Source organism: Polaribacter sp. Hel1_33_96 (genome assembly GCF_002846595.1).
Taxonomy (GTDB): domain Bacteria; phylum Bacteroidota; class Bacteroidia; order Flavobacteriales; family Flavobacteriaceae; genus Polaribacter.
Genome location: NZ_PJMV01000001.1, coordinates 2,543,701 through 2,659,043 on the forward strand (window position 1 = coordinate 2,543,701; position 115,343 = coordinate 2,659,043).

Below are 115,343 nucleotides of genomic sequence, written 5' to 3' on the forward strand. Positions count from 1 at the left end.
ATCAAAAGACAAGAATTTACATCCATTAGTGTGACCTTTATTCTTTATCTCAATCCATTAATATCATATCTCGATACAAAATTCCAAACCAATTCAGATGTGCTCTGACCTTGGTAAGTGGCGCTAAACCAAACATGATCTCCTCCTATGAATTTATAATGCTCAACAGAAACTGAGCTCTCTCCTTGGTCATAGACATAACGTTCAATATTATTGTCACTTGTTATAGTAGGGGTTAAAACTGTATTGTTGAAATTAATCCAGTGGTCTAATGTACTTTGTGCAGAGTTCCAGTCATTGTTCCCATTATATGGTAGTACTCCATCAGATGTTCCGTGAAGATGTACTACCGGCATAGGATGATTTGTAGATCCCGTACAATCTAACATTACTCCAGAAACAGATGCTACCGCAGCAATTAAGTCGCTTTTATAATTTGCGAGCCCATATGCCATCATGCCACCGTTTGAGTATCCTGCAGCATAAATTCTCTCCATATCTACATTATACTGAGATGAGATCTCAGTTATCATGGATTCAACAAAACCAAAATCATCAGCATCACTTTTATTGTCTCCTCCTGATGGACAACCGTTCCAATGAGATAAACCATCTAAACAGATACCTTGAGGATAGATTAAAATAAAAGTGTCAGCTTCTGACAATGAGCGCATATCTGCTTCTTGCATATAATCACTTGCACTACCACCAAACCCATGAAAATTAAGCATTAGTGGAACAGAAGATGTTCCATCATATGAATTAGGTATGTATAAAACATATTCTCTATTGATACCATCGTGAACTATGGACTGTGCATTATTATTTGAGTAACATTCCTCTGGATTTTTATTATCATCTTTTTCACAACTACTAAGAATCGTTAGTAAGAAAGTAAATAGTAAAATTGATTTTTTCATCGGATTCTATTTTTTTTTAAAACGACGACTTCTTTTTATTATTGTGTATAAATAAAAAAACGGTTACACTATATAATAGTATAACCGTTTTATTGTTTTAGTAGATAACTCTATTGAAATATCGAACTTCGAATTCTCTCGGAAGAGTTTTATTGAAACTTCTTTTTTAATCGATAAAATTATAAATTAAACAAATCGAAATAAGGTAGGTCATCATCTATCTCTGGTTGCAGAGAATTGTCAAGTATCCCCAATCGACCTCCACTTCCATTCGATCTGCCAGTGGAATTAAGTACTCTTTGAAAATTTCTGCAACGGTTGGTTAAACCTATTTTTTTATTGCGAACTATCTTTTAATTTGCTATAATTGTAAAAATACTTTTCGTATTTAACGGATTAAAACTGTTTTAGAAGACAAAAGTATCAAGCAAACTTGGTTTGCGGATCAATTAGAAAAGAGTTTCGATAGTATTGTATGTAGAGAAAATAATTGAAGACAACCTTCCCTCAGTTGAGGAAGTACTGACTGATTTAAAATCTGCATGGAGCGAGAGTCTAAAAGCAGTAAAAAACTTAAAAAGAAGTAGAAATTTCAACTAAAGTTTCTTTAGATAATTTTATAAATAAAACATGATGGATGCAAAAAAAATGCTTAATAAATTTAACAGAAAAGCAAATGAATGGTTAGTTGATTTAAGAATGATGGATGAAGAGATCATTCAAATCAAACCAACTGAAAAATCGTGGTCAATTTCAGAGGTATACGACCATGTTATGAGAGTAGCACGAAGCTATCAAATTCCTAACTTGAAAGAAAGTATTACAGAATCAGCTAAAAGAAAAAAAAGTAAAAACAAATATGGAATTGCAATTTTTAATTTAGGTTACAGGAAAAATGTACATATTAAAATGGAAGAATTTCCAAAGCCGTTAGTTGAAGCCTTCACTCCTTCCAAAAGAGTTAAAAATGATTTAATCAATGATTTCTTATCCTTCATCAAAGAAGTAAATGAGCTACAAGATATTTTAGAAAAGAGTGGTAAAGAGCATAAGCAATATCATTATATGTTTGGTGATATTAATACGAGAGAATGGTTTTCATTAATTGAACTTCACATTTGGCTGCATGATAAACAAAAAGCAAAAATAAAAAGATATATAGAAACCAATGAATTATGTGTTGAATGTTGATTGGTAGAATTATCTAAACCATTTAAAAATAAATAAGTTTAATAAAATAAAGAGCAGATAACTTGAGAAAATTGAAAATTTTAATAACTGCTATAGTGTTCGTATTTCTATCATGCAATGTAAACGAAGAAACTCCAGAACCTATAGAAACAAGAGGATACGATATGCTACTTATTGGGAATAGCTTTTTTAAACCCTATGCACAGAAACTTAATGCTATGGCTGTTGACGCTGGTTTTGAAAATCATAATGCAACTGTGGTTTTTCGTGGAGGAGATAATGGAAGACCCCTTAATTTTTGGAACGACACTTCAAGTGAAGCACATAATCAAATAAAGATGACTCTTGACCAGGGTAATATAGACTTTTTTGGAATGACAGCTGGAAAGTTACCAGATAATCCAACAGATGGTTTTAGAGAATGGATCGAATATGCCTTACAAAATAATCCTGACATTACTGTTTTTTTATCAATACCGCCACCTGATTACCCTTCAAATTGGCCTCAGTTGGCCGAAGAAAGGGGCTTTAGTAACATACAAGAGGTGTACACAGATTTTGTGAAGGAAAATATTCATAATTCTCTTGTAGATGAGCTACGTGCTGAATTTACGTCTACCCTTATTTTTACCATTCCTACCGGATGGGCTTGTATCAATTTAGCGCAAATGAATCTCGATAACTTATTATTGGATGAGATTGAAATGTCAGGAGCAGTTGAAACGTCAATATTCGTAGATCCAAAAGGACATCAAGGAGAGATTGTTAAACAAACAGGTGGTCTTGTGTGGTTAAATAGCCTCTATGATATAGATTTAAGTACCAATACTTATGAAACAGGATTCAATACAGACTTGCACGAAATAGCAAAGCAAATAACGGATAGTCATGATTCTAATTACAAACAATAAAGATTTTGTATTTATAATAAAAAACGATTACACTATAATAGTATAACCGTTTTATTGTTTTAGTAGCGGGAACTGTACTCGAACCAGTAACTTTGGGTTATGAGAAACACTATTTAGTTTTCATGATGCATCACTTATTAATTTAACCAAAACAAGCTTCACATTTTCCTTGTATCAATAATTGAGAAACCTCAATTTTCCTATTAGGTATTTTTGGAATTGAAAAACTAACTGCTAAACAATCGACCTTTCCACAATCTAAACATTGAAAATGAGGATGAACATCACTATGTTTATTTGAAGAACAGTTACTACATTTAGCATACCATTTTAATCCATCTTTAGCAAGAAATGAATGTAAAACACCATCGTCTTCGAGTTTATCTAAAACGCGATATACTGTTGTTTTATTCATTTTAGAAGTAAGTCGACTCACTAAAGAAATAACCGAAATTGCGTTCGTTTGATTTTTGAATTGACTAAGTAATATCTGAACAGATTTTGTTTTTCTTAAAATACCCATACAACAAATATAACGCAACTATGTTGCATTAACAACTATTATATTTATATTTGCAACTCAGTTGTATTAATAAATTCTAAATGATATTAATAAAACAAAAATCAGATTCTATAGGAGTCGCAGCAAGTACACTTTGTTTAATACATTGCATTGCTACTCCATTTATTTTTATAGTACAAAGTTCTTCATTAATGTGTTGTAATGCAACACCTAATTGGTGGAAATCTATGGACTATTTATTTTTAATTATTTCTTTCCTGGCTATTTGTCGCTCCACGCAAACAACTGCTAAAAACTGGATAAAACTGGCCTTATGGGGAAGTTGGTTTCTATTATTTTTTATTATAATCAATGAAAAAATGTCATTATTCCCTTTGAAGGAATACTTTATATATTTTCCAGCAATAGCATTAATCGTTTTGCATCTCTACAATAAAAAATATTGCCGATGTAACACCACTAAATGCTGTACAAATGAATAAACAAGATATTGAAATAATTGGAGATAATCATATTTCATCAAGTGTTGAAACACCAATGCTTTCCAATGCGTTTAACACGTCAGATGATGAAAAAATTAAAACTATCCAGCACCATTTTGGAAAAATAATGGAAACACTTGGACTCGATTTATCAGATGATAGTTTGTCTGGTACACCGTATCGTTTTGCAAAAATGTATGTAAAGGAACTGTATTATGGGTTAAACCCCAAAAACAAACCAAAAATGTCTGTGTTTGACAACAAATACGGATATAAAAAAATGCTCGTAGAACAAAATATCACAATAGACTCTTCTTGCGAACATCATTTTTTACCAATAATAGGACATGCGCATATTGCATACATTCCTAAAGAAAAAGTAATAGGCCTTTCAAAAATAAATCGGTTAGTAGATTATTATGCGCATCGTCCACAGGTACAAGAAAGATTATCATTACAAATCCTTAAAGATTTACAAAATATTTTAGAAACAAAAGATGTCATTGTAATGATTTGTGCAAAGCACCTATGTGTATCTTCAAGAGGAATAAAAGATAAAGATAGTTTTACTACCACTATAGAATATGATGGCAGTTTTGAAGAAAAAATATATCGTGAGGAATTTTTAAACATAATTAATAATCAAAAAATATAGAAATACAGCACACATTTTTAAATTCCCTAATATAGATTTAGGGAAAAGAGAAGATTTCCTAATTTTAGGAAAATCTGGGGTAGGAAAAACCACCTTTTTATATCTTTTAGCAGGTTTATTAAAACCAATTAGCGGAAAAATAATAATTAATAAAATTGAATTTAATTCTTTAACCAAAAATAAATTGGATGAATTTAGAGGCCGAAATATTGGACTTGTTTTTCAAAAAAAACATCCGATTAAATCTTTCAATGTAATGGAAAATTTAAAAGCACGTCTTTTTTTAGTAAAAAAAAATAGAAATTTTACTAACACAATTAAATATTGCTGAATTAAAAAAAAGTAACATTCGTAAATTAAGTGAAGGACAATTGCAAAGATTATGTATTGCTCTATCTGTAATACATAATCCGCAAGTTATTTTAGCTGATGAACCCACTTCCAGTTTAGATGATGAAAATTGTAAAATTGTTATTGAGTTACTAAAACATCAGGCAAAACAGACCAATGCCAATTTAATCGTCATAACGCATGACCAAAGAATAAAACCTTTCTTTCACAATTCAATTACCCTATGAATATTTGGAAGATTAGCATACTCAACCTAAAATCTAAACCAATATCTACTTTTTTAAGCATATTTGTTTTATCCTTGAGTATTGCACTTCTTTTAGGAGTTCATCAATTAAAAACCTCTTTCAAAAACCAAATTGACTCTAATTTAGGTAAAATAGATTTAGTTATTGGAGCAAAAGGAAGCCCACTGCAATTAGTTTTGGCCTCTGTATTGCATTTAGATAATCCAACAGGAAATATCTCTTATGATGAAGCAAAAAATATAAGCAAAAATTCCTTGGTTAAATTGTCTGTCCCTATTTCTTATGGTGATAATTATAAAGGATATAGAATTATAGGAACAACCACTGAATATACTTCTTTTTATAACGCTGAATTAGAGAATGGTCGAAAGGTTAAAAAAGTTATGGAAGTAGTTTTAGGCAATACTGTTTCAAAACAATTAAATCTTAAAATAGGTGATACATTTTTAAGTTCTCATGGATACGTAGAAAACGATATAGATGTACATTCTGATAAATTTACTGTAGTAGGTATTTTAAAACCTACACAAAAAGTAATTGATCGTTTAATAATTACTAATTTGGAGAGTTTTTGGAAACTACACAATCATGAAGGTAAAGATGAAGATGAAAGTCATACAGAAGATCATCAAAAAGCGCATCAGGAAGAAAGTTAAATAACATCATTATTAATAAATCTTAAAAGTCCTAAAGCACTTTTAACGTTTCTTAGGAAAATTAATGAGCATAACAACCTACAAGCTGCATTACCTAAATACGAGTTACATAAACTATATGAATATACAAGTATTGGCTTTCAAACGATTGCTTGGATAGCCTATATAATTCTTATAATTTCTTGTATTATTATTTTTATAAGTATGTACAAAATGGTAAAAGAACGTGCTTTTGATTTGGCAATTTTAAGAACCTATGGAGCCAGTAATTTTCAATTGATGAAAATGGTAATTTATGAAGGACTAGCTATTGCATTTTTTAAATTTAGATCCTGAGGGGAAAATTTATATATTATCTAAAGGACCAATGTCATCTTGTTATTTTTGCGGAATAGGTGGACCAGAAACAGCAATTGAACTTTACTTGAAAATACTTCATTAATTTTTAACACAGATGATATTATATCTGTAACTGGCATTCTAAAACTAAACCAAGATGATGTAGAACATTTTAATTACATTCTCACTAAATCTAATGGAATATTAATTAAATAAACTAATTTTATGTTTTTAAAACACTCAAAAAATATCACTTAAATGAGAGCTTTACATTTAATTTACTTATTTCTTTTATTTGCTTCTTGCAAAAAAACAAATAGAGACCTCACAAAAATAACTGCAAAAACAATTGCTATCGATAGTACCATACAATCTTCTGTAAAAATAGATAGTATTATAGCTCCTTATAAAGAAAAATTGATAAACGAAATGGAAAAGGTGTTGAGCTATACACCAAAAGATCTTACAAAAATAAGTATTGAGATGCAAAGTACTTTGGGAAATTTAATGGCAGATATGTGTTTTAAAATGGCAAATCCTATGTTTAAAGAAAAGACAAAAGCTTCTATTGATTTTGCTATGTTTAATTATGGGGGATTACGAGCCATAATACCTGCTGGAAAAGTAACAAAGGAACATGCTTTTAAACTAATGCCTTTTGAAAATGAATTAGTTGTTGTAAATATTACAGGTGATAAAGTAGCAGAATTAGTCAATTATTTTATTAAAAATAAAGAAGCACATCCTTTATCAAAAAATATAGCACTAATCATCATTAAGGAAAATAATTATGCTTTAAAAATTAATGACAAAGAATTCGACAATAACAAAACCTATAATGTACTAACATCCGATTTTTTACAAAGCGGAGGTGATAAAATGAATTTCTTTAAAAATCCAAAAAAGCTGACAAAATTAGACTATAAAGTAAGGGATGCTATTATCTCTTATTTGGAAAAAGTAGATACTTTAAAAACCACAATAGACAAACGTGTAACAATCAAGTAATGGAAAGAAGAAATTTTATAAAACAATTAGGAGGAGCATCAGCACTTGCCATGGTTGGCGGATTAACATTACCATCTTTTACTGACAAGCAAAAACGTCATATCACTATTTTACATACCAATGACACTCACAGTCATATAGAGCCTTTTAAAGCAAATCATCGCAGAAATGCGAACAGAGGAGGAATTCCTAGAAGGGCCACTTTGATTGAACAAATTCGGAAAGAAAATCAGAATACGCTATTATTAGATGCTGGTGATATTTTTCAAGGAACACCTTATTTCAACTATTTTGAAGGCGAACTTGAATTTAAGCTGATGAGTATATTAAAATATGATGTAGCAACAATTGGTAATCACGATTTCGACAACTCTATAGAGGGCTTATTTAAGCAATTACCAAATGCAAAATTCGATTTTGTTTCCGCCAACTACAATTTTAAAAATACGATTTTAGATACCCATATCAAACCTTATAAAATCATCATCAAAGATGATATTAAAATTGGCATATTTGGTTTAGGTATTGAATTAGAAGGATTAGTAAATAAAAAAATGTATAAAGAAACTTTATACTTAAATCCTATAGAAATAACTCAGGATATTACAAGTAAGTTAAAAGATGAAGAAAAATGTGATTTAATTATCTGCTTATCGCATTTAGGATATTATTACAAAAACAATCCAAATAAGGTTTCTGATTTAAATTTAGCAAAAATCACTAAAAATATTGACTTAATTATTGGCGGACACACGCATACATTTTTACCAAAACCAACCATTGTAAAAAACATAGCTGGTAAAAACATGTTGGTAAATCAAGTTGGAGCTTATGGTATAAATTTAGGTAGGATTGATTTTTATTTTGATGCGCAGAACAATAAAACATCTAAAGGAACAACGATTTTAGTATAGTTTTAAATTTTAATTTGTTTTACATAAAAACAAAAAATAGGCTTACATTTTAATGAGAACCTTGTCATCTCTAGCAGTGAGAATTGGATTTGTTTCTGCACGTTGTTCCGCACTGAGGCAAAGAAAATAAAAATCGCACAACGCTTTCGGGTATTTTTTGTACTTCCCTAAAAGTTGAAAACCGTTTCACTTTTAAAAGCACAAAAAAACCTCTTGATTTCTCAAGAGGTTTTCTTTGTAGCGGGAATTGGACTCGAACCAATGACCTTCGGGTTATGAGCCCGACGAGCTACCTACTGCTCTATCCCGCGATTTCGAGTGCAAATATACAACAGTTTTTAAGTTCTACAAGGTTTATTTGAATATAAATTAAAAAAAGGAAGGTGTTTTTAGTTCTAACACAAAACCTGCATTTGATGGTAATTCATAGGATTTTGTAGCACAAAAATCTAACACAGACTCGAGATTTATTTTTGTAAATTTCAATCAAACTTGTTATCATTAATATTTCTGAATTATTAAGAATCAATTTCTTTAAAACCTTTGAAAAATCCAATTGTAAAGTCTACAATCCATTTAATGGATAAAAAACCAAACCACAAAAAAGAGATGAAAATGTGCCAAAATACTTTAATGAAATTAACAAAGAGAATGATCACCATGTAGATCATTTGAAAAGTAGCAGCGTTTTTTCCTCTTACTTGAACACCACCTAATTTGAAACTGGAATAATTGGGTTTGAAGATGTTATAGGAACCTCGTTTATTTTTTAAGGATGTACTTAATCCGTTTTTTGAGACATTGAAATTGAATGGGCCACTTTTATACCTCCCAATAAACTGAAAGTTACCGTTTTGGAAACCCATTCTTGCACCCTTAAATAATCGTTTGTGAAGACGAAGTCCGTGTTTGGTGTTTATGGTAGCACCAATTCCATCACCCTTAAATGTTTTCGTTGCAGAAACACCTCCTGTTCTTGAAACTCGGACATTTTTCCCTCGGTATTCAATTCTTTTTGAAGGTTTGTCTTTATCTTTTGAATTAGTGCTTGACATGAGTCAAAATTAAGAAATTAAAATAAGGAGGTTGAGATGTTTGAATTTTGATTTCCCCTCCCCCTATTGACAGAAGTTGCAGCTCAATTTCTTCTTTTGACGATCCACTTAACTTGGACGATATACAATTCTCCTTCCTTTAAAATACTTAAGTAACGAGTGTAAGTTAGACTGCTTTTTCGAAAGCATTTTCTATATCGCTTAATGTTACAGCAACTTGTTTTTCGGCAAGAAACTTATAAATCAATAATCGCATTGCTGTAACTCTAATATTTTTTGAGTCTAAAAATTGTTCTATTTTTTGCATAATTTTTAATGTTCTTCGTTACCAAATGGTTTAATAATAATTCCTACGCTAAAAATAAAGCCGTCTGTTGGTGCATAAATTTCTGGAAATTCTGGATTTTCGTGTGGTGGTAAAACCAAAGGCGAAAACCTACTTTGTCGTCTGTCTGTGAAATTTTCAAAATTCACAAAAGCACTACCAAATTTAAAGTTTCGCATTAACAATAATCCCATTGTGACAAAATCTGTCGTTTCAGTTCCGTTTGATAAAAACTGCTTTCCTGTATAAAATGTCTCGTAACCAATTCGCCATTTATCAGATTCGTACATTAATACACTTCCTGCGTTATGTTTTGCTGTCAATGGTTTTTGTGGATTTCCTGCCAAATAGTTCAGTTTCGTGTCTATAAGTGCATAATTTAAAAACCATCTAAAATCTTTATAAGTAAACTTAATATTTGTTTCTGCTCCTTTGCTTAAAATTTCGTCAGTTGCATTTTCAAATGCAAACAAACCGTTATTTGTACTATTTAATAACAATCCGTTATTAATCGCTGTAACATAAAAAAGTTGATTAATGGAAAAACCAATGGTTTCAAATAAACGTGTTTGATAATTGAAATCAAGATTTACACCATAAGAACGTTCTGCTTTTAATGAAGATTTATCAATGCCAATTACATTTTCAAAATTGATAAATTCAGCCTCTTCTGTAAAAATATCTGGAATTTTGTAGCCTAAACCACCACCAATTCTGCATGAAAATCCGCTATCATTTTTATAAAGCAAAGAAATTTTTGGAAGTGGAAAAATACCGAAATCAGTATTGTAATCTGCTCGCAATCCAGTTTCTAAAATCCAATTATCTGAAATATCAAGAATGCTGTTTGCAAACATTCCATAAGTTATATCTGTTTGGTCACGTTGTAAAGTTGCATTATTATTTTCATCAAAGTTTGAAGTGTATAAGTTTGCTCCAAAAATCCAATCTGTTTTTAAAGAAGTTTTTTTATAGGTAACTTCTGTAAACGTATTGAATTGTTTACCATCAAAACTAAAACCTGGAATAGTAAGATTTCTATCGAAAAATGAAATACTATTTTTTATATTTAATGAGCTTATTGAATCTATTTGCGTTTTATAAACTGCTTGACTGCTTACTCTTTTTGATATGTTTTCTTCTGTATATTGATGAATTCCATTTTCTCCGCTTTCAATTTTTGTTACATCTCCACCAATTCTGTCATCGTAAGTTCCATTTAAACCAAACCAAAACGTTGTTTTTTCTGATGGATAATAAAAGAATTTTGGGTTGAATGAAATTGATGTAGTTTTTGGTAAATTACTAAAACCATCATTTTCTGGGTCGTAAACTTTTTGAGAATGACCAGAAGCGTAAAGTGAAACACCAAATTTCTCATTTCGTTTGCTGTAGAATACATTTGCTGTACTTCCTAATGCTTGGGTTTGTGTTAGCATAATATCCAAAGCTGGTTCTTCATCTGGTGTTTTTGAAACCATATTTATTAAACCTGCAATTGCTCCACCACCATAAAGTGTTGATGAACTTCCTTTAATAATTTCAAATTGTTGTAAATCTAATGGTGGAATTTGTAATATGCTCAAGCCACTTGAAAAACCGCCATAAAGTGGAAATCCATCTCTTAAAAGTTGCGTATAGCGTCCGTCAAGTCCTTGAATTCTGATATTTGTATTTCCACTACTTAAAGAAGTTTGTTGCATTTGTATTCCTGTACTTTCACGAAGAACCATCGAAATGTTTGTTGGGTTCATAATTGCTTTTTCTCCCAATTCTTCTGTGCCAATAAACTCTATTCTTGTGGGAATTTTCTTAACTGTTCTTGTGCTTCGTGAAGATTGTAACACAATTTCGTCTAATTGGTTTCCACTATTTTTTAATTTGAAAATTAAAGTTGAATTTATTGGTGCTTGAATAGTTGTTTTGAGAGTTTCAAAACCTAAATAAGAAATTATTGCGATATGTTTTCCGTTTGGAATTTTGGTAAAAGTTACAATTCCATCAAAGTCGGTTACTGCTCCTTTTTCTAACTCCTCAAAATAAACTGTTGCGCCAAATAAAGGCTCGTTTTCGGATTCTGAAATTACTTTTATTTTTAAATAAGATGTTTGTGCTTTTATTGAAAAGCAGGTAATAACTGTGAGCATTATGCTCAATATATATTTATTCATTGAAAATGTAAAAATTGATTAATTTAATTTTTTTGACTTTGAGTCTAAAATTTAACTAATCAATTGTGGCGGTTGCCAAATATTTGAGTGAAAATCAAATCTGTATGTTGATTGATAAACAAATAATATTTCTGTAGAAATTCGGTTTTTTAATCCCAAATCAAGAGTTTTAATTACTTGATAAGTAATAGATGTTCCGCAACAATTGCAAATACAAGTTACAGGACAAGTATCATCACTATCATTTTGGTGATTATGATTAGCACTTATTTCGTCTTGGTGTTTGTCTTCGGCATTATTTCCGTCAGAACAAGGTTTCATTGACAAAGCAAGTATTAATAATGATAATATGATAGTAGTAAATTTCATTATCACAAAGATAGATAATTTTAATGCAATGGTATTGCAAAGTTTTTTCTTAATTCGGTTTCTGCATTATGCATAACGTTCCGTGTATGGTGTCGTAGCATCCCGCAGGGTGCTATGCACTATACATATTGTTGTAAGCAGTTTTAATTCACGATTATTTTTTTAACAAATCGATCATTGCCATATTCGAACATTATGAGATTAATCCCTTTAGGCATTTCTTCTATTGTTAGTTGTGAATTATCAAATTCTTTGATTGTCATTCGCTCTCTTCCCAATACATCATATACGATTATACTTGATGGGTGTTCACTAAAATTAATGGTAATTTTTCCAATGGATGGGTTCGGAAAAATACTTATTCCTAAATCGTTAATTAGGTTGTCTGCAACTGACAAAGGGTTGGAAACAACAAATTGTCCCATCATTCCACCATCTTCGTGAGTCAGCATATGACAATGGTACATATAGGGTACAGAATCATTTGAAAATGTTTCAAACTTGGTTATGAACCGAACAGTTTCTTGCGGTCTAACCAGAACTACATCCTTTCTTCCTTGCTCATTAATTGCGGGAGCAACTCCATTTCTTGTTAAAATATAGAACTGTACATCGTGTATATGAAATGGGTGCGAAATTCCTGATTGGTTAGTCAGTTCCCAAATTTCAGTATTATCAAGTGGTATTGTGTAATTAATGACATTTAAATCCATTGTTGCTCCATTTATCAAGAATTCACCATTAAGCTGATTTGGTCCCATTGTAACTGGTGAAAAAGTCAGTGTTCTTGTAATATTTGAATTAATTTCAGGAATAGGAGTAACAGTTACCAAACCAGATGGGATTGATGATATGGGATTAACTGTCTGTACTCCTACGTTAAATTGAAGAACATCAAAGTCAGCACCATTCAATGGGTTCGGATTATAACCAGTCATTGTCATTCCAGCTCCCATACCTGGATTTGTCGCACCGTATATTCCATTTGGCAATTCAGAAGCATAACTTTTTAAAAATGCCGTTTGTCCGTTCATACTTGAAAAATCTATAAGTAATTCTGCTCTTTCTCCTGGTGCTAATAATAGTCTTGTTAATTGAACAGGTGCTGACAACAATCCACCATCAGAAGCTATTTGATGAAAAGTTTGATTATTACTCAATCCAAGATTAAAAGCTCTTTGTGATGAACCATTTAAAACTCTACACCGTACTACCTGAGACGGCACATCTAAGAAAGGGTCTATTGTTGCGTTGACCATTACAATATCATCTGAATTTGAGTGTACTACGATTTGGTTACTACTGTCAAAATCTTTTGTTTGAATTACTAATGGGAAATCATCAACACCATAAGTTCTTGGTAGAGCAAGAGCCGCTTCTGCGTTATCTTTTACTATTATCATTCCAGCAATCCCTTTTGAAACGTGTTTATCTGTAAAGTGATGCAAATGTGGATGATACCAATAAGTTGCTGCTTTATCTAAAATTGTGAAACTTGGCGACCAAGTTGTATTTTGTGGTATTGTAGTATGAGGACCCCCATCATTTTCTGCTGATACGTGCATACCGTGCCAATGAATAGTAGTTGTATCTGCCAATTGGTTTGTAACATTAAAATTCACAAAATCACCTTGATTAAGTATTAATGTTGGCCCCAGAATATTGCCGTTTGCACCCATTGTGTTGGTTGACGATCCACTTAAAAATTGTTTTGTCCCATTTTGTAGGGTTAAATTGATGTTTGCCCCAGATAAAGTGTCTGGAATAATCAATGCGTTTTGGGCATTTCCTAAATGAAAAAATAGAATCCCAATTAGAGTAATAGTTGTTTTTTTTATCATTTTATTTTTTATTTAATTGCTTACAACGGTCTTGTATATGAAAAGTAGCGGATTTTTTGCACTAACTTTTCGGTTAAACACAGGCCTTAAATTTATAAAATCCATTTCGATTTAGCACTTAAACCGCTATTTTTTATATACGTTGTTACCCACTGGCTTTATTCCGTTCAGCTTGGTTTGCAGCGTTGGCAAAGACATACTCTTTTGTAATTTTTGGCTTGTGTGTCGGCTGATGCGAATTACAAATGTGTATGGCTTTTAGCGTTGGCTTTTTAACAACAACTTTTATTTTCTTGAATTGGTGGACAAGCTACTGTACCATAAGAACAATAAACACAACAATCTCCCTCTTTAGGTTTCAAAACCGTTTTGCAATTCTCACATTCGTAGAAAAATTGACAAGCGTTTGTTGGCATATCTTCTACTTTTTTATGTCCGCAGTTTGGACAAGTGATTTCAGATTTTAATATAGTTTCCATTAATTTTCTTTTTTGTCCGTTACTTTATAGCCTGTTGAATTAATTGCTTTCTCAATTTCCGTTTCATTGGTTTTGGTCTTGTCAAATTCAACGATTGCATTTCCATTTTCGTAAGACGCCATTGAGTTTACAATTCCGTTGAGTTTGTTCACTTCGTGATTGACGTGTTCTTCGCAACTCGCACAAGTCATTCCGCTTATTTTAAATTCCGTTGTTTTAATGTCCGATTTGTCAACTACGATTATTTGCTTTTCTGTATTTGGGTAAAAAATCCCAGAATAGTATGGGAAAGCCAACATTACAATTGCAAAAACAGTTACAATTCCTAAAAATTTCCTTGATTGAATAAATTTTGGTTTTTCGTCCGTCTCACAATCACAGTCGATTTCTTTTTGAGGTTTAAGTTTTTGATACCAAGCAAAGCCAAGAACTAAAATTGTCAGCCCGATTAAATAAGGTCTAAAAGGTTCTATCCAAGAAAATGTTGAAGCAATTCCGCTTGTTCCTGCGATAAGAGCCAAAACAGGCGTAATACAACATAATGAAGCTGTAATTGCCGTTAACAAACCTGCACCAATTAATTTGTTTTCGCTTTTCATATCGTTTCCAAGATTTTGTTTTTATCAAGTAGCTCAAAGAACGGATTTAACATTTTTTCGTATTCCGCTGTCAATGAGTAAAATATTGTTTGAGCTTCTCTTTCCGTTTCTATTAAATTTCGGTCTTTCATTTTCCTCAAATGTTGAGAGATTGCAGAAATATTCATTCCAAGAATATCGCTTAAATCACAAACGCAAAGTCTTTTTTCCTCAAAGAGTAGGTAAAGTATTTTCAGTCGAACGCTATTTCCGACTAATGAAAGTCCGTTCGCCAAATAGTCGAACGATTCGCTTAATACAGAAACTGTGTCTTTGCAACGATTTATTTGTTCAATATCGGCTTGTTGTCTTATGCAAGATTTATTTTCCATAACACAAATTTACAATTATTTATTATTTAAGCAAATACTTAAATACGTAATTTTCAAGCGTTGGGAAATTTTAGCTCTTTTGGTTTTTACAGCGTTGGATTTGTGCGTCGGCAAAAACCGAAAGTGCTAAAATATGCAGTTGGTTTTCAGCTTGTGGGTAACTCCTTATATGTGGAATAAATCTCCTGTTTATAGGTCTCTGGTTCCGGATAACAGGAACTTTTGTTCTCGTTTATCATTTTAATTCAAATATAATGAAATATACTATAAAGATGCATTAGACTTTTTTCAATACTATTTTGGACTGGTATTATAATCACTGGGAGATCTTCTCTTAATCTTTGAGGATGTTTGACCGAAGTCTTTTAATTAAAAAACGGTTACACTATAAAAGTATAACCGTTTTATCATTATAAGTTGCTCCCCCTATTATTCAAAGTTGCAGCATAATTTCATCTTTAGACGATCCACTCATCTTAAAACTTGAGTAATATGGTTTAAATATGTTATTATTCCTCGTCAAGATAGTTATTAAAGAATCTTTCTAAACTTTTAATTTTTATTTCATCATCCTTAGAAATTACTTTTTTAGATTTTAATTTTTTTAATGTCTCAGACATTTGTTTTAACTGTTGATTAAGCATAAATTTTTAAAATTTTAATTCTATTTTTTAACCTCTAATTCTTTTCTCCAATAATTCTATCAATTTCTTTTCAGACATTCTATAGTTTGACCAGCCGCAATCAACTATGTCCATTTCTCCTTCATTAAGAACATTCAGGTAACGTTTGTAAACTTTCTTTAATTTTGAAGGAAGTGACTCAATAATCCCTTCTTTCTGATTTTTATATTCAAATTCTTGATGTTCACCATACCATTCTTCAAAAACCCACTTCCCTTTTTTAAAATTGAACGTATATCCATTATCATCCACTAAATTCAATTCCAATTGATCATTCTCAGATGGTGCATATTCAAAGTCAAATACATTAACTGTATTGAGTCGCCTTAAAATTTTGCGTCTTTCAATCTTGTTGATGAGATTTAGTGGCATCATCATCCCGATAGTGACCATTGTCTCCACGTCATCATTAATACTATTCATTCGTAATATCCAATGAGGTTTTGTGTAGTCTACATCATCACTACAGGTACAAAGTCGAAAAGGTCCGTTTAGATCGCACATAAACTTTATATTGTCATAAACATAACAAAAAATTGTGTATTAATCACAAATATATTAAATTTGATTTTAATCAAATTCTAAATAATGAACCGTATTAAAGAGGTCTTAGAAGAAAAGGGAATAAAACAAATCTGGTTAGCAGAGAAACTTGGTAAAAGTTTCAATACAGTGAACAGTTATGTACAAAACCGTCAGCAGCCGCGCTTAGAGATATTAGGTGAAATTGCAAAAATATTAGATGTTAATTTGAAAGATTTGATTAAATGAACCTAACCATAGGACAACGAATATCAACAAGAGGTGAAGATTTTCTTATCACAAATATCTTCACTAACCATGATGGATCCTTTTTACTTGATGTAGAAGGGATTAATGATTTAGTAAAGGGAAAGAGATTTACCTTTGACACATCTATTGATACTGACATTAAACCTGTCGACCCTACAAACACAAGGTTCGTTGGAGACACATCGCCTAACTACAGAGAAACCAAACTATATATAGAATCTCAGATTCGCAATTCAACAGTTTTTTCAGATAAAATTACTATTGCAACAAAAGGAGCGTTCAATCAATCAGAATATCAACTGGAACCCACACTCAAAGCACTCCAATTACCACGTCCAAGATTATTAATTGCTGATGCTGTTGGATTGGGAAAAACAATTGAAGTTGGTATTTTCTTATCTGAGATGATTAAACGAGGTAAGGGAAAGAGAATAATGGTTCTTGCTCTTAAATCTATTCTTGGACAATTTCAACAGGAGATTTGGAATCGATTTGCGATTCCACTTGTAAGATTAGATAGTGAAGGGATATCAAAAATTAAAACTGAATTACCTGCGAATAAAAACCCATTTGACTATTATGACAAGACAATTATTTCAATAGACACATTAAAGAATAATGCAAAATTCAAACATTATATTGAAAAGTCACATTGGGATATTATTGTTATAGATGAATGTCATACAGTATCTAATATTTCAAGTCAAAGGGGTGATTTGGCAAACTATCTATCTACCAAATGTGAATCTTTAATATTAACATCCGCAACACCACATAATGGTAAAAAAGAAAGTTTTGCAAACTTGATTAATATGATTGATCCAATTGCAATTCCAAAAAACGGTGAGTACACCAAAGAAGATATCCTCCCCTATTATGTAAGAAGATTTAAAAATGACATCACAGAGTCTTCGGTTAGAGATAATTTTCAAGAAAGAGAAATTGTAAGAGTAGATACAGGGTTGTCTGATGAAGAAATCTCTTTTCTTGAGTTTCAACAAAATTTAAAACTTCAAGGTCTTAATAGTTTAAAACAAGGTAAGGAGAAAAGAGATTTCTTATTCTCTATCATGATTTTTAAATCTTTTATGTCATCTCCCTCAGCGGCACTATCATCTATTAACAATAGGATTGATAGAGTTAATTCATTAGGGGTTATAAGTGACTCCATGGAAGAAAATATTTCCATTTTAAAAGACTGCAAGTTACTGTTAGAAAGAATTTTACATAATGATTCAGATTCCAAGTATAATAGATTTAAAGATCAACTTAAAGAACTTAAATGGTCTGGTAAAAGAAAAGATGATCGTTATGTATTGTTTTCTGAAAGGATAGCAACACTTGAATATTTGAAAAGAAGGTTAACTGAAGATTTTGATCTGGATGAAGATTCTATCATTTCTTTTAGTGGGTCTCAAAGTGATATTGAACAACAACAGATCATTGAAGATTTTGGAAAAAAAGATAGTAAAATCAGAATATTATTATGTTCTGATGCAGGATCACAAGGTGTGAATCTTCACTTCTTTTGTAATAGAATGTTTAATTATGATATTCCTTGGTCTCTAATCACATTAGAACAACGTAACGGACGTATAGATCGATATGGACAAAAGAACACTCCATTTATCTATTACCTCCTGTCAACATCAAATATTGACGGACTGAAGACGGACTTACATATTATTAATAGATTAACGGAAAAGGAAGAAGAAGTTCATAGATCTCTTGGAGATGTAGGACAAGTAATGAATTTATATGATTCTAAACAAGAAGAGAAAAAAGTCGAAGAAGCACTTATAAATCAAGATGAAAGTTACCTTGATACTTCTACTGATGATTTTTATTTAAACCTTTTTGGAGGTGATGACTCAACTGAGTCAATAATAGTTGACAACCCGATTGTTGAACCAATTAGTATTTACGAAAAAGAGTCTAATTTCTATGATGAACTATTCCATCAATTAGAGTCAAAAGGACTCATCTCAAAGAATGATTACGAATTTAACAAGGAAGATTCATACTTAGAAATAATCAATACCAAGGAACTAAACGAGGTTCTGTATGATCTTCCTCCTGAATCAAAACCAGATGTTGGAGAACTGTTTAAGTTAACGACCGACAAAGAATTGGTTCAAGAATCAATTGAGAAAGCGAGAAAGAGAAAAGGAGATTGGGCAGAATTCCAAATTTTATATGAGAACCACCCTCTCATCAAGTATTATATTACCAAACTTGAAGCAAGTGTCCCAAAGAACGAAGCACTTTCAGTAAAGTTGGATCAAATTCCAAAGGGAGAAGTAAACTATGTTCTTCACGGACAGGTATCTAATAATTTAGGTCAACCCATTATATCTGACTTTTTCGTAGTACGCAAGTCTCATTCTGGTGACATGACATCATTATCACTAAGAAACTTTTTGGATCAATATAAAATAAGTGGGACGCTTTACACTAAAACTATACCAGATACAGATAATTCAATTCTTGAGAGAGATCTAAAACAGATCGTATCATTTTCTCAGGAAAACCACATGAAACCACTTCAAAAAGAGTTGGAATCTAAAATGTGGGAGAAATTAGATGTATTTGAATCCAAATTAAAGAAGTGGAAAGAGAGTTCTCTGAGTCAGATTGAAATAAAGTTTCAAGAAAGATCCGAAACCAATTTTACGATAAAGAGTAAAGAGAAAGAGTTAAATGAGGTGAATACGATTGCAGATTCATCCAGTCAATATGTTCAGGATTTGTTTGGTTTAGAACAGGACGCATACATTAAAGTAATATCAGCATTTTATAACCTATGATAAAGTTCATTGAAAATATAGGAGATTTCTTTTCATCAAACTACTTTGATGAGGACTTTGTTAAGAAGGTTCATGACAAATCGGGATATTCATCTGAAGATTATAAAGGTCTCCAAAAGAGGATTTCTCCATTAAAAGATAAATATTTCAAGTACAAACAATCTGTCATTGAAGGTAGATTGAGAACCAAGGATAAAATCTTTGAAACTCATCAATTTCACACCCAACTTCTTAATTCACTTGGGTATGAAGGTGAAAGAAATAACTATGATTCTCCATTCCATTTATCAGAAAAGGAGGTTATTCCGATAAGACATATCCTGTATAAAGGAGAAAAACCCCATTTGATGATTATGGAGATTCAACCTCTTATCAAAGAAGGGGATGAAGAACCTGATGGGTTGTTTGAACAACGTTATAATGAAGATGGAGATACTACCTCAGAACAAAGATATCACAGATCTCAATGGTCGAGAGTATTCGAAATTTCAAAGGAACTAAAGATTTCTCCCGCAATCATCAACAAGTGTATATCTGAACTTTCCCTTATAGATCAAAGTGAGAGACCACATTATATCATGGTTCTTGGGGGTAACATGATTTACCTTATTGAGGTTGAAAAATGGTTCAGAGGGTCTTATCTCAGTTTTGATATTGAAGAATTATTCTTTGAATCAACTGTTGACAGAAGATACTATTCACTTTTCTATCTTTTACTTTCAAAAGAGATGTTATCTCCTGATAGTGAGCTGGTACTTATGGACCAGTTGGATGAAGATTCACATAAGAGTGCGTATGAGGTAACCAAAGACCTAAAAGAAGGTATCATTAATGCAGTTGAGTTACTGGCAAACGAATCTCTTCATTACCAAAAAGAAGTACTTCTACAAGAGTTTGATGAGTCTGACGACACCTTTGAACAAGAGGTAAAGGATGACTGTCTTAACATCATTTACAGACTCCTATTTGTCTTCTATGCAGAATCAAGACCTGATTTAGATATACTACCAATATCTGATCAAGTGTATCAAAGAGGGTACTCTTTAGAGATGTTGCGTGATTTAGAACAAACTCAATTAATCACAGATCACAGTAGAAATGGATATTTCTTTCATGAATCACTCTCAAAATTATTTGAACTGATGAGTTCAGGGTACAGAGAAGATGAAAATGGAAGAAATAAGAGTTTTAAAATTCGTCATATAGACTCTCCTCTGTTTGACAACAAAAAACTAAATCATCTCGGAGAAGTCAAATTCAGAAATTTTGTTTGGCAAGATGTAATTTGTCAACTTTCATTGTCAAAAAAACAAAAAAGAAAGGCAAGAGGAAGAATCTCCTACGCAAACCTTGGTATCAATCAATTAGGAAGTGTTTATGAGAGTTTACTTGCTTACAGAGGTTTCTATGCTGAAGAAGATTATATAGAAGTTCATGCTAAGAAGAAACCTCAAGATGGAACTTACTTAGTACCTCGATCAAGAAGAGATGACTTTCATCGAGATGAAGTACTTACCGATGAAAATGATAATGAAGTTATTATTCAAAAAGGAAGATTTGTCTATCGACTAAGTGGACGTGACCGACAAAAGTCTGCGTCTTATTATACTCCTGAGGTGCTAACTCAATGCACTGTTAAGTACACCCTCAAATCAATATTGGAAAAAGTAGAGAAGGGAGAAATGTCTTCTCTTGAACTTTTAGATCTTAAACTTCTTGAACCCGCAATGGGAGCGGCTGCCTTCCATAACGAACTTATTAATCAATTGTCCGAAGCGTATTTAAATTTCAGACAGAAAGAGGTTAAGAAAAAGATCTCTCCTGAGAAGTACAGGGAAGAACTTCAGAGAGTAAAAGCGTACATCGCTACAAATAATACTTATGGGGTCGATCTTAATCCTACTGCGATAGAGTTAGGGAAGTTATCTCTGTGGTTGAATGTGATTCATAAGGATATGGAAACTCCATTCTTTGCAAATCGACTGACGGTAGGAAATGCGGTAGTTGGTGCGTGGTTTAAGACCTTTACTACTAAAGAACTAAAAAAGAAATGGTGGGAATGTGAACCTCAAATGATTTCATTTGAAAATGGAAAGATCAATAGATCTAAAAATCAGATATATCACTTCTTAATCCCTGACAAGAACATGGTTCCAAGTGCTGGAATCAAACTTTTGAAAAATGAAAATCCTGATCGATACAAACGAGTTTCAGATTGGAAGAAAGAGGTGTGTAAACCCATTACTGAAACCGAAATACAACAACTACAAAAGATTTGTGAGTCTGTTGATTCTATGGTTTTAGAATACTTTGAATTTCAAAAACGACTCAACCTTCAAACCAAAAACAAACTTGATGTTTGGGAGGGTGTGAATAGTGATGAACAGGTTACCATGAACCTAAGATCTTATGACGAGAAAGAACAACTCAACGACCAACGTAATAGACAATCTGCACCCTACTACAAATTAAAGATGGTGATGGACTACTGGTGTAGTTTGTGGTTTTGGGATATGAGAAATGCAGAGTTCCTTCCATCGAGACAACAATATTTAAATGACATTTCTTCTATCCTTAATGTAAATCTATCATCAGACAATTCAGATCAATTAGTATTTGGTTTGGAGGAGTCTACTTTAGGTGTTGCTCAATCTCAGATTATTAAAAAGACGGAACAGTCTAATTTGTTTGATGAAAAAGAAAGGTTGTCCTTAGTAAAAGATCTGTCAATTCAAAACAGGTTCTTTCATTCTCAATTAGAATTTATCGAAGTATTCCTTGAAAGAGGAGGGTTTGATGTGATAGTGGGTAATCCTCCATGGGTCAAAATCTCATTTGATGAGAAAGACATTATAAGTGAGTCTTATCCTGAAATTTTAATAAGAAAACTGACGTCGCTTAAGTCAAACATTTACAAAAAACAGTTTCTTCTAACATACTTTGATGAATTCTATAACGAAAACATTCAAATTGATTCAACCTCAAACTTTATTAAATCAGTTCAAAACCATTTTCGACTACATGGTCAATCTCCCAATTTATATAAATCGATTATCGATTCATGTTTTAATTTAATTAAATCTAAATCGTCATTTATTGGGTTACTTCACCCCGAAGGAATTTATGATGACAGCAATGGTCAGAAATTTAGAACGGAAGTATATCTGAGACTAAAATATCATTTCCAATTCCAAAATCAGTTTAATCTTTTTCAAGATGTTGGTCACAGATTTAAATTCAGTATCAATATTTATTCTCATAAGAATAAAGAAATAGAATTTGACAATATCAATAATCTATTCACTCCCTCTACTATTGATTCAAGTTACAACATTAAGTCAACTGATCCTTTGGAGGGATTAAAAACAGAAAACAGTGATGGAGATTTTATATGGAATATTAAGCCGCACCAAGATCGTATTCTAAAATATACTAAGACTGAACTTCAAGTGTTGTCAAAACTTTTTGAAAACAATGATCTTTATTATTCATCCAAACTTTCAACAATACACAGTAAAAAATTAATAAGTGTTTTAGGGAAGTTTAACTCAATATCCTCGACTGTGGAGGACTATAATGTAACCGTAACAACAGGGTTAGAGGAAAGTCAAAGTCAGAAAAAAGAAATCATAGCAAACGAAACAAGGTATGTCGACCTTTCTTCAGAATGTTTTATTTATTCCGGACCTCATTTTTTCATTTCTAATCCAATCTATAAAACACCAAGAGAAAATTGCATTGGAAAAGCGGACTATGATGTTGTTGATATACTAACAATAGATGAAAAGTATATTCCAAGGTCGAATTTCATTTCTTCTACTAATTTCGAAGAAGAGTATAACACTAACGAGAAGAAATCTTGGTTAAAAAACAATAAAGTTCTTATTAGTGGTAGAGTGAATCAAATGGGAGAGAGAACACTTCAATGTTCTTTGTCCCTTCCAAATTCAACACATATTGATTCGATAACGTCTTTTTATTTTTTTGATACAACGGATTCCGTTTTACTTACATCGGCCTTTTCCTCTTTACCATACGACTTTTTAATTAAATCCACAGGAAATCCAAGGATTCACAAATCAACTGCTTTAAAGATTCCATTTGAAATAAAGGAGAAATTTAAAAATCGTCTTTTACTGAGGACTTTGAGATTAAATTGTGTGAATATACATTTCAGAGAATTGTGGAAAAGTCTATGGACACCCGATTTTGAGAAGGACTCTTGGTCTATTGAAAGACCTTTATTAAAGTCCTTATCTCCTGTAGAATCTAAATGGAATGTCACAATTCCCCTAAGAACTTATTTTGAAAGAAGACTGGCTTTAATTGAAATTGATGTGCTGGTATCTATGTCTATTGGTTTGACAATTGAAGAGTTAATCCTTATTTATAAAATTCAATTCCCTGTCTTATATCAAAATGAGGAAGATACTTGGTATGACCAAAGAGGAAATATTGTATTTACTTGTTCCAAAGGATTGACAGGCGTTGGAGTGGATCGTCCTATATGGGATAGTATTAAAGATTTAAAAGATGGTGAAACCTATGATCACACTATTGAAAAAAGTGAATTATACTACGGTGAAAAGGTAACTTATTACGCTCCTTTCGAGAAGTGTGACAGAGTTGAAGACTACAAAGTTGCGTGGGCACACTTTGAATAAATATTTAATCAAAATTAATTAATGTTACCATTACAACAATCATTTGAAGTAAAACAATCTATACTTGAGTACCTCAAGGCAACCTTTAGTTTCAAAGAAAAAGAGACTTCAGATTCCTTTTATGGTTTCATACAAGATGAAGAACACGGGATGTTTAAAGGACCTTATGTGTCTTTGAAATTACCTTTTAAGACAAATGATGAGAGTGAATCCACACCATTAGACATAAAGCCTAACTTCCCTCCTTACAAACACCAATTTGAGAGTTTTAAGAGACTTTCTTCCATCAACGGACATAAACCAAAATCTACTCTTTTAACAACAGGTACTGGGTCGGGAAAAACAGAATCATTCCTTTATCCTGTATTGGATTATTGTTATCAGAAGAGAGATCAACAAGGTATTAAGGTGATTATCCTTTATCCTATGAACGCGTTAGCAACGGATCAAGCAAAACGTCTCGCAGAAACCATATTTCAAGACTCGAGATTGAATGGATCTGTAACAGCAGGACTTTTCATTGGTGAAGGTAAGAACAAAGGGAAGTTCCCAAAAAAGATGGGGGAAGTCAATATCATTGAAGATAGAGAAGAGATCATCTCTAATCCTCCTGACATTCTTCTTACTAACTTTAAGATGTTAGATTATGGATTAATGAGGCATCAATTTCATAATCTGTGGAGTTACAACTTTGAAAATCCTGAACTCCTCCAGTTTTTAGTTCTTGATGAATTACACACCTACGATGGAGCACAAGGGACGGATGTTGCTAATCTAATTCGTAGACTAAAACTAAAACTAAACCTCTCTAAAGGACATTTATGTCCTGTAGGAACATCAGCAACTATTGGTAAAGGAGAAGATTCAGTAAAACTTCTAACTGAGTTTGCTTCTGATGTTTTTGGAGAAGATTTTGGACCTGAAAGCGTAATTACAGAACACCGACTATCTCCAGAGGAGTTTTTTACCATCAAAGAGGATCAATTGGATGGATACATTCCAAGATTAGTGGGTATTCAACAAAGTAGATTGGGTGTTAATGAGAATTACTTAGATTACATTCTTCGCCAAAAGAGATTATGGCAAATTCCTGATTCTACTTCAAAGTTCGAACTCTCACAGGAGTTAAAAAAACTAAAAATCGTTAAGGATATTTCATCTGTTTGTTCTGATACAATCGTGTCATTAAAAACCTTAACTGAAGGATTGTCAGAGAGAAATGTACCATATAGTCAACTTCCTGATTACTTCGAAGAAGGACAGTTTTCCCCAAAAGAAGAAATTATCACTTCAATTCTTGCACTTATCGCAGAGGCAAAGTCTGACCCAAATGAGAGATTTCCATTCTTATTTCTTCAAATTCAGATTTGGATTCGAGAATTGAGTGGATTAGTAAGAGTAGTTTCTGATCAACCTGAGTTTACATGGAGAGATAAAATATCTCCAAAAGAAGATCCCGCTGCACTTCCACCATATTACTGTAGAGAATGTGGTTCAAGTGGATGGTTGGCAATTAAACATGATAATAGAAATCAATTTGAAGTTGATCCACTTGAAGTCTACGAACATTACTTTACTAATCATAAAAATATATACTTTGTAAACACTTATGATGACAAACACTTTTGTATAGATGAATATGAACCTGAAACCTCAATTACTCCCTATGTCCATGAGTCTGACCTGAAATTTGAAGACCAAGATTCAGATCAAAGAGTGCATGTTGTTGCGTATAGAAAAGTAAAAGAGAAAAAAGGACAACACGTCTGTCCTGAGTGTAATACTCAAAACAGTATGAGTATTATTGGTACTCGAGTTTCAACGTTAAACTCTATTACTACAAGTCAAATTCTTTCCTCGGATTTAGACGAAAGAGAAGAGAAATATAGAAAGGTCCTTGCGTTTACTAATGGAGTTCAGGATGCTGCTCATCAATCAGGATTTATAGAGGCAAGAAACTATCGTTTTACTTTTAGAACTTCATTACAAAAAGTAATAAACCAACAGTCAGGTCCTATATCAATAGATGACTTGACAAACAAGTTTATTGAATATTGGAAGTCTAATTCAGATCCTTCAGGGAATGATCACAGAGAGGGTTATTTCTACAGATTCTTCCCTTCTGACTACATGGGTAAAGCGGAGATTGAAGACTACAGAAATATTACTACTAATCAAATATCAAAAAGATTTGAAGAGGAGTTCGATACTCGAATTTCTTGGGAAGTAGTCTCAGAATTTGGTTATAACGGAATGATTGGTCGTACACTTGAAAAGACTGGTTCTTCAGTAGTAGGGTTCAATTCAGATTTAATACAATCTGTTTATGATCAAATGTCTGATTGGATGAAATCCAATTTAATGGATACAGTTGGTCAAGAGGAATTTGTCAAATTTGTTGTTGGGATTTTACACAGAATAAGACTCAGAGGTGGTGTTGATCATGAATACCTGACAAAATTTAGAACCAGCGATTTAAAACTTTGGGATCTTAATTGGATGAAAGATGGTAGACACTTCCTCAATAGAAAGTATCATCCAAAGTCAAGAATTCCAAAATTGGTGTGTACTATACCACAAACAAGGGGAGTACTTGATACAACCCACGCAAGAACAACCAACTGGTTTCACACTTATTTAAGGAAATCATTTCAACAGGTTCCTGAAAATTCAGAAATGTTCAATGAATTTTTTACATTACTATTTGAAAATCTTGTTTCAATTGACTTATTGAGTAACAAACAATCTAAAGACGGATCTAACTTTGGAATTAATCCAAAACAGTTGTTTGTTTCAACTTCAATTATCAATTATGGATGTTCAGAATGTTCATCTACTCTTCATATTCATGATACTAACGAATCATTTGAAGGAGCGTCTTGTTTGAATTACAGATGTTCAGGAAAGTATAAGTCTTTTGAGAGAACTAACTTCAATTATTATAATTTAGTATACAATAGATCAAATTCACCTCGAATATACTCCTCTGAACATACAGGGGTTCTTGAAAGAAAGGTTCGTGAAAATATTGAAATAGATTTTAAGGAAAGACCAAAGTTTAATTCACTCAATTCACTTGTTGCAACATCAACTCTTGAAATGGGGATTGACGTTGGTTCATTAGATAGTGCTATTAACACGAGCATACCACCTTTGACATCAAACTTCTTACAAAGAGTTGGTCGAGCAGGACGATCATCAGGATCAGCACTTATTACAAATTTTAGTCAAGGGAAAGAACATGACCTTTACTACTTCGAGGACCCCATGGAGATGATGGATGGGGATATTAATACACCTGGATGTTTCTTGAACGCAAAAGATATTCTATATAGACATTTCACTGCATTTTGTATCGATAGTTGGACTAAACAAGATCCTGAAAAACACCATATACCAGGGTTCATTAAAAATCTTAATCTCTACGGAACAAAGTTGACCAGTCTTGATTTCTTTGTAAATCAACTATTAGATTTTGTATTTGATTATCAAAAAAACTTATTTGATAATTTTATTAAAATATATGACGGGAGAGTTGAAGACAAAATATTTGAAGAGATAAAAACATCGGTTCGTCAAGGTAGTTTCCAACAAAAAATGGTCAGAGTCTTTGAAGAGTTAAAACAAGAACTTCACTTTATTAGAAACAAGGAACAAGACATTGACAACTATATTAAAGAGAATAATCTTGGAAAGGACGACCAAGAGAGAATTGAATTGGTTTCAGAACAAAAATCATTACGATCATTCAGAAAATCAATTGAAAATAAACTTACCCTCGAGTATTTGACAAATGAAGGAATCCTACCAAACTATGCGTTCCCTGAGACAGGGGTAACTCTAAAAGCACAAGTGTACGGATTTAAACCTGAAGGTGGAGAAAGAGAACCTATTAGAAAGGAATATGAGATCGTAAGATCTTCTACCGCAGCACTCAGTGAATTTGCGCCTGATAACGCATTCTACTCACAAGGAAACAAACTTAATATCTCAGGATTAAACACATTTGATTGGAGTGGAGAGAGATCTACACTATCCAAAATTAGATTCTGTTCCAACTGTGATTTTATTGAAGAAGATGTATTGTCAAAAACAAGAGATCGATCTAAGGGTTGTCCTAAATGTGAACATGATTCTTTCTTTTCTGAATCTAATGTTCATGACTTTGCTATTTTAAAATCTGTCAAATCTGTAAATACAAGAAATGAATCTGTCTTAAATGATTCAAAAGATGATAGATTGAATGAGTATTACAATATTTCAACTCACTTTAACTTTGACACCAAGTCTATTGAAGGTACTTGGGGAATGAAAAAAATTCCTTTTGGAATTGAGTTTGTTAAAGATGTAGAGATTACTAAAATCAACTTAGGATCTAATGTTTTAGACTCCAACCATATTACAATAAATCAAAAGGAAGAAGTCCCTCGACATGGTTTTGTTACATGTATCTACTGTGGTAAATCAACTTCTAAACCTCGAGAGGTTATGAATTTTGAAAAAAAGAAATTCCATTACGGATACTGTAAACATAAAGAGACCAATTATACAGGAGTACCAAATGAAATCTTCAAAGAGGTCTATTTATATAGAAAGATTAAGACCGAATCTTTAAAAATATTACTCCCTGTTCAAGAGTTTCAAAATGAATCAACTCAGTTGATGTTTAAATCAGGTCTTGAACTTGGTTTGAAGAAATACTATAAAGGAAACCCATCTCATATTGGATTTGAATTCTATTCTGAACACAATAAGTCAACTCAAAGGTTTGATAGATACTTAGTACTTTTTGATAAAGTACCAGGGGGAACAGGTTACCTTCAGAAGTTATTTAACCCAGAAGAGTTCACAAAACTCTTAACCAAGTCCTATGAATCAATTAGAGATTGTTCTTGTAAAAATGAGGGAAAAGATGGATGTTACAAATGTATCCTTTCCTATTCAAATCAATATATAAGAGATGAACTGAGCAGAGAACATGCGGAACATCTCTTTGGTAAAATAGTACGATCGTCCAAAGATTGGGAGGAAGTAAATCAAGGTATCTCATCGTTGACCAAAACAGGTATGATAGAAGAGAGTGAACTTGAATCTAAGTTTGTTTATTCTTTAAAGAATTATATAGAAATTCATCCTCAGAAGAACATGAAGTTCAAAGAGACAAAAGAAGATGGAATTCAAGTATACATATTAACTTTACCAATTAAGGATGGAGAAGTAACTTATTTATTAAGACCACAAGTAAGTTTAGGAGAAAGAGACGGGGTAGAAATATCAACAAGGACAGATTTCCTTTTTAAATGTATTGGATTAACACGAAATGGTCAGACAATAACGGATATAGATGAATTAATGTCCTTCAAAGACATGTCTATTTACTTAGATGGTTACACCTATCATGCGTCAAAAGAACATTTAAGATTTCATGACGATATTGATATTAGAGAATCTATAGGTAAAACGCCGAATATTAGACATTGGTCACTTTCGTGGACAGATGTTGTATTGTTCGAAAAGGGTGAACAAGACAACTTATATTTTGATAAGAAGAAATTCAAACAGACCCAAAGACTTATCGATCAATTACCTTCTTCAAAAGAGGTAAATAAAAACATTTCTGATTGTCAAAACTCAATTGAAAGGTTACTTTGGGTTCTAAGTAACTCAGAAAACCCAAAACAATCTATTGGATATTATTTTTCTTTATTCCAAGAGGAACCAGGGAAGAATCTTATTCCTAAGGATTTAACTGATAAATTTCATTCCCATGACGATAATTTTAGTTTTGACTCAAGTGTTAAACCATCACCTGATACTTTTATGTTTTCTGGAGTAACCACATCTACAGAATTGTATAAGTCACGAGTAATGGTTAGAATGAAAGATTTAGAACCGTCTGTGTCATTTAAGATTTATAATCCCGAAAATATTAATAAACAAGAATGGGAGGAGTTTTTAAGACTTTATAATTTGTTATCTCTAATATAAATAATGTCAAAAAGTAGACTCTCCAAATCAACATTTATTCGTGGACTTCAGTGTGAAAAGTCACTCTATCTTTATAAGCACCATTATAGATTAAAAGATCCTACACCTTCATCACTACAAGCGGTATTTGACCAAGGAACCAATATTGGTTTATTGGCACAAAAACTATTTCCTAATGGTGCTGATGCTTCTCCCGAAAATCATTTTAAAATGGTTGAATCGGTGGGAAAAACACTAAATTTTATTTCTCAAGGAGAAACTATAATATATGAGGCTACTTTCCAATACAACAATGTTCTTGCTGCTTTAGACATTTTAGTACAAGATGATGAAGGATGGAAAGCGTATGAAGTAAAAAGTTCAACCAAAGTATCAGAAACCTATATTAAAGATGCTGCCATCCAATATTATACAATTACAAATTCTGGAGTTGATTTAAAAGATATATCGATCGTCCATATTAATAATCAATACACAAAAGATGGAGAATTAGACATTCATCAATTGTTTACCATCGAATCTGTGTATGATCAAGTTTTAGAGTTTCTCCCACAAATACCAAATGAGGTTCTAAGACTTAAAAATGTAATTGAGAGTCCTGAAGTACCAAATGTAGATATCGGAAATCATTGTTCTGATCCTTATGACTGTGATTTTAAAGGAACGTGTTGGAAACACATTCCTGACTATTCAGTTTTTAATATATCAAGACTAAACAAAGACAAGAAGTTTGATTTATATAATCAGGGAGTAATCACATTGGATGATATTGATCTTAGTCAAACATACCTGAATCCGAATCAGGTTCTTCAGGTACAATCTGAAGTGAATGGAACAACTCATATTGATGTTGAAGAAATTAGAAAATTCACTAATGGATTAAGTTATCCTTTATACTTTTTGGACTTTGAAACAATTGGTCCTGCGGTTCCAAAATATAATGGTAGTAGACCCTATCAACAATTAGTATTTCAGTATTCACTTCACATTCAAGAGACTTTAACCTCAGTAATAGAACATAGGGAATACCTCGCAGATCCAACCAAAGATCCAAGAATTGGATTTATAGAACAACTGATTCAGGACTGTGGTACCAGTGGAGACATATTAGTCTACAATATTGGTTTTGAGAGAGGGAAACTAAATGATCTAATCGATGTATTCCCTGAGTATTCTAATGAGTTGTTAGGGTTTGTAAATCGTCTGAAAGATCTAATGATTCCGTTCCAACAGAAATGGTACTATACCCCCGAAATGAAAGGAAGTTATTCAATAAAGTACGTTCTACCTGCACTGGTTCCTGAACTCTCATACAATGATCTTGATATTAAAGAAGGAGGTACAGCATCTAATACTTTTCTTTCGATGGTTAATGAAACCTTTGAAGGTGATGTGCATAAAACAAGGAGACAACTATTAGAATATTGTGAGTTGGATACCTATGCAATGGTCAAAATTCTTGAGAAACTACTAAACGTGTAAAACTGATTTTCTTTCAAAAAATTGAAAAAATTTTTAAATCCAACTTTTAGACTTTTCTCAATTTTATATCAATTTTTGGCAAAATTTTCAGACGACTCTGAGAGGGTGTTTTGATTCATATATATTTATATATTAAGGCAGGATGTCCCGCAAGGAGTTCGGCCGGGGGGTCCCCATCATTCTTTTACCAATGTGCCGATAACAATGATTATGATCAACCAGTGACGGTGATCCTTCGCTAATTGTTATCCGCACAAGTAAATTATATCAACAAATAAACTGATACAGGAATCACTAATTAAATTTATTATAATCACCAATTAACTTCAGCGTTATTGACTCCTTATTTATCTGTGAATTAAATTATCACAATAATAGCGTATACTTTTTTTTGTGAGAGTTTACATAGCGATAAAGTATAGGTTTTGTGCTGCATGAGGGGTGTTGCTGCTATAATTTTAGGGTCTAACACATATAATCCTAAAATTATGAGTAAATCAGTTCTGTATACCCGCGTTTCAAGTTTAGATCAAAAAACTGATCGGCAAAGAGTCAAAGAACATGAATTTGATAAAGTAATTGAAGATAAATGTTCGGGAAAAATTCCAATTTTTGAAAGACCTGAAGGCTCAAAGTTAAAATTGATGATAGATCGAAAACTAATTGATTCGATATATGTTTGGCAGATCGATCGTTGCGGGAGGGACCTTCGTGATATCATTAATTTCATCCACTATACTGCAGAGAGAAAGATACCTGTAAAATTCATTTCCCAAGGACTAATCACATTGGACGAGAATGGGAACGAGAATCCAATAGCAAAAATGGTCATATCAATTCTTGGGGTAGTCGCCGAGATGACCAGAATACAGATATTAGAAAATCAAAAACAGGGGATAGAGTTAGCGAAAATGGATCCAAATAAATACTTGGGGAGAAAACCTGGCTCTGTGGAGGACCCAATCAAATTCCTAACTAAAAAGAAAAATAAACAAGCCCTTGAACTTTTGAAAAATGGCTACAAAAATATTGAAGTCGCTAAGATTACTGGTCTTCATGTAAACACCATAACAAAGATCAAACGTCATTTTTAATGGATACCTTTTTCACGATCTACTTCATTGTTGTTGGGGTGCTACTCTTTTTGAAATTAATTTATAAACTGATTATATTTTTGAAAGGTGATGTCGACGATTGGCAAAGAGAACTCTCAAATGATGTATTGAACTGGTGCCTCTATCTATATCCAATTCGTAAACAAAAACCACTACTGACTTTAGTTGACGGTAAATCTCATTTAGCGGGGGAGTATTGTTTCTACAGCAACACAATTACAATTTATAGTGATAACAATGTATTACATAGGGAACTAATCAATACGGTTATCCATGAGTACTTCCATTATTACCTAATTACATCAGAATCTAAATCTAAACTCTACCATGATCAATTGGAACAATTCTCATTGGCGCATCACCCGCAAGAAATTCTTTGCAATACCATGGGGGAAACACTTACAAAACTGTATTTGAAAAATAAATAAAAACGGTCCTTATTTCACAAATGGCTCAATATTCCAACCAATCGTACCGATAATAATTTAATGTAATACATTGATCAAAATCAGGGATTCAACAGATGAAATCGAGAATTGTTTTCTGCGCCAGTTGGTATTTTAAGGTTTTTAACTTGATTATTTTTTACGACAAAAACTTACCAATTCATTCAAGAAAATTACCTTTTCAGGGTCTAATTCATGTTCTTGAGGAAAATTTAATCGTTCTTTAAAAAAATCATTTAATAACTCCATTTCGCTTATGTCGTTATATCCACAATTCTTTAAATATCGATTGAAATATTCATAATCTAAATTATTTCTTCCTGTTAGCATCTTCTTTTATTTTATTTAATTTATCGACTACGGCCTCGCGAATTAGATCTGAAGTTGTGTATCTATTTTGATTTTCAGTTATAACTGAATCCATCAAATTCTTGAACTGATTCTCCGTTAGTCTGACAATTACCCGTCTTGTTTTTTTCTCTTTCATAACTGTGTTTTTCTATAAATATGTCATACAACTGAAAAAGACATGGAGTCATAAATTATTTTTTGTAGAGGGGTGTAGTTGAGTTTTACCCCCATAAATCATTTAAAGAATCTCTTATTTTTATATGCCAATTATCAATCCATTTGGGACCCTCAGAGTCAATAATATTATCAGTTAGTACATGACATCCATTTGGTAAAAAGATGTCATCACCAAGTACTATATCGTCTCTACTTGTATAAGTTTCATTAACATCTGTAACCAATTTTTCTAAATCTGCTGGTTCAGAATTTATATGTCTTTTAATTGTGCTAATGGATAACTCTGTTTTTTCTGCAAGTGCTTTCTGAGTGATTTTTAACCCTTGAGATTTTAACTCTTTTTTTGCAGTAATTATCTTTTCGATTGATGTATTACTTCTTCTTTTTCCATTTATTTTACATGCTAAATTTCTTTTTTCTTCGCCTGATAATTTAGAGTTATTGTTGAAATGCACATACTTGTACTTTTTGTTCTTAAATTCATAGTTTTCATCATTTTTAATGCTGGAATAAACGAAAGTAAATAGATCTATGAGTTTCTTATATTCCATTGGTGGTTTTCCAAAATAATTATTAATGAAATTAAGGTAAGAAAACAAATAACTTGATGGTAACTGTGGGTTTAAGTATATAAGTTTATGAATCATAATTGTGTAAATACTATGTTTTTTGGTATCTCTTATCTCGCGAGGAAAAGTAACATCCATTTTTTCTGATGCAAATAATTCAACAATTGGATTATTAACCACTACAGGTGTTTTTGTTACAATTTTATCCATAAATTCTTCGAATTCAATATTGGAAAGTGGCTCAATCAATGTATTATTATATTTTTTATTCAATATAGATTGATTGAGCTGTTTTTTAGAAGTGTTTTTTTCTTTACTTAAAGGAATATCAACTGTAATTTCATTCTCATAATTAACGAATGGTTCAGTATCGTATGATAGATACATTGGCCTGCCAAGGTCTTTACATATTACATCAACTTGTTCTTCTTTTAGAATGGTTTCTGTTATAGTATTCCATATATCAAGAAAGTTCTTATTGTCAACTGCATTAGTTAATTTAAAAAATACTGCTATTCCACCAGCACCACTTGAGATACATACTAAAGATACAAGATGACCATATTTTTCAATAAAGTAATGTTTGTATTCTTGTGCGTTAACGACTCCATCAAAATCAAAATATATATAAGAAGATGGTGCAATGAAATTTTTTGTATAATTCTCATCTTCTTTTAAACTACGCTTTTTAACACTGCAGTTTGGAGTAATGTAGTTTAGAAATATTTTCTTTTCCTTATAGGTCTGGTCCCCCTTTAATCTTAGTTCCCTGATCTCATTTATCAGAGATTTTTTAGGGTTGTTTTTAATTAATTTAACTAATTGTGATAAATCAATAGTTTTGCTGGGGATTAGATTAGTAATTCCTTTTTCAAAGTAGCTGAACATTAAAATAATAATCCCCCAAATTTCGATGTGGTGGCATCTACTTTAAGGAGGATAAACATGCTTTATGTGTATTATAATTATCATCCACCAACGATAACCACACGATCTTAAAAGATATAAATCGAATTAAGTATTATTAAAATATAGTAAATAGAATTGACAAAGTCAAATTTGGAAAGAAATATCATTTATTTAAAAAAGTCTCAAATTATTTGGAACCATGTAGAATTATTTTATATCTTTGCATTGATATTTTAATCGAAATGGCAAAAAAAATAATTTATAATTTGACTCCAAACGGACTTAAAAAAAGACAAGAATCTCTTAAAAATTTAGATTTGAAGTCACCTAAAGGGATATATTCTGCACCTCAAAGTGAAATTGAAAAGCTGCCTTCGAATGAGGTATTCGAATATTTAAAATTTAGTAATAGTTGGGGTATTTTCACTCAATTCAAGGATGAGTTAGAGAATGAAAGAAAATTTTTAATACGTGAAGTAGATAAAATCACGGATGTTTCTACTACTAAAATTAAGAGTTCTCAATTTGATATTTATGATGTAATTACTAAACTTCAAATTAGAATTAGTCGCTTCTTGGATTCAATAAATCCAACTTACGATTTTACAATTAACACAACCAATCTTTACCTTAAAAAGGAGGATAGAACTATACAAATACCGTATGAAGTATCAAGAATATACTATATGAATGACGAGGGTTATACTGAAAGAACCATAAAAAGAGTTTTTGGACGTAAAGACTATTCAGATAGTGAAGAAGTTGTGAAGAAGTTGATCATGAAGAATATCGAGGTAGATGGTGTGGAAATTAATAACTCAAAGTTTAGTAATCGTTACATGCCAGATTTGATTGTAACAATCAATGGAGCAAAATGGGTTGTAGAAATTAAACGTAATAAGAGTGACTTTATGAGTACTGCAGTATCATTAGAGTTATGGTCAAAATATAAGTCAACCTATTTTGTGTAGACTTTTTTTAAATTCAAAATACTTGGTCTCAAAAAAACAAAGACTAAGTAATTACTAACGCACCAGCAGGTGCACTAAATTTCATTAAAAATGAACATACGTTTTATGCTACCCCAGCTTTATAGGGGACTTGAAAATCAATTTAATTTAGTTGATTTAAACAGAACCGAGATTGAAAAAAAATCTCCTCAAACCTTAATATTAGATGAATCGTATGATTCTTGCATTATTGGGTTTGATTTAAACACTTCAGCAGTAGTCTATGATTCTCATCTACTAATTGATGAGAAGTGGAGTTATGAAGATGCTGACACTTATAATTTGGATCAGTTTTCAGATGAATGGGCTATTGCTTATGATGAGCAATTTGACATTTTAAATGATGACCAAAAGGGATTGTTAAAAGAAGATGATGCTGATATCATACCCCCAATTTTTACTATTAACACTTTAATATTTTAATCATGAAAAGAAAATTTTTAGAAAGAGCTCATAAAATAGAATTAAAAAAATTAAAAAAAATGAGTTTAAATCCATGGGAGTTTTGTCCATTAACTCCTTTTAAAATTGAAGTTTTATCATCTATTAAAAATGGAAATAACAAAAAATCAAATGCTATACATTTTAATTCTAATATTACTTTAGGTGACACAAAAAATAAAGAAGTTTTGGGAGATGAAATTTTCAACAAATATTATGAGAAAGGATTAACAAAAGGAGAAATAGTAGATCACCATGGTTTTATTGATATTACAATGATTAGTGAATTCAGAGTAATACCTGGTAATGGACATATATTTTTAACCAATGGAGAATTTGTACCAGTTACTAATTTTATTAAAGTAGCTGCTAATTCTATAGTAAATAATATTCCAGTATTTTATTACGGAGTTAATGTTAAGTTTCACAATAAATAAAAATTAAATTATGAATAATAAAAATAGCTTAAAATTCATTTTGAAGAATATCCAACATATTAAGTCTAAATATACCGATTATACGTTAGAACTTAAAATAATAGATTTTAAAGGTGAAGAATTGACAAATGAAGTATTTCAAGATTTCAATTTCTTGTTGCATACGATTGAGGCAATATTTAATGAGTTTGACAATGTTTATGAAATCAGGAGTGATTTCAAATTAAAACCTGAAATTTTAAAAGCATCAGTAATATTAAAAATATTACCAAGGCTTTCAGATAGAATTAGCAATAAAGAAGTCATATTACCATGTGACTTTGAAAGAATTATTCCCAATATTGATTTATTTGATGAAAAATATGGATTAATAATTAAGAGTGATGATGGCAAATCATTAAATCCAATAGTTGACCTTTATATTGAATCAAGCTGTGGCATGCATCTTAATGCAGAAAGTAATAAAGAAATACCTTTTTTGGATTTTCTTGAATTATTTTATCAGGATAAGTCAAAATGGAAATTTAAAAAAAAATCATGATCAAAATACTTGGTCTCAATTAAATAGGACTTTTTAAATGAAACAATCATCACATATTTCATTGTCCGAAGTAGGTCAATACATAAATAGAAAGGACAACCGTTCCATCAAAAAGTGGCTTAGGGATCATCAGATTCCTATCCACAAAGATGGAAGGGAATATGTTTTTCGTTTACATGTCGAACAAGAAGTCTGGAGACCATTTGCCGAAGATTTAGTGAAAAGATATCCAAATTCATGGCAACCACGTTTAGAATCAATCTATGGTGATCAGAAAGAACTATATCAACTTCTTTACCATGATTGTTTGGAATTCGATACTGGATTTGTGCCTTACCAATTTAATCTGGACATTAGCTCTAATAAGGAGCACGAATCCATCTTTCAAGAACTTTATCAATAATGAAATTACCAAATAATTCACATTCTGGAATCAAAATCTACTGTAAAAGATGTAGAAAAAATAACACGGGTTGTCGTCACAACGACCACCAGGTGTTCCGGATGTGTTTTATTGATCGAGTTACTGGTAAACACAGAAGTAAACTTCTAAAATCAAAAGTATACGCTGATGCTGTAGTTGAGGGTATTGAATTTAGAAGGAGAATAGAAAATGGTCTGGAGGAAACGGTTCCTGATCGACTTAAAATGAATATTGCTGAAGCACTCGTTTATTTTGATCAATATCTAAAGGGAGATACACAATATGCACATTTAAAAAAGGAGGTATCAGATAAACATCGTAAGGAGTTAATTAAGTATTGTACGCTTTTTGCTAAATCTTTGAAAAATAACCACAATCTCAGGAAGATGAAACCGGGGGATGTCAGAAATAATGATGTTTCTATTTTCTACAGACAATTGGAGATTAAATACCCTCACCCCAAAACCTTCAACAAGGTTTTAACGAGTATAACTTCTTTCTATAAGTTCTTGATCGAAATCGAAGAGTTAGACATCAAGAATCCTTTTAAAAATTGTATTCGAAAACAAGTGATTAAAGGTGATAATCTAATTTTAACAAAAGATGAGTTTGAGAAAATTATAGCAGCGGTAGAATCAAAGTCATCGTTTCAACAAACAAGAACCAATGGAAGAAGAGATTACGTGTATGCAACTTGGATGGTTAATGCATTTAAACTCTTTCTCCTTATTGGTGGACGAAGAGAGGAAGTACTCAGTCTTAAATGGAGTGATATTATACAAGGCAATAACGGAGTGTTGTTTTTTCAATTTAAAAATCTAAAGGTTGAAAGATTAGGGAGTAAAAATGTAAGTAAAAAACTCTCCCCTATTAACGCGGATCTGATGACACTTTTAAAAGAAATGGGGTATGATCAAATGAAAGGTAAAAATGTCAAACTTATAGATCCTGAGAATACATATAAAATTAATACTATTATGGAGAAAGTTTCTCGATCGTTCACCCATTTTAGAAAAGCTGCAGGTATTGAAACTCCATTTACTCTAAAACATCTGAGAAAAACATACCTCACATGGGTATTTCATACAATGGGTAGTGACACCAGATTATTGTCATCTCACACTTCAATGAAGGTATTAGAGAACCACTATATCAATCCACTTTTATTGAACATTGAAGAAGAGAAATTAATTAAGGTTAAAGTCTTTGGATAATTCGTATTTTATCTAACACAAGAATGTAGCACGTATAACACAAATAGGATTATATTTTTGTAACTTCTTGAAAATGAACCGATAAAAATATGTGAATTTAGGTGGTGAGGAGTGTTATGAGCCCGACGAGCTACCTACTGCTCTATCCCGCGATTTGGATTGCAAATATACAATACAATTACATTCATAACCAAACTTTATTTTAATTATTTTTTAATACCCTAAACCCTAATCACCTATAAAAACTAATTATCTTTGCCTCATGACACATAAAGCTGGTTTTGTAAATATTATAGGAAATCCGAACGTAGGTAAATCAACATTGATGAATGCCTTGGTGGGTGAAAAATTATCTATTATCACACCAAAAGCGCAAACGACTAGACATCGTATTTTAGGAATTGTAAACGAAGAAGACTATCAAATAGTGTTTTCTGATACTCCAGGAATTATACAACCCGCTTATGAGTTGCAGTCTTCAATGATGGATTTCGTAAAATCGGCATTAGATGATGCCGATGTTTTAATTTACATGGTAGAGGTTGGCGAAAAGGAGTTAAAAAACGAAGCTTTCTTTAAAAGAATCATTCATAGTGAAATTCCTGTAATTTTGTTATTAAATAAAATAGATAAATCTACACAAGATGAAGTAGAAGAAAAAGTGACGTATTGGACAGAAAAAGTACCAAACGCTTCTGTCTTTGTGATTTCTGCCTTAGAGAAATTTAATATCACTGCTGTTTTTGACAAAATAAAAGAGCTGCTTCCAGAAGGGCCGCCATACTATCCAAAAGACCAATTAACGGACAAACCAGAACGTTTTTTTGTCAATGAAAAAATTAGGGAAAAAATATTAATTCACTATAAGAAAGAAATTCCGTATTCTGTAGAAGTAGAGACAGAAGAGTTTACTGAAGAAGAACATATTGTGCGTATTCGTTCTGTAATTATGGTTGAACGTGAAACCCAAAAAGGAATTATAATCGGCCATAAAGGGTCTGCGATTAAGCGTGTAGGTGCAGAAGCTAGAAAAGATTTAGAAAAATTTTTCGAAAAGAAAGTGTTTATCGAATTATATGTAAAAGTCAATAAAAACTGGAGAAGCGATAAAAATCAATTAAAACGTTTTGGTTATAATCAGAGTTAATTATTTCTTTTAAAATACCATCACAAAAAAAGAGGAACTTTTCAGTTCCTCTTTTTTTTATTTACAACTATTATTAACCTATTCAAATAAAATCTTTTTAGTTCCAAAGTTGGTGTTATCTGTATACACCTTTAAAAACAAAATACCTGTTTGCACATTTACATGTAAGTTCATTGTATTGTTCCCTGCAGAAAGTAATTGTTTCTTGTTATACACCACTTTACCAGTAACATCAAATAATAGTACAGAAGCTTGTTCTGCCTTTTCACTATAAACTAATACTTTAAAAGCACCTTTTGACGGATTAGGATATACTTGAAGGTCTTTGATTACTGCGTCAGTAGTTACAATCCCTGAAGACTTTGAAGAAGTAACATTAATGGTTACTTGTGCTATTGATTCGTCTCCACTTGCATCTACAATCTTATAATAAAAACTATCTTCTCCTATAAAAGCTGCTACCGGTGTGTACTCAATCTTACCTGAATTAACTACAAGATTGTTAAATGCACTGCTTCCCTGAGCTTCTCTTTCTATTTGTTTAACACTTTTACCTTCTGTTGTTCCATTAAAAAGCCTTAATGGGTTTGTTGTATTTTCTCCATCTGAACCAAAATTATCTACTCCTGATCCATTATCAGCTAATACAGCTAATGAACTCATTATTCCTTGAACTACTGAAAATGTATCCCCTTTTGCTTCTGGTACGCCATTTACTGCATCTGCTGCTTGAATCGTTACCGTTACGGTAGCTGTTGATTCATTAGCAGTACCGGCCTCCTTAATAGTGTAGTTAAAAGTATCTGTTGTTCCTGTAAAAGTTGCTCCTGGTGCAACTGTATATGTATATTCTAAAGTATTATCAGAATTTACAGTGATGGTTACTTCACCAGATTCATTACTAATCACTACCGCTTCTAAAGTTCCTGTTTCGAAAACATCATTTGCTAATACATTTATAGTTCTTGTAACACCTTCTACAGCTGCTACTTCATCAGCTACTGCTGTAAGACCATTTGCTACTGAACCAGTTACCGTAATTGTTACAGTAGCTCTGTCAGAAACTCCATTTTCGTCTGTAATCAAATAATCAAAAGTATCTTCTCCAACATAACCTGTTCTTGGTGTATATTTTACAGTTGTTCCGTCTAATTCTAACGACCCTCCCTCTTCTGAATAAAATGCTACAAGTGATATTGGATGGCTTGGATGTGCAGCGCCTGATCCGTAATTATCTGCTCCAGATCCATTATCATCTAAAATATTGATAATATTCTCTGAACTATCTTGTGCAAATATAACTGCGTCATCCTGTGCTTTTGGCGCGTCACTTGCAATTACCGTAGTGAATGTTACTGTTACTGTTGCGTCTGATGTCTCACCATCAGCATCTTTAATACGATATGTAAAAGTATCAGTTCCTGTTTGAGTTCCTGTAGGTGTATATTCTATTGAAGTTCCATTTACTACTACTGCTGTCGTAGTAGTAGGAATTATTTCAAGTGAATTTGATAAAGCTGCTCCATTCGATCCAAAACTGTCATTATCTAATACATCAATAGTTACTGCTGCAACACTACCTTCTAATATCTCTATAGCATCATCTGCCGCTGTTGGTGCATCTATTTCTGTTACCGTGATTGCTACTTGTGCTATAGAAGAAGCTCCTGTTGTATCTGTAATCATATAATAAAAATGATCTACTCCTACAAAACCTGTATTTGGTGTGTAAACAATTACATCATCTAATGGAGTGGTTGTGCCTTTAGTATCTACAATGATTGTTCCTTGTTCACTTAGGCCGGTTAGCGTTCCATCTAAAAATGTTAAGCCATTATCTATTGCTCCATCTAATCCAAAGCTATCTATGTCAAATCCGTTGTCTAATAAAACAGCTATTTCATTATCTGTACTATTTTGTGCTACGCTTACTTCATCACGTTTTGCTGACAATACACTGTCTGTAACCGCAGAATCTTCTATAATTACTCTTACTATAGCTGTTGATAAATTATCAGTGCCAGTCTCTTTAATCGTGTACTCAAAAGTATCTTCTGATCCTGAAAAAGTTGATACTGATTCATATTCTATTGAATTGTCAGAATTTACTGTAATTACTGCGCCATTTATATTATTACTAATTGTTATCGCATCTAAATCTGCTGCTGTTGCTGTTCCTAAAAGATCATTTGATAGCACAACTATAGTTGTTGTACCACCTCTTATAACTGTTTTTTCATCAGCTACTGCTGTAAGATTGTTAGCTACCGAACCTTCAGTTACCGTAATTGTTACAGTAGCTCTGTCAGAAACTCCATTTTCGTCTGTAATCAAATAATCAAAAGTATCTTCTCCAAAATAACCTGTTCTTGGTGTATATTTTACAGTTGTTCCGTCTAATTCTAACGCCCCTCCCTCTTCTGAATAAAATGCTACAAGTGATATTGGATGGCTTGGATGTTCAGCACCTGATCCGTAATTATCTGCTCCAGATCCATTATCATCTAAAATATTGATAATATTCTCTGAACTATCTTGTGCAAATATAACTGCGTCATCCTGTGCTTTTGGCGCGTCACTTGCAATTACCGTAGTGAATGTTACTGTTACTGTTGCGTCTGATGTCTTACCAAAAGCATCTTTAATACTATATGTAAAAGTATCAGTTCCTGTTTGAGTTCCGGTAGGTGTATATTCTATTGAAGTTCCATTTACTACTACTGCTGTTCCCGTACCAGAAGAAATTATTTCAAGTGAATCTGGTGAAGCTGCTCCATTCGATCCAAAACTGTCATTATCTAATACATCAATAGTTACTGCTGCAACACTACCTTCTAATATCTCTATAGCATCATCTGCCGCTGTTGGTGTATCTATTTCTGTTACCGTGATTGCTACTTGTGCTATGGAAGAAGCTCCTGTTGTATCTGTAATCATATAATAAAAATGATCTACTCCTACAAAACCTGTATTTGGTGTGTAAACAATTACATCATCTAATGGAGTGGTTGTGCCTTTAGTATCTACAATGATTGTTCCTTGTTCACTTAGGCCGGTTAGCGTTCCATCTAAAAATGTTAAGCCATTATCTATTGCTCCATCTAATCCAAAGCTATCTATGTCAAATCCGTTGTCTAATAAAACAGCTATTTCATTATCTGTACTATTTTGTGCTACACTTACTTCATCATTTTTTGCTGACAATACACTGTCTGTAACCGCAGAATCTTCTATAATTACTCTTACTATAGCTGTTGATAAATTATCAGTGCCAGTCTCTTTAATCGTGTACTCAAAAGTATCTTCTGATCCTGAAAAAGTTGATACTGATTCATATTCTATTGAATTGTCAGAATTTACTGTAATTACTGCGCCATTTATATTATTACTAATTGTTATCGCATCTAAATCTGCTGCTGTTGCTGTTCCTAAAAGATCATTTGATAGCACAACTATAGTTGTTGTACCACCTCTTATAACTGTTTTTTCATCAGCTACTGCTGTAAGATTGTTAGCTACTGAACCTTCAGTTACCGTAATTGTTACTTCTGCTGTTGATGCATCTCCGTTTTCATCTGTAATGGTATAACTAAATTTATCATCTCCAAAAAAGCCTGCTCGTGGTGTATATTTTACTTCATCTCCAACTAAATCTAACTTTCCTCCATTATCTGTATACGTTCCTGAAAGTGCGATTGGGTGGTCTGCATGCGCTCCATCTAATCCATAACTATCATTTCCAATAATTGTAAAAAGATTGTCTTTACTATCCTGAGCTACTGTTTTAGTATCACTTTTAGCTAATGGTTTACCATATTCTAAAACAAATACGATTCTTGTTAATTGTACTGCATTATTTCCTGATGCATCTGAAACATTATAGGTTACAGGATAACAATTGACAGTTGCTAAATCTATCGCTAAAGTATTTATTCCAATACTTGTTGTTATATCTCCATTATAATTATCTGCAGCTGTTGCTCCTAATTCTTCATATGCAGTATTAAGAGTTACTATTTGTGGGTTATCTCCTATTAAGGTAATTACTGGCTTTGTGGTATCTACAACATTTACAGTTCTAGTGGCTGTAGTTACGTTACCACTTGAGTCTGTTGCAGTATAAGTTACAGTGTAAATACCTATAGTATTTACATTTATATCATCAGTAACTGTAAGTGTTGCAGAACAGTTGTCTGCAGTAGTAGCACCTAAGTCTGTGTATGCCGTTAAAGCCTCGTGTGTTACACTAGCATCTCCTAATAATGCAATGGTTGGAGCCATGTTATCTTCTACCGTTACAGTAGCCGCTGCAGTTGCAGTATTGCCATTAACATCGGTAACGACCAAATTAACAGCATTTTGCCCTAAACTAGCACAATCATATACACCTGGTTGACTTGTAGATGTAATAGAAATCTCATCCAGTTGCACATTTGTTGAACCACTTCCAAAGAAGATGTATGAATTTGTATCATTTAAGAAATTAGAACCAGCACTAGTCAAATCAAAACCTTGCCCATTGATTGGAAAAGTACCTGCATTTCCTGAATCTATGAAGAAAGTAATCTGATTACCAGATTTAACCATCTTGACTCTTTTTTTTCCTTCAGGAATATAAGAGTTTGAAGTATACGAGGCGACACCGGAAAGTCTACTCGTTATATGATCGGCTGAATTGTTTTGGTTGGAATGATCTCTTAAATAAATACCCAAGTCAGGTTCAGGAAATAATCCTTCAGTAACAGAAGGGTCTCCTATGCCTAGGAAGGTTAAAATGTCGCCACCGTATGCAACATTGCTATCATCATAAGTGAAGATGACTTCAAAATCAGAATTGATAAAATCGGATGCGACCGTTCTTAAATAATTTCTACCCGATGAGGTCTTCTTCGCAACAAACGCTCCATTTAAATTACCGGAACCTGAAATACCTGAAACCCAATCGGCACCATTCACTAATTCAAAACCGCTATCTAAGGCTGTATTATTGAAACCAGCTTGTAAACTAGAGGATCCAAGGGAGAGAGTAACATTGCCTGAGTTGTCTGAAGACCCATTGTCAATATCACCTGCCGTAATACTCGCATTTCCATTTGCATCTAATTGAACTGTAATGTCTTTGGTTACAACGGTTGGCGCAGTTGTATCTACTACATTTACGGTTCTTGTTACCTCTGTTGCTGCATTTCCTGCTGCATCTGAAACATTATAATCTACAGTAAAACTACCAACAACTGCTGTATTCTCATTATTTACTGTTGGTATTACTATTAAAGTATTACCAGCATCTACATTATCTGTTGCTGTTGCTCCTAACTCACTATAAGCTGCACCTACTTCTATTGTTTGTATCGTTGGTGTATTTAAAGCGATTACTGGTGCTATTTCATCTAAATCATTAACGGTTATGGTGATTACTTTTTCAAAAGTATCTGTACCATCATTGGTTTGTACACGTATGCTTAAAGTTGGGTTGATTTCATAATCTATAGCCGCATTGGTTTTAAGGTCTGCCCCAGTAATGGTAAAGCTCCCATTATTGGTATCTCCTGAACCTGCAACTAAGCTGTAGGTATGTGTATCTGCACTGTCTGCATCTGTTGTGCTAAAGGCCCCTACGGTAGTTGCTGTAGCTGCATTTTCATCTATTGCACTTGCGCTTAATGTTATGTCTGTTGGGGTGGTGTTAGGACAAGTACCCCAAACAGGGAGGTTAGTTGAAACGAAATTGGTAGCTCCAAATGAAAAATTATAAAGATTTATTGTGTTTACGTTTGTAACACACCAACCTGTTAAGTCTTGGTTAAATGCTGCTGCATTTTCGAACATATAACCCATATTAGTTACTTTAGACACATCCCAATTTCCAATATCTTGGTTAAATGCTGCTGCCTCTCTGAACATAAGATACATGGAAGTTACACTAGAAACGTCCCAATCTCCAATCGGTTGGTTAAAGTTACTTGCCCTGTAGAACGCACCATCCATTTTAGTTACTTTAGACACATCCCAATTTCCAATCGGTTGGTTAAATTTTACTGCCTTATAGAATATTAAATACATGTCAGTTACACTAGAAACGTCCCAATTTCCAATCGGTTGGTTAAATTCTAATGATTCATAGAACACGCCCCGCATATTAGTTACACTAGACACATCCCAAGAACTGATATCTTCATTAAAAGTAATTTTATTAATAAATAAAAGACTCATATTTGTAATACCACTAGTACAGGTTAAACCTATTTCTGGGTCATTCTGGTCTGCAGCAATTAAAGCTCGTAATTGAGCCTCTGTTCTTTTGGTAAACGTTTTTGTAACTCCATTAATGGTTAAATCACCTGTCTCAAGATTGGCAGCGTTATCACAATTACAAGTAACACCGTTTGCATCTAATGTAAAATTTGGGTTGTTTTCTGTGTTTGAAGAATTTGCTTTTTCTACGTCATTATTACTGAATGTTGCGGTAATCGTAAAAAAACAAAGAACACTTAAAAAGGTTATTTTTTTAATCATAGTTTGGTAATTTTAATATCTATTTGCGCTTTTTTTTAAAATAAATTTTATTTTTTAAAGCTCTCTAAAAGGGATTAATCCCTAGAGAACGACAAATATCTAATAAATAAAGACAAAACCACTACTCATTAATGAGACACTTTACCCCCATTAATGAGTAATTAATCGATAAAATAGTACTATTCATCATCTTAAAAGTAGATGAAAAGTGGAAAAGTGATAAAAATCGGTTAAAACGTTTTGGTTAAACTTTAAAATCGTTGCCAAAACTGTAAGTTGTTTTCGGATTCTGTTAAAATACTATCAAAAAGTTTGGTAAAAGCATTTGATTACTAGGAAAAATATTAGTGTTATGGTTAGTTCATTATCGAGCAAACACTTGTTGGTGAAAAAACTGGTCATTTCTTTATTTAATGAAAGGCATTGCAGATAAGAACAAATAGCATCGTGATTGTTAGCCTCACTCAATTTTGCTTCTTTGTCTTTTGCAGTCTGCCATAAGAGAGGCACTGATATAGTGGTTCAATAAGATATTCGTTTTTCAGATAATTGCTTAATTTCTTCTCCATAATTATAAAAGGAATTGCTAATAAACTAGTGCTCTAAAGTATCTCTGCGGTTAATGTAAATAGGGAAAGGTAAATAATCTACCATTTGATAAAAAAGCTCAATATTCTTTAAATACAATTTTTATAAACGAAAGGTGCTATGCTCATTTTGAATTAAGATTTCTTTTTCTGTGCACATACAGTAATTAAAATTTTCCTTAGCGCTATTATTTTAATGGTTCTACTACTATATACTAGCTAACTTCATCCATAAGATGATTACTTGTACTTTAAATGCGTTTTTTTTCAAAACTTTATTATGAGAATTTAAAAGTATTCTATGCACTTAATTGAAAATAGAAAAACGTATAATTCTTCTTCTTTTATGTTGTAAATAAATTTAATTCTTACCATAAAAAGGGGAATTAAATTAAGGCAGGGAGATACACTAAAAAATACAACCAGATAATTTGATTGGTAAACTGAAATACTACTTCGATTAAAAAATAAAGAAGAAAACAATGTTTGTTTAAAAATATTTTCTGCTTTTTATCTGAACTACTTTTTTAATAAGCATCAAAAGTTATTTAAATTTAGTTTACAACATTTAAATAGCACCTTCTTATTTTAAAACTGATTCCTAAAAATTGAATTATATAATTTTTAGACAAAAAAAGGCTTCTACCTATGTAGTTTTAATACAGTAAAACATTTTTTTTATAACATTGCATACAAAATTATTTTACCGATCTTAATGATGTTTATAATAGGTTTTTATGTTTTTACTCAAAAAAAATAGATTTTAAGCACTACAAGAACACTTTTCATTTAAACAATTTATTAAAATATAAAGCATATCCTTGACTAAAAGATTGAAAAGATGTAGATACAAGAAAAAACACGCCTAATAAATAGGATTTAGCTATTGCGGTAAAAAAAATCTGAATAATTTTTGATTTCATAAATTCGGCTTTTAATCCATCTAAAAAATACTGATAATCAGATGATTAAAAATATGAAGATAAAAACTAACTAACTACTCATTAACAATGAAGTTAGACCTCATTAATGAGGTCTTAAACGCAAAAAAGTACTCAGAAATTACCAATAATAAGAAATTTGGACCTCACTAATAAGTACTTACCCACAAAAAACACATTAATAGTTAAGTTAAACCTCATCAATAAGTGCTTGAACGCAAAAAGCACCCTTTAAGGATATAAAAGTTAAATTAAACCACTTTTTAAAGCAAACTTAATTAACTGTGCGGTATTCTGGCAAGCAGATTTTTCTAAAATGATTCTTCTGTAAGTATCTACTGTATGCCGGCTAATAAATAATTTTTCACCAATATTTTGACTGCTTAGTCCATTAGACATTTCTCTAATAATTTGCAGCTCTCTACTGTTTAAGTTTATCATATACTTAGTTTTAAATCGATGCAAACTAATTTTTAATTCATCTATATCAATCGGTTCAACTAAATAGTCAAAAACAGATATCCTTAATGCTTTGATAGCATAATGAGAATGATTTGAAACCAATATTATTTTTATATCTGTTTCTCGCTTACTAATTTCGTCTGCCACATCTAACCCAGACAGATTTGGCATTTCTATTTGAATAAAGACTATATCAGGTTCGTTTTCTAGTATAAAGTCTAGGCCTTCATTTGAGTTTTCAAAAGTCCCTAGAATTTCTATACCATTAAATTTTGCTAACAGCTCTTGAAGCCTAATTAAAGATGGTTGATCAGAGTCTATTAAAACTGTTTTAATTTCAGTCATTTATATTGAGAAATAGTTTTACGATTAGTGTTCTTTTTAAAATGATCTGATGGCACGTACAGAATTTAAACTCCCTTTTAACACAGCAGAACTTTGACCATTATTAATATTAACGATCCCTGCATTGCTTTCTGTTTCTTCTACAGAACTCCAATAAAAACTATCCCCTAAAAAGGAATCTCCTCCAATTGCTGCTATTGCAGTGTTGATGGTTACGATATTAAGGTTAATTAATTTTAACTCGAAAATACTTGGCAAATACCAATCGCCATATGAAACATTGTTTGCTATCACTTCTAATTCATTGCATAATCTTGCTGCATACATGTCATTATCATCACCAATAATTACATGAGAGGAAATTATAATGCTAGTATTTGTCTTACCAGCATAAATACCATTTCCTTTTGCCTGTGTATTGCCAAATGTACCCGCAAACCATTTTGTTTCATTGCTTTGATTTTCGTTCGCACAAACCAAACCATGCTGCCCTGTTTCATCTACCCAAAAAACAATACCTCCATGTGCAAAATCCCCTATTTTATAACTGGGAACATTATCCGCCTTTTTTGCATGTAATGCATATGGAACACTTAATAATTGACTGGTTCCTGAAATTGTATAACTGCTTCCTCCTAAAAGATCTGTTTCTGTTTTTATAAAATACGTATCTGAACTCCAATCTATTTCAGAAAAAATACCAGTAGCTTTAGAACCACTTCCTATCTTTATTGTAATTAGTCCATTTATATTGGTCGTTGGCGAATGTGTTTCTACATATACTGCCAAACCCTCAGCTGTACTTCGCAAAATGCTTATTTGCATTCCAACCGATGTATTACTTAACAAATTACCATCAGCATCTCTTACTATGGCTTGATAACTCATTTTCTCTGGAGTTTGCGCTAAAGAAACAGTGGTTATCACCAACGCTAAAATTATAAATATCTTTTTCATGCTTAATTTTTTATTATTTTAAAGACTTTTAATTGTTTGTTATTTTGAGCAACTTTTAAGATATACACTCCAGAAGCTACATATTTCATAGCAATGGAGGTGTTTTCTTGATTTACTTTTCCTTTTTTAACTACTCTACCACCAACATCATATATTTTATAAGACAATGCTGTTAAAGTATTGTCTGTAAGTGATAATATAATCTTGTCTTTTGTAGGATTAGGAAACATAACCGCTTTTAGGGTAAGGGTTTTTAATGTTGGATTTACTAGCGTAAACAACTCTATACTCTGCTGTATACCCTGTGCCACTGAACCATTGTTTGCAGTATTTGTAGCTACCATTAACTGACCCACTGTATAACTTACAGATCCGGCCCCCATTGCATTACCGCCTGATACAGGAATAACTTCTTGACCATAGAATAAACATGACATTAAAATGCAAATTGCTGCAAGGAGAGTAGCTTTCATAAATAATTTTTTTTTTATTAAAAAAAAATAAATTAAAAAATGATAAGCTTACAAAGCTGATTTTAAGATATTTATTTTTCCAATATTAAGAAAAATAAAAGACTAATTAAAATATTTCAAAGATGAATTTTTTAAAATTATATTTTAAAGCACCTAAAAACCTGACTTTTAGATGAAAAAATATTTTATTTAGAAAAAAAAATATGATACATGATACTATCACAATCTTCAGTAAAATCTCACATAAATTTTTTTTAATCTCCAATTACTTTTATCATAAAATCATGCAGATCGCTCATTTGCTTTTTACCGGTATCTTTTCCTATTTTACCCAAGAGATACAAAACAAGCCATATTAGTGATAAAAAAACCATCATGATAACTGGAAAAAAGACAGGTTCATTTAAAGATATTCTTGCAAAGAGCATGACCACAAAACCTAGAAAAGAAATACCTGTAACAAAGTGCACAAACATAAAAAGCGTCCAAACTTGAGGCTTAGGTCCAAACAATCCTTTTAAAACAGATTTTTGTGCTGTTTTTTCTAAAATTTCTAAATGTAGTTGCGGAGACCAAAAATGTTCCTCTTTTTTAGAAACACTTATAAAAACGTGTCCATCAAAAATATTTCCTAAAAATTGACAGTCCTCCTTTTTTAATTCCTTTGAAAAATTTTCAAGTATTTGACCAGTGCTTTTGTCTAAATCAATTGTAAACCTTGGCCTTAAAAAGACCTCACTGTTTCTTTTTTCAACTAAAATATTCGATTTATCCTTCATAAAGGTCCTTTTTATAACTCTCTAAATTTACAATTATTTATCATAGAGTAAATTGTATCTTTGCAAAAAATTATCACTCAAAATGAATAGCATTGTTGCCATTGTAGGAAGACCAAATGTAGGAAAGTCAACACTTTTTAACAGATTAGTTCAGCGTAGAGAAGCAATTGTTGACTCCGTTAGCGGAGTAACAAGAGACCGACATTATGGGAAATCTGATTGGAATGGAAAAGAGTTTTCTGTAATTGATACTGGTGGTTATGCCATTGGCTCTGATGATATTTTTGAAGAAGAAATTAGAAAGCAAGTAAACCTTGCTATTGAGGAAGCAGATTTAATTGTTTTTGTGGTGAATGTGGAAGATGGTATTACACCCATGGACGCTGAGGTTGCCAAACTTTTACGTAAGGTAAAAAAGCCAATATTTACGGTAGTGAATAAAGTTGATAATGCATTGCGCGAGCCAGATGCTGTAGAATTTTACAATCTAGGTTTGGGAGACTATTTTACAATAGCCTCTATTAATGGAAGCGGAACTGGTGATTTATTGGATGCTTTAGCAGAGAAAATGCCAGAACCAGAAGCCATAGATTTAGAAAAAGAAGAATTACCAAGATTTGCAGTTGTAGGAAGACCTAATGCTGGTAAATCATCTTTCATTAACGCTTTAATTGGTGAAGAAAGAAATATTGTTACCAATATTGCAGGAACTACAAGAGATTCTATAGATACAAAATATAATAGATTTGGTTTTGATTTTAATTTAGTTGATACTGCCGGAATCCGTAAAAAATCTCGTGTAAAAGAAGATTTAGAGTTTTATTCTGTAATGCGAGCTGTTCGTTCTATTGAATATTCTGATGTTATTATTTTAGTTGTCGATGCCACTCGTGGTTTTGAAGGTCAAGATCAAAACATTTTTTGGTTGGCAGAAAAAAATAGAAAGGGCGTAATTATCTTAATAAATAAATGGGATTTAATTGAAAAAGAAACCAATACCATGCGTGATTTTGAAGCCATGGTTAGAAAACAGATTGAGCCTTTTACAGATGTACCTATTGTATTTATTTCTGCATTAACAAAACAGCGTTTATTTAAAGCAATAGAAACTGCGGTAGAAGTTTTTGAAAAAAGAAAAAAGAAAATAGCAACTAGCAAACTAAATGATGTAATGCTAGACATTGTTAAAAGCTACCCACCGCCTGCAACAAAAGGAAAGTTTGTAAAAATTAAATATTGTATGCAATTGCCAACTAAAACACCTCAGTTTGCATTTTTCTGTAACTTACCGCAATATGTTAGAGATCCATACAAACGTTTTTTAGAGAATAAGTTAAGAGAGATCTATGATTTTTCTGGAGTGCCCATTACCATCTACTTTAGGCAAAAATAGAGCTTATTAAGTACTGAAAATTTATTTTTAGAATTAAATAAAGTCCGTTTCCTAATTTTTATATATTTACAATTAAACTATTAGCTATAACGATAACGTCAAAAAACAATGAAATAACTCCAATTTTTTTGCCGTTTTCTTGATTATTTTAAGCTAATCAGGAATTTAGTTTATGAATATTAAAGCATTATATTTAAATAAATTAACTTAAAATGAAAATCTCAGAATCAAGTATCTTTTCGGAAGTAGAGTTGCCTATACAACTAAACATCTCGTTTAGAAAAGTTTTTGATGTTTTTGAAAAGTTTGCACATCCTGCTTATCATACACATCCCTTTCATAAGGCAGCAACAGATTTAACGAAAGAACTCCAGAAATACCCTGAACTTCTTACTGGATTTTCTGACCCTTCTTTATTAAAAAAATATGAGTCACAAATAAATATTTTATTAGACCCTCTATTTCCTGAATCATTGCTAAAAAATGAAATTAAAGCTGCTACCGTTCCTTTTTCATTTACCTCTTTTAAATTTACCACACGTTTTGAAGATATTTTATTGAATGCTGGTGATGATTTTGAATTGGCAGTTCGAAATTTTGAAGAAGATAGCATGTACATGATGGCATGTACTTTTATTTTAGGCTATGTATATAATTATAATATAGATACCAAAAGACCTTTCCATTTTGATATTCCTGACAAAACAACAGGTACTGTAAAATATTATAGAGCTGCCTTTAATGGAGATTTTTCTGAAGTTATTCCTACAGATAGTGCCCCAAAAATAACAGAAAAAGATTTTAAGGAATTGCTTAATAATTTTGACAATATAGCTCTTTGGAAAGAGAAATTTCCACCTAATAGTTATATTTTTAAAGGTTTTGGAATCATGCATTTATTTGATGTTACTGCAGAGGAAATGATTTCATCAATTAAAGCGAATTTATTAAAAGATGACGAAAACTTAATCAATAACATTGAAAACAATTTAAAAGATTTTTATAGCCTTAAAGATTTGCGTTTAGGATACTCTGTTTTCAATAATTCTAAATCTAAAATATGTGAAAAAATATTACAAATTTCGAATAGTTTAGCACTTAATGGTATTGAAAAAATTGATTGCGAAAAATCTTATTTTTGTAATGGAGTACTTGAAAAAGTTTTTGTAAAACATGAAACTTTTATTATTTCGGATTTAGAGGAGTATGGGCTAAAAGTAGGTAAAAATCAATTTTATCAGAATTTATCTAAGTTAGGTTTAAAGTGTATAATTTTAATACCCTTTAATGCATTTGGAAGCGGAAGTTTAGCACTTTTAGAAATTGGATCCTCTAAGGCTTACGATTTAAACTCTGTAAACATAAATAAATTAAAAGATATTATCCCGGTTTTTGCCGCGGCTGTAAAAAGAACTTCAGAAGAACATCAAAATATTTTAGAGGCAACTATACAAGAAAATTACACATCAATTCATAGTGCTGTAAAATGGCGTTTTTATGAAGCGGCAGAAAAGTATTATGTGGAGTCGCAGTCAAACACAATTGCTAAATTAGATGAAATTATTTTTGAAGATGTATATCCTTTATTTGGCCAAAGCGATATTAAAGGCTCTTCAGACGCTAGAAATAATGCCATTCAAGAAGATTTAACGACTCAACTAACGTTGGCAATAAATGTTTTAATATATGCTTGTGAAAAAGAATCTTTACCTATTTACAACGAATTAAAATTTAGGGTTTCTACCTTTTTAAATGATATAAAAAAGGGACTAAATGCTGGTGATGAAATAAATATTTTAGATTTCTTAAAGCGTGAAATTTATCCCATTTTTAATCATATTAAAGAAATTAACGAAGAACTTAAAAACAAAGTTAACATCTATTTAAATAGTCTAGATGTCGGATTAGGTGTTGTTTACGAAAAAAGGAAAGAATACGAAAAAAGTGTAAATCAATTAAATGACAAACTTTCTAGATATATAGACAACAAACAGAAAGAAGCCCAAAAAATGTATCCACATTATTTTGAAAGATATAAAACCGATGGGGTAGAGTTTAATATGTATATCGGCCAGTCGATTACAAAAGAAGATACTTTTGATCTTATCTATTTATATAATTTACGCTTATGGCAATTACAAACCATGTGTGAAATGGAAAATATAGCCTACCATGAAATAGAAAACATGGAGCAAGAACTAAGAGTGGCATCGCTTATCTTGGTACACAGCAACCCTATGGCTATAAAATTCAGAATGGATGAAAAACAATTTGATGTTGATGGCGCATACAACATTAGATATGAGATTATTAAGAAAAGAATTGATAAGGCTAATTTAAAAGGAACTTCTGAACGCTTAACAACGCCTGGTAAACTCGCCATTGTTTATTCTCAAGATAAAGATGCTTTGGAATACATTAAATACATTAATTTTTTACAATCTAAAAATCAATTAGGTAAAATTGAGTTTCTAGAACTAGAAGATTTACAGGGTGTTTCTGGTTTAAAAGCGCTAAGAGTTGAAGTAATTTATCAAAAAGATTTTGATGCAAAAAGCACTATCCCTTTTAATGATTTAATTAAAGAAATTAAAGCTTAAGAAGCCTAAAAAAAAGCTATCTCCCTTGCAAATAAAAAGAAATTGCAAAAGATCCAACACTAACAATAATCCCAATCATAAAAACAGTGTAAGTGAGTCTTAATATTTTATATTTTCTATCTAAAACCAGACCAAGAAAATACAAATCTTTAGTTAAGGAACCATATAAATAATCTCGATCTTGCATCATTTCAGTTATACCCCATTCAAAATCAGGCAACTTCATTTTATGAAAATTACCAAAAAATAATAAGTTTACCTTTTTATTAGCCACATCTTCTTTTGTAAACTTACCCTGGGTAACATTTGGTCTTGTTGCCAAAATTGACAAAATAATAGATGCCACTGTAAAAATGATAAATATAAGTGTTGGTATGATCAAATAATCATTCGAAGGGTTATCTAATTTCGGTAATAAATTAGACAATGCTAAAGAAACAATAATTGCGTTTACAGAAAGTAAAATATTAGCTTTTGTATCTGCAATATTACTTAACGTCATATGATTTTTTAAAGCCACTCTGAACATTGTTTCCACACCTCTTTCTGGAACATCGCTTTTATTTTTTTTGATATCTAATGCTTCTTTCTTTTGCTCATATTTCTTTAAATCTTCTGTTAACTTATTTTTATTTTTCAACAATTTTGCTAAATTTTTTTCTTTTCCTTTGCTCCAATTTTTTAAAGCATAATCTGTACGATACTTATGTACTTTGGTTAAAAAATCAATATTGACAGCACCCCATTCAGCATCAGAATATTTTTTATTTTCTGTAGCTTCCCATTCTTTTCTGAGCAACGCTGTTTTATCTTCAAAACTTTTATTTCCTAAATGCGCACAATCTGCATCTGTAATTATTTTTTCTAAATCATTGGTTGCCTCATGCCCTATTTTAGTTGCCAAAATTAGATTAGAAATTGTCTCAATTCTTTTTACCTCAACATTCTTTTTCGTTAAAAATAAAGTCAGAATTTTCACACTTTCTTCTTCATGGTTTTCAGCTCCTTTTATAAAACCTGTATCATGAAACCAAGCAGCAACTTGTAAATTTTCAGCATCAATTTCAGGTATTGCTAATTTTTCAATAAATTTTTCAATACTTTTTACCACCCCTTGTGTATGCACCAAATTGTGATAAACATAGTTTGTTGCTAACTTATTATTTAATAAATTACTAACGTATTTTTCTGCATCAATTAATAATGTTGCCATTTTAAAAAAATATTTAACAACAAAAATAAGGATTTAAAACTTGTTTTTCTTCCTTGCTATATTGTTGTAAATTTATACATTGGTTTAACGAAAATTCACTCATATTATTTTGTAAGTTTATGGTTTATTTTTAGACTATCTCCTCGAAATAATGCTTTAAATAAATAAAGAAAAAAATATTTTATGCTAACATGGAAAGAAGTGATGAGCTTCACTACAAAAGGAAATCCAACTCCAGATAAAAGAGTTGAAAAAACTGAAAAAGAATGGGAGCATCTATTAACTCCAGAACAGTTTAGAATTACTAGAAAAAAAGGAACGGAGAGACCATATACTGGCGATTTATGCAGTATTTATGATGAAGGGCAATATAATTGTATTTGTTGTAATGCTCCATTATTTGATTCTACAATTAAGTTTGATTCTAGTTCTGGTTGGCCAAGTTTTACGCAGCCAATTAAAGAAAATGCCATAAAATATTATAAAGATATTTCTTTTGGTATGATTAGAGTTGAAGTACTCTGTAATACTTGTGACGCGCATTTAGGTCACATTTTCCCAGACGGACCAGCACCCAGTGGATTGCGTTATTGTATTAATTCTGAATCTATGATTTTAGATAAAAAATAATTAAAAAAGCATCATTGCCAACAAACCGAAACAATCTATTTGATGCAAAAAAGATTCCTTGATGTGTTGCTTATTGGTAATAATAAAAATAAAAAATGAGTAAAAGTTTACAAATTGCCACTCTAGGTGGTGGGTGTTTTTGGTGCACAGAAGCTGTGTTTCAAGAAGTAAAAGGCGTAGAAAAAGTTGTTTCTGGCTATGCTGGTGGCAATGCTCCTGGAAGACCAACATATCGCGAAATATGCTCTGGCTTGTCAGGCTTTGCTGAAGTAGTTCGAATTACTTTTGATCAAAGTGTTATTTCATATGAAGATATTTTAGTCATTTTTATGACTACTCACGATCCAACCACCTTAAATAGGCAAGGTGCAGATAGAGGCACTCAATATCGTTCGGTAATTTATTATCACAATGAAACGCAGCAAAAAATTGCGAAGGAAGTATTGGAACAAATACAAAATTATTATAACGATACAATTACAACAGAACTAAGTCCTTTACCTACTTTTTACGAAGCCGAACAGGAACACCAGAATTATTATAGAGAAAACACAAAACAAGGATATTGTAGTTATGTAATTGAACCAAAATTAGCAAAATTAAGAAAGCTACATGCTAATAAATTGAAATAACTCATACTTTCCTTTAGAAACAGGGATCTATTTTAAAATAAAATGATAAAACTTTTCGGAAAAAAAAGCTGCCATAAAACGAAGTATTATAAAAAATTTTTGGAGATGCGTAATTTAAATTACGCATTTTTCGATGTAGAAAATAATGAAGAAAATGAAATAGAATTACGTAATTTATATAAAAATAGAAAATTGAATTTCCCAACAATTACTGTTCATGACAAGAAGCTTAGAAACCCTTCTGAAAAAGACCTTCAAAAATGGATTGACAAATTATTATAAGAGAAAATTTAACTAAATAAAAACAAAAAAATTTTGTTTTTAAATACTTTACTTCAATAATAATTTTATCAAACTTTCACCTAAAACTAAATAGGCGAAAGAAACAAATAGCTAACGTTTATTTGTCTTTGCGGAGAAATAATTAATTTTAAAAAAATAACTTATAAATATTTTTAAGTATATTTGAGGCTATTAAAAAAAATGAAAATGAAAAATTTATTTTATCCCCTCATTGTTCTTTCTTTAGTTTTTACATCCTGCGGAGACCCAACATCAAAAGAATATAATTACGCTCCCACAGCTGTTGACGACGTTGGTTTTGCAGGTTCAGACTTGCTAACTAATATAACTGTTTTAATTAACGATGACTTTGGACTCGATGGCCCAAATTCAGAGCCAATCTCTCTTCCCTCTGAGACATCCGCTAACGGCGGTACTTTAGTAGTAAACGATGGAGGAACGTTTTATGACCCTACAGATGATTCTATAGATTACACTTCGCCATCTAAATTTATTGGTGATGATACTTTCGAATATTCGATAACAGATAGTAATGGAAATAGCTCTACAGCGAGTGTGACTGTGACTGTTCAGGATACAATTAATCCCGGATTTACTGATGGTGTTTATGTATTTACAGTAACTGGTGCAAATAACCAAGAGGTATCCATTAAAAAAGCTACATTGAAAGGGCCTTCTGGCGCATTAAACCTTCCTGAAACCGTAGAAAATGACGGTATAACTTTCGCAGTAACTAGCATAGCAGAGGAGGGTTTCGCATATTGTTATGATATAACAAGTGTTAATATTCCAGAAAGCTATACAAGCATTGGAAACCTTGCTTTTTACGATTCTTCTTTAATAACAGATATTACTATTGCAGATACTGTATCAATTATGGGAGAGAATGCTTTTGGTGAATGTAAAAGTTTGACTAACATAAACATTCCAACCGGAACTGCTCATTTAGCAGATAATCTGTTTTTTGGATGTGCAAGTTTATCAGATATTACCATACCATCTTCCATAACCAGCATAGGCAATTCTACTTTTTACAACTGCAACAGCTTAAATAATGTTACAATACCAGATAGTGTGGTTAATGAAAATATGGGCGCTGCAGTCTTTGGTTACTGCAACGGTTTAACCAATGTAACTTTTCCAACTGCTTTTACAATAATTCCAGAATCTACTTTTTACGCTTGTAATAATCTAGAGAGCTATACGATACCAAGTAATATAACCACAATAAGTTCAAATGCTTTTTATGCATGCTCCGTTTTAGAAGAAATTATTATACCAGAAACTGTAACTTCTATTGGTTCAGCTGCCTTTGGTTTATGCATTAATTTAAGGAAAGCAGAAATTCCAAATAATTTAACAATATTGCCAGACAATTTGTTTTACAAATGTGAAAGTCTAAAAGATGTTAACATACCAAGCAATCTTACTAGACTAGGAAATGGTGTTTTTTATGAATGTCTTACTTTAGAAAATATTAGTTTACCTAACAGCATAACAAGTATTGGAGAGAATGCTTTTGGAAAGTGTGATGATTTAATGAATTTTGATTTACCAAGTAACTTAACAACATTAGAGGCGGGTATTTTTTATGACTGTGCTAGTTTAACTGAAATTAATATTCCTAGCGGTGTAACAAGCATTAAAAAAAATGCTTTTGCTGGTTGTGCAAGCCTCAAAGAAATAACGATTCCGGATGGTGTAACGGCTATACCTGAGCAAGGGTTTTATAATTGTACTAGCTTAACTACAATTGTTTTTCCCGATAATTTAACAGAAATAGGTCAATTTGCTTTTGGTAATTGTTACAGTCTTACAAGTTTTGAAGTTCCAAACACAGTCACAAAGATTTTACCACGAACTTTTTATCAGTGTACAAGTTTAACGGATGTTATTATCCCTAACAGTATAACCAGTATTGAAAGTGAAGCTTTTTATAATTGCAATGGACTGAAAAATGTATCTATAAATTTGGTAACGCCTTTAGACATAGATGCGAATGTTTTTGATTTTATTTCTTTGAATGATGTAACTTTAAAAGTGCCTTCTAATTCAACTTCAACTTATAAGGCTGCTGATGTTTGGCAAGATTTTGGCACAATAACTGGATTATAACATATACTTAGTTAAGTATTGAACAAAATAATAATTTAAAAAAGGTGGTATAAAAATTATTTTTACACCACCTTTTTTATTAATCTTAATTTTGAAGGATTTATTTTAAAAGTATCAAATAAAAAAAATGAATATGATAAAAAGTTAATCTATACTTGTTTCATAAAATGCTATTATAATTAGTCCTTTTTTAATATTTACTTTTTCGCTTCCTCTAAGTCTTCATTATTTAGCAATCATATTTATATAGTGATAAAAAACAGCTATTGATATATCCCTAAGATTTAAAATAGAATATCATTAAAATTGTATAAGAGATGAATGAGTAACAACCTTATGTGTTTTTACAAATAACGAAGAGGAAGTTTATTTTCTAAATTTTGTAAACATTTCTCAATTAAAAAAATATACTCGATAAGATAAAATTATAATATTAAATTAAAAAATAACTAATAAATGTAAAAATACAATTCTATTCATTAAGATATTAAAAATGTGAAAAATAGCATTATTTAGAGTTTCTGAAAAGTAATATAATTTTAGTTAAACAAAAGGTTTACAATGTTTAAAGGAATCAAAAACTCTTCTCAAATTGAATTACTATTGTAAAAAAAATAATATATTTGCAGCTATTTAAAAAAAATGTGGTTGTTAAACTATGTCATCATTTAAATAAATTGCAAAAAACTTTAAAAAAAAAATTAAAAATGATGAGATTAATGATATCAAAAACTTTTCTCTTGTGTTTAAAAAAAAATTGTATCTGTTTTTTGTTTCTTGTTAATGTTACCGTTTTCTCTCAAGACAAACCTCTATCATCCCAAACAAAAAAACAATCTTTGTACACTGATATGAACGAAGATGATTTGATGAAAACAACAAACGACTTAATTACAAGAAAAGAATATAACAAAGCAACCTTTTTTTTATCACAGCACTACAGTAATTTTTCTAACAATTTAAGGGTAAATTGGATTTACGGCTATGCCCTTTCTATGAATGGCGATAAAAAACAGGCAGAAGCTAAATACATAAAAGCAATTTCTATTTCTCCTGATAATAAAAACCTTCAAATAGATTATGCTAGGTTTCTTTATGATATGGGGAAAATTGATAAAGTAGCGTCTATTTTATCTAAATTTATGGACTCTGAATCTAAAAATGCTGAATTATTATTAATGCAAGCTAATATTAGCTTTTGGAAAGGTAATTTAAACAATGCACGAAAGAAAATTGATAGAATTCAAGAAATCTATCCCAATTCAAAAATTACGAATAGTTTAGCACAGCAAATAAACGAATTATCTGCGGTTTATCTAAAAACCAATTTTGAATACCAATCGGACTCGCAACCTTTAAACTTTTTTGCTCAACATATAAATCTAGAACAATATAAATCTAGATTTTTAAATCCTAAATTAGAAATATCTAGCTATCATTTTTCACCTCAAAAAGAATTAGCGATCATTGTTAAAGCCAGCAATAAATTTCACTTTAACAGATTAAAACTTATAGCAAATCTGACTGGAGGGGTTTATAAAAATCTTTCCGGAAAAGCAGATTGGGTTGGTAGTCTTAATTTTAGTAAAAAATTAATCCAAAACCTATCATTAAATCTAGGATTTTCTAAAAAACATGAGCTAGGTACAATAGCAAGCACTGCTTTTAACTTAACGTCTCAAAATGTTTTTGGAGAAATAGATTACGAAAATAAATGGTTACTATTTTATGCCGGATACAATCAACAATTTTTTGAAGAGGATAATGAAAGAAAATTAAAAGACAATGAAATACAGTCAATTGGAACTTGGGTTTTAACTCAACCTATAAGTATTAGAAAATTTAATTTTCAATTGGGGTATAGTTACAGCTATACAGATGCAAAAGATGTTTTATTTTTTTATGACAATGAAGGTGTAGGTGCTTATGACCCTTACTTTACACCAAAGAAACAACAAATTCACTCTGGCTTATTCATCGTAAATTATAAACCAACAAAAAAATTATTAGTTGAAGCAAAAGTGAATTATGGTTTTAATGCTACCATAAGAAATCCTTACTCTATAAATAATATTGAAGTTGATGGTTTCTATGATGAGACTTTTACTCCTGTAGAATATACAGGAAGTATTAGTTACAATTTATCAAATCGTTTCGGAGCAAAAATCACATATATAAACCAAGAAACATTTTTCTACACAAGAGAAAATTTTAACCTAGGATTAAATTTTAATATTTAATGAATTCAAAATTACGGAACGATTTATGGAAATTTAAGGAGGCTAAAAGAGTAACTAGCCTAGACAAAGCTATCTTCTTAGGATTAACACTTGCGGGATTAATAAGCATGTTTAATTTAATGGAATGGTGGTTTAGAGCAGAACATATTGATAATTTTTTTTTATTTATTATTTTAAGTTTATTTTTTGGCTACGGAAATATTAGGATAGCTCTAATCTGGATTAATTATTTACGCATTCAAAAACCAAAAGAAGTACCTGTTCCAGAAAAAAACTTAAGTGTTGCTGTTTTTACAACCTCTTCTCCTGGAGAGCCTTTATCGATGTTCGAAAATACTTTTAAAGCCCTAAAAAACTTAAACTACCCTCACACATCTTATTTACTAGATGACACAGGAGATGTAGCCTTTAAAGAGCTAGCAGAAAAATATGGGGTGGTATGGTTAGATTTACCAAATATACCAGGAGCTAAAGCAGGTAAAATTAATGAAGCTTTAAAAATAACAAAAGAAGATTTTATTTTAGTTCTAGACCCAGATCATATTGTCTTTCCTAATTTTTTAGATCAAACACTAGGATTTTTTCAAGATGAAAAAGTAGGCTTTGTTCAAGTAAGTCAAGGTTATTACAATATGTTTCGTTCTTTTACTGCGCAAGCAGCAGCAGAACAAACCTATGTCTTTTACGGACCTACACAAATGGGTCTGTTTGGTTATGGTGGTGCTGTAGCCATTGGTGCAAATTGTACTTTTAGAAGAGACGCATTAGAAAGTATTGGGGGGCATGCTAAGGGTTTATCAGAAGATTTAAATACATCAATTAGAATTCATTCAAAAGGATGGAAATCGATATACAATCCTGTAATTGTAAGTCGTGGTTTAGTTCCTGAAGACTTTACTTCATTTTGTAAGCAACAATTAAAATGGGCAAGAGGGGTTTTTGAAATGCTGTTTGATGAAATGCCAAAAGCCTCAAAAACATTAACTTTTTGGCAAAAATTATCGTATTTATCCATAGGGACCTACTATTTAGTTGGACCAATGACTGCCTTCTTTATTTTTGTTCCTTTGTTATTTTTTACAACAAAAATAAGTCCTGCTAGTATGGATTTTACTGAATTTATTCAACTAGGAGCCCCTATTGTATTAGTTGCAATATTGATATATGCCCACGCTCAAAGTTTTTTGTGCGATAAGAAAACAGAAAAGGGGATTCATTGGAGAGGTATGGTTTTAAAGTATTCTTGTTGGCCTGTATATACGTATGCTTTTTGTTTAGCCATCATTAATAAAAAAGTTCCTTATATCCCAACAGCAAAAGTAGCCGTAAAAGGTTTTATGAGTCCTTTTGTAAAACCACTAATTTTATACTGTATTGTATTTATATTTGTCCTAGTAGGAGTTTATATTGAAAGAAGATATATGCTTAATACAAGTGAATTGATTCTTTCTGCCGAAAAAACTTGGGGGATGATAGGATTTGCAATGATTGCTTTTATCCAATTTTTAGGAGGCATAGTAGCTGCCTATAAATCTTTATATCTCAAAGCAGAAAATGCTTGGAGCAGAGTAGTAATAACAGCAGATAAAAAATTTAAAGTCAAATAACAAAAATATGCGCTAATTTTTTTTAGTAGAAAAAAGCCGATTCGCATAGTAAGAATATAAAAAATATAGTAAAAGTAGCACCAAATATAAAATAATTAAGGAGATTGAAAAACACATCTATGAATACAAAAACTAATATTATTTAAGGAGCAATTCCCTCTAGAAATAATGTGTTTTGACAATTTATAGATAACAATAAAAAAATAAAGGTTTCGAGGCCAGAATTAGCATTGAATAAGGCTTTACAATCGATCAACATCAAAAAAAAATATGACATCATTTAAAAGAATTTTTAATGTATTGCTGGCCGTAGTGCTAGGTTATTTTATAATTTACGGTTTAGCATCTGTAAGTAAAAGCTCTAAAGGCCCAATAGGAGGATTTCTAGAAAACTTAAGCAATATGGTTAAAAACTTTGAGCAAGATAATATATTAGAAAAAAGAGAAAAAAATAGAGGAAAAAAATTAGAATGGTTTAATGATCAAAGAAACAATAAGTTCGCCCTTCTAAAAAGCAAAAGTATTCTTTTTGGAGCCGCAGATGATAATAATGGAAAATCTTATGAAAATATTATCAATTTAGAAGACTCGTTAGCAATAACATTTCCTATTATTCAAATTTACAGAGCTTGGGGAGAAAGTAAAGAACATAAATTTCCTAAAAATGAAGTTGATGCAATTATTAGGATTGGGTCTGTACCAATGATTACTTGGGAACCTTGGTTGACAACATTTTCAAAAGAAAATTTTCCAAAAATTAAAGATATGGAGCAAAGAGACAATCATGGACTGTCTTCTGTTGCCAATGGTGATTATGATGTTTATATAAAAGAATGGGCAACAGATGCAGCAAAAGTAGGTCATCCTATTTATTTGAGAGTAGGACATGAAATGAATGACTCATATCGATATAAATGGGGGCAATGAATAATGATCCTTCAGAGTTTGTTGCTGCATTTAAACATGTAAAAGATGTATTTGATTCCGTTGGAGCGACAGATATTATATGGGTTTGGAGTCCACATATAGCTAAAGGGAAGTTTCCGGAATATTACCCAGGAAATGACTATGTAGATATTATTGCAACAGGAGCTTTGAATTATGGAACCAGTGCAAACTTTAGTGACTGGTGGACTTTTGAAGAGACTTTTGGTAAATATTATGACCAATTAGCTTCTTTTTACAAACCAATAATGATTGCAGAATTTGGTAGCTTAAAAATAGGTGGAAGTAGAGCGAAATGGTTTGGAGATGCTTTTGAAAATTTTAACACTAAATATCCTTTTGTAAACACAATTTTATTTTTTCATTATGCAAGTGATAAAACTCTTACTTATAATAAAGATTTAAATTGGGCTATAAAAGATGATCCTGAAGTGACTACTGCAATCAAAAATGCTCTAAAAAAGTGGCCATCAAATATCAAGCAACCAGGAATGGAGTAACTATTATTGACCTTAGTAAGTTTTGAAGTAAAATCATATCTACTATTTATCAATTTAAATTTTTTCTATCGGCGCTAGTACGAATAGTGCTGATTGTTGTGTACTTTATTCCATTACAGCTGCTTATATAAGTGCAAATCTTTGTTTATTTTCAAGCACGTATTAATCTTTCAGTATTCAGAAACCGCTATCTTTTAAAGCACGTATCTTACCTATCAGATCTTTACATTTTTTTTGAATGTAACACTAGAATTGTCATCTATTGTAATCATCAAATAACCATTAAAATGCAGAAGAAATACGTAACTTGTACGTGCATAGAAAGATGAGCGCACCAATAATTACGTTTATCACTAAAAAGCTAAGAACTCCTTCGGATAAAGACCTTCAAAAATGGATTAAAAAATTATGATGAAACTACATATAACAGATACCTTCACCCAAGAAAATCCCTCAGATACCGTTTTAAAAAACTCTAGAAGACAAGTTACTGAAGCCGTTTTTTCATATGTTAATCCAAAAAAAACGGAAGCACCACAAGTTATTCATGTTTCTCAACAAATGGCGACTGAATTGGGTATTTCTGCACAAGAAACAAATTCAGATATCTTTAAAAATATTTTTACTGGAAATACTATTTATCCAAAGACAAAACCTTACGCCATGTGTTATGGAGGTCATCAATTTGGCAATTGGGCAGGACAATTGGGTGATGGTAGAGCCATAAATTTATTTGAAGTTGAACACCATAACAAAAACTGGAAAGTACAATTAAAAGGCGCAGGCGAAACACCATACTCAAGAACCGCAGATGGTTTAGCTGTGTTACGCTCATCGGTTAGAGAATATTTATGTAGTGAAGCGATGTTTCATTTGGGGGTGCCAACAACCCGCGCCTTGTCCTTATGTTTGTCTGGTGATCATGTTTTGCGCGATATTTTATATGATGGAAACCCTGCCTATGAAAAAGGGGCAATTGTTTCCAGAATTTCGCCAAGTTTTTTACGCTTTGGAAGTTATGAAATTTTTGCAGCCAGAAAAGATATTAAAAACTTAAAGTCACTAGTTAATTATACCATCAAACATCATTTTTCGCATTTAGGAGCTCCATCTAAAGAAAGTTATATCCAATTCTTCAAAGAAGTTTCCGTGCGCACTTTAGACATGATCATTCATTGGCAAAGAGTTGGTTTTGTACATGGCGTAATGAATACAGATAATATGTCTATTTTAGGTTTAACCATAGATTTTGGGCCTTATGGTTGGCTAGAGGGCTTTGATTATGGTTGGACACCAAACACCACAGATAACCAACATAAACGATACAGGTATGGAAATCAGCCTAATATTGGTTTATGGAATTTGTATCAACTCGCAAATGCTTTGTATCCAATTATTGAAGATGTAGCGCCTTTAGAAGAAATTCTAAATCAATATAAAGTTGACTTTCAAGAGAAATCTTTTCAAATGATGAAATCTAAATTAGGATTATTTTCTGATCATGAAAATGATTTAAACTTGATTCAAACTTTAGAAGATAATTTGCAATTCGTTGAAACAGACATGACCATTTTCTTTAGAAGTTTAAGTAATTTTTCTAATGAAAAAACAGCTTTTGAATTGATTAAAAAAGCGTTTTATGATTTAGATAATATTTCTGGTGATGTAAAAAATCAATGGAATTTATGGTTTAAAAATTACAATAGAAGATTGCAACTAGAATCACTTTCTCATGCGCAAAGAAAAGAAAAAATGAATGCTGTAAACCCTAAATATGTTTTGCGCAATTATATGTCTCAATTAGCAATTGACAAAGCAGATGAGGGTGATTATTCTTTAATTGATGTATTATATCAACTATTAAAAAGCCCTTATTCTGAGCAACCAGCAAATGAAAAATGGTTTGCAAAAAGACCTGAATGGGCAAGAAATAAAGTGGGCTGTTCAATGTTATCTTGCAGTTCTTAAAAAAAATACATATGAAATTAGGATTAGGAACAGCCGCTTTAGGAAGGCCACAATATATTAATGTTCGTGCGGGGAACAGTAATAATTCTGATTTGGAAGCTTTCAGAAAACATAGTTTTTCAGTTTTGGAAGAAGCCTATAAACTAGGTGTGCGATATTTTGACACAGCTCCAGGCTATGGTTTAGCAGAAAAATTAGTTTTAGAATGGTTGCAAACTAAAAACGACGACTCTATTGAAATTGCCACAAAATGGGGATATACCTACACCGCAAATTTCGATGTAAACGCAACTATACACGAAGTAAAAGAACACAGTTTCTCTAAATTAAATGAACAATGGAATTTCTCTAAACAACTACTTCCCTACTTAAAAGTATATCAAATTCATTCTGCAACTATAGAAACAGGAGTATTAGAAAATAAAGAGGTTTTAAAACAACTGGCTTTTTTAAAGAAAGAATATAATCTAAAAATAGGTTTAACAACCACAGGAACAAATCAAGTTGAAATCATTAAAAAAGCATTAGATGTTTTGGTTAATGGAGAACAATTATTTGACATGTTTCAAGTGACGTATAATTTTTTAGATCAAAGTTTACTGGAGATTTTTAAGGATTTAATGCAACAAAATAAATCGATTGTTATCAAAGAAGCATTAGCAAATGGTCGAGTTTTTAGAAACCAGCACTATAAGCATTATGATGAAATGTATGCTGTTTTAGAAAGTTTATCAAAAAAACACACCGTTGGTATAGATGCAATTTCTTTAAAATATTGCACACAAACAATTCCCGAAAGTATTGTTTTAAGCGGGGCCAGTGATATTGGACAACTAAAAGAAAATTTAAAATTGACTTCTTTTTCTCTTTCTCCGGACGAAATTAAACTGTTAGATTCTTTAAAAGTAAGCTCAAAATTTTATTGGGCAGAAAGAAAGAAATTACAATGGAATTAACAAAAATCGGTTTTGGAGGTGGTTGTCATTGGTGCACAGAAGCTGTTTTTCAAACTTTAAAAGGAGTATCACAAGTAAACCAAGGCTGGGTTGCTTCAATAAATGAAAATAACACTTTTTCAGAAGCTGTTATTGTTCAATTTGATGATCGAAAAATTGATTTAAAAACATTGATAGAAATTCATTTATTGACCCATAAAAGCACGAGTAATCATTCTATGAGAAATAAATATCGCTCTGCAGTTTATTACTTTTCTAATCATCAAAAAGAAGAAAGTGCACATATAATTAAAGTATTACAATCAAATTTTGAAAATAAAATTATTACTAAAGTATTAGAATTTAAAAATTTCAAACCCTCATCAGAAGAGTTTCAAAATTATTATGAATCTAATCCTGAAAAACCATTTTGTAAAACACATATACATCCAAAATTGAAGTTAATAATGCAAAAATTTTCAAAAAACATTGATCAGCGTAAAGTAAATCATATTAATCCGACTATATCATAAATCAGACAATTATGAGCATACTACAAAACATTAAAAATTATTTCACTTCTAAAGCTGAAGAAAATACATCAGAAAAAGCACCTGTTGGAATTTGTCCAAATTGTTGGGGAAAACAAGAATGGGAAGGTGAGTTTTATACATTAAACAAAAGAAATAAATTGGTGGGCTATGATCAGACTTACAACAATTTCATCAATAAAATAGTAGAAAAAAATGTAAGTGGAATTAGTATCAATGAAGATACTTACAAATGTGAAACTTGCGAGATAAGCTATACATAATAACTTTAAAAGTTCTATATTTAAAGCTCAATTTTCATTATTCTAAATGATTCACGAACTTAAAGAAATTATTAATCAAGCATTAGCCAATCAGCAAAAGGGATTGAAAAATGTCTTGGCTACTGTTGTTTATTTAAAGGGTTCTTCTTATCGAAAACCAGGAGTTAGAATGCTCATTTCTGAGGATTTAAATACTGTAGGAGCTGTAAGTGGTGGCTGTGTAGAAAAAGAAATTATTCACAGAGCGAGCAGTGTTTTTTTAAATAATCAATCAAAAATAATTACCTACGATGGTCGATATAAATTAGGTTGCGAAGGCATTTTATATGTTTTACTTGAACCCTTCTTTATTTCTAATGCTTTTATAAACACTTTTTCTGATGCATCTGCAAATAGAGAATCCTTAAAAATAGAAAGTTATTTTTCAAAAAAAGATGAAGCTTTTGGTAATTTTGGCTCTCTAATAACTTTTAAAAATAACGAGCAATTTGTGTTTTCAGATACTTTTGATTTTAAAACTAAAAAGAATATTAACATTTTCACTCAAACCTTACAACCAAACTTTAAATTAATAATTATTGGAGGTGAGCATGATGCTGTAAAACTATGTAAAATTGCTTCCAATTTAGGATGGCAAATTGACGTAATCACCTCAATAAAAGACAGTAAACAAATCAAAGATTTTCCTGGTGCGAATACCTTAATTGGTAATACTCCTGAAACTATAGAGTTTTCTAACATTGAAGAAAATACTGCTATTGTAATTATGAATCATAGTTATGTGCAAGATTTAAAATATGCTGTAAAACTTTCTAAATATTTACCAAAATATATTGGAATTTTAGGGGCACCAAAAAGAAGAGAACGTTTATTTAATGAACTTTTTGAGTTTGTACCTGATATTTGTGATGAATTTTTGGAAACTATTTACACACCCGCTGGTTTGCATATTGGTGCCCAAACTCCAGAAGAAATTGCACTTTCTATTGTTGCAGAAATACTCTCTGTCATTAGAAAAAAAGAACCGTTTTCATTAAGAGAATTAAATGGGAAAATTCATAGTTAACGGATGAAAAATATTGCTGTTTTAATATTAGCTGCTGGAAAATCATCAAGAATGCACAGCATAAAACAGTTAGAAAAAATCAATAACAAAACGCTTTTAGACATTACTTTAGAGAAAGCAAAAAGGATTTCTCCTACTGCTACTTTCTGTGTTTTAGGCGCCAATTCTGATCAAATAAAACAAGGTATCACGATAGAAAATATTGAGCTTATTGAAAACAACAACTTTGAAGATGGCTTGAGTTCAAGCATCATTTCTGGAATTCAATATTTTAGAAAACAACAATTAAATTTCGATGGTGTTTTTATTTTGTTGGCGGATCAACCTGCAATTAAACTCTGGTATTTAGAAGCTATGCTGAATTTATTTCAAGAAAATAAAAACCTAATTATTGCATCAAATTATGGAGTAAAACTGGGTGTTCCTGCTATTATTCCAGAGAAATATTTTAACGATTTACTATTGATAAAAGGAGATCAAGGAGCTAAAATTTTTATCAATAAAAGGAAAAGTGAAGTTCTTTGTCCAAAATCAACCACAAACTTCTTTGATATAGATACAAAAGAAGACTTGCAGCTCTTTAAAAAATCAATTTTAAATAGTTAATTTCGCGCCTATGAAACTAATCAAAAATTTATTCTTTCTTATAATAGTTCTAATGATTTCTGCCTGTGCATCAATGAAAATGCAGGTTGCAGAAAACCAAAACCTAGAATATAAAAAAGATAGTTCTAAATTGATCCACTCGTTTTACTTAATTGGTGATGCTGGCAATTCAACTTTAACTAAAGACGCTCCTGCTTTACGTTATTTAAAAGAAAAAATTAAAGGAGCCCCTAAAAAGTCAACACTTCTTTTTTTAGGAGACAATGTGTATGAAAGTGGAATTCCGAAGAAAAGTTCTAAAAAATATCCTTTAGCGCAAAGAAGAATTACAGCGCAGACTGAAGTTGCTGAAAAATTTAAAGGAAAATCAATTTTTATTCCAGGAAACCATGATTGGTATAATGGTTTAAAAGGTTTAAAACGAGAAGAAAAATTAGTTGAAAATGTATTGGGTAAAAATTCTTTTTTTCCTCAAAATGGATGTCCTTTAGCAAAAGTTGAAATTTCTAAAGATATAGTTTTAATTATTATCGATACACATTGGTATCTAACAAACTGGGACAATCATCCAACAATAAATGATAAATGTGAAATTAAAACTAGAACAAAATTTTTTGATGAATTTGAAGGTTTAATAAAAAAAGCAAGGGGTAAAACAACCATTGTAGCAATGCATCATCCGATGTTTACAAATGGTTCTCATGGAGGCAAACACTCTTTTTCAAGCCATATGAGTCCTTTACCGATTTTAGGAACTATCAAAAATTTAATTCGAGAAACCTCTGGGATTTCAAATGCAGACATCCAAAATAAAAAATACAATGCACTTAAAAAACGTATCGTAACACTCTCTCAAGAAAATGACAAAACCATTTTTGTTTCTGGTCATGACCACAATTTACAATACATAGTCCAAGATAATATTCCTCAAATTGTAAGTGGTTCTGGCTCAAAAACAATGGCTACAAAATTGTCTAAAGGAGCAAAATTTACATATGCGGCTCAAGGTTTTGCAAAGTTAGACATTTACAAGAATGGGGCATCAGAAGTAAGTTTTTATGCTATAAATGATAGTAAAATTGTGTACAAAACTCAAGTACTCTCAGCCAATGAAAAAAAGACTTTTACAACGTTCCCAAAAAATAGAATTACAGAAAAAAAAGCATCTATTTATACTAAAGAAGAAATCACAAAGAGCAAAACATATCGTTTTTTATGGGGTGAACGTTATCGAAAATATTTTGGAACAGAAGTAAAAGCCCCAACAGTAAATTTAGATACGCTTTTTGGTGGGTTAAAACCTGTTAGAAAAGGTGGAGGACATCAATCTAAATCATTAAGATTAAAAGACAAAAAAGGACGCGAATATGTGATGCGTGCCTTACGAAAGAATGCTGTACAATATTTGCAAGCTGTCGCTTTTAAAGATCAATATATTGAGGGACAATTTGATGGCACCGCCACTGAAAATTTATTATCTGATGTTTTTACAGGCTCACATCCTTATGCACCCTTTACCATCGGAAAACTGTCTGACGCAGTAGGTGTTTATCACACAAATCCTGTTTTATATTACATACCAAAACAAAATAGTTTAGGACATTTTAATGATGAATTTGGTGATGAATTGTACATGATTGAAGAACGTGCTGCTTCTGGTCATGGAGACAAAGCTAGTTTTGGTTTTGCGAACAAAGTAATTAGTACAGATGATTTATTAAAAAAAATAAACAAAAACGATACTCATATTTTAGATGAAGAAGCCTATATAAAAGCCCGCTTATTTGACATGTTAATTGGAGATTGGGATAGACATGAAGATCAATGGAGATGGGCCGTATTTAAAGAAAAAAAGAAAACTATTTATAGACCGATTCCTAGAGATAGAGATCAAGCATTTTCTATTTTTGGTGATGGTGCTTTGTTAAATACAGTGACTAAAATAGTGCCTGCATTGCGTTTAATGCAGTCTTATTCAGATGAATTAAAAAGCCCTAAATGGTTTAATTTAGAACCTTATCCTTTAGACATGGTTTTAATTTCAAAATCCGATAAAAATATTTGGAATAACCAAGTGAAATTAATTCAAAATAATATCTCAGATGCTGTTATAGAGGATGCTTTTACTAATTTTCCTGAAGAAGTTAAGGATGAAACTATATTAGAAATAAAAAGAAAATTACAAGGGAGAAGAAGTAATTTACAGAAAATTTCTGACTCTTATTTTAAACATATAAACAAATTTCAAATTATTAGAGGTACTCAAAAAAATGATTGGTTTGATATTGAGAGATTGGAAAATGGAAAAACAAAAATTACAGTCTACACCATAAAAAAAGGTGCTAAACATAGGATGTTTCATCAGCGAATTTATAATACATCTGAAACGAAAGAAATTTGGATTTATGGTTTAGACGGCGAAGATAATTTCATAGTAAAAGGTGAAGAAAAAGACCCTATTAAAGTAAGAATTATAGGCGGCCAAAATAATGATACATACAAAATCTTAAATGGAAAAAATGTAATTATGTATGATTATAAATCGAAGAAAAACAGCTTTCAAACTAAAAATGGAAAAAAGAAATTAACGGATGATTATAATATAAATGTGTACGATTATAAAAAGTTAAAGAATAGCCAAAACGTATTTACACCAACAGTTGGTTTTAATCCTGATGATGGCGTAAAAATTGGATTTGCAAACATTTATACAGCTTATGGTTTTGAAAGAAATCCTTTCACTTCGCAACACTTAATTTCAGGTGCTTACTATTTTGCGACAAATGGTTTTGAGCTTAATTACTCCTCTGAAATTGCAAACGTATTTAGCCACTGGAACCTTGGTATAAATGCTACTTTTACCAGTCCTAATTACTCCATTAATTATTTTGGGTTAGGCAACAACTCTATTAATCTTGAAGCCAATGATTTAAAAGAAGAAGATTATAACCGAGTGAAAATTAGTAAATTCTTTACGGGTACTTTTATTCATTGGAAGGGCGATTTAGATGCAAAAATTAAACTTGGTGTTAAATATCAACAAATTAAAATAGACAATACAATTAACCGGTTTATAAATACTGATTTTACTGCAAATAATGATATTTTCGAAAAGCAAGAGTTTATAAATACCGAAGCAAGTTATCGTTATGAGAATTTAGATAATATTGCTTTTCCAACAATGGGTATGAAAACTGAATTAGTAGCTGGATATACATCAAACTTAAATAATAACAACAATTTTGGATACCTTATTCCTTCAATTTCTTTTGATTACAAATTAATTTCTAGCGGGCAATTAGTGTTCGCAACAAAATTGAAAAGTCATTTTACCTTTGGTGATTCTTATGAATTTTATCAAGCAGCAAACATTGGCGGTAATGATGGCTTAAGAGGATATAGAAATCAGCGTTTTACAGGCAAAAATTCATTTTATCACAATTCTGATATTCGTTTAAATTTAAGGCGATTTAAAACGAGTTTATTACCTTTAAACATTGGTATATTTGGTGGATTTGATTATGGAACTGTTTGGGGGCAACAAGACGACCTAGTTAAAAGCACGAAATTTAATACTTCCCTAGGAGGAGGAGTATTCTTTAACGCTGCAAACATGATGTCTGGGAATATTTCCGCTTTTAATAGTAATGATGGACTAAGAATCGCACTTACATTCGGATTTGCATTTTAAAATTTCATATGGCACAGATAGCATTAATTTTTGGTTCTTTATTTGGATTTACGGCTGTAATTTTTGGCGCTTTTGGCGCACATTTATTAAAGAAAAAACTAACGCTAGATAAATTACAAAGTTTCGAAACGGGTGTAAAATACCAAATGTATCATGCCATTGTATTACTTGTTTTAGGTTTTAATTTAGATACAAAGAAGAACATTGATAGCTATATAATTACTGCATTTATCATTGGCATTATACTGTTTTCTTTCTCTATTTATGGATTGGTAATTTCATCTGCAAAAAATAAAAAAGTAAAATTCTTAGGACCAATTACACCTTTAGGAGGTTTGTTTCTTGTGTTAGGTTGGCTGCTTATGCTTTATAAATTTGTAGTTTAATTAACTTTCAATTCGTATAAATTACCCCCTACTCCATGTGCTTTTTCATCAGTGATTAATAATGTATAGTTATCTTTAAAACATAGACCCTCTTTTTGAGTTCTGTGTTCTAATTCAATTTTCTTCACATTACCTGATAAAAAATTATCCTCTTTATAGTCAGAAAAAATAAGAATATTTTTTTGTGACAATAATGCCACTTTTTTACCATCAGCAGAAATATCCGCTGAAGTAATCCAACATTCTAAATCGTTACAATTTTCAAATTCACCAATTAATTTAGCAATGTGTTTTCCTTTTTTTGCAGGAAGCTTATACAAAAAGGTTTTTCCATATTTATTATGTACTCTACTTTTTGTGAAAATATACATGTAACCTTTGAAGTAAAAAAAGGCTTCTGCATCAAAATACAAACCTTTCTTTTTTGGTGGAAATTTATGCTGATTTTCATATGTAAATTCTATTCTTATAGCTTCAGTATTCTTCTTTTTTAAATACTTTTCTTCAATTTTTAGAATTGTTAAATTCTTTCTTTTACTTAGGTTATTACCAAAATCACCAATGTAAATATTTCCTTTTTCATCTGAAGTTAAATCTTCCCAATCATGATTTTTATTTTTTATATAAACTTCTCTTTTTATTTTACCTTGCTCAGAAACGGCATAAATTTTTGACTCATTCCCCCCATCGTTAAGCATCCAAATAAGATTTGAATTCCTTATTGTTTCATTTCCAGAAACTTCTTTTAGATCCTTGGGCAAATCTGCTAAAAAACTTAATTGCCCAAAATTTTGACAACTAATTAAGAATAGAAAAGTAAAAAAAGAAAAGATTTTTTTTAACATAAAAGGAAATCTATAAACATGAATACGCTATTGGCTTGTTATATTTTAAATTAAATTCTTTACCAACCGCCTGAAGCACCACCACCACCAAAGCTTCCACCGCCAAAACCGCCGCCAAAACCGCCCGATGAACCTCCACCTGAAGAACCTCCAAAACCGCCTCCTCTACCCGCGTTACTTAAAATAATTGTATCAAAAATAATATCTGCAAGAGAACCTCTTCTAAAACGTTTTCCTCCTTTTCCATTATTTTTATTTCCTCTAGAAAGTAAAATTAAAATAACAATGACAATGATGACAAAAATAATAATCCCTGGATCAAACTCAGACTCTTGCTTTCTTGTTCCTTTAAATTCTCCATTTAAAGTCTTAAAAATATAGTCCGCCCCTTTATCCAAACCCCTATAATAATCTTCTTTCTTAAACTCAGGTATAATTATTCTTTCAATAATTCTTTTGCTCTGAAAATCAGTCATCAAATATTCAACTCCTTTTCCATTTTGGATTGCAATTTTTCTATCCTCTTTTGCCAATAGAACTAAAATTCCATTATCTTTTTGTGCATCTCCAATCCCCCATTTTTCTCCCCAATTTGCGGCTAAATAATTAATATTTTCTCCTTCCGTAGATGAAACTATAGCAATTACTATTTGGGTAGAAGTACTATCCGAATAGCGAACAAGCTTACTCTCAAGATTAGATTTCTGTGAAGTTGATAATAAATTTATATAATCATAAACACTCGTTTGAAACTCTGGCTTTTCAGGAATTTCAAATCCTTGGGAAAAAAGGTTTAGAGCACACGTAAAGATTATAAAGGTGAATATTCTCCTAGCAATAACTGACAACTGACAACCTATAGCTAAATTTTTCATCCTTTAGAAATATCATTAGAAAGTTCATTTTCATCGTCAGCTTTCCATGGGAAGTGTTCTTGTAATTCTTCTCCAGCTTTTAAAACTCCATCCACAATTCCATGTTTAAAATCACCATTTTTAAAATGATTTTGCATTACATCTTTGGTAGAATTCCAAAACTCTTTTGGCACAACTTTATCAATACCTTTATCACCATAAATCACAAACTTTTTATCATTTACAGCCACATAAATTAAGACTGCATTGGCATCTTTTGTGTTGTCCATTTTTAACAGATGAAATACTTCTAATGAACGTTCATAATGCTCTTTTTCTGATGAAGCTTCAATGTGAACACGTATTTCACCAGAAGTATTTTTCTCTGCAATTCTGATAGCAGAAATAATTTCTTGTTCTTCTTCATGAGTAAGAAATGCTTCTACTTTAGACATTTTTATTCTTTTTTATTCTTAAAATCGAAGTTTATATTTGGAGCATTTTCTGAACCTACATTGGCTTGATATCTATCCATTTCATCAAAATTAAACATACCTGCTAACAAAGAATTAGGAAATATTTTAATATGTTTATTATAGTTATTTACGCCAGCATTAAAACGATCTCTAGCTACATTAATTCTGTTTTCTGTACCTTCTAATTGACTTTGTAATTCTAAAAAATTCGAATTCGCTTTTAAATCAGGATACCGCTCTACAACCAATAATAATTTTGATAAAGCGCCACTTAATCCTGCCTGAGCTTGTTGAAATTGAGCCATCTTTTCAGGGGTTAAATTGTTTGCATTAATAGTTGTTGATGTTGCTTTAGAACGAGCTTCAATAACTTGTGTTAATGTCTCTTTTTCAAAATCTGCTGCTCCTTGAACTGTTTTTACTAAATTTCCTATTAAATCATTTCTTCGCTGATAAGCACTTTCTACATTAGACCAAGTTGTTTTTGCATCTTCCTGCAAAACAACAGCTTTGTTATTGAATCCTTTAGCCCAATTGTATACCCCAAAAACAATGACAGCGATAACAATTACTGGAATTAACCATTTTTTCATAATTTCTAAATTTTAATTTTTATGTTGATGTTCTATTTTTTACAAATTTAGTCAATAATCTTTAGTCCTTAAAGGGATGTTCCTCCATCTAAAGTAATCGTTTGTCCTGTCATAAATTTTGTATTATCTGATGCTAACCAAACTGCAGCTTCAGCAATTTCTTCTGCTTTCCCATAGCGTTTCATAGGGATTACACTTCTCAAAATTGCATCCATTTCAGGTTTTGCTGCTATTAGTTGGTCTAATAAAGCAGATTCTGTATACCCAGGACACACTGCATTCACTCTAATATTTTTAGTCGCATACTCCATCGCAGCAGATTTTGTCATTCCTACTACTGCAAATTTACTCGCGCTATAACTTATATTGTTTGGAGATGCCTTTAAACCTGCTAAAGAAGCAATATTTACAATATTACCTGCTCCTTGTTTTAAAAATTGCACCAATGCCAACTTCATACAATAAAAAACACCTGTTTGATTTACAGCAATCACCCTATCCCAATCTTTTAAAGAGGATTCATGTGTCCTTAATAAATTTGGTCCAATACCAGCGTTATTTACAATTACATCCAATCGCCCAAATTCTTCAACAGTTTCATTGATTAAATTTTCAACTTCTTCAAACTTTGCGACATTTGCTTTTATAGGACGAGATGTGCCTCCATTTGTTACAATTTCTTCCGCAACTTTTTTTGCACTTTCTAAATCGATATCAGAAACTACTACGATTGCACCATATTTTGCAAAATGAATTGCTGTTGCTTTTCCTATTCCTGAACCTGCCCCTGTAATGATTACTATTTTATTTTTTACTTCCATATTATTTACAAAAAATTAAACGTGAATTTGATAATGCTATTGCCCTCGATTCTGCTGGATATTCAATATTTAAATTAAGATGATTGTGGTATAATTAATCAACTGATTTTGTTTTAATTGCCTTTAAAGCAAGCTTACAACATAATTCTGCAGCTTTATTTAACTTCGAAAAACGTGGATCTGTTGTCCATCCTTTAGAATATCTAAAATATATTTGCTGTGCAATTACAGCTATTTTGAACAATCCAAAAACATAGTAAAAAATCAAATTATCTACATTTCTTCCTGATTTTTTGGCATACATTTTTGCAATCTCACTTCTGATAGGATTTCCTACAAAAACAGTTGGAGAGGGAATTCCTTGTTTTATAAAATTATGATCAGATGCCACTGTCCAATATCCTAGAGAGGTTCCTAAATCCATTAATGGATCTCCTAAAGTGGCCATTTCCCAATCTAAAACTGCCGAAATTCCCTGCCAAGAATCATCTTTAAAAACTACATTATCATACTTAAAATCATTGTGTATTAAGCAATGGTCATATGCAGTTGGTTGATGTACTTTCATCCATTTCATGATTATTTCTGCCTCTGGAAAATCGTCTGTCTTTGCTTTTAAATACTGTTTTCCCCAATTAGAAACTTGTCTTTCTACATAGCCTTCTGGCTTACCTAAATCGCCTAAACCAACATTCTTATAATCTACATTATGCAATTCTACTAGCGTATCTAACCAAGAATTTGCGATGGTTTTATAGTCTGCCTCTGGAATATTTCTGTTTTGTGCTTCTTTGTAATTTAAGATGACTCCTTCTACTTTTTCCATTATGTAAAAATCACTGCCTAAGATAGCTTCATCATCAGAAAACCCATACATCTTTGGAACTTTAGAAAACGCTTTATACAAAGCACTTTGCACCTTGAATTCGCGACGCATATCATGTCCTCTTTTAATCGCTCCAATTGGTGGTTTTCTTAATACAAATTCTTTATTTTCAATCTCAAGCAAATAGGTTAGATTAGAATATCCATGTGTGAATTGTTGTATGGATAATTCACTTACCACAGAGTTAATTAATCCATTTTCTTGAAGGTACTTCTTCAATAAAACTTCATTTAATTCTTCTCCTTTTCTTACTTTTTGAATCCCCATTATTTACTTCCGTATTTTTTAATACAACTTTTACCTAGCTGATACATATGTACTTCGTCTGGACCGTCTGCTAAACGTAACATTCTTGAAATTGCAAAATAATGTGGTAAATAGGTGTCTGGTCCAACGCCTTTTCCTCCTAAAATTTGCATCGCTCTATCTATTACTTTTTGCGCCATATTTGGAGCGACAATTTTAATCATTGCTATGATATCTTTTGCTTCCTTGTTTCCTAATTTATCCATTTTATCAGCAGCTGAAAGTGTAAGTAAACGCGCTTGCTCTATTTCACATTGCGATTTTGCTATTTCATGCCGAATACTACTGTACTCATAAAATTTTTTCCCGAACGTTTCTCTTTCTAAAGTTCTTTTAGACATAAGCTCTAAGGCATATTGAGCCATCCCTACTAAACGCATACAATGATGAATTCGACCAGGACCTAATCTTCCTTGAGCAATTTCAAAACCTCTTCCTTCACCTAAAATTAAATTTTCTTTTGGTACTCTGACATTTTCTAAAATAATCTCGGCATGCCCTTCTGGCGAATCTAAATAGCCTAAAACTGAAAGTGGTCTTACAATTTTCAACCCTTTCGTATTCATAGGAACTAATACCATACTTTGTTGCTGATGTCTCGGTTTTGAAGCATCTGTTTTACCCATAACAATGGCAACTTTACAATGAGGATCCATAGCACCTGAAGACCACCATTTTCTGCCGTTGATTACATATTCATCACCTTCTAAAATAATGGAGGTTTCAATATTTGTTGCGTCTGAAGACGCTACTTGAGGCTCTGTCATTAAAAAAGCAGAACGTATATCACCCTTCATTAAAGGTGTTAACCATTGTTCTTTTTGAGTATCATTTCCATATTTTGCTAATACTTCCATGTTACCTGTGTCTGGCGCAGAACAATTAAAAATTTCTGAAATCCAGATTTTTTTTCCCATAATTTCTGCCAAAGAAGCATATTCTAGATTTGTTAATCCTGGACTTAAGTTTCCATAATCTTTCGGTAAAAAGAGATTCCATAATCCGATATCTTTCGCTTTTTGTTTGAGTTCTTCTGTTTTAGGCCAGCGCTTCCAAAGGTTATTAGGATCACTTTGATATGCAATATATTCTTGCTCTACAGGAACGATATACTCTTCTATGAAAGCAGATAATTTATGCTGTAATTCTTTTGATTTTTCTGAATATTCAAAGTTCATTAGTAAAGTTCATTTGTTTGGTCAAGCGCAAACAAGACCATTTTTAAATTATATAGTAGATAACTTCTCGACTAATATCGAGGAAATATTTTTATATCAACCTGCAATCATATAGCCTCCATCAGCAGTATAAACGCCGCCAGTCATATAATTTCCTGCATCCGAAGCTAGTAAACAGGCTAAACCAACCATTTCTTCTGGCATTCCCATCCTTCCTGAAGGAATTGTTTTTTCTAGCTTATTTAACATTTTTTCGTTTTGCCATAAAGCAGCACTAAATTTTGTTTTAATTAAGCCAGGGCAAATTGCATTGGCTTTTACACCATGTCTTCCCCATTCTTTTGCTTGATTTTTTGTCAACATTAAAATAGCTGCTTTGCTTGTACTATAAATACCTAAACCAAATCCAGGCGTTAATGCTTCCACTGAAGCTATGTTTATAATACTTCCTTTTTTATTTGTTTGAAAATGTGGCAGTACCAAATTAGATAAAGACCAAGGTGCTTTGACATTTATATCCATTATTTTATCAAAAATAGTTGGGTCAACATCTTCAATTGCCCCATAAACTGGATTGATGGCAGCATTATTCACCAATACATCAATTCGTCCAAAAATTTCCATTGTTTTATCAATCAAATTTTTGCGTTGTGCTTCTTTTCCTATGTGACAAGCAATTCCAACTGCTTTTAAACCCTCTGCTATAAACTCTTGTACAACTTCATCACAAGCTTCTTGATTTCTACTAGAAATTACAACTTGTGCTCCATTTTGTGCTAAACCTTTTGCAATAGCTTTTCCGATTCCTTTACTTGAACCTGTTACAATTGCAACCTTATTTTCTAAATTAAATTGTTCTGAAATATGTGCCATTATATAATATGTTCTTTATCTTTTTTAATTGTTAGAGTCTCATCATTCATTAACGATTCTACTAATGAATTTGTTTTTGGCACTTCATATTTAAAGTAAAATTTCATCGTATGAATTTTACTTTCATAAAAAATTTCTGAATATTTTCTATTCGTATTTGTTAATTCTTTTTTAGCGTCTACCGCCATTTCTAGCCATAACCAGCCTAAAACTACAATACTCATATATTCCATAAAGAGATTAGCGTCTGCCAAATAGCGTTCATAATTTCCTTTCATGGCAAAAGGCATTAAATGACTTAATACTTTTTGTGACTGTTTTAATTTATCGCCTAAAATAATAGCATATTGTTTTAAATCCTCATCTTTCGATGCCGCTAAAATTGTTTTCGTAATTTCACTAACCAATAATTCTAAAGCTTTACCATTTTGCATAGGTACTTTTCTACCTAATAAATCTTGCGATTGAATTCCTGTTGTTCCCTCATATAATGAAGAAATTCTAATATCTCTATAATATTGTTGTAAGCTGAAATCTGCACAAAAACCGTAACCTCCTAGAACTTGCAATCCATTATCTACAGATTCAGCACCCGCCTCTGATGGATATGTTTTTACAATAGGAATGATCATTTCTAACAACAAATGATATTTTTCTTTTTCTTCTTTGGAAGTTGCTGTTGTTACAATATCATGATATTTTGATGCCAAAAACACCAAACTTAAAGAACCTTCTACAATCGATTTTTGCAATAATAACATCCTTCTAACATCTGGATGCTCTATAATTAAACTCTGTTTTTCGGAAGGGTTTTTCTTTCCTGTGCTCCTTAGTTTTCTTCCTTGAGGTCTTTCGTTTGCGTATTGTAAAGAAGCCCTGTAAGCAGCCATTGAAATTGCTGCAGCACCTCTACCTACGGCTATTCTTGCACCATTCATCATTAAAAACATTTGTGCTAAACCTTTGTGTTCTTCACCCACAAGCCAACCTCTACAATCATCGGAATCTCCAAAACCTAGGTGTGTTGTGCAATATCCACGCTGTCCCATTTTTTGAAAATCGGCAACCGTCATTACATCATTGTACTCTAAAGTTCCATCTTCTTTTAATCTGTTTTTAGGAACGACAAAAAGAGAAATTCCTTTTGTTCCTTTTGGAGCGCCTTCAATTCTTGCCAATACTAAATGCACAATATTTTCTGCAAATTGATGATCTCCACCAGAGATAAATATTTTTTGCCCAGAAATTTTGAAATAACCTTCTTTTGTTGGTGTAGCTTTTGTAACGATATCCGATAAAGAACTTCCTGCTTGCGGCTCCGTTAAACACATCGTTCCTCCCCAAATTCCAGCAAGCATATTCGGCACATACGTCTCTTTTAAAATTTCGTTCCCAAACTCTAAAATTAATTCCGCTGCTCCTTGCGTTAAACTAGGATACCCTGGTAGATGATTATTAGCAGCATCCATGACATATACTGCTGCTTGCAATGCTGTAAACGGAATTTGTAAACCACCGTCTTTGTAATCAAAAGAAGCGGCGATTATGCCCATTTCTCCAGATTGATGCATTACCTTTTGAACCTGTTTATGAACAATTACGGTTCCATCTTTATGATATGCAGGAGTTTCATCCATTTCTTTGAAATAGGGGAACAACTCTCTATCAGAAAATTCCTTTACAGAATCAATAAATAAATCTAAAGATTCCAAATCGTGTTCTTGAAATCTTTCTCTTGATAATAAATCTTCTAATTTGTGAATATCATAAAGTATGTATTTAAGTGTTTCGAGGTCTACATACTTTTTTGGCATAATATTGATATTTTATAGTTGTTTTTAATTGCTAATCTATTCTGGTGTATCAGCTTTCACATCTCCAAATATAATAAAAATTATTATGCATGCATAGTAAATTCCGAAAACTAGATACACTTTATAGATTAAAAATTCAATCAATAGGAATCATAAAGTGTTTCCACTTCTAAAAAAAGTGATTTTTTAATCTTTAAAGTTGATTTTTAATTTTTTGAAGTTCTGCTTTTACGGTTTCTAGTCTGGTAATAATTTCGTGATTATTAAAAATACCTTCTGGATTTTTCTTGAGCTTTTGTTTAGCCCCATCTAATGTAAAACCTCTCTCTTTGACTAAGTTGAAGATTAATTTAAAATTTTTAATATCTTCTTGCGTAAAAAGCCTGTTGCCTTTTGCATTTTTCTTGGGCTTGATAATATCAAATTCCTTTTCCCAAAAACGAACTAAGGAGGTGTTTACTTGAAAAGCCTTGGCAACTTCCCCTATTTTGTAATATCTTTTTTCAGGTAAATTTACGTGCATAATTAATCTAAAGATTGACTTTCTTCTGACGTTTTTTGTAGGGCTGCGAATTCATCCAACGTTAAATTTCCGTAATAAAAATTTATAGGATTTAAAGGTCTACCATTTTTATGAACTTCATAATGCAAATGCGGAGAAACAGACAAACCAGTGTTACCAACAAAACCAATTAAATCCCCTCTTTTTACTTCTTGCCCTCTTTTTACCTTCATTTTACTCATGTGTGCATAAATAGTTTTGTAACCATATCCATGCTCTATGTAAACAACCTTACCAAAAGTGCTGCTTCTTTGAGCTCTGCTTACTTTTCCATTTCCGGAAGCATAAATTGGAGTTCCTGTTGCTGCCGTAAAATCCATTCCTTTGTGAAACTTCTTAATTTTTAAAATAGGATGCATTCTCATTTTATAGCCAGAAGCTACATAAAAATCGCCTTTTTCAATTGGTAATATCGCAGGAATAGAGGCTAACATGTCTTCTTTTTCTTTTGCTAAAGAAACAATTTCATCTAAAGATTTAGATTGTACCACCATTTGCTTAGACAAAACATCTACTTCTTTTGTAAGTTTTTTAATCAAATTAGAATTATCAAAACCCTCTAAATTTTTATATCTATTTATACCACCAAAACCAGCTTTACGCTGTTCTTCAGAAATCGGGTTTGCTTCAAAATAACTTCTATAAATATTATTATCTCTTTCCTGCAATTGTGATAAAATTAGAGCGTTTTCACCCATTCTCTTACCCAACAATTCGTAGTGTAATTTTAAATTTTCAAACTCTCTTTTTTGAATTCTTTCTGATGGAGACATAATAATTTGACTAAAGCCAATAAAACCAAAAAAAGCAATTAGGTTGACACCTAAAAATATAAAAAGTATTCTTCTATAATAGCTACTCTTATCTACAGTAATTTTTCTGTAAGAAAGCGTATCCTCATCATAATAATATTTTACTTTTGCCATATTGCTAAATGTACTATTTTTGTCGTTATAAATGGTTTTTAACTATAGAAACCTCTTTATAACAACAAACAAATTTACAAAATGTTTTACAACTGCTTTTTTTAGGTGGTTATTTTTAAAAATAAATTAACATAACCCAACAAAGTTGGAAGCTCCTTTTTTATGAAATCTCAAGATATTCGTTCCACTTTTTTAAATTTTTTTCAAGAAAAATCGCATTTGGTAGTTCCTTCTGCTCCCATGGTTACTAAAGATGATCCAACATTAATGTTTGTGAATTCTGGAATGGCGCCTTTTAAAGAATATTTTTTAGGAAATGGAAAACCAAAAAAGAATAGAATTACTGACTCTCAAAAATGTTTACGTGTTTCAGGAAAACATAACGATTTAGAGGAAGTTGGCTATGATACCTACCACCATACATTATTTGAAATGTTAGGAAATTGGTCTTTTGGAGATTATTTTAAGAAGGAAGCAATTTCTTGGGCTTGGGAGTTACTGACTGAAGTCTACAAAATAGATAAAGAAATTTTATATGTAACTGTTTTTGAGGGAAGTAATGATGCTGATAATCTTAATATGGATACAGAAGCATATGATTTATGGAAACAACATATTTCTGAAGACCGGATTTTAAAGGGAAACAAAAAAGATAATTTTTGGGAAATGGGTGAACAAGGACCTTGTGGACCATGTTCTGAAATTCATGTTGATATACGTTCTGCAGAAGAAAAAGCAAAAGTTGATGGTAGAACTTTAATCAATGAAGACCATCCTCATGTTGTAGAAATTTGGAATTTAGTTTTTATGCAATACAATCGGAGAGCTTCAGGCGATTTAGAGAATTTACCAAACAAACATATAGATACAGGCATGGGCTTCGAGCGTCTTTGTATGGTTTTGCAAGGGGTTCAATCTAACTATGATACGGATGTTTTTACACCCATAATTAAAGAAATAGAAACCATTACGGATACAAAATATGGTACTAATGAAAAACAAGATATTGCAACTCGTGTAATTTCTGATCATGTAAGAGCTGTTGCTTTTTCAATTGCTGATGGTCAGTTACCAAGTAATACAGGATCAGGTTACGTAATACGTAGAATTTTAAGAAGAGCTGTAAGGTATGGTTTTACCTTCCTCAATAAAAAAGAACCTTTTATTTACAAATTAGTTGCTGTTTTAAGTGAGAAAATGGGAGCTGCTTTCCCTGAATTAAAAGCTCAAAAACAATTGATTGAAAATGTAATTAAAGAAGAAGAGACCTCTTTTTTAAGGGCTTTAGATCAAGGTTTAATTTTATTAGACGGTATTGTATCTTCAGCAGAAACGAAAGAAATTTCTGGCGATAAAGCTTTTGAATTGTATGATACTTATGGCTTTCCTATCGATTTAACTGCTTTAATTTTATCTGAAAAAGGATATACTTTAGATGAAAAAGGATTTGAAATTGAACTTCAAAAACAAAAAAATAGATCTAGAGCTGCTAGCGAAATATCTACAGATGATTGGACTATTTTGAATGATGACGCTGTTGAAGAATTTATTGGTTACGATGCATTAGAAACGAATGTAAAAATTACGAGACACAGAAAAGTTACCTCTAAAAAAGATGGTGAAATGTATCAATTAGTTTTTAATTTAACTCCTTTTTATCCAGAAGGTGGCGGTCAAGTTGGTGATAAAGGATATTTAGAAACGGCCCATGGCGATGTTGTTTACATTTTAGACACCAAGAAAGAAAACAATGTTATTATTCATTTTACTAAAAACCTTCCAAAACACATTAACGAGACTTTTAAAGCGGTTGTAGATGCAAAACAACGTTACGTAACGGAATGCAATCACACAGCTACTCATTTATTACATCAAGCATTAAGAGAAGTTTTAGGAAAACATGTAGAACAAAAAGGCTCGGCTGTTCACTCAAAACATTTACGTTTCGACTTTTCTCATTTTTCTAAAATGTCCGTTGATGAATTAAGAGAAGTTGAGAATTTTGTAAATAGAAGAATTGCAGGTAAACTTCCTTTAGAAGAAAAAAGAAACATTCCAATGCAACAAGCAATTGAGGAGGGAGCAATGGCCTTGTTTGGTGAAAAATATGGAGACACCGTTCGGACTATAAAATTCGGAAAATCGATAGAACTCTGTGGTGGAACTCACGTAAAAAACACAGGTGATATTTGGCATTTCAAAATAAAATCTGAAGGGGCAGTTGCCGCAGGAATTAGAAGAATTGAAGCGATTACCAATGATGCCGTAAAAGATTTTTATTTCGAAAATAACAGAGCTTTATTTGAAATTAAAGACTTGTTAAATAACACAAAAGAACCTGTGAAAGCAGTAAAGAAATTACAGGAAGAAAATACTTCTTTGCAAAAACAAATTGAACAATTATTAAAAGATAAAGCTCAAAATTTAACGGGCGAAATTAAAAATCAATTGCAAGAAATTAATGGCGTTCAATTCTTAGCTACAAAAGTAGATTTAGATCAAAATGGTATTAAAAACTTAGCATTTGCTATTGGAAAAGAATATAAAAATTTATTCTTGCTCTTTGCAACTTCAGAGAAAAAAGACAAAGCGATGCTAACATGCTACATTTCTAAAGAATTAGCAAACGAACGCGGATATAATGCAGGAACAGTTGTAAGAGAATTGGGTAAATTAATTCATGGCGGTGGTGGCGGTCAAAATTTCTTTGCAACTGCAGGTGGTAAAAATCCTGGTGGAATTTCTAAAGCTTTAGAAAGAGCAAAAGATTATTTGGTTTAAATTAAACCTTTTTCTAAATTTTAGGGGATACTCCTGAAATTGATGCACAAGTTGATGAAAAAGAAGGCGTGCAAATGCAATTCGATTTTAGAAATATTTACAGTACTATTTTAACAGATTGGCTAGGAGCAACAAAAGCTGAGTCTAATACAATCTTGTTTGACGAATTTGATTCTTTGCCCATTTTTAAACAAGGATGCTCAGCAGCACTCTCTTCAGAAAATTTTTCATTAGAAAAACTTAAAATTAACCTATTTCCAAATCCAACAATGGATTTCATAAACATCGAATTTATTGGAAATAACGAACAAGTAAAATTTACTTTGTACAATACAACTGGTGCCGTTGTAAAAGAAATTACAAATAAAAAATATACTGCTTTTAAACACACCTTAAGTATAGATATAAAAAACTTAGCGAAAGGCAATTACTTTGTGTATTATCAATCAAAAGGATTTTCTAAAACAAAAAAAATATTGAAGTATTAATTTTTAAGCTAATTTCGCTCCAGTTAATATGCACTCATGAAGCTCCAAACTCAAATTCCGCTAAAAAAAGAAACTAAAAATCTAATAAATTATGATTCTAATATTTTTTTGCTAGGCTCTTGCTTTTCAGAAAATATTGGAAACAAATTAAACCACTTTAAATTTCAATCAATTCAAAATCCATTTGGCATACTTTTTCATCCAAAAGCAATAGAGACCTTAATTACAAATGCAGTCAATCAAAAAGTATATTCCAGTGAAGATGTTTTTCTCCAAAATGAAGTTTGGCATTCTTTTGATGTGCATTCTAGTTTAAGTTCTGAAAACGACAAATCACTTTTAAAAAAAATAAATTCTGCAATCTCAGTAACTAATAAAAAGTTAAAAGAAGCCTCTCATATTATTATTACTTTAGGAACCTCTTGGGTTTACAGATTTATAGAAACAGACACTATTGTTGCCAATTGTCATAAAATTCCGCAGAAAAAATTTTTGAAAGAATTATTAACTGTTGATGAAATTACCAAAAGTTTGTCAACGATATTAGTACTTTTAAAATCTATAAATAAAAATATACATATCACTTTTACCGTTTCTCCAATAAGACATTTAAAAGATGGCTTTGTAGAAAACACCCAAAGTAAATCAAATTTAATTTCAGCAATTCATACTATACTTGTGGATACGAATGTCTCTTATTTTCCTTCTTATGAAATTATGATGGACGAATTACGTGATTATCGTTTTTATGCAGAAGACATGATTCATCCAAATAAAACAGCTATAAATTACATTTGGGAGAAATTTGTAGATACTCGGTTTTCTGAAGAATCCTTGCCAACCATGAAAGAAATTGAAGCCATTCAAAAAGGAATCTTACATAGACCTTTTCATGAAAAATCCGAACAACATCAACATTTTTTAGAAAAAATAGTGAAGAGAAAAGAAAAAATAAAATCTCAGTTTCCATTTATAAAATTTTAGTCCAAATTAGTATCTTTACACAAAAAAAATAAAATGTCTAGAAAAGTTTTATCCCACTCTTTCATTTGTTTATTTTTTTCTCTTCTTTTCAATAATCTTATCTCAGCACAAACCTTTAATCGTATTGAAAAAGTAGCAGGATTAGGAATCCTTGAAGAAAATAATGGGGCATCTGTTGCCGATTATGATAATGATAACGATTTAGACATTTTTGTAGTAGCAAAAAGTATTGATAAAGCAGGAATTGAAAAAACACACAGTAAACTATTCAGAAATAACAACGATGGAACCTTTGAAGATGTTACCAAAGAATCCGGACTTTTAGGCATATTAACATCGGAAGAAGTTACTTTAGACAACAGTGCATTAGATGGATTTAAATATGGTGCTTCTTGGGGCGATTTTAATAACGACGGTTTTCCCGATATCATATTAACATATTCATTAAAAATTCAACTATACTTAAATAAAAGAGATGGTACATTTGAAGATGTAACCGACAGTGCGGGAATTCAAGGGTTTAATAACTGCATTACCCCAAGTGCTACTTGGTTTGACTACAATAATGACAGTTATTTAGATCTTTATATAACTACATGGGGGGACTGCGAGAGTGCGCAACTTTATGAAAACAATAAAGATGGAACTTTTGTTGACGTTTCGAATAAAATACAAGTAACTGGTAATGCATATTATTACCAAGCTTTTCCGTTTGATTTTAACAAAGATGGCTTGATGGATTTGTATATTACCAATGATTTATTTAACTCCAATCCGCTACTTATAAATCAAAACTCTAATAATCTAATTGATGACGCCACTACTTATAAAGTTCAAAATAATGGTAATGACATGGGTATTGCAATTGGAGATTATAATGGGGATGGCCATTTTGATTTATACGTAACTAATATTAATGAAAACTTTTTACTTAAAAGTAATGGAGATAATACTTTTACAGATGTCGCCTCAGAAAAAAATGTAAAAGATGTCGGATGGTCTTGGGATGCTAAACTTGCAGATTTCGATCTGGATGGTGATGAAGATTTATTTGTAGTAAATGGATACGATTTTGCGTTTACAGATGAAGAATTTAATGCGTATTATAAAAACTTATTAAACGAAGGTCAGGAAACTTTTGTTGATATCTCGGAAGATATAAATTTAAAAGATTTAACAACAAGTGTTAGTGCGCAACCTTTTGATTTTGACAACGATGGTGATTTAGATCTTTTTGTTACAAACAGTGATAGATCTTCTTATTTTTATGAAAACAAAACGCTCAATTTTAACGAAACGAATAATCTAAAATGGTTTAAAGTTAAATTACAAGGTACAAATTCAAATAGAGATGCCATTGGTGCAACCTTAACCTTAACTACTTCGAATAGAACTATAAAAAGATATTACAATGGTGTTGGGTTTTTAAATCAAAGTTTAGCACCTGTTCATTTTGGATTAAATAATGATTCTGAGGTTTTAGAATTATCTATTCATTGGCCATCAGGATTAATAGAAACCTATCAAAATATAAATACGAACACGACTATTAAAGCTACAGAAGGCAACGGATATAAGGTTTTAGATATTGAGCCCAGTATTAAGGTTTCTGGATGTACAGACCCTAACTCATGCACGTACAACCCTAGAGCTTACATAGATGATGGTTCATGCGAATATTTACAAATAGCAGAAATTACTGGAAATACAAATTCAGGGTTTTTAAAAGAAGAAATTTACACCTATCCTTTGCCGACGAATTCAACTTCAGCATGGTCGATAATTGGTGGAGAAATTATAGAAGGACAAGGAACTAATGCCGTTAAAGTAAAATGGGGAGTTGAAGAAAAAGGCATCATTTCGGTTAAAGAAGTTACCCCAAATTGTGCAAGTGCTCCCGTAAATTTAGAAGTCCAATTAAATATTAATGCGATATCATTAGACAAATCTATTGCTAGAATTTGGAATGAAGTGCTTTTACAAGCTATTAGAAATGATTTCGCCAGACCCACCGTGCATGCTAGAAATCTTTTTCATATTAGTGTTGCCTTGTATGATACATGGGCAATATATAATGAAATGGCAAAGCCTTATTTAATTGGTAATGATGTGCATAACTTCAGTAGTGAACTTTTGGAATTTGTACCTAAAGAAAGTATTGAAATATCAATAAAAAAAACAATAAGCTATGCTGCATATCGTTTGCTTAGCCAACGTTTTAAAAACTCTCCTGGATTCGATTCCTCAAAAATAAGATTCGACTTAATTATGAATCAATTAGGATTTGATATAAATTATACTTCATTAGATTATACCTCTGGAAATGCTGCCGCACTTGGAAATTATATTGCTGATGAAATTATTAAATATGGCAAAATTGATGGTTCGAGAGAACAAACAAATTATGATAATGCATATTATACGCCCTTCAATGATCCTTTATTACCAATTTTTTCAGGAAATAGTTCAATTCAAGATCCGAATAGGTGGCAACCTCTAAGTCTTAGTTCTTTTATAGACCAAAGCGGTAACCTCATAGATGGCGGTGCTGCTCAATTTTTAAACCCAGAATGGGGCAATGTTTCTCCTTTTGCGCTTACAAATGATGATGTTGTAACATATCAAAGAGATAGTAATAATTTTTTAGTTTATAATGATCCTTCAGACCCTCCATATATTCATGCAGTGAATAATGCTTCATCAAGTGATGCCTATAAATGGGGATTTTCTTTAGTATCCATTTGGGGGTCTCACCTAGATGCTAATGATGGTGTTATTTGGGACATCTCTCCAAAATCTATTGGTAATATTTCTAGTACATCTTTTCCAGATGACTTCCGAAATTACTCAGATTTTTACAAGCTGTTTGAAGGTGGAGATATGAGTGAAGGTAGGCCAATAAACCCAAAAACAAATACAAGTTATGAAACGCAACTTGTTCCAAGAGGAGATTATACCAGAGTACTAGCAGAGTTTTGGGCAGATGGCCCAGATTCTGAAACACCACCAGGGCATTGGTTCTCGATTCTTAATTATGTAAATGACAATCCTTTAACAACCAAAAAATTTGAAGGTGATGGAGAAGTACTTGAGGCTCTTGAATGGGATGTAAAATCTTATTTTATACTTGGCGGAGCGATGCACGATGCTGCAATTTCTGCTTGGAGTATAAAAGGCTGGTACGATTACATTCGTCCAATTTCTGCAATTCGATATATGACCGACAAAGGACAAAGTTCAGATCCTGCAGCGCCAAACTTTCATCCAGAAGGAATTAAATTAATAGACAATTATATAGAGATCGTAAAAGAAAATGATCCACTGGTTGGCAATAGCTCGCAGCATTTAGGAAAAATAAAAGTATATACATGGAAAGGACATGATAATATTCAAAATGTAGAAACAGATCAAGCTGGTGTTGGTTGGATATTAGCGGAAAACTGGTGGCCTTATCAACGTCCTTCATTTGTGACTCCACCATTTGCTGGTTTCGTATCGGGGCATTCCACATTTTCACGAGCAGCTGCAGAAGTTTTAACATTAATCACTGGTGATGAATATTTTCCTGGTGGTCTAGGTGAATTTATTGCTAAGAAAAATGAGTTTTTAGTTTTTGAAGAAGGACCTTCTCAAGATGTTACTTTGCAATGGGCTACTTATAGAGATGCTTCAGATCAATGCAGTTTATCTAGGATTTGGGGTGGTATTCATCCTCCTGCTGATGATATTCCAGGTAGAAAAATTGGTCAAAAATTAGGCATAGATGCATTTAATTTCGCAGTAGCTTATTTTGAAGGAAAAACGGCTCATACTTCTAAATATTCGGTTGTAAACAGCGTATTCCCAAATCCAGTAAAAAACAGAGAATTATATGTAACTAATACTAATTTTGAAGATACTTTTAAACTATTCGATATTACTGGAAGAGAAATATCTTCTTTTCAAAAAATCTTTAATGATCATAAAAAAGAAACTCGAATAAAACTACCAGCATCTTTAACTTCTGGTGTTTATCTTTTAAAAATTAATAATACTAGTACTTTCATAATAAAAGAATAATTCTGGTTTTAAAAATCTCTACAAATTCATCTGCCTTGTCCTAAAAAATATTTTATCTCCAAGGCTACAAAGAGATTTTTTCTGACTAAATGATATTTCTGTATACCAGTTTTTAGAAAATTTAGTTATTGTATTTTAATACTTTAGATTTTTATCGTTCTAAATGTTAGCAACATTTTGCCAAGGGCCTCCATTAATAACATCAATTCCGTTTTGCGCTAAAAACTGGGCTGCTTGACCACTTCTAGCACCACTTCTACAAACAGCAATCACAGGTTTATTCCAAGATTTTATTTGCTCAATTTCTAAAGGAATTATTGTTAAAACAATATGTTTTGAACCTTCTACATGCCCTTCATCCCATTCTGCTTTTGTTCTTACGTCTAAAACGACTGCTCCTTTTTCTAAATATTCTTTAATTTCTTGACCCATATTTTTTCTTTTAAATAAGTTAAATAAACCCATGCTCTATTATTAATTTTTACACAAAACTAATCCATTTTCAATTAGTTTTGTGTAGCTTTTGTTACATTTTAACTCCTCTAATCTTTCTAAGATTAAAGATTTTAATTTGTAATTGTTTTGCAAAGCTAGTTCATAGATTTCTATATTCAATAACCAATCTTGAGAAAAATTTGTTTTTAACTGATTAAATATTTCTGTTATTTTTTCTTCTGACGCAGAACCTGTTTCGCGCATTTTTTTTACTTGGTCGTATAAAGAGTATAATTCTTTTTCAGATTCTGTGTAATTAATTTTATGAGTTTTAACCTCAGAAACTCTACTATTATCTTTAAATGAATCTACGTCAGCAGCACCAGCATAGGCAGAAATAACTTCTTTACCTATTGCCATATCGTAAATTCCCCATTCTGGTTGAAATAGAATTTCACCTTTATAAGTTACTGTGCATTCATCTAAAGAGATGATTAAAATTCGACCTCTTAAATCTCTTGTTCCAGTAATTGCTTTTCCTTTCACAATAACTCCACTTTCAAACTCTAAAGTCATCACTTCACCCTCATAGATTCCGTAAGCCTTTAAATCTCTAGGGCTCATATTTTCAATTGGTAAATTAATTCCTTTTAATTTGCCAACCGGACTTCCAAAACCTCCTGGATGGCTTGTAATTCCATGACCAATTAATTCTTTATCTCTGTTGGCCAATGCGGTTTCCCCTGTTGTTTGAAAATAGGCAACTTTGTTGTTTTTATGTTTAATTACTTTTGTAAAAACTCCAGAAATTTGAATTCCAGTTGTTAATTCTATTGTTCCTAAATTTTTTGAATGCATCAACTTTTGAATACCTTTTAAACCTCCAGTTCTTAAAGCCATTGTATTGGCGAATTCATTTAAAACTAAACTTAAATAGGCAAAATCTGGGGTTACAAATAATTGAGGTTGCGGTTTTGTAATATCAAAATTGAGGTTTGCTGCTTCAATTGAATAAGAAAGTTTTTTAACCTCCTTCTTCATACACCAATCACTCTCTCCAATAGAAGACAATAATCCTGCACCATAAATCTTGGGATTTTCTAAAGTACCTATTAAACCATATTCTACAGTCCACCAATGTAAATTTCTAATTTGTGCCATTTCTGACAATTCACCCATATTATTTTGCAACCACTCAACTTTTTCTTGAGCATCATCAATTTCATTTTGCAGTGAATTTGGGTCTTCTTTTAAAATGGACAAAAGCCGAATAGCTTCATACATTTCATAATCTTTAGAGGATGAGATTGCTTTACTTCCTATTTCTCCAAAACGTCTTAAATATTCTGAATATTCTGGATTTGAAATGATAGGTGCATGACCTGCTGCTTCATGAATAATATCTGGTGCAGGCGTATATTCAATATGATTAATTGTTCGCATATCTGAAGCAATAACTAAAACATTATATGCTTGAAACTCCATAAAAGCATTTGGAGGAATAAAACCATCTACAGAGACTGCCGCCCAACCAATTCCTTTTAAAATTCTATTCATTCCCTCCATACGAGGAATATTTTCAATAGAAATTCCCGTTTTTTCAAGTCCCGTTAAATAAGATTTATGAGCAACTTTACTGAGATAAGCAATATTCATCCTCATAACATATCTCCAAACAGCCTGATTTTGAGCAGTATATTCATCATAAGGTTGTTTAACCACAAACTTATGCAAGTGTTTAGGTAACTTTTTAGTTACTTCGTTCATTTCAAAATGTGCTTTCATTCAATATTTCATAAAATTTACCCCGTAAAATTACGAATTTTGTAATAAGCGCACTCCTTTTTTCTTGTTAAAAGTAAGATAAGAAGTTATAAATTGATATTGAAAACACTAAAATAAATTTTGAAATATTAAAAATATAAATAAAAACTTCAAAAGGGGAATAAATAGAAACAGATAAAAAATGATGGCAGATTTACGAATTCAATTATTCTAATAATTTAAGTTATCGGTTTCGTGAAAATTTCATAAAACCATTAAAATCTTTCTTATTTTTACTGATTAAATTAAGACAATGAACAAGAAAATTATACTAATGATTTTGGATGGATGGGGTATTACGCAAGACCCAAAAGTATCCGCTATTTACAATGCTAAAACACCTTTTATAAACGGTTTATATAATAAATACCCTAATGCTGAATTAAGAACCGATGGAGAACATGTTGGTTTGCCTGAAGGGCAAATGGGGAATTCTGAAGTTGGACACATGAACCTTGGTGCTGGAAGAATTGTTTATCAAAATTTAGCTAGAATAAACAAAGCTGTAAAAGAAAAGACATTAGGGCAAGAAAAAGTATTAATTGATACTTTTAAATATGCTAAAGAAAATAATAAAAATGTTCATTTATTAGGATTAGTTTCTAATGGAGGAATCCACGCACACATTGACCATTTAAAAGGAATTTTAGACGTTGCAAAAGAAAATGAAGTTGAGAATATATTTTTGCATGCATTTACAGATGGTAGAGATTGTGATCCAAAATCTGGCACCTATTTCATCAACGAAGTGCAAGAATACATGAAAGAAAGTACTGGCGAATTAGCAACTGTTACTGGACGTTATTACGCAATGGATAGAGATAATAGATGGGACCGTGTTAAAACGGCCTATGATGGAATTGTAAATGCTGTCGGTCTAAAAACTAGAGATATTTTAGGGACAATCAACAAAAATTATGAAAAAGGTTTAACCGATGAATTTCATAAACCGATTATTCTTACCAATGAAGATGGATCTCCAAAAGCACAAATAAAAGAAGGTGATGCCATTATTTTCTTCAATTATAGAACCGATAGAGGGAGAGAATTAACAAATGCTTTATCTCAAAATGATTTTCCTGAATTTGGAATGAGGAAGTTAAATTTGTATTACACGACAATGACTTTATATGATGCCTCTTTTAAAGGAATTAATGTTATTTATAATACTGATAATATTAAAAACACGTTAGGTGAAGTTTTATCTGTGGCAGGCAAAAAACAAATAAGAATTGCAGAAACAGAAAAATATCCGCATGTGACTTTCTTCTTTTCTGGAGGTCAAGAAGCACCCTTTGAAGGTGAATCTCGAATTTTAAGAAACTCTCCAAAAGTTGCCACGTATGATTTAAAACCAGAAATGTCTGCTTATGAATTGAAAGATGCACTTTGTGAAGATTTAGAAAAAGGCGAAGCAGATTTTGTTTGTTTAAACTTTGCAAATGGAGATATGGTTGGCCATACCGGAATTATGGAAGCAGCAATTAAAGCTTGTGAAGCTGTAGATGAATGTGCAAAAGCAGTCATAGAAACAGGCTTAGCAAATGGCTATTCAATTTTATTAATTGCCGATCATGGTAACTGTGAAACCATGATGAATCCTGACGGTTCACCACATACTGCACACACCACAAATCCTGTTCCTTTTATTTTAATTGATGAAGAAATCAAATCAATAAAAAGCGGTATCTTGGGTGATATAGCTCCAACAATTTTAGAATTAATGGGTGTTGAACAACCAAAAGAAATGACTCAAAAATCCCTCTTATAATGACAAAAAATAGTATACTTATTTTCTTGACCACCTTTATTTTTGCCTGTAGTTCAAATAAAAAAATCATAGAAACGCAATCCAAAGAAAGTAAGAAAGTAGAAAAAAAATTAGTTGAAAAGAAAGAACCGATTCAAAAAATTGCCAGAGAAATAACAGCAAAAAAAGATAAAAATGGTTATCTAATTGGCATTGCAAATAAAGAATCATTTCAAGATGCCTCTTTTAAAGAATGGTTTAACAGCAGATTCTTTGAGTACACACCGGATGAAAAAACCATTAACGAATTAACAAATGCCTTAAAAGGCTATACAATAATAGGTTTTATGGGCACTTGGTGTGGAGATAGCAAAAGAGAAACTCCTCGTTTTTATAAAATTTTAGAGCAAACTGATTTTGATGAAAATAATTTTGAATTAATCACTGTAAATAGAAGTAAAAAAACACCAAATAATCTTCAAGAAGGATTTAATATTATAAGAGTACCAACTTTTATTTTTTATAAAGAAGGTAAAGAAGTTGGACGTTATGTAGAGTATCCGAGGGAAACTATAGAAAAAGATATTTTAAAGATTGTTTCAAGGCAACCTTATAAACACTCTTACGATAAAAGCAAGTAGTGATACTTTATTAAATAATAAATCCTAATAAATATAGTAACTTTGCGGTTCAATTTTTTAAAATGATTAAAATTAAAACCATAGAAGAAATAGAAATTATGCGCGAAAGTGCCTTAGTAGTTTCCAAAACATTAGGGATGCTTGCAAAAGAGGTAAAACCGGGTGTTTCTACTTTATTTTTAGACAAACTTGCTGAAGATTTTATTCGAGAACAAGGAGCGATTCCTGGTTTTTTAGGCTTATACGATTTCCCAAATACACTTTGTATGAGTCCTAACTCACAAGTTGTGCATGGAATACCGAATAAAAATCCTTTACAAGAAGGTGATATTATTTCTATAGATTGTGGCGCTTTAAAAAATGGCTTTTATGGAGACCACGCCTACACTTTTGCTATTGGTGAAATTGACGATGAAATCAAAAAATTACTAGACGTTACTAAAGAAAGTTTGTACGTTGGCATCAGAGAATTTAAGGCTGGTAATAGAGTTGGTGATGTGGGTTTTGCTATTCAAAATTTTACTGAAAAGCATGGTTATGGTGTTGTTCGAGAACTCGTAGGTCATGGTTTGGGGCGCGAAATGCATGAAGATCCAGAAATGCCAAATTACGGAAAAAGAGGAAGAGGAAAGAAATTTGCTGAGGGAATGGTTGTTGCCATTGAACCCATGACAAATTTGGGAACTCATAAAATAAGGCAGCATTCTGACGGATGGACAATTACAACTTTAGACAACAAACCGTCTGCTCATTTTGAGCATGATGTTGCTATTGTTAATGGTAAGCCAGAATTACTATCAACCTTTAAATATGTAAATGAAGCTTTAGGAATTGTAACTGATGTAGAGAACGAATTTCGAAGCTAGATAAAACACAGAAATTCTCAGCGGAATAACTCTTTGAAAATTTAGTGTACAGCTATGAAAATATTCAAATCCATATTAAACACAATACCAAGACCTTGGCTAATAAAAGTTAGTTATACCGTTAGACCACTAATTGCTTTTTGGTTAAAAGGTAATACATATACAGATCCTATAGATGAAAAAAGTTTTCGTAAATTTTTACCCTATGGCTATGGTAAACAGCGTAAAAACGCTCTCTCCCCATCTACCTTATCATTAGAAAGACATCGGTTAATGTGGCTTTTTTTAAAAAATGACACCACCTTTTTTACCTCAAAAACTAAGCTAAAAGTTTTACATATTGCACCTGAACAATGTTTTCTAGACATTTTTAAAAAACAACAAAATTTAACGTATACAACCTCTGATTTAGAGTCTCCAATCGCTGATGTAAAAGCCGATATTTGTGATTTACCATTTAAAGATAATTCCTTTGATGTCGTTTTTTGCAATCATGTTTTAGAACACATTACAGATGATAAAAAGGCCATGCAAGAATTGTTTAGGGTCATGAAAAAAGGCGGTTTTGGAATTTTTCAAATTCCGCAAGATATGTCAAGAGAGAAAACTTTTGAAGATAATTCAATTATCGACAAAAAAGAACGTACTGAAATATTTGGTCAATATGATCATGTGCGAGTTTATGGTAAAGATTATTTTAACAAACTGCGCTCAGTAGGTTTTAAAGTGGATGAAATTGATTACACAAAAAAAATTACTACAGAAAAACTAGAACGATTTTGCTTAATGAAAAATGAAATTCTTCCTGTATGCTATAAAGAGTAATTGATTATTGTAAACAAAACTGTAATTTAAAATTCGAAATTGTGTGTGTATTAATCTCTCATCAACATCATATAGAAAAGAAATTACTACAGTAAAATAAATCCCTAATTGTAATTATATGTTGCATATTCTTCAATAATACCGCTTTTAGAAGAAAATAATAATATTACTTTTATACTTGGATTTTTAATTAAAAACTCTTTAGTTTTTTCTAAACCCATTGCCATAAATGCTGTAGCATAGGCATCTAAATCTGCACAATCTTTATTCGATATTACCGAGGCACTTAACAAATTACTTTCTGTTGCATAGCCCGTCTTTGGATTTATAGTGTGCACATATTTTTTTCCTTCACTAGAAATTCTAAATTTTCTATAATTACCTGAAGTAGCCATGGCCTTATTTGAGAGATTAATAGTTTTAAACCCATTATTATCATAAGAATTTACAGGATTAACTATTCTAATTAGCCAAGGTTTATTATTTTTTTTAAAACCTTTTGCTCGTATTTCTCCACCTATTTCAATTAAATAATTTTCTATTTTTTTTTGATCAAAAAAACGAGCAATAACATCAATGGCAAAACCTTTGGCTATTGAATTAAAATCTAGATATACCTTTGGATCTTCCTTTAAAACTTTACTATTTTTTAAAGTTATTTTCTCTAGACCTACAAACTTCATTTGCTCTTTTATTTCTGCATCTGTAAGGTCTTTTTTCTCATTTTTAGGTCCAAAACCATAAGCATTTACTAAGTTCCCTACAGTTGGATCAAAAAAGCCATCAGTTTCTTTATAAATTCTCTTCGATTTTTCAAATACTTCAGAAAAGATTGCATCTACAATAATTGTTGAATCTCCATTATTTATTTTAGAAATATCCGATTCAGAACTATAAGTGGATGTAGATGTATTCACCAATAAAAACAAACTATCTAAAGATTTTTGAAAGTTAATATTCGTATTATAATATTTGATTTTATACGATGTACCAAAAATAGGGCCTTCTAAAGTGTAATCTCTATTCTTCTTTTCCTGAGTGCAGGCCAATAACATTACCAAAACTGTAATAAAAGTAATAATATTCTGGAGTTTCATGAATTGAAGTTTTTTTTTACAAAAATAGTACATAAATTTTTCACAAAATCTTGTTAATCATACTTTTTATGTATTCTATTTGTTAAATTTGTCTACTCAATTTAATTTGTATACAATGAAAAAAATAGTAATATTATTAGTAACGGCTGTAATTATAAGTTCTTGTGTTTCAAAAAAAGAATTTGTTAATTTACAATCAAAACACGATCAAACAAAAACAGAATTGGTAGATGTAAAAGCTAATTTACAAAAGTGTTTAATTAAAAATGAGAAAGAATCTTCTAAAGTATTTGCTCTTGCAGAGCAAGTTAAATACTTAAAAGAAGATAAAAAGACTGCTTTAAAGCAAGTTGAAAATTTAACAGTTTTAACACAATCTTCTTCTGATAATATTAAGAATGTAATTTCTCAATTAAGTGAAAAAGATAAATATATAAATGGTGTTAGAGAAGCGATGACTAAAAAAGATTCTTTAAATCTTGCTATTAAATTTCATTTAACTAAAAATTTAACAGACGGCATACAGGATAAGGATATTGAAGTAAATGTTGAAAAGACTGTTGTATTTATCTCTATTTCTGACAAATTATTATTTAAAAGCGGAAGCTATAATGTAACAGACAAGGCTTACACTGTTTTAGAAAAAATTGCTAAAGTAATTAACAATCAACCTAAGATGGAAGTGATGATAGAAGGACATACGGACTCTACTCCTATTAAAAGAAATATCCTACAAGACAATTGGGATTTATCTGCTTTAAGAGCAACTTCTATTACTAGAATTCTGCAATACAAATATGGTGTAAAACCAGAAAGATTAATTGCTGCTGGTAGAAGTCAATATATCCCTTTAGCACCAAATGATACTGCTGAAAATAAATCAAAAAATAGAAGAACAAAAATTATCATCATGCCTAAATTAAATCAATTCTTTGATTTGTTAGAGCAAGATGCTTCTAAATAATTTTAGCACTTTTTAACCAATTTAAAACCAACTCAAAAAGAGTTGGTTTTTTTTTGTAAAATAATCATACATCTATTAAGTGTTATCGTTATATTAAAAACATCTTCATCGATTAAGGATATAAAATTTATGTTATCAATAACTTAAATAGTTAAAAATAGTTTGATCTTATCTAAATTATTTTAAAAAAAGTTACTGTAATTCCAAAGACATTCAACTAAGCATTTTGCTTAGTTGAATGTCTTTGGAAAAAACTTAATTTGTTGGTTATATTTTTATTTAAAAATATAACTTAAATATTCAATCAACTTTTTGTAATTCAAGGAATAACATACTTTAAATTTAAAAGATTAACTTTAAAGACTGTTATTACAAATAATTTTTAAGTATAATTATTTAAGACAAAAGTCGCCTTTATTACAATAACTAAAAGAACTAGATACAGTCTATTATTAAATGTATGTCATATAAAAAGCCAACATATCAAGATTTAGAAAAAGAAATTATTAAGTTAAAATCAGAAAACGAAATACTACAAAGTAACGACCGTTTCAATATGCTTTCAAAAGCATCTGATGATATGATTACAGTACACCAACCTGATGGTAAATACCTTTATTATAATGGCCCAACATGCTATGCAATTTCACCTAAAGAAATTGTTGGTAAAATGCCCGAAGATATTTTCAATAAAGATGTTTCCAAAAGAATTATGTCTGCATTTAAAAAAGTAAATAAAACTGGCGAAAGTGTAACTATAGAAGTTTTATTAGATTGGTTAGGAGAAAGAAAATGGTTTTCAGAATACATCTACCCTTTTAAAAATGCTAAAGGAGAAGTAATAGAAATTGTTAAAGTATGTAAAGACATTCATCAACGTAAAATTGCTCAGCAAGAAGTTGAAAATCAAAACATTGCCCTTCTTGGAAGTGCAAAAGAATTAAAAGCATCAAATAAAGCGTTTCATGAACTAAACAAAGAGCTTCATAATTCTAATAAAAAATTAACCTCTGCTAAAGAAATACTTGAAAAAAGTGAAATCAATCTTCGTACTCTAATGAATACCATACCAGATTTAATTTGGTTAAAATCAGAAGACGGAAGATATTTATTTGTAAATAATCGCTTCGAAGATTTTTTTGGTGCAAAAGAACAGGATATTGTTGGAAAAACAGATTATGACTTTGTGGATAAAGAACTTGCAGACTTGTTCAGAATGAATGATAAGAGAGCAATTTATAATGGAATTTCATCTGTAAATGAAGAAACTGTAGTCTTTGCAAATGACAAACACATTGAGCTATTGGAAACTACTAAAGTACCAGTTATTTCCAATGATAATAGTATTGTTGGGGTTTTAGGTATTGGAAGGGACATTACTGCAGAAAGAAAAGCAGAAAAAACTTTGAAAGCATCAAATAAAGCATACCGTAAACTAAATCAAGAGCTCAAAATATCGAATAAAAAATTAAGTAACGCAAAAAATACAATTGAAAAAAGCGAAATAAATCTTCGTACTTTAATGAATACCATACCAGATTTAATTTGGCTCAAATCAGAAGACGGAAGATATTTATTTGTAAATAATCGCTTCGAAGATTTTTTTGGTGCAAAAGAACAGGATATTGTTGGAAAAACAGATTACGAATTTGTGGATAAAGAAGTTGCAGACTTCTACATAGAAAAGGATAAGGAAGCAATTTCTAGTGGAGTTGCAAATGTAAGTGAAGATTATGCAATCTTTGCAAATGACAATCACGGTGAGCTGCTAGAAACTACTAAAGTACCAGTTATTTCTAAAGATAATAGTGTTATTGGGGTTTTAGGTTTTGCAAGGAACATTACTGCAAAGAAAAAAGTAGAAAATCTGACTCAAAAATTAAGTAGTATTGGTAACTGGCAATGGAATTTAAAAACAGGCGAAGCAGAATGGTCTGAAGAAATGTATAAAATTTATGGCCAATCAAAGGAAACTTTTTATCCTTCTTGCAAAAATGTTATGAGCGTAATTTTGCGAGAAGACTTGAAAACATTTCGTCAAAATATGGCGTTATTATACACTGATGAAATATTTTATCCTTTTGAGTTTAGAATAAAACGGCCATCTGGTAAAATTAGACACTTGCTTTCAATGTCTGCTGAAAAAAAATCTGGAGACATTACTTTTGGTTTAATTAAAGATATTACCAGAGAAAAAGAGAGAGAAAAAGAAAAAGAAAATTTTTTATTAAAATTAGAAAAAACTAAAAACGAATTAAATAAAGCTCAAGAATTAGGACAAATTGGTAGCTGGCTATTAAATCCTAAAAATAAAAAAGTGGAATGGTCAGAGGAAATGTATAAAATTTATGGCCAATCAAAGGAAACGTTTCATCCTTCTCACCAAAATATTATGAGCCTAATTTTGCGAAAAGACTTGAAAAAAGTTAATCAAAATATTGAGTTATTATTCGCTGATGAAATGTTTTCTCCTCTTGAGTTTAGAATAAAACGCCCATCTGGTGAAATTAGACACTTAACTTTAATGTCTGCTGAAAAAAGTCCTGAAAATACTATTTATGGTTTAATTAAAGATATTACCGAAAAAAAACAGCTAGAAAAAGAAAAAGAAAAGTCTTTATTAAAATTAGAAAAAACTAAAACCGAATTATTTGAAGCTCAAAAATTAGGACAAATTGGTAGCTGGCTATTAAATCCTAAAAATAAAAAAGTGGAATGGTCAGAGGAAAGCTATCATATTTGGGGTTTCGATTTCAATAAAAATATTCCCAAATATGATACCATTATTAATTTAATTCACCCCGATGATTTCGAATTCGTTATGAATTCTGTTAAAATAGTTAGTACAATGGGCATCCCGTTTGATATTAAATTTAGAATTTGTATTCCTAATAGACCTGAAAAAACATTAAGATCTGTTTGTAACCCAGTTAGAGATGCCAATGGTAATATTGTTAATTTAAAAGGAACAAACCAAGACATAACAGAACAGGTTAATCAAGAAAAGAAAGTTTTAAAAGTTGGATTAGATTCAAGAGCTATGAAATCTGCTGTAGATTTAGGTTGGTCATCAGCTGAATTTACAATGGAGGGAATTATTTTGAGAGCAAATTATAATTTTGTTACTGATTTTGGATATTCTTCAAAAAAGGAATTCATAGGAAAGCATCACAAAATATTTTATGACCCCTCTTATGAAAATTCTGATAGTTATGAACGTTTTTGGAAAGACCTAGCAAATGGTAAAAAACAAAAAGGGGAATTTAAGCGTATAAAAAAAGATGGTTCTACTATATGGATTCACGCAACTTATACGCCAGTTAAAGATGTTAATGGAAATTATTATAAGGTAATAAAAATAGCCAACGACATCTCAGAAATGGTGACAACTAGGTATAAAGTTACTGCTATTGCGAATGAATTACGCCAGTTTATCGAAACCGCAAACGCACCAATTTTTGGTATTGATAGCCAAGGACTGGTTAATGAATGGAATCAGACTTCAGAAAAAATTACTGGTTTTACAAAACAAGAAGTATTAGGAAAAGATTTAGTACAAACCTATATTAGACCAGACGACCAAGAAGCAGTAAAAAAAGTATTAGACAATGCGTTAGTTGGTTTAGAAACAGCAAATTTTGAATTCCCATTATTTACCAAAAACAAAGAACGGGTTATGGTTTTATTAAACTCTAGTACACGTAAAAATGCAAATGGAGACGTTACGGGTGTATTAGGAGTAGGACAAGATATTACAGAATTAGTTGGTTATCGTAATCAATTAGAGTTAAAAGTAAATCAAAGAACTTTAAAATTAAATGAAGCATTAAAAAAGGAAAAAGAATTAAGGGAATTAAAATCAAAATTTGTTTCAACAGCATCTCATGAATTTAGAACTCCTTTATCTTCAATAAATTTTGCTGCAGGATCTATTAAAAAATACTGGTCTAAAATGGAACCTAATGTGATAGAAAAAAAACTTCATAAAATTGAAGATCAAGTTATGCACATGACAAAATTATTAGATGATATTTTAATTGTTGGTCAAGCTGAAGCCGGTAAAATAATGTACAACCCTATACATCTTAATCTTGGAGACTTTATTTATGAAATAATTGAAGAGGTAGGTAATTCTCATAACAAACGACATAAAATATTACTAATTGATGATGAAAAATTAAAAAACACCTCTATTTTTATTGATGAAAAATTAGGAAGAAATATTTTTATCAATATAATAAGTAACGCTGTAAAATTTTCTCCAGATGCAGATACCGTTACTGTTGAATTTTCAACAGAGAAAAATTACACCGTTATATCCGTTATCGATTTTGGTATTGGAATTCCTAAAGCAGAGCTTTCAAATATATTTAACCCTTTTATTAGAGGAGAAAACGTAGATTTAATTCAAGGAACAGGTCTAGGATTATCTATTGTAAAAGAAGCTGTAGATGTTTTAGGAGGAAAAATCATTGTGAACAGTAAAATTGGCAAAGGAACCTCTTTTGTCGTTAAAATTCCAAAAAATTCTAAATGATTATTAAGAAAATATTACGGTACTTTCATTTAAAAAAACTGAAAGCACTTATGTTAAAATACGACTACAATGCCTCAGACACCAAGGAAATAAGAGTTGCTAAATCCTTAATTCTAATCATTGCTGTTAGTTGTAGTCTTTGTGGAGTGGCATGGAGTATTATTTATTACTGGTTCTTGGGGTTTGGGTTAACAACAATGCTTCCTTTAATTTTCGTAATTATCGTTATTCCAGCTATTTTCATTGCGCACTTTCTCTCGAATTATAAGCTATTAGTATACGCACAAATAATCTGTATTTCATTAGTACCAACTTTAATTCAGTGGAGTTTAGGCTCTATTCATAATTCTGGTTTTGTGATCGGTTGGTGTTTTTTAAGCCCTCTTGTTGCATTACTGTTTTTTAAAGAGAAATATGCAAAAATATGGATGCTTGCATTCTTTTTAGTTGTTGGAATTACTGTCATTTTTTCACCAACTTTTTCTAACAACGGAATAAAAGTTACAGAAACTGCACGTATACTATTTTATCTTATGAATATCGGAGCACCATTCTTAATCTTTTATTTTGCATCGTTTTATTTTATAAACGAATTAAAACATCAGCGAGAACGTTTGTTTTTACTATCAGTATCTAAGTCAGTTAACGAAGAAATGAAACAGTTTTTTAAAACTGCAAACACACCAATTATTGGTATTGATAATAAAGGGTTGGTTAATGAATGGAATTTAACTTCTGAAAAAATTACTGGGTATACAAAACAAGAAGTATTAGGGAAAAATTTTGTGGAAACCTATATCGCTAAAGGGTATAAAAAAATTGCTAGAAAATTATTAGAAAAAACCTTGAAAGGCATAGAAACAGCCAATTTTGAGGTTCCTTTATTTACCAAAGTGAAAGAACAGGTAATGATTTTATTAAACACAAATGCACGTATAGATACAGATGGAAAAATTGTAGGCGTATTAATTGTAGGACAAAATATTACAGAATTAGTTGGTTATAGAAATGAATTAGAGCTAAAAGTGAAACGAAGAACCTTAAGGTTAAAAAAATCTCTAGAAAAACAAAAAGAATTAAACAAATTAAAATCAAGATTTATTTCAACAACATCTCATGAATTTAGAACGCCCTTATCTGCTATTAACTTTGCTGCCGGCTCTATTAAAAAATATTGGAGAAAGATGGAACCAAGTAAAATAAAACAAAAACTGAAGAGAATAGAAGATCAAGTATTACATATGACTAAATTGTTAGATGATATTTTAATTGTTGGACAGACTGAAGCTAGTAAAAATATATACAACCCATTAGAGATTAATCTAGGGGAATTTATGTCTGAAATAGTTGATGAAGTAAGTAATTCTATAAAAAACTCGCACAAATTAATATTAATTGATCCCGAAGAATTAAAAAACGCAACTATTTTTATTGATGAAAAATTAGGAAGAAATATTTTTATAAACCTACTTAGTAATGCCGTAAAATTTTCTCCGAAGGCAGATACCGTTACTATTGAATTTTCTTCTGAAGACAATTATATCATTATTTCAGTTACCGATTTTGGTATTGGAATTCCTAAAGCAGAGCTCTCAGATATATTTAAACCTTTTGTTAGAGGAAAAAGCGTAGATTTAATTCAAGGATCCGGTCTTGGATTATCGATTGTAAAAGATGCCGTAGATCTTATTGATGGAAAAATAATTGTTCAAAGAAATATTGGAAATGGAACTTCCTTTATTGTAAAAATCCCAAAAAAGCCAAACACATATTATGCATAAAATTTTAATAGTTGAAGATACATTATCCATTAGAGAAGAAGTTTTTGATATTCTAACAATGGAGGGATACACCGTTTTTCAGGCTGAAAACGGAGAAATTGGTTTTGAAATGGCTTTAAAAGAAAAGCCAGATCTTATTATTTCTGATATACTCATGCCAGAAATGAACGGTTTTGAAATGTTTGAAAAACTGCATAAAGAGAAGAAAACAAAAAGTATTCCATTAATTTTTCTTTCTGCAAAAGGCGAAAAAAGGGATATTAGAATTGGTATGAATCTTGGAGCCGAAGATTATTTAACAAAACCGGTAAATATTGATGATTTGATGAGTGCCGTCGAAAATAAAATTCAAAAGAAATTGTTTATAGATCAAAATATTATCGATAAAACATTGAAGTTATCAAATATTCTAAAAAACCAAGAAAATGAACTAGACAATTATGCGCATTTAGTTTCACATGAGTTAAAGTCATGTATAAGAAATGTTTCAGACTTATTAACCTGGACTCAAGAAGATGCAAAAGAAACAGATAATTTTAATGGGTCTAATCATCTTCAACTTATGGAAGAAAAGGTAGAAAAAATGGAAAATTTATTGGTACAACTAGAACAATACAAAAACATAGCACATACTTCTTTTAAAAATAAAGACATTAACATTCATACAATAGTGCAACGCGTAATAGATGAAATACCTGAATCACCACATATTACAATTAAAATAAAGAATCAATTACCTACACTATTTGCAGATGAAAATATGTTACAAAAAGTATTTGAAGTTTTAATACAAAATGCTATCAAACATATTGATCACAAAAATGGTGTTATTGAATTAGGCTGTAAAACAACTAAAAAAGAGTATATTTTTTCAATTAAAGATAATGGTATTAGTATTCATGAAAAATACCATAGAAAAATATTCAAAATGTTTGAAACTATAAAATCTACAACATCTGCAGGAATTGGGTTAAGCATTGTTAAAAAAATTATTTCTTATTACAATGGAGATGTATATTTAGAAAGTATTTCTAATAAAGAAAGAACATTTTATTTAAATCTTCCAAAAACAACTGATGATTTCTAAAATTTTAGTAGTTGAAGACTCAAAAATCATACGCGAAGAAATTTGTGAAATCCTTGAATTCGAGGGTTTTAAAGTAATTTGTGCAGAAAATGGTGCAAAAGGATTAAAAAAAGCAAAAGTAACGTTGCCTAATTTAATTATTTCAGATGTTTCTATGCCTAAATTAAATGGGTACCAGTTTTTAAAAGAACTTCAAAAATCTAGCACTACAGAAGCAATTCCTTTTATTTTTCTTTCCGGCAAAACTGAATTGCCAGATTTAAGGAAAGGTATGAATATGGGCGCAGATGATTATTTAATAAAACCTTTAAATACAGAGGAATTAATAAAAGTTGTAAAACGTAAATTAAAAAAGCAACAAGTAATTCAAGACAATATAGATGAGCTCGTAGAGGAAAACGAATACTCTCTAAAAGAAGCCGGTAGAATGGCAAAAATTGGCTATTGGAGATACATTAATCAAACAGATACACTTATTTGGTCAGAAACTATTCATGAAATTTACGGCACTGACCCTGAAAAAGAGGTGCCCGAAATTGATGTAATTTATGCTTTTTTTGATGAAAAATCAAGAAATAAACTTACCGAAGCTGAAATTACTCTTAACACTAGCGAGGTTCCTTTTGACCTTGAATTAAAGTTGACCAATTTAAAAAACGAAGAACGTTGGATACGAAACATAGGAGAACCCTTATATAATAGTAAAAATGAAATTATTGGTAGAAGGGGTGTTTCCCAAGATATTACAGAGCAAAAATTAACTAGTAATAAAATTGAAAAAGCCGAAGAGATGTATCGTCTATTGGCTAATAATTCTAACGATTTAATTTGTTTAATCGAACTAGACAACACTTTTAAATACGTTAGTCCTTCTGTAAAAACATTATTAGGATATGAACAAACAGATTTTTTAGGCAAACAAGTATTTGGCATAATCCATAGAGATGATCTTAAAGCGCTAAAAAATGCTATAGAACAAAACATGTGTAGTGGTGCTGTTAATGGTGCTTTTTCATGCAGAGTTCGTCATAAAAAAAATCATTATTTATGGTTTGAATTTTTAACTTCTCCCGTTTATGAAGAGGAAAAAATTAGCTATTTTGTTATCTCTGCTAGAGATATTACGCAAAGAATGTTGGCAAAACAAAAAATTGAAACCTCTTTAGATCTTTTAGAAAAAAAAGAATTCTCTTTAAAAGAGTCAAGTAGAATGGCTAAAATTGGGTATTGGGAATATGATAGTGTAAATGCTTCTGTTACATGGTCTCAGTATCTGTATCATATTATAGCAGCAGACCCAAGCAAAAATCCAATATCGAGAAAAAAATTTGTAGCTCTTTTTGATGAAAAATCTCAAGAAAAGTTAGAACAAGCTACCCAAAACCTTACCTCTAACGGTATACCTTATGATCTAGAATTAAAATTAACGAACCTAAGAAAAGAAGAACTTTGGATACGAAATGTAGCGCAACCTGTATATAATAATGAAAATGAAATAATTGGCAGGAGAGGGCTTTTTCAGGATATTACAGACACAAAAGAAGCACAATTTGAATTAGAACTGTCTAAACTAAAAATTCAAAACTCTCTAAATCTTTTAGAAAAAAAAGAATACTCTATGAGTGAGGCTAGTAAAATGGCCAAAATAGGCTATTTAGAAGATGATATTGCTACTGATACTTTTAAATGGTCTGAGCATCTTTACCAAATTTTTGGATTTGACCCAAAAAAACCAGTACCTTCTCGTAAGGAAATTGCTATGCTTTATGATCTTGAATCTCAACAAAAAATGGCAAAAGCTACTTCAAATCTTGACTCCAAAGGAATTCCTTTTGATTTAGAGTTGAAAATTATTAACCTTAGAAAAGAAGAAGTTTGGACCAGAATTGTAGTTCAGCCTGTGTACAATAAGCAAAATAAAATTGTTGGAAGAAGAGGTGTCCTACAAGATATTACAGAACAAAAACTAGTGAGGAATAAAGTTGCAGAAGCAGAAGAGATGTATCGCATACTAACCGATCATTCTAATGACTTAATTTGCATGCATGAACCAGACGGTACTTTCAAATACATTAGTCCTTCCATGAAATATATAATAGGGTATGAGCAAGAAGAGCTTCTAAATAAAAAAATTTTTAGTATATTACATCATGATGATTTTGAAAAACTAAAAAATGAATTAAAAGAAGGATTGCAAAATGATACAAATATCGATCCTTTTCAATGCAGAGTTCTTCACAAAAACGGACATTTTATTTGGCTAAAATTTTTGTTATCAAGAGTTTATAAGGACAATAAAATTAGCCATTTTGTTTCTTACGCTAGAGATATTACAAGTTGGGTATTAGCAAAAAAAGAGATTCAAGAATATCAAACATCACTTCAGGGATTAACAACTGAAATTACCTTGATAGAAGAAAAACAAAAACAAAATATAGCATCTAACATTCATGATCACTTAAGTCAATCTTTAGTAATTTCAAAAATGAGAATTGATGAATTGAAAAGAAACCCAGAACTAAAAATAATTGATAAAGATTTACTCTTTATTGAAAAAAACATATCTGAAGCTTTAAAAAATAGCCGTAAAATTACGTACGATCTTTCTCCTCCAGTATTGTATCAATTAGGGATTATAGATGCATTAGAATGGCTCTTTGAAGATGTAGAAGTTACGCATAATATTGCATGTACTATTAATAGTAATATAGCTAGTATTAAATTAGATGATGTAAAGTCTATTTTATTGTATCGAAGCATACAAGAAGTGATAAATAACACCATAAAATATGCCAATGCAACTTTGATTACTGTTGATCTTAATAAAACCAATCTTGGGCTTACTATTATTGTAACAGATAATGGTAATGGATTTAACACGAATGTATTAAACAATTATCATAACCACTCAGGATCTGGTTTTGGGTTGTTCACTATTAGAGAACGTCTTCAAAATATAAAAGGAAAATTTACTATATCATCAATAATAAATTCAGGAACAACTGTTACATTTTTTATACCCCTATCTCTATGAATACCATAAAAGAAATTAAAATACTATTAGTAGACGACCATAAATTACTAAGAGATGGTTTAAGAAACATTATTGAACAAAGATCAAACATGCATATAATTGGAGAAGCTTCAGATGGCAGAGAAGCTATAAAAGTAGCTTCTAAATTATTGCCAGATGTTATCGTTATAGACTTAGCAATGCCTGGCATGAATGGTATAGAAGCTGCACAACAAATACATAAAAATCATCCAAATATAAAAATTATAGGCCTTTCTATGCATTCTGGAAAACAATTTATACAAGGCATGTTTAAGGCAGGTGCTTATGGGTACTTGTTAAAAGATGGAGATTCAGATGAATTAATTACAGCGATTACCACTGTAGTTCAAAATAAAAAATACCTCTCAAAAGACATCAATCAAGAGTTTCTTTCTTTACTTAAAAAAGGAAAACTTTTAGAAAAAACATATTTGAGTTCTAGAGAAAAAGAAGTTTTACAATTGATTGCAGAAGGTAAATCATCAAAAAAAATAGGAGAAATATTGTTTTTAAGTTCAAAGACTATTGATGTTCATAGAAATAATATTATGAAAAAAGTAGATTTATTTACCATATCTGAATTAACAAAATATGCGATTCAGAATGGTTTAACTACCTTAGAAATTTAATAGTTAATATTTCCTATTTTGTTTAATAGAAAATAATACATAAGGTATTTTACCTCTATTAAAATTACATACATTTCTTTTAAATCAATAAACTTTTTTTGAAATAAGAATAACTTTCAAATAATTTATTTAAACAACTTAAAGGGTATTAATTTTTTTGGGAATTCGGTAAAAAAAAAGCCAAACATGCGCGGGGTTGTTTAGCTTTTTCAACTAATTTTTTGGAGGGATATAATGAGGGATATACGGGGGAAATATACATTATACAAAAAACAACAATACTTTTATTTTAGGTCATTAATAATTTTTCTTATTTATAGAACCTAACTCAATAAAGATATTTTATAATGCCATCTTATTCAATAGGTGATTTCCTTAATTTATAATCTAAAAATAAATCCCATTTCGTTTATCAATAAAAATTTAGACGCATAAATTAATTGTTTTCTATGTGATTAGCATTGAAAAATTAATTAAACATTTTAAAGCCGCTATATGATTTTTAAAGCTACTAGCAAGAGATATAAACAAACAAGCTAATATCTAAAGAAAAAAAACAATAAATATCTTCAGACTTTATAGAGGTTATTAGTATTAATAAATAAATTAGTTTTTTAATATATTTCCGTTAGAATCATTTGAGATGTGACTTTCAACAAAAATATAAGCGTTTCTAAAAGCTCCTCTAAATAAACTTAATGACAAAAATAAGAAAGGAAATAAACAAGAGAAAAAAGTCATAACAGTTAACGCTTCTGAAAAAGATTTTATAGTAGCTAATCTGGATAGCATTGTTATTAAACCATGACCAGAAAAGTATAATCCAATCGAAGTAACTGCAAGTAATACTATTTTTTTAAATATATTTTTTGACATATTATGGGGGGGATAATAAGTTAATATTATTAAAAGTAATACTCATTTATTTATAGACTTTGAATAAATTTTTTGTCTAAGCATATTTAATAAATACTACCCTACAAATATATTTAGTGATACTCTGTGTATCAATAGGTAATATTCTTAATTACGAATACTAAGACCCAAGTACAATCAAATACCAAAATAATTAAGATAAATTATAGTTGCTAAAAACCAGTATTTGCGTTTAATAACTATTTAAAACCAACTAAAAAAGAGTTTATTTTTTTGTTTTTATAAACTTATCTATCTTGAAAAAAGGACTAAATTCCTTTAAATTCCTTTATAAAACATTAAAAAAAACACCTATAAGAGACTACGTGAAATATAATTTGAAAAATGAAAAACACTACCAAAAAACAGGAACAATTAGGTCATCCCATAGAACGGATTCAGTATGCAAATGAACTTTTTGATGCAAGTGAAATTTGAGATAAGGAAATAAATAATAGTATTTTAACTAAAACCATTAGAATCCACTAACCCTGAAATTGAATTACTAAAAAATTTGTCTGAAGGAATTTCATATTAAACACGTTACCCAATTCCTAAAAGATTTGAAAACATAACGAATGAAAAAAAAGGCTAGTTTTGGGTTGCTAACAAAAATACTCGCGAATATTCTATTTGGATTTTATTTGCTAAATTAGGAACTTAAAACACTTAGCTTTTCAATACATCAAAGTTATACAAACTACTCTAAAACCTCAATAAAATCTTCAAAAGCCACATAATAAGGTTGGTTTTTAAAAACAGGATTTTCCACACTTTCTGCGTTTGCAATTCCAACTCCTGCAAACCAAACTTTAGCATTTTGTTTTTTCGCATGGTTTATAAAAGTTTCCATCCAAACAACATCATAATCATTTGGATTCTGTAAATTTTTTGATGCCTTTACCAATACAAAAATAGTCGGTTCTCCTTTTTTGAACAAGACATACTGTGGATGTCTTTTTAATTGGCTATTTATTGCCTGAAATTCATATCCCATTTTCTGCAACTTTTTCCCAACAATGTTCATTGCCAAATTATGCAATTCTTGTTCCGTTAAAATCTGCATTACTTTTTCTTATTATGTTTGTTGTAGTTTTTATCTCCCCTAGTTTTTGGCTTCTTATATTTCTTCGCAATCTCCCTTCTATAAGACCCTCCTCGATTAACTTGACTATTTTTTTC

At 31.1% G+C, this 115,343-nt stretch carries 89 protein-coding genes, 1 tRNA gene and 2 pseudogenes (1 of these 92 running past the window's edge); 55 read left to right on the plus strand and 37 right to left on the minus strand.

Annotation, left to right across the window (positions count from 1 at the left end; all coding sequences use genetic code 11):
* Positions 1-44 precede the first annotated feature (44 nt).
* Positions 45-920, minus strand: coding sequence for an extracellular catalytic domain type 1 short-chain-length polyhydroxyalkanoate depolymerase (locus tag ATE90_RS10990; protein ID WP_101451397.1), 876 nt, complete (start codon positions 918-920; stop codon positions 45-47).
* 648 nt (positions 921-1,568) lie between these two features.
* Here ATE90_RS10990 and ATE90_RS10995 point away from each other — a divergent pair.
* Both ATE90_RS10995 and ATE90_RS11000 read left to right on the plus strand, forming a co-directional pair.
* Positions 1,569-2,111 carry a hypothetical protein gene (locus ATE90_RS10995; protein ID WP_143741116.1) on the plus strand — a complete coding sequence of 181 codons (543 nt, stop codon included), beginning with the start codon at positions 1,569-1,571 and terminating at the stop codon, positions 2,109-2,111.
* 71 nt (positions 2,112-2,182) lie between these two features.
* Positions 2,183-3,022: a hypothetical protein gene (locus tag ATE90_RS11000; RefSeq protein ID WP_101451398.1), complete on the plus strand. Its 840-nt coding sequence runs from the start codon at positions 2,183-2,185 to the stop codon at positions 3,020-3,022.
* Positions 3,023-3,164: 142 nt separating this feature from the next.
* Here the strand turns inward: ATE90_RS11000 and ATE90_RS11005 are convergent, their stop codons facing one another.
* Entirely contained in the window at positions 3,165-3,545 is a 381-nt protein-coding gene (locus ATE90_RS11005; protein WP_036784056.1) for a Fur family transcriptional regulator, read from the minus strand.
* 80 nt (positions 3,546-3,625) lie between these two features.
* Here ATE90_RS11005 and ATE90_RS11010 point away from each other — a divergent pair, with 80 nt between their 5' ends.
* The 7 genes and pseudogenes from ATE90_RS11010 to ATE90_RS11040 all read left to right on the plus strand — a co-directional run bounded on the left by ATE90_RS11010 (position 3,626) and on the right by ATE90_RS11040 (position 8,198).
* Positions 3,626-4,027: a MerC domain-containing protein gene (locus tag ATE90_RS11010; protein ID WP_036784058.1), complete on the plus strand. Its 402-nt coding sequence runs from the start codon at positions 3,626-3,628 to the stop codon at positions 4,025-4,027.
* Entirely contained in the window at positions 4,020-4,682 is a 663-nt protein-coding gene (gene folE, locus ATE90_RS11015; RefSeq protein WP_036784060.1) for a GTP cyclohydrolase I FolE, read from the plus strand. The genes ATE90_RS11010 and folE overlap by 8 nt, the downstream gene beginning before the upstream one ends.
* Positions 4,683-4,713: 31 nt before the next feature.
* Positions 4,714-5,260, plus strand: a pseudogene (locus ATE90_RS11020) (ABC transporter ATP-binding protein).
* Entirely contained in the window at positions 5,257-5,937 is a 681-nt protein-coding gene (locus ATE90_RS11025) for an ABC transporter permease (RefSeq protein ID WP_254712318.1), read from the plus strand. The pseudogene ATE90_RS11020 and the gene ATE90_RS11025 overlap by 4 nt, the downstream one beginning before the upstream one ends.
* Before the next feature lie 204 nt (positions 5,938-6,141).
* Entirely contained in the window at positions 6,142-6,273 is a 132-nt protein-coding gene (locus ATE90_RS13790) for an FtsX-like permease family protein (protein ID WP_297800454.1), read from the plus strand.
* 261 nt (positions 6,274-6,534) lie between these two features.
* Positions 6,535-7,284: a 5'-nucleotidase C-terminal domain-containing protein gene (locus tag ATE90_RS11035; protein ID WP_036784064.1), complete on the plus strand. Its 750-nt coding sequence runs from the start codon at positions 6,535-6,537 to the stop codon at positions 7,282-7,284.
* Positions 7,284-8,198, plus strand: a complete 915-nt coding sequence (locus ATE90_RS11040) for a bifunctional metallophosphatase/5'-nucleotidase (RefSeq protein WP_101451399.1) — start codon at positions 7,284-7,286, stop codon at positions 8,196-8,198. The genes ATE90_RS11035 and ATE90_RS11040 overlap by 1 nt, the downstream gene beginning before the upstream one ends.
* 238 nt (positions 8,199-8,436) lie before the next feature.
* On the opposite strand, the gene ATE90_RS11045 is transcribed toward ATE90_RS11040, so the two are convergent.
* The 10 genes and pseudogenes from ATE90_RS11045 to ATE90_RS11090 all read right to left on the minus strand — a co-directional run bounded on the left by ATE90_RS11045 (position 8,437) and on the right by ATE90_RS11090 (position 16,595).
* Positions 8,437-8,509: transfer RNA gene (locus ATE90_RS11045), tRNA-Met, on the minus strand.
* A gap of 207 nt (positions 8,510-8,716) precedes the next feature.
* Entirely contained in the window at positions 8,717-9,253 is a 537-nt protein-coding gene (locus ATE90_RS11050; RefSeq protein WP_069676950.1) for a hypothetical protein, read from the minus strand.
* A gap of 172 nt (positions 9,254-9,425) precedes the next feature.
* A pseudogene (locus tag ATE90_RS11055) lies at positions 9,426-9,560 on the minus strand (transcriptional repressor); the annotation flags it as partial.
* 5 nt (positions 9,561-9,565) lie between these two features.
* A complete protein-coding gene (locus ATE90_RS11060; protein ID WP_069676949.1) occupies positions 9,566-11,749 on the minus strand; it encodes a TonB-dependent receptor in 2,184 nt (727 codons plus the stop codon).
* A gap of 51 nt (positions 11,750-11,800) precedes the next feature.
* Positions 11,801-12,118 (minus strand): DUF6660 family protein, encoded by a 318-nt coding sequence (locus tag ATE90_RS11065; RefSeq protein ID WP_069676948.1) that lies wholly within the window; start codon positions 12,116-12,118, stop codon positions 11,801-11,803.
* A 143-nt stretch (positions 12,119-12,261) separates the two neighbouring features.
* On the minus strand, positions 12,262-13,959 hold the full coding sequence (locus ATE90_RS11070) for a multicopper oxidase domain-containing protein (protein ID WP_101451400.1): 1,698 nt from the start codon (positions 13,957-13,959) through the stop codon (positions 12,262-12,264).
* Between the two features lie 272 nt (positions 13,960-14,231).
* Positions 14,232-14,438 carry a GDCCVxC domain-containing (seleno)protein gene (locus ATE90_RS11075; protein WP_084677408.1) on the minus strand — a complete coding sequence of 69 codons (207 nt, stop codon included), beginning with the start codon at positions 14,436-14,438 and terminating at the stop codon, positions 14,232-14,234.
* Positions 14,438-15,037 (minus strand): mercuric transport protein MerTP, encoded by a 600-nt coding sequence (gene merTP / locus ATE90_RS11080; RefSeq protein WP_101451401.1) that lies wholly within the window; start codon positions 15,035-15,037, stop codon positions 14,438-14,440. Before merTP ends, ATE90_RS11075 begins: the two co-directional genes overlap by 1 nt.
* The gene (locus tag ATE90_RS11085; protein ID WP_101451402.1) at positions 15,034-15,408 is read right to left on the minus strand and encodes an ArsR/SmtB family transcription factor; all 375 of its coding nucleotides are present in this window, start codon (positions 15,406-15,408) and stop codon (positions 15,034-15,036) included. Before ATE90_RS11085 ends, merTP begins: the two co-directional genes overlap by 4 nt.
* Before the next feature lie 671 nt (positions 15,409-16,079).
* On the minus strand, positions 16,080-16,595 hold the full coding sequence (locus tag ATE90_RS11090) for a hypothetical protein (protein WP_101451403.1): 516 nt from the start codon (positions 16,593-16,595) through the stop codon (positions 16,080-16,082).
* Between the two features lie 84 nt (positions 16,596-16,679).
* Here ATE90_RS11090 and ATE90_RS11095 point away from each other — a divergent pair, with 84 nt between their 5' ends.
* From ATE90_RS11095 to ATE90_RS13595, 7 genes are all read left to right on the plus strand, one after another.
* Positions 16,680-16,862, plus strand: a complete 183-nt coding sequence (locus ATE90_RS11095) for a helix-turn-helix domain-containing protein (protein ID WP_101451404.1) — start codon at positions 16,680-16,682, stop codon at positions 16,860-16,862.
* Positions 16,859-19,690: a helicase-related protein gene (locus tag ATE90_RS11100; RefSeq protein WP_101451405.1), complete on the plus strand. Its 2,832-nt coding sequence runs from the start codon at positions 16,859-16,861 to the stop codon at positions 19,688-19,690. Before ATE90_RS11095 ends, ATE90_RS11100 begins: the two co-directional genes overlap by 4 nt.
* Positions 19,687-24,354, plus strand: a complete 4,668-nt coding sequence (locus ATE90_RS11105) for an Eco57I restriction-modification methylase domain-containing protein (protein ID WP_101451406.1) — start codon at positions 19,687-19,689, stop codon at positions 24,352-24,354. Before ATE90_RS11100 ends, ATE90_RS11105 begins: the two co-directional genes overlap by 4 nt.
* Before the next feature lie 21 nt (positions 24,355-24,375).
* Complete coding sequence (locus ATE90_RS11110; RefSeq protein WP_101451407.1) at positions 24,376-30,342, plus strand: DEAD/DEAH box helicase; 5,967 nt, start codon at positions 24,376-24,378, stop codon at positions 30,340-30,342.
* A gap of 3 nt (positions 30,343-30,345) precedes the next feature.
* On the plus strand, positions 30,346-31,824 hold the full coding sequence (locus tag ATE90_RS11115; protein WP_101451408.1) for a DUF2779 domain-containing protein: 1,479 nt from the start codon (positions 30,346-30,348) through the stop codon (positions 31,822-31,824).
* Positions 31,825-32,312: 488 nt separating this feature from the next.
* On the plus strand, positions 32,313-32,918 hold the full coding sequence (locus ATE90_RS11120) for a recombinase family protein (RefSeq protein ID WP_180335204.1): 606 nt from the start codon (positions 32,313-32,315) through the stop codon (positions 32,916-32,918).
* A 128-nt stretch (positions 32,919-33,046) separates the two neighbouring features.
* On the plus strand, positions 33,047-33,367 hold the full coding sequence (locus ATE90_RS13595; protein ID WP_180335205.1) for a hypothetical protein: 321 nt from the start codon (positions 33,047-33,049) through the stop codon (positions 33,365-33,367).
* A 150-nt stretch (positions 33,368-33,517) separates the two neighbouring features.
* Here the strand turns inward: ATE90_RS13595 and ATE90_RS13485 are convergent, their stop codons facing one another.
* The gene (locus ATE90_RS13485; protein WP_143741117.1) at positions 33,518-33,715 is read right to left on the minus strand and encodes a hypothetical protein; all 198 of its coding nucleotides are present in this window, start codon (positions 33,713-33,715) and stop codon (positions 33,518-33,520) included.
* Positions 33,716-33,957: 242 nt separating this feature from the next.
* On the minus strand, positions 33,958-35,370 hold the full coding sequence (locus tag ATE90_RS11130; protein WP_101451411.1) for a hypothetical protein: 1,413 nt from the start codon (positions 35,368-35,370) through the stop codon (positions 33,958-33,960).
* A 263-nt stretch (positions 35,371-35,633) separates the two neighbouring features.
* Here ATE90_RS11130 and ATE90_RS11135 point away from each other — a divergent pair, with 263 nt between their 5' ends.
* From ATE90_RS11135 to era, 7 genes are all read left to right on the plus strand, one after another.
* Positions 35,634-36,362 (plus strand): hypothetical protein, encoded by a 729-nt coding sequence (locus tag ATE90_RS11135; protein WP_101451412.1) that lies wholly within the window; start codon positions 35,634-35,636, stop codon positions 36,360-36,362.
* A 90-nt stretch (positions 36,363-36,452) separates the two neighbouring features.
* Positions 36,453-36,824, plus strand: coding sequence for a hypothetical protein (locus ATE90_RS11140; RefSeq protein WP_143741118.1), 372 nt, complete (start codon positions 36,453-36,455; stop codon positions 36,822-36,824).
* Positions 36,825-36,826: 2 nt separating this feature from the next.
* Positions 36,827-37,279, plus strand: coding sequence for a hypothetical protein (locus ATE90_RS11145; RefSeq protein WP_101451414.1), 453 nt, complete (start codon positions 36,827-36,829; stop codon positions 37,277-37,279).
* Between the two features lie 10 nt (positions 37,280-37,289).
* Positions 37,290-37,820, plus strand: coding sequence for a hypothetical protein (locus ATE90_RS11150; protein ID WP_101451415.1), 531 nt, complete (start codon positions 37,290-37,292; stop codon positions 37,818-37,820).
* Between the two features lie 37 nt (positions 37,821-37,857).
* Positions 37,858-38,223: a hypothetical protein gene (locus ATE90_RS11155; protein WP_101451416.1), complete on the plus strand. Its 366-nt coding sequence runs from the start codon at positions 37,858-37,860 to the stop codon at positions 38,221-38,223.
* A 101-nt stretch (positions 38,224-38,324) separates the two neighbouring features.
* Entirely contained in the window at positions 38,325-39,458 is a 1,134-nt protein-coding gene (locus ATE90_RS11160) for a tyrosine-type recombinase/integrase (RefSeq protein ID WP_254712335.1), read from the plus strand.
* 262 nt (positions 39,459-39,720) lie between these two features.
* Positions 39,721-40,605, plus strand: coding sequence for a GTPase Era (era, locus tag ATE90_RS11165; protein WP_036784068.1), 885 nt, complete (start codon positions 39,721-39,723; stop codon positions 40,603-40,605).
* 78 nt (positions 40,606-40,683) lie between these two features.
* On the opposite strand, the gene ATE90_RS11170 is transcribed toward era, so the two are convergent.
* The 5 genes from ATE90_RS11170 to ATE90_RS11190 all read right to left on the minus strand — a co-directional run bounded on the left by ATE90_RS11170 (position 40,684) and on the right by ATE90_RS11190 (position 51,665).
* Entirely contained in the window at positions 40,684-47,121 is a 6,438-nt protein-coding gene (locus tag ATE90_RS11170; protein ID WP_101451418.1) for an Ig-like domain-containing protein, read from the minus strand.
* Between the two features lie 1,774 nt (positions 47,122-48,895).
* Positions 48,896-49,456, minus strand: a complete 561-nt coding sequence (locus tag ATE90_RS11175; RefSeq protein ID WP_101451419.1) for a response regulator transcription factor — start codon at positions 49,454-49,456, stop codon at positions 48,896-48,898.
* 36 nt (positions 49,457-49,492) lie between these two features.
* Entirely contained in the window at positions 49,493-50,413 is a 921-nt protein-coding gene (locus ATE90_RS11180; RefSeq protein ID WP_052107621.1) for a DUF1566 domain-containing protein, read from the minus strand.
* Between the two features lie 2 nt (positions 50,414-50,415).
* Positions 50,416-50,886, minus strand: coding sequence for a T9SS type A sorting domain-containing protein (locus ATE90_RS11185; RefSeq protein WP_036788700.1), 471 nt, complete (start codon positions 50,884-50,886; stop codon positions 50,416-50,418).
* Positions 50,887-51,140: 254 nt separating this feature from the next.
* Positions 51,141-51,665 (minus strand): hypothetical protein, encoded by a 525-nt coding sequence (locus ATE90_RS11190; protein WP_036788697.1) that lies wholly within the window; start codon positions 51,663-51,665, stop codon positions 51,141-51,143.
* A gap of 82 nt (positions 51,666-51,747) precedes the next feature.
* Here ATE90_RS11190 and der point away from each other — a divergent pair, with 82 nt between their 5' ends.
* Positions 51,748-53,058, plus strand: a complete 1,311-nt coding sequence (gene der / locus ATE90_RS11195; protein ID WP_036788694.1) for a ribosome biogenesis GTPase Der — start codon at positions 51,748-51,750, stop codon at positions 53,056-53,058.
* A gap of 212 nt (positions 53,059-53,270) precedes the next feature.
* The gene (locus ATE90_RS11200) at positions 53,271-55,658 is read left to right on the plus strand and encodes a hypothetical protein (RefSeq protein WP_036788691.1); all 2,388 of its coding nucleotides are present in this window, start codon (positions 53,271-53,273) and stop codon (positions 55,656-55,658) included.
* A gap of 16 nt (positions 55,659-55,674) precedes the next feature.
* On the opposite strand, the gene ATE90_RS11205 is transcribed toward ATE90_RS11200, so the two are convergent.
* A complete protein-coding gene (locus ATE90_RS11205) occupies positions 55,675-56,871 on the minus strand; it encodes a Pycsar system effector family protein (protein ID WP_036788687.1) in 1,197 nt (398 codons plus the stop codon).
* A gap of 183 nt (positions 56,872-57,054) precedes the next feature.
* Here ATE90_RS11205 and msrB point away from each other — a divergent pair, with 183 nt between their 5' ends.
* The 16 genes from msrB (at position 57,055) to ATE90_RS11285 (ending at position 75,309) form a co-directional block, all read left to right on the plus strand.
* Positions 57,055-57,501, plus strand: a complete 447-nt coding sequence (gene msrB / locus ATE90_RS11210; RefSeq protein ID WP_036788684.1) for a peptide-methionine (R)-S-oxide reductase MsrB — start codon at positions 57,055-57,057, stop codon at positions 57,499-57,501.
* Between the two features lie 95 nt (positions 57,502-57,596).
* Positions 57,597-58,133 carry a peptide-methionine (S)-S-oxide reductase MsrA gene (gene msrA, locus ATE90_RS11215; protein ID WP_036788681.1) on the plus strand — a complete coding sequence of 179 codons (537 nt, stop codon included), beginning with the start codon at positions 57,597-57,599 and terminating at the stop codon, positions 58,131-58,133.
* Between the two features lie 42 nt (positions 58,134-58,175).
* The gene (locus ATE90_RS11220) at positions 58,176-58,415 is read left to right on the plus strand and encodes a glutaredoxin domain-containing protein (RefSeq protein WP_036788679.1); all 240 of its coding nucleotides are present in this window, start codon (positions 58,176-58,178) and stop codon (positions 58,413-58,415) included.
* Positions 58,416-58,622: 207 nt separating this feature from the next.
* On the plus strand, positions 58,623-60,551 hold the full coding sequence (locus ATE90_RS11225) for a leucine-rich repeat protein (protein ID WP_052107620.1): 1,929 nt from the start codon (positions 58,623-58,625) through the stop codon (positions 60,549-60,551).
* A 770-nt stretch (positions 60,552-61,321) separates the two neighbouring features.
* Positions 61,322-62,791, plus strand: a complete 1,470-nt coding sequence (locus tag ATE90_RS11230) for a tetratricopeptide repeat protein (protein WP_162178854.1) — start codon at positions 61,322-61,324, stop codon at positions 62,789-62,791.
* Positions 62,791-64,398: a glycosyltransferase family 2 protein gene (locus ATE90_RS11235; protein WP_052107619.1), complete on the plus strand. Its 1,608-nt coding sequence runs from the start codon at positions 62,791-62,793 to the stop codon at positions 64,396-64,398. The genes ATE90_RS11230 and ATE90_RS11235 overlap by 1 nt, the downstream gene beginning before the upstream one ends.
* A 270-nt stretch (positions 64,399-64,668) precedes the next feature.
* Entirely contained in the window at positions 64,669-65,325 is a 657-nt protein-coding gene (locus tag ATE90_RS11240; protein ID WP_101451421.1) for a hypothetical protein, read from the plus strand.
* Positions 65,322-65,843 carry a glycosyl hydrolase gene (locus ATE90_RS11245; protein ID WP_101451422.1) on the plus strand — a complete coding sequence of 174 codons (522 nt, stop codon included), beginning with the start codon at positions 65,322-65,324 and terminating at the stop codon, positions 65,841-65,843. The genes ATE90_RS11240 and ATE90_RS11245 overlap by 4 nt, the downstream gene beginning before the upstream one ends.
* 411 nt (positions 65,844-66,254) lie before the next feature.
* A complete protein-coding gene (locus tag ATE90_RS11250) occupies positions 66,255-67,811 on the plus strand; it encodes a protein adenylyltransferase SelO (protein ID WP_036788733.1) in 1,557 nt (518 codons plus the stop codon).
* Positions 67,812-67,822: 11 nt separating this feature from the next.
* Positions 67,823-68,767, plus strand: coding sequence for an aldo/keto reductase (locus ATE90_RS11255; protein WP_036788673.1), 945 nt, complete (start codon positions 67,823-67,825; stop codon positions 68,765-68,767).
* Positions 68,758-69,279: a peptide-methionine (S)-S-oxide reductase gene (locus ATE90_RS11260; RefSeq protein WP_036788670.1), complete on the plus strand. Its 522-nt coding sequence runs from the start codon at positions 68,758-68,760 to the stop codon at positions 69,277-69,279. Before ATE90_RS11255 ends, ATE90_RS11260 begins: the two co-directional genes overlap by 10 nt.
* 11 nt (positions 69,280-69,290) lie before the next feature.
* Entirely contained in the window at positions 69,291-69,560 is a 270-nt protein-coding gene (locus ATE90_RS11265; protein ID WP_036788667.1) for a hypothetical protein, read from the plus strand.
* Positions 69,561-69,606: 46 nt separating this feature from the next.
* Positions 69,607-70,626, plus strand: a complete 1,020-nt coding sequence (locus tag ATE90_RS11270; RefSeq protein WP_036788664.1) for an XdhC family protein — start codon at positions 69,607-69,609, stop codon at positions 70,624-70,626.
* 3 nt (positions 70,627-70,629) lie between these two features.
* Entirely contained in the window at positions 70,630-71,232 is a 603-nt protein-coding gene (locus ATE90_RS11275) for a nucleotidyltransferase family protein (protein ID WP_036788662.1), read from the plus strand.
* Between the two features lie 10 nt (positions 71,233-71,242).
* Positions 71,243-74,923 (plus strand): metallophosphoesterase, encoded by a 3,681-nt coding sequence (locus tag ATE90_RS11280; protein ID WP_036788658.1) that lies wholly within the window; start codon positions 71,243-71,245, stop codon positions 74,921-74,923.
* 8 nt (positions 74,924-74,931) lie between these two features.
* The gene (locus tag ATE90_RS11285; protein WP_036788655.1) at positions 74,932-75,309 is read left to right on the plus strand and encodes a DUF423 domain-containing protein; all 378 of its coding nucleotides are present in this window, start codon (positions 74,932-74,934) and stop codon (positions 75,307-75,309) included.
* Here ATE90_RS11285 and ATE90_RS11290 read toward each other — a convergent pair.
* The 11 genes from ATE90_RS11290 to ATE90_RS11340 form a co-directional block, all read right to left on the minus strand.
* Complete coding sequence (locus ATE90_RS11290; protein ID WP_036788652.1) at positions 75,306-76,154, minus strand: hypothetical protein; 849 nt, start codon at positions 76,152-76,154, stop codon at positions 75,306-75,308. The two genes, ATE90_RS11285 and ATE90_RS11290, sit on opposite strands and share 4 nt — an antisense overlap.
* 59 nt (positions 76,155-76,213) lie before the next feature.
* On the minus strand, positions 76,214-77,029 hold the full coding sequence (locus tag ATE90_RS11295) for a TPM domain-containing protein (RefSeq protein ID WP_052107617.1): 816 nt from the start codon (positions 77,027-77,029) through the stop codon (positions 76,214-76,216).
* Complete coding sequence (locus ATE90_RS11300) at positions 77,026-77,463, minus strand: TPM domain-containing protein (RefSeq protein ID WP_036788649.1); 438 nt, start codon at positions 77,461-77,463, stop codon at positions 77,026-77,028. The genes ATE90_RS11295 and ATE90_RS11300 overlap by 4 nt, the downstream gene beginning before the upstream one ends.
* Before the next feature lie 2 nt (positions 77,464-77,465).
* Complete coding sequence (locus ATE90_RS11305; protein ID WP_036788646.1) at positions 77,466-78,077, minus strand: LemA family protein; 612 nt, start codon at positions 78,075-78,077, stop codon at positions 77,466-77,468.
* A 68-nt stretch (positions 78,078-78,145) separates the two neighbouring features.
* A complete protein-coding gene (locus ATE90_RS11310) occupies positions 78,146-78,898 on the minus strand; it encodes an SDR family NAD(P)-dependent oxidoreductase (protein WP_101451423.1) in 753 nt (250 codons plus the stop codon).
* 94 nt (positions 78,899-78,992) lie between these two features.
* The gene (locus tag ATE90_RS11315; RefSeq protein ID WP_036788641.1) at positions 78,993-80,051 is read right to left on the minus strand and encodes a phosphotransferase family protein; all 1,059 of its coding nucleotides are present in this window, start codon (positions 80,049-80,051) and stop codon (positions 78,993-78,995) included.
* Complete coding sequence (locus tag ATE90_RS11320) at positions 80,051-81,268, minus strand: acyl-CoA dehydrogenase family protein (protein WP_036788638.1); 1,218 nt, start codon at positions 81,266-81,268, stop codon at positions 80,051-80,053. Before ATE90_RS11320 ends, ATE90_RS11315 begins: the two co-directional genes overlap by 1 nt.
* Before the next feature lie 96 nt (positions 81,269-81,364).
* Complete coding sequence (locus tag ATE90_RS11325) at positions 81,365-82,141, minus strand: SDR family NAD(P)-dependent oxidoreductase (protein ID WP_036788635.1); 777 nt, start codon at positions 82,139-82,141, stop codon at positions 81,365-81,367.
* Positions 82,141-83,955, minus strand: a complete 1,815-nt coding sequence (locus ATE90_RS11330) for an acyl-CoA dehydrogenase (RefSeq protein ID WP_101451424.1) — start codon at positions 83,953-83,955, stop codon at positions 82,141-82,143. The genes ATE90_RS11325 and ATE90_RS11330 overlap by 1 nt, the downstream gene beginning before the upstream one ends.
* 193 nt (positions 83,956-84,148) lie before the next feature.
* Positions 84,149-84,478, minus strand: a complete 330-nt coding sequence (locus tag ATE90_RS11335) for a MerR family transcriptional regulator (protein ID WP_036788629.1) — start codon at positions 84,476-84,478, stop codon at positions 84,149-84,151.
* A 2-nt stretch (positions 84,479-84,480) separates the two neighbouring features.
* Positions 84,481-85,443 carry a M23 family metallopeptidase gene (locus ATE90_RS11340; protein ID WP_036788626.1) on the minus strand — a complete coding sequence of 321 codons (963 nt, stop codon included), beginning with the start codon at positions 85,441-85,443 and terminating at the stop codon, positions 84,481-84,483.
* Between the two features lie 162 nt (positions 85,444-85,605).
* Between ATE90_RS11340 and alaS the strand changes: the two genes are divergently transcribed.
* The 4 genes from alaS (at position 85,606) to ATE90_RS11360 (ending at position 93,755) form a co-directional block, all read left to right on the plus strand.
* The gene (gene alaS / locus ATE90_RS11345; protein WP_101451425.1) at positions 85,606-88,224 is read left to right on the plus strand and encodes an alanine--tRNA ligase; all 2,619 of its coding nucleotides are present in this window, start codon (positions 85,606-85,608) and stop codon (positions 88,222-88,224) included.
* 74 nt (positions 88,225-88,298) lie between these two features.
* Positions 88,299-88,712 (plus strand): T9SS type A sorting domain-containing protein, encoded by a 414-nt coding sequence (locus tag ATE90_RS11350; RefSeq protein ID WP_101451426.1) that lies wholly within the window; start codon positions 88,299-88,301, stop codon positions 88,710-88,712.
* A 36-nt stretch (positions 88,713-88,748) separates the two neighbouring features.
* On the plus strand, positions 88,749-89,696 hold the full coding sequence (locus ATE90_RS11355; protein ID WP_101451427.1) for a GSCFA domain-containing protein: 948 nt from the start codon (positions 88,749-88,751) through the stop codon (positions 89,694-89,696).
* Between the two features lie 33 nt (positions 89,697-89,729).
* Positions 89,730-93,755: an FG-GAP-like repeat-containing protein gene (locus ATE90_RS11360; RefSeq protein ID WP_036788612.1), complete on the plus strand. Its 4,026-nt coding sequence runs from the start codon at positions 89,730-89,732 to the stop codon at positions 93,753-93,755.
* Positions 93,756-93,914: 159 nt separating this feature from the next.
* Here ATE90_RS11360 and ATE90_RS11365 read toward each other — a convergent pair whose 3' ends face one another.
* Both ATE90_RS11365 and ATE90_RS11370 read right to left on the minus strand, forming a co-directional pair.
* Positions 93,915-94,187 (minus strand): rhodanese-like domain-containing protein, encoded by a 273-nt coding sequence (locus ATE90_RS11365; protein WP_036788727.1) that lies wholly within the window; start codon positions 94,185-94,187, stop codon positions 93,915-93,917.
* Positions 94,188-94,229: 42 nt separating this feature from the next.
* Positions 94,230-95,975 carry an aromatic amino acid hydroxylase gene (locus ATE90_RS11370; RefSeq protein ID WP_036788609.1) on the minus strand — a complete coding sequence of 582 codons (1,746 nt, stop codon included), beginning with the start codon at positions 95,973-95,975 and terminating at the stop codon, positions 94,230-94,232.
* 292 nt (positions 95,976-96,267) lie between these two features.
* Between ATE90_RS11370 and gpmI the strand changes: the two genes are divergently transcribed.
* The 4 genes from gpmI (at position 96,268) to ATE90_RS11390 (ending at position 100,096) form a co-directional block, all read left to right on the plus strand.
* Positions 96,268-97,785, plus strand: coding sequence for a 2,3-bisphosphoglycerate-independent phosphoglycerate mutase (gene gpmI / locus ATE90_RS11375; RefSeq protein WP_036788606.1), 1,518 nt, complete (start codon positions 96,268-96,270; stop codon positions 97,783-97,785).
* Entirely contained in the window at positions 97,785-98,405 is a 621-nt protein-coding gene (locus ATE90_RS11380) for a thioredoxin family protein (protein WP_036788603.1), read from the plus strand. Before gpmI ends, ATE90_RS11380 begins: the two co-directional genes overlap by 1 nt.
* 62 nt (positions 98,406-98,467) lie before the next feature.
* Positions 98,468-99,271 carry a type I methionyl aminopeptidase gene (gene map / locus ATE90_RS11385; protein WP_036788600.1) on the plus strand — a complete coding sequence of 268 codons (804 nt, stop codon included), beginning with the start codon at positions 98,468-98,470 and terminating at the stop codon, positions 99,269-99,271.
* Between the two features lie 54 nt (positions 99,272-99,325).
* Complete coding sequence (locus ATE90_RS11390) at positions 99,326-100,096, plus strand: class I SAM-dependent methyltransferase (protein WP_036788597.1); 771 nt, start codon at positions 99,326-99,328, stop codon at positions 100,094-100,096.
* 104 nt (positions 100,097-100,200) lie between these two features.
* Here ATE90_RS11390 and ATE90_RS11395 read toward each other — a convergent pair whose 3' ends face one another.
* Entirely contained in the window at positions 100,201-101,193 is a 993-nt protein-coding gene (locus tag ATE90_RS11395) for an FAD:protein FMN transferase (protein WP_101451428.1), read from the minus strand.
* Between the two features lie 115 nt (positions 101,194-101,308).
* Here ATE90_RS11395 and ATE90_RS11400 point away from each other — a divergent pair, with 115 nt between their 5' ends.
* From ATE90_RS11400 to ATE90_RS11425, 6 genes are all read left to right on the plus strand, one after another.
* Positions 101,309-102,157, plus strand: coding sequence for an OmpA/MotB family protein (locus ATE90_RS11400; protein WP_036788591.1), 849 nt, complete (start codon positions 101,309-101,311; stop codon positions 102,155-102,157).
* A 460-nt stretch (positions 102,158-102,617) separates the two neighbouring features.
* Positions 102,618-106,694, plus strand: coding sequence for a PAS domain S-box protein (locus tag ATE90_RS11405; protein WP_101451429.1), 4,077 nt, complete (start codon positions 102,618-102,620; stop codon positions 106,692-106,694).
* A gap of 50 nt (positions 106,695-106,744) precedes the next feature.
* The gene (locus ATE90_RS11410; RefSeq protein WP_254712320.1) at positions 106,745-108,475 is read left to right on the plus strand and encodes a PAS domain-containing sensor histidine kinase; all 1,731 of its coding nucleotides are present in this window, start codon (positions 106,745-106,747) and stop codon (positions 108,473-108,475) included.
* Positions 108,468-109,562, plus strand: a complete 1,095-nt coding sequence (locus ATE90_RS11415; protein ID WP_036788588.1) for a sensor histidine kinase — start codon at positions 108,468-108,470, stop codon at positions 109,560-109,562. The genes ATE90_RS11410 and ATE90_RS11415 overlap by 8 nt, the downstream gene beginning before the upstream one ends.
* Positions 109,552-112,596 carry a PAS domain S-box protein gene (locus ATE90_RS11420; protein WP_101451431.1) on the plus strand — a complete coding sequence of 1,015 codons (3,045 nt, stop codon included), beginning with the start codon at positions 109,552-109,554 and terminating at the stop codon, positions 112,594-112,596. Before ATE90_RS11415 ends, ATE90_RS11420 begins: the two co-directional genes overlap by 11 nt.
* Positions 112,593-113,246: a response regulator gene (locus tag ATE90_RS11425; protein ID WP_101451432.1), complete on the plus strand. Its 654-nt coding sequence runs from the start codon at positions 112,593-112,595 to the stop codon at positions 113,244-113,246. The genes ATE90_RS11420 and ATE90_RS11425 overlap by 4 nt, the downstream gene beginning before the upstream one ends.
* A gap of 606 nt (positions 113,247-113,852) precedes the next feature.
* On the opposite strand, the gene ATE90_RS11430 is transcribed toward ATE90_RS11425, so the two are convergent.
* The 3 genes from ATE90_RS11430 to ATE90_RS11440 form a co-directional block, all read right to left on the minus strand.
* Positions 113,853-114,122, minus strand: coding sequence for a hypothetical protein (locus tag ATE90_RS11430; RefSeq protein WP_036788581.1), 270 nt, complete (start codon positions 114,120-114,122; stop codon positions 113,853-113,855).
* Between the two features lie 739 nt (positions 114,123-114,861).
* On the minus strand, positions 114,862-115,227 hold the full coding sequence (locus tag ATE90_RS11435; protein ID WP_036788578.1) for a hypothetical protein: 366 nt from the start codon (positions 115,225-115,227) through the stop codon (positions 114,862-114,864).
* Positions 115,227-115,343, minus strand: the 3' portion of a protein-coding gene (locus tag ATE90_RS11440; protein ID WP_036788575.1) for a DEAD/DEAH box helicase. It continues 1,236 nt past the right edge of the window; only the last 117 of its 1,353 coding nucleotides appear in the window; its start codon lies beyond the right edge, outside the window; its stop codon occupies positions 115,227-115,229. The genes ATE90_RS11435 and ATE90_RS11440 overlap by 1 nt, the downstream gene beginning before the upstream one ends.

What these genes read in the sequence shown, in the direction of transcription:
- folE (WP_036784060.1), top strand. Translation starts at nt 4,020, where the DNA reads ATGAATAAACAAGATATTGAAATAATTGGAGATAATCATATTTCATCA.
- ATE90_RS11425 (WP_101451432.1), top strand. Translation starts at nt 112,593, where the DNA reads ATGAATACCATAAAAGAAATTAAAATACTATTAGTAGACGACCATAAA.
- ATE90_RS11150 (WP_101451415.1), top strand. Translation starts at nt 37,290, where the DNA reads ATGAATAATAAAAATAGCTTAAAATTCATTTTGAAGAATATCCAACAT.
- ATE90_RS11120 (WP_180335204.1), top strand. Translation starts at nt 32,313, where the DNA reads ATGAGTAAATCAGTTCTGTATACCCGCGTTTCAAGTTTAGATCAAAAA.
- ATE90_RS11190 (WP_036788697.1), bottom strand. Translation starts at nt 51,665, where the DNA reads ATGAAGGATAAATCGAATATTTTAGTTGAAAAAAGAAACAGTGAGGTC.
- ATE90_RS11280 (WP_036788658.1), top strand. Translation starts at nt 71,243, where the DNA reads ATGAAACTAATCAAAAATTTATTCTTTCTTATAATAGTTCTAATGATT.
- msrB (WP_036788684.1), top strand. Translation starts at nt 57,055, where the DNA reads ATGCTAACATGGAAAGAAGTGATGAGCTTCACTACAAAAGGAAATCCA.
- ATE90_RS11395 (WP_101451428.1), bottom strand. Translation starts at nt 101,193, where the DNA reads ATGAAACTCCAGAATATTATTACTTTTATTACAGTTTTGGTAATGTTA.
- ATE90_RS11040 (WP_101451399.1), top strand. Translation starts at nt 7,284, where the DNA reads ATGGAAAGAAGAAATTTTATAAAACAATTAGGAGGAGCATCAGCACTT.
- ATE90_RS11250 (WP_036788733.1), top strand. Translation starts at nt 66,255, where the DNA reads ATGAAACTACATATAACAGATACCTTCACCCAAGAAAATCCCTCAGAT.
- ATE90_RS11340 (WP_036788626.1), bottom strand. Translation starts at nt 85,443, where the DNA reads ATGGCAAAAGTAAAATATTATTATGATGAGGATACGCTTTCTTACAGA.
- ATE90_RS11130 (WP_101451411.1), bottom strand. Translation starts at nt 35,370, where the DNA reads ATGTTCAGCTACTTTGAAAAAGGAATTACTAATCTAATCCCCAGCAAA.
- ATE90_RS11140 (WP_143741118.1), top strand. Translation starts at nt 36,453, where the DNA reads ATGAACATACGTTTTATGCTACCCCAGCTTTATAGGGGACTTGAAAAT.
- ATE90_RS11135 (WP_101451412.1), top strand. Translation starts at nt 35,634, where the DNA reads ATGGCAAAAAAAATAATTTATAATTTGACTCCAAACGGACTTAAAAAA.
- ATE90_RS11400 (WP_036788591.1), top strand. Translation starts at nt 101,309, where the DNA reads ATGAAAAAAATAGTAATATTATTAGTAACGGCTGTAATTATAAGTTCT.
- ATE90_RS11010 (WP_036784058.1), top strand. Translation starts at nt 3,626, where the DNA reads ATGATATTAATAAAACAAAAATCAGATTCTATAGGAGTCGCAGCAAGT.
- ATE90_RS11350 (WP_101451426.1), top strand. Translation starts at nt 88,299, where the DNA reads ATGCAATTCGATTTTAGAAATATTTACAGTACTATTTTAACAGATTGG.
- ATE90_RS11310 (WP_101451423.1), bottom strand. Translation starts at nt 78,898, where the DNA reads ATGGAAGTAAAAAATAAAATAGTAATCATTACAGGGGCAGGTTCAGGA.
- ATE90_RS11405 (WP_101451429.1), top strand. Translation starts at nt 102,618, where the DNA reads ATGTCATATAAAAAGCCAACATATCAAGATTTAGAAAAAGAAATTATT.
- ATE90_RS11245 (WP_101451422.1), top strand. Translation starts at nt 65,322, where the DNA reads ATGAATAATGATCCTTCAGAGTTTGTTGCTGCATTTAAACATGTAAAA.
- ATE90_RS11035 (WP_036784064.1), top strand. Translation starts at nt 6,535, where the DNA reads ATGAGAGCTTTACATTTAATTTACTTATTTCTTTTATTTGCTTCTTGC.
- ATE90_RS11330 (WP_101451424.1), bottom strand. Translation starts at nt 83,955, where the DNA reads ATGCCAAAAAAGTATGTAGACCTCGAAACACTTAAATACATACTTTAT.
- ATE90_RS11260 (WP_036788670.1), top strand. Translation starts at nt 68,758, where the DNA reads ATGGAATTAACAAAAATCGGTTTTGGAGGTGGTTGTCATTGGTGCACA.
- alaS (WP_101451425.1), top strand. Translation starts at nt 85,606, where the DNA reads ATGAAATCTCAAGATATTCGTTCCACTTTTTTAAATTTTTTTCAAGAA.
- ATE90_RS10990 (WP_101451397.1), bottom strand. Translation starts at nt 920, where the DNA reads ATGAAAAAATCAATTTTACTATTTACTTTCTTACTAACGATTCTTAGT.
- ATE90_RS11430 (WP_036788581.1), bottom strand. Translation starts at nt 114,122, where the DNA reads ATGTCAAAAAATATATTTAAAAAAATAGTATTACTTGCAGTTACTTCG.
- der (WP_036788694.1), top strand. Translation starts at nt 51,748, where the DNA reads ATGAATAGCATTGTTGCCATTGTAGGAAGACCAAATGTAGGAAAGTCA.
- era (WP_036784068.1), top strand. Translation starts at nt 39,721, where the DNA reads ATGACACATAAAGCTGGTTTTGTAAATATTATAGGAAATCCGAACGTA.
- ATE90_RS11390 (WP_036788597.1), top strand. Translation starts at nt 99,326, where the DNA reads ATGAAAATATTCAAATCCATATTAAACACAATACCAAGACCTTGGCTA.
- ATE90_RS11170 (WP_101451418.1), bottom strand. Translation starts at nt 47,121, where the DNA reads ATGATTAAAAAAATAACCTTTTTAAGTGTTCTTTGTTTTTTTACGATT.
- ATE90_RS11225 (WP_052107620.1), top strand. Translation starts at nt 58,623, where the DNA reads ATGAAAAATTTATTTTATCCCCTCATTGTTCTTTCTTTAGTTTTTACA.
- ATE90_RS11285 (WP_036788655.1), top strand. Translation starts at nt 74,932, where the DNA reads ATGGCACAGATAGCATTAATTTTTGGTTCTTTATTTGGATTTACGGCT.
- msrA (WP_036788681.1), top strand. Translation starts at nt 57,597, where the DNA reads ATGAGTAAAAGTTTACAAATTGCCACTCTAGGTGGTGGGTGTTTTTGG.
- ATE90_RS11220 (WP_036788679.1), top strand. Translation starts at nt 58,176, where the DNA reads ATGATAAAACTTTTCGGAAAAAAAAGCTGCCATAAAACGAAGTATTAT.
- ATE90_RS11355 (WP_101451427.1), top strand. Translation starts at nt 88,749, where the DNA reads ATGAAGCTCCAAACTCAAATTCCGCTAAAAAAAGAAACTAAAAATCTA.
- ATE90_RS11410 (WP_254712320.1), top strand. Translation starts at nt 106,745, where the DNA reads ATGTTAAAATACGACTACAATGCCTCAGACACCAAGGAAATAAGAGTT.
- ATE90_RS11240 (WP_101451421.1), top strand. Translation starts at nt 64,669, where the DNA reads ATGACATCATTTAAAAGAATTTTTAATGTATTGCTGGCCGTAGTGCTA.
- ATE90_RS11325 (WP_036788635.1), bottom strand. Translation starts at nt 82,141, where the DNA reads ATGGCACATATTTCAGAACAATTTAATTTAGAAAATAAGGTTGCAATT.
- map (WP_036788600.1), top strand. Translation starts at nt 98,468, where the DNA reads ATGATTAAAATTAAAACCATAGAAGAAATAGAAATTATGCGCGAAAGT.
- ATE90_RS13485 (WP_143741117.1), bottom strand. Translation starts at nt 33,715, where the DNA reads ATGCTAACAGGAAGAAATAATTTAGATTATGAATATTTCAATCGATAT.
- ATE90_RS11265 (WP_036788667.1), top strand. Translation starts at nt 69,291, where the DNA reads ATGAGCATACTACAAAACATTAAAAATTATTTCACTTCTAAAGCTGAA.
- ATE90_RS11085 (WP_101451402.1), bottom strand. Translation starts at nt 15,408, where the DNA reads ATGGAAAATAAATCTTGCATAAGACAACAAGCCGATATTGAACAAATA.
- ATE90_RS11070 (WP_101451400.1), bottom strand. Translation starts at nt 13,959, where the DNA reads ATGATAAAAAAAACAACTATTACTCTAATTGGGATTCTATTTTTTCAT.
- ATE90_RS11105 (WP_101451406.1), top strand. Translation starts at nt 19,687, where the DNA reads ATGATAAAGTTCATTGAAAATATAGGAGATTTCTTTTCATCAAACTAC.
- ATE90_RS11295 (WP_052107617.1), bottom strand. Translation starts at nt 77,029, where the DNA reads ATGAAAAATTTAGCTATAGGTTGTCAGTTGTCAGTTATTGCTAGGAGA.
- ATE90_RS11050 (WP_069676950.1), bottom strand. Translation starts at nt 9,253, where the DNA reads ATGTCAAGCACTAATTCAAAAGATAAAGACAAACCTTCAAAAAGAATT.
- ATE90_RS11290 (WP_036788652.1), bottom strand. Translation starts at nt 76,154, where the DNA reads ATGTTAAAAAAAATCTTTTCTTTTTTTACTTTTCTATTCTTAATTAGT.
- ATE90_RS11160 (WP_254712335.1), top strand. Translation starts at nt 38,325, where the DNA reads ATGTGTTTTATTGATCGAGTTACTGGTAAACACAGAAGTAAACTTCTA.
- ATE90_RS11275 (WP_036788662.1), top strand. Translation starts at nt 70,630, where the DNA reads ATGAAAAATATTGCTGTTTTAATATTAGCTGCTGGAAAATCATCAAGA.
- ATE90_RS11095 (WP_101451404.1), top strand. Translation starts at nt 16,680, where the DNA reads ATGAACCGTATTAAAGAGGTCTTAGAAGAAAAGGGAATAAAACAAATC.
- ATE90_RS13790 (WP_297800454.1), top strand. Translation starts at nt 6,142, where the DNA reads ATGTACAAAATGGTAAAAGAACGTGCTTTTGATTTGGCAATTTTAAGA.
- ATE90_RS11320 (WP_036788638.1), bottom strand. Translation starts at nt 81,268, where the DNA reads ATGAACTTTGAATATTCAGAAAAATCAAAAGAATTACAGCATAAATTA.
- ATE90_RS11255 (WP_036788673.1), top strand. Translation starts at nt 67,823, where the DNA reads ATGAAATTAGGATTAGGAACAGCCGCTTTAGGAAGGCCACAATATATT.
- ATE90_RS11420 (WP_101451431.1), top strand. Translation starts at nt 109,552, where the DNA reads ATGATTTCTAAAATTTTAGTAGTTGAAGACTCAAAAATCATACGCGAA.
- ATE90_RS11025 (WP_254712318.1), top strand. Translation starts at nt 5,257, where the DNA reads ATGAATATTTGGAAGATTAGCATACTCAACCTAAAATCTAAACCAATA.
- ATE90_RS10995 (WP_143741116.1), top strand. Translation starts at nt 1,569, where the DNA reads ATGCTTAATAAATTTAACAGAAAAGCAAATGAATGGTTAGTTGATTTA.
- ATE90_RS11005 (WP_036784056.1), bottom strand. Translation starts at nt 3,545, where the DNA reads ATGGGTATTTTAAGAAAAACAAAATCTGTTCAGATATTACTTAGTCAA.
- ATE90_RS11090 (WP_101451403.1), bottom strand. Translation starts at nt 16,595, where the DNA reads ATGTGCGATCTAAACGGACCTTTTCGACTTTGTACCTGTAGTGATGAT.
- ATE90_RS11335 (WP_036788629.1), bottom strand. Translation starts at nt 84,478, where the DNA reads ATGCACGTAAATTTACCTGAAAAAAGATATTACAAAATAGGGGAAGTT.
- ATE90_RS11270 (WP_036788664.1), top strand. Translation starts at nt 69,607, where the DNA reads ATGATTCACGAACTTAAAGAAATTATTAATCAAGCATTAGCCAATCAG.
- ATE90_RS11380 (WP_036788603.1), top strand. Translation starts at nt 97,785, where the DNA reads ATGACAAAAAATAGTATACTTATTTTCTTGACCACCTTTATTTTTGCC.
- ATE90_RS11300 (WP_036788649.1), bottom strand. Translation starts at nt 77,463, where the DNA reads ATGTCTAAAGTAGAAGCATTTCTTACTCATGAAGAAGAACAAGAAATT.
- ATE90_RS11365 (WP_036788727.1), bottom strand. Translation starts at nt 94,187, where the DNA reads ATGGGTCAAGAAATTAAAGAATATTTAGAAAAAGGAGCAGTCGTTTTA.
- gpmI (WP_036788606.1), top strand. Translation starts at nt 96,268, where the DNA reads ATGAACAAGAAAATTATACTAATGATTTTGGATGGATGGGGTATTACG.
- merTP (WP_101451401.1), bottom strand. Translation starts at nt 15,037, where the DNA reads ATGAAAAGCGAAAACAAATTAATTGGTGCAGGTTTGTTAACGGCAATT.
- ATE90_RS11435 (WP_036788578.1), bottom strand. Translation starts at nt 115,227, where the DNA reads ATGCAGATTTTAACGGAACAAGAATTGCATAATTTGGCAATGAACATT.
- ATE90_RS11205 (WP_036788687.1), bottom strand. Translation starts at nt 56,871, where the DNA reads ATGGCAACATTATTAATTGATGCAGAAAAATACGTTAGTAATTTATTA.
- ATE90_RS11305 (WP_036788646.1), bottom strand. Translation starts at nt 78,077, where the DNA reads ATGAAAAAATGGTTAATTCCAGTAATTGTTATCGCTGTCATTGTTTTT.
- ATE90_RS11110 (WP_101451407.1), top strand. Translation starts at nt 24,376, where the DNA reads ATGTTACCATTACAACAATCATTTGAAGTAAAACAATCTATACTTGAG.
- ATE90_RS11235 (WP_052107619.1), top strand. Translation starts at nt 62,791, where the DNA reads ATGAATTCAAAATTACGGAACGATTTATGGAAATTTAAGGAGGCTAAA.
- ATE90_RS11415 (WP_036788588.1), top strand. Translation starts at nt 108,468, where the DNA reads ATGCATAAAATTTTAATAGTTGAAGATACATTATCCATTAGAGAAGAA.
- ATE90_RS11145 (WP_101451414.1), top strand. Translation starts at nt 36,827, where the DNA reads ATGAAAAGAAAATTTTTAGAAAGAGCTCATAAAATAGAATTAAAAAAA.
- ATE90_RS11060 (WP_069676949.1), bottom strand. Translation starts at nt 11,749, where the DNA reads ATGAATAAATATATATTGAGCATAATGCTCACAGTTATTACCTGCTTT.
- ATE90_RS11175 (WP_101451419.1), bottom strand. Translation starts at nt 49,456, where the DNA reads ATGACTGAAATTAAAACAGTTTTAATAGACTCTGATCAACCATCTTTA.
- ATE90_RS11155 (WP_101451416.1), top strand. Translation starts at nt 37,858, where the DNA reads ATGAAACAATCATCACATATTTCATTGTCCGAAGTAGGTCAATACATA.
- ATE90_RS11315 (WP_036788641.1), bottom strand. Translation starts at nt 80,051, where the DNA reads ATGGGGATTCAAAAAGTAAGAAAAGGAGAAGAATTAAATGAAGTTTTA.
- ATE90_RS11360 (WP_036788612.1), top strand. Translation starts at nt 89,730, where the DNA reads ATGTCTAGAAAAGTTTTATCCCACTCTTTCATTTGTTTATTTTTTTCT.
- ATE90_RS11075 (WP_084677408.1), bottom strand. Translation starts at nt 14,438, where the DNA reads ATGGAAACTATATTAAAATCTGAAATCACTTGTCCAAACTGCGGACAT.
- ATE90_RS11065 (WP_069676948.1), bottom strand. Translation starts at nt 12,118, where the DNA reads ATGAAATTTACTACTATCATATTATCATTATTAATACTTGCTTTGTCA.
- ATE90_RS11100 (WP_101451405.1), top strand. Translation starts at nt 16,859, where the DNA reads ATGAACCTAACCATAGGACAACGAATATCAACAAGAGGTGAAGATTTT.
- ATE90_RS11115 (WP_101451408.1), top strand. Translation starts at nt 30,346, where the DNA reads ATGTCAAAAAGTAGACTCTCCAAATCAACATTTATTCGTGGACTTCAG.
- ATE90_RS11200 (WP_036788691.1), top strand. Translation starts at nt 53,271, where the DNA reads ATGAAAATCTCAGAATCAAGTATCTTTTCGGAAGTAGAGTTGCCTATA.
- ATE90_RS11370 (WP_036788609.1), bottom strand. Translation starts at nt 95,975, where the DNA reads ATGAAAGCACATTTTGAAATGAACGAAGTAACTAAAAAGTTACCTAAA.
- ATE90_RS11180 (WP_052107621.1), bottom strand. Translation starts at nt 50,413, where the DNA reads ATGAAAAAGATATTTATAATTTTAGCGTTGGTGATAACCACTGTTTCT.
- ATE90_RS11185 (WP_036788700.1), bottom strand. Translation starts at nt 50,886, where the DNA reads ATGAAAGCTACTCTCCTTGCAGCAATTTGCATTTTAATGTCATGTTTA.